This window comes from Herminiimonas sp. Marseille-P9896 (assembly GCF_903993245.1).
Classification (GTDB): Bacteria; Pseudomonadota; Gammaproteobacteria; order Burkholderiales; family Burkholderiaceae_D; genus Oxalicibacterium; species Oxalicibacterium contaminans.
Window position 1 is genome coordinate 517,398 of sequence record NZ_CAJEVT010000002.1, and the last position, 115,343, is coordinate 632,740.

The 115,343-nt window shown below is 53.2% G+C and carries 103 protein-coding genes, 2 tRNA genes and 2 pseudogenes (2 of these 107 cut by a window edge); 85 read left to right on the forward strand and 22 right to left on the reverse strand.

The window, feature by feature from the left end:
• The 11 genes from H7U06_RS07930 to H7U06_RS07980 all read left to right on the forward strand — a co-directional run.
• On the forward strand, window positions 1-651 hold the end of the coding sequence (locus tag H7U06_RS07930) for a FimV/HubP family polar landmark protein (RefSeq protein ID WP_175625613.1). The gene continues 2,184 nt to the left of window position 1, outside the view; the window shows 651 of its 2,835 coding nt (coding positions 2,185-2,835); its start codon lies off the left edge, out of view; its stop codon occupies window positions 649-651.
• A gap of 87 nt (window positions 652-738) precedes the next feature.
• On the forward strand, window positions 739-1,554 hold the full coding sequence (truA, locus tag H7U06_RS07935; protein WP_175625614.1) for a tRNA pseudouridine(38-40) synthase TruA: 816 nt from the start codon (window positions 739-741) through the stop codon (window positions 1,552-1,554).
• A 21-nt stretch (window positions 1,555-1,575) separates the two neighbouring features.
• Window positions 1,576-2,253, forward strand: coding sequence for a phosphoribosylanthranilate isomerase (locus tag H7U06_RS07940; protein WP_175625615.1), 678 nt, complete (start codon window positions 1,576-1,578; stop codon window positions 2,251-2,253).
• Between the two features lie 14 nt (window positions 2,254-2,267).
• On the forward strand, window positions 2,268-3,539 hold the full coding sequence (gene trpB, locus H7U06_RS07945; RefSeq protein WP_175625616.1) for a tryptophan synthase subunit beta: 1,272 nt from the start codon (window positions 2,268-2,270) through the stop codon (window positions 3,537-3,539).
• A gap of 99 nt (window positions 3,540-3,638) precedes the next feature.
• Complete coding sequence (gene trpA, locus H7U06_RS07950; RefSeq protein ID WP_175625617.1) at window positions 3,639-4,436, forward strand: tryptophan synthase subunit alpha; 798 nt, start codon at window positions 3,639-3,641, stop codon at window positions 4,434-4,436.
• Between the two features lie 107 nt (window positions 4,437-4,543).
• Window positions 4,544-5,416, forward strand: coding sequence for an acetyl-CoA carboxylase, carboxyltransferase subunit beta (gene accD / locus H7U06_RS07955; RefSeq protein ID WP_175625618.1), 873 nt, complete (start codon window positions 4,544-4,546; stop codon window positions 5,414-5,416).
• A gap of 96 nt (window positions 5,417-5,512) precedes the next feature.
• Complete coding sequence (folC, locus tag H7U06_RS07960; protein ID WP_175625619.1) at window positions 5,513-6,811, forward strand: bifunctional tetrahydrofolate synthase/dihydrofolate synthase; 1,299 nt, start codon at window positions 5,513-5,515, stop codon at window positions 6,809-6,811.
• A 20-nt stretch (window positions 6,812-6,831) separates the two neighbouring features.
• Entirely contained in the window at window positions 6,832-7,713 is an 882-nt protein-coding gene (locus tag H7U06_RS07965) for an SPOR domain-containing protein (protein WP_175625620.1), read from the forward strand.
• Window positions 7,714-7,743: 30 nt separating this feature from the next.
• Entirely contained in the window at window positions 7,744-8,232 is a 489-nt protein-coding gene (locus H7U06_RS07970) for a CvpA family protein (RefSeq protein WP_175625621.1), read from the forward strand.
• Window positions 8,233-8,288: 56 nt separating this feature from the next.
• A complete protein-coding gene (gene purF / locus H7U06_RS07975) occupies window positions 8,289-9,806 on the forward strand; it encodes an amidophosphoribosyltransferase (protein WP_175625622.1) in 1,518 nt (505 codons plus the stop codon).
• Between the two features lie 77 nt (window positions 9,807-9,883).
• The gene (locus H7U06_RS07980; protein WP_175625623.1) at window positions 9,884-11,125 is read left to right on the forward strand and encodes a cystathionine gamma-synthase family protein; all 1,242 of its coding nucleotides are present in this window, start codon (window positions 9,884-9,886) and stop codon (window positions 11,123-11,125) included.
• A gap of 10 nt (window positions 11,126-11,135) precedes the next feature.
• Here the strand turns inward: H7U06_RS07980 and H7U06_RS07985 are convergent, their stop codons facing one another.
• From H7U06_RS07985 to H7U06_RS08010, 6 genes are all read right to left on the reverse strand, one after another.
• Window positions 11,136-11,732: a TIGR00730 family Rossman fold protein gene (locus H7U06_RS07985; protein ID WP_175625624.1), complete on the reverse strand. Its 597-nt coding sequence runs from the start codon at window positions 11,730-11,732 to the stop codon at window positions 11,136-11,138.
• Window positions 11,733-11,834: 102 nt separating this feature from the next.
• Window positions 11,835-12,425: a phasin family protein gene (locus H7U06_RS07990; RefSeq protein ID WP_175625625.1), complete on the reverse strand. Its 591-nt coding sequence runs from the start codon at window positions 12,423-12,425 to the stop codon at window positions 11,835-11,837.
• Window positions 12,426-12,615: 190 nt separating this feature from the next.
• A complete protein-coding gene (locus H7U06_RS07995; RefSeq protein WP_175625626.1) occupies window positions 12,616-13,113 on the reverse strand; it encodes an RDD family protein in 498 nt (165 codons plus the stop codon).
• Between the two features lie 18 nt (window positions 13,114-13,131).
• Window positions 13,132-13,845 (reverse strand): DUF3106 domain-containing protein, encoded by a 714-nt coding sequence (locus H7U06_RS08000; RefSeq protein ID WP_175625627.1) that lies wholly within the window; start codon window positions 13,843-13,845, stop codon window positions 13,132-13,134.
• A 2-nt stretch (window positions 13,846-13,847) separates the two neighbouring features.
• Entirely contained in the window at window positions 13,848-14,258 is a 411-nt protein-coding gene (locus tag H7U06_RS08005) for a DUF3619 family protein (protein WP_175625628.1), read from the reverse strand.
• Entirely contained in the window at window positions 14,255-14,824 is a 570-nt protein-coding gene (locus H7U06_RS08010; RefSeq protein WP_175625629.1) for an RNA polymerase sigma factor, read from the reverse strand. Before H7U06_RS08010 ends, H7U06_RS08005 begins: the two co-directional genes overlap by 4 nt.
• A 516-nt stretch (window positions 14,825-15,340) precedes the next feature.
• Here H7U06_RS08010 and H7U06_RS08015 point away from each other — a divergent pair.
• The 12 genes and pseudogenes from H7U06_RS08015 to H7U06_RS08070 all read left to right on the forward strand — a co-directional run bounded on the left by H7U06_RS08015 (window position 15,341) and on the right by H7U06_RS08070 (window position 29,467).
• The gene (locus H7U06_RS08015) at window positions 15,341-17,092 is read left to right on the forward strand and encodes an acetolactate synthase 3 catalytic subunit (protein ID WP_175625630.1); all 1,752 of its coding nucleotides are present in this window, start codon (window positions 15,341-15,343) and stop codon (window positions 17,090-17,092) included.
• Window positions 17,092-17,583: an acetolactate synthase small subunit gene (gene ilvN, locus H7U06_RS08020; protein ID WP_012080002.1), complete on the forward strand. Its 492-nt coding sequence runs from the start codon at window positions 17,092-17,094 to the stop codon at window positions 17,581-17,583. The genes H7U06_RS08015 and ilvN overlap by 1 nt, the downstream gene beginning before the upstream one ends.
• Before the next feature lie 38 nt (window positions 17,584-17,621).
• A complete protein-coding gene (ilvC, locus tag H7U06_RS08025) occupies window positions 17,622-18,638 on the forward strand; it encodes a ketol-acid reductoisomerase (RefSeq protein ID WP_124573824.1) in 1,017 nt (338 codons plus the stop codon).
• A gap of 158 nt (window positions 18,639-18,796) precedes the next feature.
• On the forward strand, window positions 18,797-19,348 hold the full coding sequence (locus H7U06_RS08030) for a hypothetical protein (protein ID WP_175625631.1): 552 nt from the start codon (window positions 18,797-18,799) through the stop codon (window positions 19,346-19,348).
• Window positions 19,349-19,475: 127 nt separating this feature from the next.
• Window positions 19,476-19,844, forward strand: a pseudogene (locus H7U06_RS08035) (helix-turn-helix domain-containing protein); the annotation flags it as partial.
• Window positions 19,845-20,149: 305 nt separating this feature from the next.
• Window positions 20,150-23,149 carry a DEAD/DEAH box helicase gene (locus H7U06_RS08040; protein WP_175625632.1) on the forward strand — a complete coding sequence of 1,000 codons (3,000 nt, stop codon included), beginning with the start codon at window positions 20,150-20,152 and terminating at the stop codon, window positions 23,147-23,149.
• 85 nt (window positions 23,150-23,234) lie between these two features.
• Entirely contained in the window at window positions 23,235-24,140 is a 906-nt protein-coding gene (locus H7U06_RS08045; RefSeq protein ID WP_175625633.1) for an AbiJ-NTD4 domain-containing protein, read from the forward strand.
• Between the two features lie 96 nt (window positions 24,141-24,236).
• Window positions 24,237-24,950 carry a TIGR02391 family protein gene (locus H7U06_RS08050; RefSeq protein WP_175625634.1) on the forward strand — a complete coding sequence of 238 codons (714 nt, stop codon included), beginning with the start codon at window positions 24,237-24,239 and terminating at the stop codon, window positions 24,948-24,950.
• 634 nt (window positions 24,951-25,584) lie between these two features.
• A complete protein-coding gene (locus tag H7U06_RS08055; protein ID WP_175625635.1) occupies window positions 25,585-26,331 on the forward strand; it encodes an SIMPL domain-containing protein in 747 nt (248 codons plus the stop codon).
• 348 nt (window positions 26,332-26,679) lie between these two features.
• Entirely contained in the window at window positions 26,680-27,447 is a 768-nt protein-coding gene (gene pssA / locus H7U06_RS08060; RefSeq protein ID WP_370458611.1) for a CDP-diacylglycerol--serine O-phosphatidyltransferase, read from the forward strand.
• 59 nt (window positions 27,448-27,506) lie between these two features.
• Window positions 27,507-29,048 carry a 2-isopropylmalate synthase gene (locus H7U06_RS08065; RefSeq protein ID WP_175625637.1) on the forward strand — a complete coding sequence of 514 codons (1,542 nt, stop codon included), beginning with the start codon at window positions 27,507-27,509 and terminating at the stop codon, window positions 29,046-29,048.
• A 182-nt stretch (window positions 29,049-29,230) separates the two neighbouring features.
• Window positions 29,231-29,467, forward strand: a complete 237-nt coding sequence (locus H7U06_RS08070; protein ID WP_175625638.1) for a hypothetical protein — start codon at window positions 29,231-29,233, stop codon at window positions 29,465-29,467.
• Between the two features lies 1 nt (window position 29,468).
• Here H7U06_RS08070 and H7U06_RS08075 read toward each other — a convergent pair whose 3' ends face one another.
• Window positions 29,469-31,598, reverse strand: coding sequence for a bifunctional diguanylate cyclase/phosphodiesterase (locus tag H7U06_RS08075; RefSeq protein ID WP_175625639.1), 2,130 nt, complete (start codon window positions 31,596-31,598; stop codon window positions 29,469-29,471).
• A 594-nt stretch (window positions 31,599-32,192) separates the two neighbouring features.
• Between H7U06_RS08075 and H7U06_RS08080 the strand changes: the two genes are divergently transcribed.
• The gene (locus H7U06_RS08080) at window positions 32,193-32,648 is read left to right on the forward strand and encodes a PA2169 family four-helix-bundle protein (protein WP_230089366.1); all 456 of its coding nucleotides are present in this window, start codon (window positions 32,193-32,195) and stop codon (window positions 32,646-32,648) included.
• A gap of 83 nt (window positions 32,649-32,731) precedes the next feature.
• Window positions 32,732-33,034 carry a YqjD family protein gene (locus tag H7U06_RS08085; RefSeq protein ID WP_230089365.1) on the forward strand — a complete coding sequence of 101 codons (303 nt, stop codon included), beginning with the start codon at window positions 32,732-32,734 and terminating at the stop codon, window positions 33,032-33,034.
• A 113-nt stretch (window positions 33,035-33,147) separates the two neighbouring features.
• On the opposite strand, the gene H7U06_RS08090 is transcribed toward H7U06_RS08085, so the two are convergent.
• Window positions 33,148-35,949, reverse strand: coding sequence for an EAL domain-containing protein (locus tag H7U06_RS08090; RefSeq protein ID WP_175625640.1), 2,802 nt, complete (start codon window positions 35,947-35,949; stop codon window positions 33,148-33,150).
• A 250-nt stretch (window positions 35,950-36,199) separates the two neighbouring features.
• Window positions 36,200-37,006: a PP2C family serine/threonine-protein phosphatase gene (locus tag H7U06_RS08095; protein ID WP_175625641.1), complete on the reverse strand. Its 807-nt coding sequence runs from the start codon at window positions 37,004-37,006 to the stop codon at window positions 36,200-36,202.
• Between the two features lie 189 nt (window positions 37,007-37,195).
• On the opposite strand from H7U06_RS08095, the gene H7U06_RS08100 reads away from it, so the two are divergent.
• The 7 genes from H7U06_RS08100 to rlmD all read left to right on the forward strand — a co-directional run bounded on the left by H7U06_RS08100 (window position 37,196) and on the right by rlmD (window position 44,725).
• Window positions 37,196-37,399, forward strand: a complete 204-nt coding sequence (locus H7U06_RS08100; RefSeq protein WP_175626084.1) for a YdcH family protein — start codon at window positions 37,196-37,198, stop codon at window positions 37,397-37,399.
• A gap of 78 nt (window positions 37,400-37,477) precedes the next feature.
• Complete coding sequence (locus tag H7U06_RS08105) at window positions 37,478-39,511, forward strand: ATP-dependent DNA helicase (protein WP_175625642.1); 2,034 nt, start codon at window positions 37,478-37,480, stop codon at window positions 39,509-39,511.
• A 73-nt stretch (window positions 39,512-39,584) separates the two neighbouring features.
• Entirely contained in the window at window positions 39,585-40,322 is a 738-nt protein-coding gene (surE, locus tag H7U06_RS08110) for a 5'/3'-nucleotidase SurE (protein WP_175625643.1), read from the forward strand.
• On the forward strand, window positions 40,319-41,185 hold the full coding sequence (locus tag H7U06_RS08115; protein ID WP_175625644.1) for a protein-L-isoaspartate(D-aspartate) O-methyltransferase: 867 nt from the start codon (window positions 40,319-40,321) through the stop codon (window positions 41,183-41,185). Before surE ends, H7U06_RS08115 begins: the two co-directional genes overlap by 4 nt.
• Window positions 41,186-41,224: 39 nt before the next feature.
• Window positions 41,225-42,160, forward strand: a complete 936-nt coding sequence (locus H7U06_RS08120; protein ID WP_175625645.1) for a peptidoglycan DD-metalloendopeptidase family protein — start codon at window positions 41,225-41,227, stop codon at window positions 42,158-42,160.
• A 6-nt stretch (window positions 42,161-42,166) separates the two neighbouring features.
• The gene (gene rpoS / locus H7U06_RS08125; RefSeq protein ID WP_230089364.1) at window positions 42,167-43,204 is read left to right on the forward strand and encodes an RNA polymerase sigma factor RpoS; all 1,038 of its coding nucleotides are present in this window, start codon (window positions 42,167-42,169) and stop codon (window positions 43,202-43,204) included.
• Between the two features lie 147 nt (window positions 43,205-43,351).
• Window positions 43,352-44,725: a 23S rRNA (uracil(1939)-C(5))-methyltransferase RlmD gene (gene rlmD / locus H7U06_RS08130; RefSeq protein WP_175625646.1), complete on the forward strand. Its 1,374-nt coding sequence runs from the start codon at window positions 43,352-43,354 to the stop codon at window positions 44,723-44,725.
• Between the two features lie 76 nt (window positions 44,726-44,801).
• On the opposite strand, the gene H7U06_RS08135 is transcribed toward rlmD, so the two are convergent.
• Window positions 44,802-45,491, reverse strand: a complete 690-nt coding sequence (locus tag H7U06_RS08135) for a Bax inhibitor-1/YccA family protein (protein ID WP_175625647.1) — start codon at window positions 45,489-45,491, stop codon at window positions 44,802-44,804.
• A gap of 209 nt (window positions 45,492-45,700) precedes the next feature.
• Here H7U06_RS08135 and ndk point away from each other — a divergent pair, with 209 nt between their 5' ends.
• The 16 genes from ndk to H7U06_RS08215 all read left to right on the forward strand — a co-directional run bounded on the left by ndk (window position 45,701) and on the right by H7U06_RS08215 (window position 62,085).
• The gene (gene ndk / locus H7U06_RS08140) at window positions 45,701-46,126 is read left to right on the forward strand and encodes a nucleoside-diphosphate kinase (protein WP_175625648.1); all 426 of its coding nucleotides are present in this window, start codon (window positions 45,701-45,703) and stop codon (window positions 46,124-46,126) included.
• 69 nt (window positions 46,127-46,195) lie between these two features.
• Window positions 46,196-47,359, forward strand: a complete 1,164-nt coding sequence (gene rlmN / locus H7U06_RS08145; protein WP_124573840.1) for a 23S rRNA (adenine(2503)-C(2))-methyltransferase RlmN — start codon at window positions 46,196-46,198, stop codon at window positions 47,357-47,359.
• Window positions 47,360-47,388: 29 nt separating this feature from the next.
• Entirely contained in the window at window positions 47,389-48,156 is a 768-nt protein-coding gene (gene pilW, locus H7U06_RS08150) for a type IV pilus biogenesis/stability protein PilW (RefSeq protein WP_254873173.1), read from the forward strand.
• A complete protein-coding gene (locus tag H7U06_RS08155; protein ID WP_175625649.1) occupies window positions 48,149-49,213 on the forward strand; it encodes a RodZ domain-containing protein in 1,065 nt (354 codons plus the stop codon). The genes pilW and H7U06_RS08155 overlap by 8 nt, the downstream gene beginning before the upstream one ends.
• Before the next feature lie 7 nt (window positions 49,214-49,220).
• Window positions 49,221-50,492: a flavodoxin-dependent (E)-4-hydroxy-3-methylbut-2-enyl-diphosphate synthase gene (gene ispG, locus H7U06_RS08160; RefSeq protein WP_124573843.1), complete on the forward strand. Its 1,272-nt coding sequence runs from the start codon at window positions 49,221-49,223 to the stop codon at window positions 50,490-50,492.
• A gap of 51 nt (window positions 50,493-50,543) precedes the next feature.
• A complete protein-coding gene (gene hisS / locus H7U06_RS08165) occupies window positions 50,544-51,893 on the forward strand; it encodes a histidine--tRNA ligase (protein WP_175625650.1) in 1,350 nt (449 codons plus the stop codon).
• Between the two features lie 12 nt (window positions 51,894-51,905).
• Window positions 51,906-52,556 (forward strand): tetratricopeptide repeat protein, encoded by a 651-nt coding sequence (locus H7U06_RS08170; protein WP_175625651.1) that lies wholly within the window; start codon window positions 51,906-51,908, stop codon window positions 52,554-52,556.
• An 18-nt stretch (window positions 52,557-52,574) separates the two neighbouring features.
• Window positions 52,575-53,741, forward strand: a complete 1,167-nt coding sequence (gene bamB, locus H7U06_RS08175; protein ID WP_175625652.1) for an outer membrane protein assembly factor BamB — start codon at window positions 52,575-52,577, stop codon at window positions 53,739-53,741.
• A gap of 8 nt (window positions 53,742-53,749) precedes the next feature.
• Window positions 53,750-55,093 carry a ribosome biogenesis GTPase Der gene (der, locus tag H7U06_RS08180; RefSeq protein ID WP_175625653.1) on the forward strand — a complete coding sequence of 448 codons (1,344 nt, stop codon included), beginning with the start codon at window positions 53,750-53,752 and terminating at the stop codon, window positions 55,091-55,093.
• A 107-nt stretch (window positions 55,094-55,200) separates the two neighbouring features.
• Window positions 55,201-55,437 carry an RNA chaperone Hfq gene (hfq, locus tag H7U06_RS08185; RefSeq protein WP_012079975.1) on the forward strand — a complete coding sequence of 79 codons (237 nt, stop codon included), beginning with the start codon at window positions 55,201-55,203 and terminating at the stop codon, window positions 55,435-55,437.
• Window positions 55,438-55,472: 35 nt separating this feature from the next.
• Window positions 55,473-56,591, forward strand: a complete 1,119-nt coding sequence (hflX, locus tag H7U06_RS08190; protein ID WP_175625654.1) for a GTPase HflX — start codon at window positions 55,473-55,475, stop codon at window positions 56,589-56,591.
• Window positions 56,592-56,642: 51 nt separating this feature from the next.
• Window positions 56,643-57,947 (forward strand): FtsH protease activity modulator HflK, encoded by a 1,305-nt coding sequence (gene hflK / locus H7U06_RS08195; RefSeq protein ID WP_175625655.1) that lies wholly within the window; start codon window positions 56,643-56,645, stop codon window positions 57,945-57,947.
• Complete coding sequence (hflC, locus tag H7U06_RS08200; protein ID WP_175625656.1) at window positions 57,947-58,837, forward strand: protease modulator HflC; 891 nt, start codon at window positions 57,947-57,949, stop codon at window positions 58,835-58,837. Before hflK ends, hflC begins: the two co-directional genes overlap by 1 nt.
• 215 nt (window positions 58,838-59,052) lie before the next feature.
• Entirely contained in the window at window positions 59,053-60,204 is a 1,152-nt protein-coding gene (locus H7U06_RS08205) for an ATP phosphoribosyltransferase regulatory subunit (protein ID WP_175625657.1), read from the forward strand.
• Between the two features lie 3 nt (window positions 60,205-60,207).
• Window positions 60,208-61,521: an adenylosuccinate synthase gene (locus H7U06_RS08210; RefSeq protein ID WP_175625658.1), complete on the forward strand. Its 1,314-nt coding sequence runs from the start codon at window positions 60,208-60,210 to the stop codon at window positions 61,519-61,521.
• Window positions 61,522-61,548: 27 nt separating this feature from the next.
• Window positions 61,549-62,085, forward strand: coding sequence for a phosphoribosyltransferase (locus H7U06_RS08215; RefSeq protein WP_124573852.1), 537 nt, complete (start codon window positions 61,549-61,551; stop codon window positions 62,083-62,085).
• Window positions 62,086-62,307: 222 nt separating this feature from the next.
• Here H7U06_RS08215 and H7U06_RS08220 read toward each other — a convergent pair.
• Window positions 62,308-62,392, reverse strand: a tRNA-Leu gene (locus H7U06_RS08220).
• Window positions 62,393-62,541: 149 nt separating this feature from the next.
• Here H7U06_RS08220 and rnr point away from each other — a divergent pair.
• The 4 genes from rnr (at window position 62,542) to H7U06_RS08240 (ending at window position 67,307) form a co-directional block, all read left to right on the forward strand.
• On the forward strand, window positions 62,542-64,998 hold the full coding sequence (gene rnr, locus H7U06_RS08225) for a ribonuclease R (protein ID WP_175625659.1): 2,457 nt from the start codon (window positions 62,542-62,544) through the stop codon (window positions 64,996-64,998).
• 2 nt (window positions 64,999-65,000) lie between these two features.
• Window positions 65,001-65,744 (forward strand): 23S rRNA (guanosine(2251)-2'-O)-methyltransferase RlmB, encoded by a 744-nt coding sequence (gene rlmB / locus H7U06_RS08230; protein WP_012079967.1) that lies wholly within the window; start codon window positions 65,001-65,003, stop codon window positions 65,742-65,744.
• Between the two features lie 112 nt (window positions 65,745-65,856).
• A complete protein-coding gene (cysE, locus tag H7U06_RS08235; RefSeq protein ID WP_175625660.1) occupies window positions 65,857-66,600 on the forward strand; it encodes a serine O-acetyltransferase in 744 nt (247 codons plus the stop codon).
• Window positions 66,601-66,608: 8 nt separating this feature from the next.
• On the forward strand, window positions 66,609-67,307 hold the full coding sequence (locus H7U06_RS08240; RefSeq protein ID WP_175625661.1) for a YceH family protein: 699 nt from the start codon (window positions 66,609-66,611) through the stop codon (window positions 67,305-67,307).
• Window positions 67,308-67,321: 14 nt separating this feature from the next.
• Here H7U06_RS08240 and H7U06_RS08245 read toward each other — a convergent pair whose 3' ends face one another.
• The 3 genes from H7U06_RS08245 to H7U06_RS08255 all read right to left on the reverse strand — a co-directional run bounded on the left by H7U06_RS08245 (window position 67,322) and on the right by H7U06_RS08255 (window position 69,301).
• Window positions 67,322-68,083, reverse strand: coding sequence for a UDP-2,3-diacylglucosamine diphosphatase (locus H7U06_RS08245; protein ID WP_254873174.1), 762 nt, complete (start codon window positions 68,081-68,083; stop codon window positions 67,322-67,324).
• 88 nt (window positions 68,084-68,171) lie between these two features.
• Entirely contained in the window at window positions 68,172-68,660 is a 489-nt protein-coding gene (locus H7U06_RS08250) for a peptidylprolyl isomerase (RefSeq protein WP_175625663.1), read from the reverse strand.
• Window positions 68,661-68,722: 62 nt separating this feature from the next.
• A complete protein-coding gene (locus H7U06_RS08255; protein ID WP_175625664.1) occupies window positions 68,723-69,301 on the reverse strand; it encodes a peptidylprolyl isomerase in 579 nt (192 codons plus the stop codon).
• A gap of 415 nt (window positions 69,302-69,716) precedes the next feature.
• Between H7U06_RS08255 and cysS the strand changes: the two genes are divergently transcribed.
• The 7 genes from cysS to H7U06_RS08290 all read left to right on the forward strand — a co-directional run bounded on the left by cysS (window position 69,717) and on the right by H7U06_RS08290 (window position 76,418).
• A complete protein-coding gene (cysS, locus tag H7U06_RS08260) occupies window positions 69,717-71,111 on the forward strand; it encodes a cysteine--tRNA ligase (RefSeq protein ID WP_175625665.1) in 1,395 nt (464 codons plus the stop codon).
• A 4-nt stretch (window positions 71,112-71,115) separates the two neighbouring features.
• Complete coding sequence (locus tag H7U06_RS08265; protein ID WP_175625666.1) at window positions 71,116-71,763, forward strand: DNA-3-methyladenine glycosylase; 648 nt, start codon at window positions 71,116-71,118, stop codon at window positions 71,761-71,763.
• A gap of 43 nt (window positions 71,764-71,806) precedes the next feature.
• Window positions 71,807-72,781: an acetyl-CoA carboxylase carboxyltransferase subunit alpha gene (locus tag H7U06_RS08270; protein ID WP_012079959.1), complete on the forward strand. Its 975-nt coding sequence runs from the start codon at window positions 71,807-71,809 to the stop codon at window positions 72,779-72,781.
• Between the two features lie 27 nt (window positions 72,782-72,808).
• A complete protein-coding gene (tilS, locus tag H7U06_RS08275; RefSeq protein WP_175626087.1) occupies window positions 72,809-74,176 on the forward strand; it encodes a tRNA lysidine(34) synthetase TilS in 1,368 nt (455 codons plus the stop codon).
• 178 nt (window positions 74,177-74,354) lie between these two features.
• A complete protein-coding gene (locus H7U06_RS08280; RefSeq protein ID WP_175625667.1) occupies window positions 74,355-75,608 on the forward strand; it encodes an aspartate kinase in 1,254 nt (417 codons plus the stop codon).
• A gap of 114 nt (window positions 75,609-75,722) precedes the next feature.
• A tRNA-Ser gene (locus H7U06_RS08285) sits at window positions 75,723-75,816 on the forward strand.
• Between the two features lie 83 nt (window positions 75,817-75,899).
• The gene (locus tag H7U06_RS08290; RefSeq protein WP_254873176.1) at window positions 75,900-76,418 is read left to right on the forward strand and encodes a hypothetical protein; all 519 of its coding nucleotides are present in this window, start codon (window positions 75,900-75,902) and stop codon (window positions 76,416-76,418) included.
• A gap of 146 nt (window positions 76,419-76,564) precedes the next feature.
• Here H7U06_RS08290 and H7U06_RS08295 read toward each other — a convergent pair whose 3' ends face one another.
• Window positions 76,565-76,771: a hypothetical protein gene (locus tag H7U06_RS08295; RefSeq protein WP_124573863.1), complete on the reverse strand. Its 207-nt coding sequence runs from the start codon at window positions 76,769-76,771 to the stop codon at window positions 76,565-76,567.
• A gap of 699 nt (window positions 76,772-77,470) precedes the next feature.
• On the opposite strand from H7U06_RS08295, the pseudogene flhD reads away from it, so the two are divergent.
• The 26 genes and pseudogenes from flhD (at window position 77,471) to H7U06_RS08425 (ending at window position 108,012) form a co-directional block, all read left to right on the forward strand.
• Window positions 77,471-77,792 (forward strand): annotated as a pseudogene (gene flhD / locus H7U06_RS08300) (flagellar transcriptional regulator FlhD).
• Between the two features lie 51 nt (window positions 77,793-77,843).
• On the forward strand, window positions 77,844-78,389 hold the full coding sequence (gene flhC, locus H7U06_RS08305; RefSeq protein ID WP_175625669.1) for a flagellar transcriptional regulator FlhC: 546 nt from the start codon (window positions 77,844-77,846) through the stop codon (window positions 78,387-78,389).
• A 32-nt stretch (window positions 78,390-78,421) separates the two neighbouring features.
• Window positions 78,422-79,222, forward strand: coding sequence for a trans-aconitate 2-methyltransferase (locus H7U06_RS08310; protein WP_175625670.1), 801 nt, complete (start codon window positions 78,422-78,424; stop codon window positions 79,220-79,222).
• A gap of 212 nt (window positions 79,223-79,434) precedes the next feature.
• A complete protein-coding gene (motA, locus tag H7U06_RS08315; protein ID WP_175625671.1) occupies window positions 79,435-80,295 on the forward strand; it encodes a flagellar motor stator protein MotA in 861 nt (286 codons plus the stop codon).
• Between the two features lie 54 nt (window positions 80,296-80,349).
• Window positions 80,350-81,336 carry a flagellar motor protein MotB gene (motB, locus tag H7U06_RS08320; RefSeq protein ID WP_175625672.1) on the forward strand — a complete coding sequence of 329 codons (987 nt, stop codon included), beginning with the start codon at window positions 80,350-80,352 and terminating at the stop codon, window positions 81,334-81,336.
• Window positions 81,337-81,375: 39 nt separating this feature from the next.
• Window positions 81,376-81,918: a chemotaxis protein gene (locus H7U06_RS08325; RefSeq protein WP_175625673.1), complete on the forward strand. Its 543-nt coding sequence runs from the start codon at window positions 81,376-81,378 to the stop codon at window positions 81,916-81,918.
• A gap of 61 nt (window positions 81,919-81,979) precedes the next feature.
• Window positions 81,980-82,345, forward strand: coding sequence for a response regulator (locus tag H7U06_RS08330; protein ID WP_124573868.1), 366 nt, complete (start codon window positions 81,980-81,982; stop codon window positions 82,343-82,345).
• 52 nt (window positions 82,346-82,397) lie between these two features.
• Complete coding sequence (gene cheA / locus H7U06_RS08335; protein WP_175625674.1) at window positions 82,398-84,530, forward strand: chemotaxis protein CheA; 2,133 nt, start codon at window positions 82,398-82,400, stop codon at window positions 84,528-84,530.
• Between the two features lie 14 nt (window positions 84,531-84,544).
• Window positions 84,545-85,036, forward strand: a complete 492-nt coding sequence (locus tag H7U06_RS08340; RefSeq protein WP_012079947.1) for a chemotaxis protein CheW — start codon at window positions 84,545-84,547, stop codon at window positions 85,034-85,036.
• 127 nt (window positions 85,037-85,163) lie between these two features.
• Entirely contained in the window at window positions 85,164-86,042 is an 879-nt protein-coding gene (locus H7U06_RS08345; RefSeq protein WP_175625675.1) for a CheR family methyltransferase, read from the forward strand.
• A 6-nt stretch (window positions 86,043-86,048) separates the two neighbouring features.
• A complete protein-coding gene (gene cheD / locus H7U06_RS08350) occupies window positions 86,049-86,660 on the forward strand; it encodes a chemoreceptor glutamine deamidase CheD (RefSeq protein WP_175625676.1) in 612 nt (203 codons plus the stop codon).
• Window positions 86,661-86,719: 59 nt separating this feature from the next.
• Window positions 86,720-87,796, forward strand: a complete 1,077-nt coding sequence (locus tag H7U06_RS08355) for a chemotaxis response regulator protein-glutamate methylesterase (protein WP_175625677.1) — start codon at window positions 86,720-86,722, stop codon at window positions 87,794-87,796.
• Window positions 87,797-87,946: 150 nt separating this feature from the next.
• Entirely contained in the window at window positions 87,947-88,345 is a 399-nt protein-coding gene (gene cheY / locus H7U06_RS08360) for a chemotaxis response regulator CheY (RefSeq protein ID WP_012079943.1), read from the forward strand.
• Window positions 88,346-88,370: 25 nt separating this feature from the next.
• A complete protein-coding gene (cheZ, locus tag H7U06_RS08365) occupies window positions 88,371-89,003 on the forward strand; it encodes a protein phosphatase CheZ (RefSeq protein ID WP_254873209.1) in 633 nt (210 codons plus the stop codon).
• A 61-nt stretch (window positions 89,004-89,064) separates the two neighbouring features.
• Window positions 89,065-90,273, forward strand: a complete 1,209-nt coding sequence (locus H7U06_RS08370) for an EAL and HDOD domain-containing protein (RefSeq protein WP_175625679.1) — start codon at window positions 89,065-89,067, stop codon at window positions 90,271-90,273.
• A 154-nt stretch (window positions 90,274-90,427) separates the two neighbouring features.
• On the forward strand, window positions 90,428-91,600 hold the full coding sequence (flhB, locus tag H7U06_RS08375; protein WP_175625680.1) for a flagellar biosynthesis protein FlhB: 1,173 nt from the start codon (window positions 90,428-90,430) through the stop codon (window positions 91,598-91,600).
• The gene (flhA, locus tag H7U06_RS08380) at window positions 91,597-93,681 is read left to right on the forward strand and encodes a flagellar biosynthesis protein FlhA (RefSeq protein WP_175625681.1); all 2,085 of its coding nucleotides are present in this window, start codon (window positions 91,597-91,599) and stop codon (window positions 93,679-93,681) included. Before flhB ends, flhA begins: the two co-directional genes overlap by 4 nt.
• Window positions 93,678-94,952: a flagellar biosynthesis protein FlhF gene (gene flhF / locus H7U06_RS08385; protein WP_175625682.1), complete on the forward strand. Its 1,275-nt coding sequence runs from the start codon at window positions 93,678-93,680 to the stop codon at window positions 94,950-94,952. The genes flhA and flhF overlap by 4 nt, the downstream gene beginning before the upstream one ends.
• Window positions 94,945-95,763 carry an antiactivator of flagellar biosynthesis FleN protein gene (locus tag H7U06_RS08390; protein WP_175625683.1) on the forward strand — a complete coding sequence of 273 codons (819 nt, stop codon included), beginning with the start codon at window positions 94,945-94,947 and terminating at the stop codon, window positions 95,761-95,763. The genes flhF and H7U06_RS08390 overlap by 8 nt, the downstream gene beginning before the upstream one ends.
• 7 nt (window positions 95,764-95,770) lie before the next feature.
• Window positions 95,771-96,502: an RNA polymerase sigma factor FliA gene (locus H7U06_RS08395; RefSeq protein ID WP_175625684.1), complete on the forward strand. Its 732-nt coding sequence runs from the start codon at window positions 95,771-95,773 to the stop codon at window positions 96,500-96,502.
• Window positions 96,484-97,224 carry a flagellar motor protein gene (locus H7U06_RS08400; RefSeq protein ID WP_175625685.1) on the forward strand — a complete coding sequence of 247 codons (741 nt, stop codon included), beginning with the start codon at window positions 96,484-96,486 and terminating at the stop codon, window positions 97,222-97,224. The genes H7U06_RS08395 and H7U06_RS08400 overlap by 19 nt, the downstream gene beginning before the upstream one ends.
• Window positions 97,225-97,260: 36 nt before the next feature.
• On the forward strand, window positions 97,261-98,043 hold the full coding sequence (gene motD, locus H7U06_RS08405) for a flagellar motor protein MotD (RefSeq protein WP_175625686.1): 783 nt from the start codon (window positions 97,261-97,263) through the stop codon (window positions 98,041-98,043).
• 361 nt (window positions 98,044-98,404) lie between these two features.
• Window positions 98,405-100,138, forward strand: a complete 1,734-nt coding sequence (locus H7U06_RS08410; RefSeq protein ID WP_175625687.1) for a ShlB/FhaC/HecB family hemolysin secretion/activation protein — start codon at window positions 98,405-98,407, stop codon at window positions 100,136-100,138.
• 63 nt (window positions 100,139-100,201) lie between these two features.
• On the forward strand, window positions 100,202-106,483 hold the full coding sequence (locus tag H7U06_RS08415; protein WP_175625688.1) for a hemagglutinin repeat-containing protein: 6,282 nt from the start codon (window positions 100,202-100,204) through the stop codon (window positions 106,481-106,483).
• 2 nt (window positions 106,484-106,485) lie between these two features.
• Window positions 106,486-107,208 (forward strand): hypothetical protein, encoded by a 723-nt coding sequence (locus H7U06_RS08420; protein ID WP_175625689.1) that lies wholly within the window; start codon window positions 106,486-106,488, stop codon window positions 107,206-107,208.
• Window positions 107,209-107,355: 147 nt separating this feature from the next.
• On the forward strand, window positions 107,356-108,012 hold the full coding sequence (locus H7U06_RS08425; RefSeq protein WP_175625690.1) for a DUF1345 domain-containing protein: 657 nt from the start codon (window positions 107,356-107,358) through the stop codon (window positions 108,010-108,012).
• Between the two features lie 23 nt (window positions 108,013-108,035).
• Here the strand turns inward: H7U06_RS08425 and H7U06_RS08430 are convergent, their stop codons facing one another.
• The 7 genes from H7U06_RS08430 to dapD all read right to left on the reverse strand — a co-directional run.
• The gene (locus H7U06_RS08430) at window positions 108,036-108,869 is read right to left on the reverse strand and encodes a Rossmann-like and DUF2520 domain-containing protein (protein ID WP_175625691.1); all 834 of its coding nucleotides are present in this window, start codon (window positions 108,867-108,869) and stop codon (window positions 108,036-108,038) included.
• A 10-nt stretch (window positions 108,870-108,879) separates the two neighbouring features.
• On the reverse strand, window positions 108,880-110,874 hold the full coding sequence (locus tag H7U06_RS08435) for an ATP-binding cassette domain-containing protein (RefSeq protein ID WP_370458612.1): 1,995 nt from the start codon (window positions 110,872-110,874) through the stop codon (window positions 108,880-108,882).
• A 210-nt stretch (window positions 110,875-111,084) separates the two neighbouring features.
• On the reverse strand, window positions 111,085-111,975 hold the full coding sequence (prmB, locus tag H7U06_RS08440; RefSeq protein ID WP_175625692.1) for a 50S ribosomal protein L3 N(5)-glutamine methyltransferase: 891 nt from the start codon (window positions 111,973-111,975) through the stop codon (window positions 111,085-111,087).
• Window positions 111,976-112,063: 88 nt separating this feature from the next.
• A complete protein-coding gene (gene dapE / locus H7U06_RS08445) occupies window positions 112,064-113,191 on the reverse strand; it encodes a succinyl-diaminopimelate desuccinylase (protein WP_175625693.1) in 1,128 nt (375 codons plus the stop codon).
• A gap of 3 nt (window positions 113,192-113,194) precedes the next feature.
• Window positions 113,195-113,548 carry an ArsC family reductase gene (locus H7U06_RS08450; protein WP_175625694.1) on the reverse strand — a complete coding sequence of 118 codons (354 nt, stop codon included), beginning with the start codon at window positions 113,546-113,548 and terminating at the stop codon, window positions 113,195-113,197.
• A 2-nt stretch (window positions 113,549-113,550) separates the two neighbouring features.
• Window positions 113,551-114,675, reverse strand: a complete 1,125-nt coding sequence (locus tag H7U06_RS08455; RefSeq protein WP_175625695.1) for a PilT/PilU family type 4a pilus ATPase — start codon at window positions 114,673-114,675, stop codon at window positions 113,551-113,553.
• 49 nt (window positions 114,676-114,724) lie between these two features.
• Window positions 114,725-115,343: the 3' portion of a 2,3,4,5-tetrahydropyridine-2,6-dicarboxylate N-succinyltransferase gene (gene dapD, locus H7U06_RS08460; RefSeq protein ID WP_124573893.1), read on the reverse strand. Its footprint extends 206 nt past the window's final position; the window shows 619 of its 825 coding nt (coding positions 207-825); its start codon lies beyond the right edge, outside the window; the stop codon is at window positions 114,725-114,727.

Here is a 115,343-nt window from a genome sequence, read left to right on the forward strand (position 1 = left end):
GCAGAGCAGGAAGAACCGACATTCGCCGCAGAAGCCAAACCAGTAGTAGAAGATCTGGATTTCGATCTGGAAGGCCTGGATATAGAAAAGACTGCAGAGAAGCCTGTAGTCGAGGAAGCCGCACCAGCCGAATTCCCGGCTGATGTCGCTGCCATCGATTTCGATTTCCTCGACGATAAATCGAAAACAGCTGCTGACAAATCCGGTAATACCTTGCAGTTCTTTGATTCCGAGGTGAGCGCACCTACGGTGCCTGCAGCAGAACCTCAGCCTGCGGCAACGCCGGACTACTTGCTGCCAGATGACATCGAACTGGATTTCCCTGAGCATGACACGGCTCGCTTTGGTGAAACCCAGCCCGCGACGAATCTGCCTGAGTTTGACTTGTCCGATATCGCATTGGAACTGGATCCGGTCGACAAACCAGCATCGACAACTGACGCAGATGCCGAGCTGCCTGAGCTGGACGGTTTGGGTGACGAATCGACTTATACCGCGAACGCAGAAATGGCGACCAAGCTGGATCTGGCGATTGCCTATCAGGAAATCGGTGACCGCGAAGGTGCGCGTGAGCTGCTGGAAGAGGTCGTCAAAGGCGGTAACGGCGAACAGTCGGAGAAAGCCAAAGCCTTGCTGGGCAAGCTTTCCTGATTCATTAGTTAGTTATATCGACGGGCGCAATGCTATGCTTGCGCCCGTTTTCATTTTTAGTTTCGATTTTTCCGGTAAATTCTCTCTATGAGTGGAGTATCCAAACGCATCGTGCTTGGCGTGCAATATGACGGTACGCCGTGGCAGGGCTGGCAGACACAGCTGAACGGGCTGACCGTACAGGACAGGCTGGAATTCGCCCTGCATAAATTCACGCTGCAGGATGTCTCTACCGTGTGCGCCGGTCGTACCGATGCCGGTGTGCATGGACTGGAGCAAGTTGTGCATTTTGACACTACACTGGAACGCGATATGTCGTCCTGGGTGCGTGGTGTGAATACCTTTTTGCCACCATCGATAGCGGTGCGGTGGGCGACGGAAGTCCCGCACCGTCCGGACGAGCAGGATAATTTCCATGCGCGTTTCAGTGCGCGTTCGCGCATGTACCAATACGTGCTGTACAACAATCCGGTGCGCTCGCCTTTGCTGGAAGGGAGGGCTGGCTGGGTATTCCGCAAGCTGGATGTGGCGCGTATGCAGCTTGCGGCACAGCACTTGTTGGGCGAACATGATTTCTCGACTTTCCGTTCGGTACAGTGCCAGGCCAAATCACCGGTCAAAAGCATGTACTCGATCAAGATAGAGCAGCGCGGTGACCTGATCATGTTTACGCTGCATGCGAATGCCTTCCTGCATCACATGGTGCGCAATATCGTCGGTTCGCTGATTTATGTCGGCAATGGCTCGCAGCCGCCTGAGTGGCTGAAGCAAATACTGGACGGACGTGACCGCAAGTTCGCCGCACCGACCTTCATGCCGGACGGCTTGTACCTGGCCAAAATCGATTACGATCCGAAGTGGCAGTTGCCGCAACTGGAAGTGCAGAATTTCTTTTGGTCTTAAGACTGATACCAAACATACACAATGACACACCGTACCCGAATCAAGATATGTGGCCTGACGCGGCCGCAGGATGTGCAAAGCGCGATTGCGGCAGGTGCTGATGCCGTCGGCTTCGTGTTTTATCCGAAGAGCCCGCGCTACATCGCTGCAGCAGCAGCCGGGCAACTGATCGCGCAGATTCCGCCTTTCGTTACGCCGGTTGGTTTATTTGTCAATGCGACGCTGGAAGAAGTGCAGGCCATCATTGCGCAAGCTCCTATTGCCTTGCTGCAATTCCATGGCGATGAGACGCCGGAACACTGCGCGGCGATAGCAAAAGCGGTAAATCGGCCCTTCATACGCGCAATTCGCGTAAAAGAGGGTATGCAGGCGGCCGATTTGCTAGAATACGAGTCTGATTATCGCGCTGCCAGCACATTGTTCACCGGCTTGTTGCTGGATGCCTTTGTAGATGGCTATGGCGGCGGCGGAAAGGTCTTCGATTGGTCTCTCATTCCAGAAAACATCGCGCCTCGGGTCGTTTTAAGTGGTGGCTTGAGCGTACAAAACGCGACTGACGCGGTACAACGCGTACGTCCCTATGCGGTCGACATCAGCAGTGGTGTCGAACTAGACAAAGGGATCAAGGACGCGGCAAAAATACGCGCCTTCATCGCCGCGGTGCGAGCAGCAGATGCCACCGCGGACCAGACAAAATAGCAAAGAGAAAAGCCATGAAAGAATTAGACGTGCTGGGCAGTTTTGCCGAGCGACAAGCGATTGCAGAAAGCGCTTTGCATCAGACTGCACCATACAATTTGCCTGATGCCCGCGGCCACTTCGGTCCATACGGCGGCAGCTTCGTTGCAGAAACCCTGAGCCATGCGCTGGCTGAGCTGAAAGAAGCATACGCGCATTACAGCAAAGATCCTTCCTTCCTCGCCGAATTCCATTACGACCTCAAGCATTTCGTCGGTCGTCCCAGCCCGATTTATCACGCCCAACGCTGGTCTGAAAAAATGGGTGGTGCGCAGATTTACTTCAAACGTGAAGACCTGAATCACACCGGCGCGCACAAAATCAACAACGTGATTGGTCAGGCTTTGCTCGCCAAACGCATGGGCAAGCCGCGCATCATCGCGGAAACCGGTGCTGGCCAGCATGGTGTAGCGACCGCGACCATATGCGCACGCTTTGGCCTCGAATGCGTGGTCTACATGGGTAGCGAAGACGTCAAACGCCAGGCGCAAAACGTTTATCGGATGAAGCTGCTGGGTGCGAAAGTGGTACCAGTCGAATCCGGTTCGAAGACGCTGAAAGACGCGTTGAACGAAGCGATGCGCGACTGGGTGACCAACATCGAAAACACTTTCTACATCATCGGCACGGTGGCAGGCCCGCACCCATACCCGATGATGGTGCGTGACTTCCAGTCCGTGATTGGTAACGAGTGCATACAACAAATGCCGGAAATGACCAGCCGTCAGCCTGATTATGTGGTGGCTTGTATCGGTGGTGGTTCGAATGCGATGGGTATTTTCTATCCCTACATCGAGCACAAGAACGTGCAACTGGTTGGCGTCGAAGCTGCGGGAGAGGGTCTGGACAGCGGCAAGCATTCGGCTTCGCTGACTGCCGGTTCGCCAGGTGTCTTGCACGGCAATCGTACCTATCTGTTGCAGGATGAAAACGGTCAGATCATCGAAACACATTCGGTTTCTGCCGGTCTCGATTATCCGGGCGTAGGCCCTGAACACTCGTGGTTGAAAGACTCTGGTCGTGCGCAATACGTCACCATCACCGACGACGAAGCGCTGCAGGCGTTCCACGATTGCTGCCATATCGAAGGCATCATTCCGGCGCTGGAATCCAGCCACGCCCTGGCTTACGCTGCCAAGCTGGCAGCAACCCTGCCGAAAGACAAGGTCGTGCTGGCGAATCTCTCGGGTCGTGGCGACAAGGATATGCATACAGTGGCGCAACGCATAGGCTTGCAATTCGATTAAATCTGCGCGCAGGACTCCGCTGCTGAGCAGTAGCGGAATTCTGATGCCTGTTGCTCAAATTACGGTTCATCCAGTCCGGAAAATTTATAAAGTATCTCCATGTCCAGAATTCAGTCCACCCTGGCCGCGTTGGCGGCAAAGAATAAAAAAGGTCTCATTCCTTTCATTACCGCTGGTGATCCGGCTCCCGAACTGACAGTGCCGCTGATGCATGCGCTGGTCGCAGGCGGTGCCGATATTTTGGAATTGGGCGTACCTTTTTCGGACCCGATGGCCGAAGGCCCGGTCATTCAGCGCGCCTGCGAACGTGCACTGGTATTCGGCGTCAGCATGCATGACGTGCTGGGCTTCGTCAGTGAGTTCCGCAAGACCAATAACACCACACCGGTGGTACTGATGGGTTATGCCAACCCGATCGAACGCATGGGGCAAACCAAGTTCGTACTGGCGGCCAAGGCGGCCGGTGTCGATGGCACCATCGTGGTGGATTACCCGCCGGAAGAGTGTGAAGAATTTGCCGAGACTTTGAAGGCGAACGATATGGATCCTATCTTCCTGTTGTCGCCTACCTCGACCGAAGAACGTATCCAGCAAGTAGCTAAATTCGGTAGCGGCTTTAGCTACTACGTGTCGCTCAAGGGCGTGACCGGCGCGGCCAATATTGATACCAAGGAAGTGGCAGAACGCATCGCTGCAATCCGTAAATATGTGAAATTGCCTATCGGTGTCGGTTTCGGTATTCGCGACGCGGCAACGGCCAAAGCAGTTGCGGCAGTGTCCGACGCTGTTGTGATCGGCAGCCGGATCATCCAGGAGCTGGAAAACAGCCCGCGCGAGCAAGCTGTTGAAAGAGTGCAAACGTTTATAGCCGGTATCCGCAAGGCTTTGGACGAATAAGATGAAAATGTCGTGTTAGACAAGTAAAATACTGTCCGACACGTAATTGTGGCGAATTGCCGTGCAAACGGTACAATTCGGCCAGTACAAAATTGAAAGAGGTCACGATGAGTTGGCTAGAAAAGTTACTTCCCCCACGTATCCAACGTTCCGATGCTGCGCAACGCAAGTCCATCCCGGAAGGTTTGTGGGTTAAATGCCCATCCTGCGAAGCAGTCCTGTATCGCACGGATCTGGAATCGAATATCCACGTTTGCCCTAAATGCGACCATCACATGCGCATCCGCGCGCGTGACCGTCTCGACGCCTTGCTCGACGCAGGCGGCCGTTACGACATCGGCCAGGAAGTCCTGCCGGTCGATACCCTCAAGTTCAAAGACAGCAAAAAATACCCTGATCGCCTGAAATCGGCGCTGGAAGCAACCGGCGAGACCGATGCGCTGGTTGTCCTCGGCGGCTCCATCATGAGCCTGCCAGTGGTCGTAGCCTGCTTTGAATTCGAATTTATGGGTGGTTCCATGGGCTCCGTCGTCGGCGAACGTTTCGCCCGTGCTGCCCAGACCGCACTGGAACAAAAAGTACCGCTAATCTGCATTACCGCTACCGGTGGTGCGCGTATGCAGGAAGGTTTGTTGTCATTAATGCAAATGGCCAAAACCACGGCCATGTTGACCAAGTTGTCAGAAAAGAAATTGCCGTTTATTTCGGTTCTGACCGATCCGACCATGGGTGGCGTTTCCGCTTCCTTTGCCTTCATGGGTGACGTCGTGATCGCCGAGCCTAAGGCTTTGATCGGTTTTGCCGGTCCGCGCGTGATTGAAAACACCGTACGTGAAAAGCTGCCGGAAGGCTTCCAGCGTGCCGAATTCCTGGTGCAAAAAGGTGCAGTCGACATGATTGTTGACCGCCGTAAAATGCGCGAAGAAATCGCTCGTATCCTGGCCTTGTTGCAAAATCAGGCGGCTGAAGTCCTGGCCTGATCCCCCGGCTTAGTCTAAAAAGCCCGAACCTTATGCGTTCGGGCTTTTTATTTGCGTTTTCGCCTTTACATAGTGTTCTCTACCTGACGAGTTTGCATGGAAAATCCCACGACCCTGGCTGACTGGCTAAGCCGCCTGGAAGCGATGCATCCGAAAGCCATAGATATGGGGCTGGATCGCGTGCGCCAGGTCAAACAGGCGATGCATGTGCAGTTCGAGTGTCCGGTGATTATCGTCGGCGGTACCAACGGCAAGGGCTCTACCTGTGCGATGCTGGAAGCGATACTCTTGCGTGCCGGTTATCGCGTCGGTTTGTACACCTCGCCACACTTGCTGCACTTCAACGAGCGCATGCGTCTGAATGGCGTCTCCTGCAGCGATCAGGAATTGATAACCGCGTTTGACAAGCTGGAAGCGGTGCGCGGCGATGTTTCCCTGTCCTATTTCGAATTCACCACACTGGCGGCCATCCAATTGTTTGCAGATGCAAAGCTGGATGCCGTGATCTTTGAAGTCGGCCTCGGTGGCCGACTGGATGCAGTCAATGTGCTGGATGCCGATGTTGCTATCGTGACCAGCGTGGATATCGATCACACCGAATACCTGGGTGATACCCGCGAAAAAATCGGCTTTGAGAAGGCCGGGATTTTCCGTGCCGGTAAAACCGCGATTTGCGGTGATCCGGTGCCGCCAGCTTCGCTGGTCGAGCATGCCGAAAAAATAGGCGCTGATCTGTGGCTGTTCAATCGTGATTTCAATTATTCCGGTGACAAGCAGCAGTGGAATTTCAGTGGTCGTGGCCGTCGTCGCAATTCCCTCGGTTACCCGGCCTTGCGCGGTGCCAATCAGCTATTAAACGCCTCATCCGTGTTGGCGGCGCTGGAAGCGCTGCGCTTGCGCTTGCCGGTCGGTGCGCAGGAAGTACGTACCGGCCTGGCTGTTGTCGATTTGCCGGGTCGTTTTCAGGTGTTGCCAGGACAGCCTACCGTCATCCTGGATGTGGCGCATAACCCGCACGCGGCTGCCACTTTGGCGCAAAATCTCGACAATATGAACTTCGCGCCATACACCTACGCGGTGTTCGGCGCGATGCAAGACAAGGATATAGACGGTGTCATCGCCCATCTGAAAGGCCGCGTTGACCACTGGTGTGTGACTGATTTGCCGTTGCCACGCGCAGCCAGTGCGACCGAGATCAAGGACCGACTGGTGCATGCTTATGGCGAAATACCACCCGCGAGTGATACCGAACGTAGCATCCTCACCTTTGCCTCACCTGCAGAAGCTTTTGCAAATGCACTCAGCCGAGCAGGGGAGAATGATAGAATTGCGGTTTTCGGATCGTTCCTGACAGTTGCTGGCGTCATGGAATTCCGTAATTCCGAACATCACTGACGAATTTCACATTACATCGTATGGGCTTGTTCTCGTTTCTTCGTAAAAATCAGCAGGATTCATCGACCGGCAAGAGCGATTTTTATTCGCAGGCTGATGAAGAAAAACCGGCTCGCGGCAAGCGCAAGCAGGGCAACAGACGCGAGGAGCCGGTAGATCCGGTCTTGCCAGAAAAGAAACGTGCGCGCCGCCGCCTGGTGGGTGCGATTGCACTGGTTCTGGCCGCCATTATCGGTTTGCCTATGATCCTGGACTCCGAGCCGAGACAGCTGCCTGACGATATCGATATCCAGATTCCATCCAAAGACACACCCGCTCCGGCGGCACAAGCCAAAGCCGGGCTGGTAGCCAAGGCAGACAGCGCTGCCGCTACCGCCCCGAGCAATTCCTTGAGCGCGGAAGAAGAGATCGTTGAGCCGGGTCCAGCGGCGCCGATAGCAGCGCCTGTTGCTGCGGCCAAGGACACGCCTAAAGAAACACCCAAAGAAACGGTAAAAGCCGAGTCTAAACCGGCCGAAGCAGAGAAAAAGCCGCAAGTAGCGAGCGCCAAGCCGGAAGCCGCAGAACCAAAAGCAACACCGCATGCTCCAAGTGTTAGCAAGGCGGACGAAGCGGCACGGGCACGCGCTATCCTGGAAGGCAAGCCGGTTCCGTCCGCTGCTCCTCACGCATCCGGCAAGGTGGTATTGCAAGTCGCAGCACTGGCATCGCAGGACAAGGTCAATGAATTGCAGAAGAAGCTGCAGGCAGCAGGTTTGAAGTCACATACGCAAAAAGTGGCGACGGCATCGGGTGAGCGTATCCGTGTCCGCATCGGCCCATTTGCGAATGAAGCGGAAGCCGATAAAGCACGTGCCAAACTGACCAAAATCGGTTTGACCGGCAAATCCTTCCCGGCCTGATATGTCGCAAGGCAGTGAAGCAGAGCGACTGTGACGATTTTTGATTATCTGGTTTTATTTGTACTGATTTGTTCGGTGGTGATCAGTACCTTGCGCGGACTGGTGAAAGAAATCCTGTCCCTGCTGAGCTGGATAGTGGCATTTTTTGTTGCCAATGCCTATGGTGAGACATTGGCGTTGTGGCTGCCGGAAATGGTGCCGGGCAAGACGGCACGCCTGATAGTGGCTTTTATCGTATTGTTCATCGGTGTACGCATCCTGATGGGCTTGCTGACGATGGCGCTGGACGCGGTGATCAAGGCTTCGGGCCTGACACTGGCAGACCGGGGGCTGGGTGGTTTGTTTGGTTTGGCGCGTGGTTTGCTGATCGTGCTGGCGGCGGTATTGTTGTGCGGCATGACGGCGATTCCACAGCAGCCGTTCTGGAAGAATGCACTGTTTAGTCCGCTGGCAGAAACTGCCGCACATACGGTCAAACCCTTCCTGCCGGGCGAGTTTGCGCAGCACATAGAATTCTGATTCACCATAATATAAATAATTCTTAGTTTTAATTTGCTTTAGTTGAGGAGTCCACCATGTGTGGCATTGTTGGCGTTGTTTCTCACACCCCTGTCAATCAATTGATTTATGACGCGTTGCTGCTTCTGCAGCACCGTGGTCAGGATGCTGCCGGTATCGCTACCGATAACGGCAATACATTCAGCATGCACAAGGCGAACGGGCTGGTACGGGATGTCTTCCGCACCCGCAATATGCGTTCGCTGTTCGGTAACTCGGGTGTCGGCCAGGTCCGCTACCCGACTGCCGGTTCTTCCAGTGCGGAAGAAGCGCAGCCGTTCTACGTCAACGCGCCGTTCGGCATCATCATGGCGCACAACGGTAACCTGACGAACTGGGAACAGCTCAAAATCGAGATGTTCAAAAATGACAGGCGTCACATCAACACGACCTCCGATTCGGAAGTCTTGTTGAATGTACTGGCTCATGAAATCCAGCAAGCAACCACCGGTTACTCGCTCGATCCTGCTGCAATCTTCAAAGCCGTTGCGATGGTGCACAAGCGTGTACGTGGTTCGTATGCAGTCACCGCGCAAATCGCAGGCTACGGCTTGCTGGCGTTCCGCGATCCGTTCGGTATCCGTCCACTGTGCATAGGCTTCAATGAAACCGATCACGGCACCGAGTACCTGGTTGCCAGCGAATCGGTCGCACTCGAAGGCCTCGGTTTCCGTTTCCTGCGCGATGTATTGCCAGGCGAAGCGATCTTCATCGACATCGAAGGCAAACTGTACAACCAGCAATGTGCGGAAAATCCGACGCTCAATCCATGCGCGTTTGAATACGTTTATTTCGCTCGTCCAGATTCCATCATTGATGGCGCTTCGGTATATGCAACCCGCCTGAAAATGGGTGAGTACCTGGCAGAAAAAATCAAACGCGAAATCCCGCTCGGCGATATCGATGTAGTAATGCCTATCCCTGATTCGTCGCGTCCTGCAGCGATGGAACTGGCGCAGAAGCTGAACATTGAATACCGCGAAGGCTTCATCAAAAACCGTTACATCGGTCGTACCTTCCTGATGCCAGGACAAGCTATTCGTAGCAAGTCGGTACGTCAGAAGCTGAATGCGATCGGCTCCGAGTTCAAAGGCAAGAATGTATTGTTGGTCGATGACTCCATCGTCCGTGGTACTACCAGCCGCGAAATCGTACAGATGGCACGTGAAGCTGGCGCGAAGAAAGTTATCTTCGCTTCCGCAGCGCCACCAGTGAAATTTCCGAACGTGTACGGTATCGATATGCCGACCCGTGCCGAATTGATCGCCTACGGTCGCAGCACCGAAGAAGTGTGCCGCGAAATTACTGCAGACGCATTGATTTATCAGGACATCGAAGCATTGAAACGTTCGATCTCTGATGTGAATCCTGCATTGAAGAGCCTGGAAGCATCGTGCTTTGACGGCATCTACGTGACTGGCGATATTTCACGCGACTATCTGGATCGTATCGAGTTCGCTCGCAATAATCCAAAACCGGAAGTGGACGATAGCGTTCGCTCGCAATTGAATTTGAATCTGGCACAGGTAGATTAATTCTATTTAAGCTACGTTACAGCTATGCCTGATTTGCACGCGCAAGTGTGCATTCAGGCATTTTTTTCTTGGCCATCATGACAGACTCCAAAAAATACGGCTTTACCACTACGACCCTGCATAGCGATCGTCAAAAAGACATCGAGCATGGTTCGCTGCATAAACCTATCCATACCTCGGTGACTTTCGGTTATAACGATGCACGTGAGCTGGCTACGGTATTCCAGGGCAAGAAGCCTGGTTACCGCTATGGCCGCCAGGGCAATCCGACAGTAGCCGCGCTGGAAGATAAAGTGAACAAGATGGAAGAAGGTCTTTCCACGATTTGCTTTGCCACTGGCATGGCGGCGATAGGTGCAGTGGTACAGGCTTTGTTGCGTGAGGGTGACCATGTGGTGTCGTCGGCCTTCCTGTTCGGGAATACCAATAGCCTGTGGCAAACCGTAGGCGGGCAGGGCGTCAAGATCGCTATGGTGGATGCGACCGACGTCAAAAACGTGGAAGCAGCGATTCAGCCCAACACGCGTATCGTCTTCGTTGAAACCATCGCCAATCCGCGCACCCAGGTCGCCGATCTGGCGCGCATAGGCAAGCTGTGCGCAGAGCGCGGCATCCTGTATGTCGTCGATAACACCATGACTTCGCCGTATCTGTTCCGTCCGAAAACGGTGGGTGCCAGCATCGTCATCAACGCGCTGACCAAATCGATAGGCGGCCACGGTAACGCATTGGGTGGTAGCCTGACCGATACCGGTTTGTATGACTGGGCTCGTTTCCCGAATATCCTCGAAACCTATAAACGTTACCCGACGGCGCAGTGGGGTATGGCACAGATACGTGCTAAAGCCTTGCGCGATTTTGGTGGTTCGCTCGGACCAGAGGCTGCACATCATCTGGCAGTTGGCGCGGAAACTATGGCGTTGCGCCTGGATCGTGAATGTGCGAATGCGCTGGCTGTCGCGCAGATGCTGGAAGCAGATGAGCGCGTCGCCGCAGTGTATTACCCGGGTTTGAAATCACATCCGCAGCACGCGATCTCGACTGAACTATTCCGTGCGTATGGCAGCTTGTTCAGTTTCGAACTGAAGGATGGCATCGATTGCTTCGATTACCTGAATCGCCTGCAACTGGGCGTGTCGGCCAGTAATCTCGGCGATACCCGCACACTGGTGATACCGGTCGCGCATACCATTTTCTATGAAATGGGTGCCGAGCGTCGTGCCAGCATGGGAATCGCAGAATCACTGATCCGTGTGTCGATAGGGATAGAAGACACCGCAGACCTGGTGGAAGATTTCCGCCAGGCGCTGGATGCATGAATGAGTAAAATTAAGGCAGCAGTGTTTTAGCTGCCAGCGCATCCAGCACCTTGGTGCTGGGTTGCGGTACGAAAGTCTGCAAACGTATCAGCAGCGCGAGGGCGGTATTTTCGTGCATCATCAATGCGGCCTGGTTTGCTTTCACAAAACCTTGTGCGACCTGGTTTTGCAGGAAGGCGACCAGCCCGTCATAAAAGCCATCGACATTCAATACGCCTATCGGTTTCTGATGGAAACCAAGTTGCGACCAGGTCAGGATTTCAAACAGCTCTTCCAGCGTGCCTATGCCGCCCGGCATCGCAACAAAACCATCCGATAGTTCAGCCATCAATGCTTTGCGTTCGTGCATGTCCTTCACCACGTGCAAATGCGTGAGTTCTTTGTGTCCGACTTCCTTATCCATTAAGGCTTGAGGAATCACGCCAGTGGCTTTGCCGCCCAGGCGCAGGATTTCGTTGGCAATGACGCCCATTAAGCCGACATTGCCGCCGCCATAGACCAGCTCGATCTGGCGATCGACCATTTCTTTGGCCAGTGAGCGTGCAGCTTCGGCATAAATCGGTTTGGCTCCATAAGACGAGCCGCAATAAACACAAAGAGATTTCATTTTCAGAGCAGGGAGGTGATGGTTGGATATGCGATGTTACGAAAGCGGGTTTGCGCCAGGCGCAAACCCTGCGGTACGAGATATTAACTTACTGGAATTGGCTTAAGCAGTTTTTACAGCGGCTTTACGTGCTGCCGGTTTTTTCGCCGCTGCTTTCCTGGCCGGGGCTTTCTTGACTGGCGATTTTTTTGCAGCTGGTTTGGCTGCTGCTTTTTTCGCTACCGCTTTCTTCGCCACTGTTTTCTTGGCGGCGGCCTTTTTGCCTGCAGTTTTCTTAGCTGCTGGTTTTTTTGTAACTCCAGTGGCTGATTTGGTCAGGCTGTCGATGCGCTTGTGCAGCGCTTCCAGTTCTTTTTTGGTTGAAACGCCAAAGTGATTGAGCGAATTGGCGACCGTGTTTTCGATCAATTGCTCCAGCTTGTCCCAGGAGCTGGATGCCTGTTTGCCGACGTTGTCGCTGAGTTTGAGCAAACCATCAGAGACATTGGCCACTTTGCTTTCAGCGATCTTGCGTGTGCGCTTGTGCAGGTTGCTGCCTTTTTTGGCAAGCTTGGCGAGGACTTTTTCACCTTCTTGCTGCGTCTTGGCAAAGGCTTCCAGGCCTGCTTGCCAGATTTGCTGGGCTGAAGCGTGTACGCCATCGGACAGTTGTTTGCTTCCTGATTTCGTTGTTTTTTTCAGTTTCTTTACCATGTGACTTCTCCGCTTTTTGGTTAAACAAAAATGCCTATATAGGCATGGCACGTCGATCAAGATGAATACTGAAGGTACGACTCATTCTACCTATGCATAGACCATAAGGAATCAACAAGATTCACTTTTGATGGCAAATAGCGTAGCAGGGCGGGGCGGGAAGCCATGCCTGCGCGTGGCAGGCGGTGGATTATTTGATTTTGCTGAGCTGGATCAGCTTGGTACCGGCGATGCGGTCATGCAGGAATTGGCGGCTCGGATGCACATAGGCAGCGAGTGCCCAAGCAGCGATGTTGGCGCAGACGATGGCCACCGAAGTCCATGCTTTGGCATCCAGCGCCCATGCAATCGCCAGTCCGGGCAGGAACCACAACCAGGCAAGGAAGTAGCGTGCGACCGCATGTTTGAAGCTCAGCGTATGGTTATCAACTGTCACCAGACGGATGCGCCAGGTTTTCATCGGCAGCGTTTGACCGCTGTGTATCCAGAACCAGACGAAATAGGCGCCGACGACAAAGAACAGCCAGTACTGCAAGGCATGGCGCAGATAGAGGGCATTACGTTGCTGGAAAATGGTGGAGAACAGCAGGCCGGCTATGGCAATCACACCGAATAGCAGGACGCCTTCATAAATCATTGTAGTCAGGCGGCGTTTGATCGTAGGCGTATCAGAGCTATTCAATGACATAAGGCGCGAGCGGTAGTTTTATTGTGATTGTACCGCAGGCGCTGTAGCCGGCACTGCCGCCGGTGGAGGTAATGAAGGTTGTATCGCTTCCTGACGCGGCACCGGTTGTTTGGCCGGGACTGGTTTGGCCGGCTTTACTGGCACCGGATTTTGTCCATTGCTGAGGCCTTGCGCGTTACTCAGGCGCGGCGGATTGACGATGCGCTTGGGTGGTGGCGATGTTTCAGCCAATTGCTTTTTCTTTTCGTCAGGCAGCTGTTGATATTCTTCCCACTGCCGGGCTTTTTGTTCGGCATTCAGTTTTTTTGCGCGATTGTAGTTTTCGCGCGCCAGACGTCTTTGCTCAGGAGTCAGTTTGACCCAGTCACGCATGCGTTCCTGCATGCGTTCCTGTTCAGGCGGTGTCATGCTGGCAAAGCGATTTGCCAGCTCCAGCCATTTCTCTTTGCGGAAGGCGTCCAGCTTGTGCCAGTCACCAGCCAATGGTTCCAGCGCCTGCTTTTGGGCGGGGCTGAGTTTGTTCCACTCTGATTTGGTGCTGGTCTTGGCAGGTGCAGGCGTTGCTTTGACTACGGGTTTGGTGACAACCGGAGCAGCGGGCGCAGGTGCAGGCGTCGGCGCGCTAGCCGGCGTTGCTTGCGTTGCACTGGTATATGCAAGGGACAAGGCGAAGAGGGTATTAGTGATTTTCCCTGGAGCTGATGTATTCAGGGAAAAAATCCATGCCTTCATGCCTATTTGTCCCCTTTTGCTAAAAATGCATCAAAACCATGATCCAGATAAGCAGATATAGGCAGATCGTCAGTTAATACTTCCGCATCAATCGATGCGGAATCCATGATTTGCTGTTGTTGTTCAAACTGATAGATGGCAAACAGGCCGAAAACCAAAGCAGCCAGCGGCAAAGCCAGGCCCATACGACCCAGCCAGGCCCAGCGGCTATGCGACGGAGTAGGCGCGCTGCCGTAGGATGCAAGTGCAGGCTGCGCCACGAATGCAGGCACTGCGACCCCTTGCTTTTTGCGGGATAACGCGATTTTGCGTGCAGATGCCAGGCGTTCGGCGGTGTTTGCCGAAACTGTGTTGGCGCTTTCATCCAGCGCATGGCTCAACTTGTATGCGAGATCCAGTTCTTTGGTTTTCATAGGTAAATTCCTTTGGCTTTGAGCGCCTGAGCCAAGGCATGCGTTGCACGGGAACAGTGCGTTTTTACACTTCCTTCAGAGCATCCCATTACGGCGGCAGTTTCTGCCACGTTCAGATCCTGCCAATAACGCATCAGGAAGGCTTCTCGTTGACGCGATGGGAGATTTTGTACTTCATGCTCTATGAATTCGAGGATTTGCTTGCGTTCCAGCTTGACCAGGCCGGTTTCGGAGCCAAAACTGCCTTCCTCTGCCTCTATCATATCCATCGCATCGAAATTTTCCTGGTCTTCTTGCTTATTTCCGAAGCTGGAAAACAGACTAATCCACGAAGTGCGGACTTTTTCGCGGCGAAAATAGTCGCGGATAGTATTTTGCAGGATGCGCTGGAACAGCATGGGGAGTTCGGGGGCGGGCTTGTCGCCGTATTTCTCTGCGAGCTTGATCATGGCATCCTGGACGATGTCCAGTGCCGATTCTTCCTTGCGAACCGCGTACACCGCCTGTTTGAAGGCGCGGCGTTCGACATCTTCGAGAAAATCCGAAAGTTCTTTATCAGTTGCCATTGGATGCAGCGCATTCGATTGAACGCTGCCGAGGGTGTTTCGGGATGAGATGTCTTAACAATTCGACGATCACGTTTTTAAACTGCACGCATGCTAGCAAAAAAGCCTCGTTTGTGGGTGCTTTTTGCGCAAAATCGTTGATTTCACACCGCTTTCCAGCGATTTAGCTTGACCTATATTGTGCAACGCAGTAACGTATCGTTCCCCTTACCATCTCAAAGGGTACCCATGGTCTTTCCGCATATTGCGCATGATGCAATTTTGTTGAGGGACGCGCTTCAAACAATTTGAAAGCTGTTTGCTCTAACCCGCGCCACAAGCGCGAGAAATCCGTCATTACCCCAGAACCTCTGGCTGAACGAGTCGCGTTAAGCGTCTTTTTGAAACACATACACACATGTGTGACGAATCGGCGTGACCGCACAAAAAAGGGATGCCTAAGCACTGGAGTATTAAGCGGTTTCATCAGGAGAGAGCATCCGATCAATTTCCAATGGACCTTGAAAGGACGTTAGCATGACCAATGAAACAAGTACTACCAGCAATAATAAAATCGGCGAAGAACTGACTGGCGCCGAAATCGTTGTCCGTTGCCTGGCTGAAGAAGGTGTTGAACATGTGTTCGGCTACCCTGGCGGCGCAGTGCTCTACATCTACGACGCGATTTTCAATCACAGCAAATTCCAGCATATCCTGGTGCGCCACGAACAGGCCGCCGTACATGCTGCTGACGCATATTCCCGCAGCTCCAATAAAGTCGGCGTTTGCCTGGTGACCTCTGGTCCTGGCGTAACCAATGCCGTAACCGGTTTGGCGACTGCGTATATGGATTCGATTCCGATGATCGTCATTTCCGGTCAGGTGCCTTCGCACGCGATCGGCCTGGATGCATTCCAGGAATGCGATACCGTCGGTATTACCCGTCCATGCGTTAAACACAATTTCCTCGTCAAGGATGTCAAAGATCTGGCAGCGACCATGAAGAAAGCTTTCTTCATCGCTACCACTGGCCGTCCAGGTCCGGTGCTGATCGACATCCCTAAAGACATCACGATGCACAAGTGCGTGTTCGAGTATCCGCAAGAAGTCGAAATGCGCTCGTACAAGCCGGTAGACAAAGGTCACTCCGGTCAAATCCGCAAAGCTGTGCAGCTCTTGTTGCAAGCAGAGCGTCCGATGATCTACACCGGCGGAGGTGTGATCCTGGCCAATGCTTCGGAAGAACTGAATCGTCTGGTTGATCGTCTCGGCTATCCATGCACTAACACCCTGATGGGTCTGGGCGCATACAAAGCCTCGAGCGACAAATTCGTTGGTATGCCAGGTATGCACGGCACCTATGAAGCCAACATGGCGATGCAGCATTCGGACGTGATGATCGCGATCGGCGCACGTTTTGATGACCGCGTGATCGGCAACCCTAAACATTTCTCTGCAACTCCGCGCAAAATTATTCATATCGACATTGATCCATCGTCGATCTCGAAGCGCGTCAAGGTTGATATTCCTATCGTTGGCAACGTCAAGGAAGTGCTGGTTGAATTGCTGGCGCAACTGGATGCGGCCGATGCCAAACCGAACAGCGTTGCGCTGTCGGCGTGGTGGAAGCAAATCAACGAATGGCGCAAGCGTGATTGCCTGAAGTTCGCAGAGTCGACAGAAGTCATCAAGCCGCAATCGGTGATCCAGAAAGTCTGGGAAGTCACCAAGGGTGATGCATTCATCACTTCGGACGTAGGCCAGCATCAAATGTGGGCGGCGCAATACTATCCGTTCAACAAGCCACGTCGCTGGATCAACTCGGGTGGTCTCGGCACCATGGGCGTCGGCTTGCCGTACGCGATGGGTGTGCAGAAGGCGAATCCGGATGCAACCGTTGCCTGTATCACTGGTGAAGCATCGATCCAGATGTGTATCCAGGAACTGGCGACCTGTAAGCAGTACCACCTGACACCGAAAATCATTCTGTTGAACAACCGCTTCCTCGGTATGGTTCGTCAGTGGCAACAGCTGGAATACGGTTCACGTTATTCCGAGTCCTACATGGATTCCCTGCCTGACTTTAACAAGCTGGTTGAGTCTTACGGTCACGTCGGTATGAAGATCGAAAATCCGGCTGATGTCGATGGCGCACTGAAAGAAGCGTTCGACATGAAAGACCGACTGGTATTCATGAATTTCATTACGGATCAAACCGAAAACGTCTGGCCTATGGTCAAGACAGGCAAGGGTTTGACTGAAATGCTGTTGGGTTCGGAGGATCTGTGATGCGCCATATCGTTTCTGTTTTACTGGAAAATGAAGCGGGTGCCTTGTCGCGCGTAGTAGGCTTGTTCTCTGCGCGTGGTTACAACATTGAAACGTTGACCGTGGCCCCAACCGAAGATGCAACCTTGTCGCGGATGACAATTGTCACCAGCGGCTCGGACGATGTGATTGAGCAAATCACCAAGCATTTGAACCGTTTGATCGAAGTGGTGAAAGTGGTCGACCTGACCGAAGGTGCGTTTATCGAACGTGAGCTCATGCTCATCAAGATACGTGCGGTCGGTAAGGAGCGTGAAGAAATGAAACGTACTGCAGATATCTTCCGCGGTCGTATCATTGACGTCACGGACAAGACTTACACCATCGAGTTGACCGGTAACAAAACCAAGCTCGACGCGTTTATCGATTCGATCGATCGCACGGCGATTCTGGAAACTGTCCGTACGGGCGGCTCCGGCATCGGTCGCGGCGAACGCATACTCAAAGTTTAAGTAGTTCATTCACACCAACAACACCATTTAGGAACATCATGAAAGTTTTCTACGATAAAGATTGTGATCTGTCGCTGATCAAAGGTAAAAACGTTGCCATCATCGGTTACGGTTCGCAAGGTCACGCGCACGCGCAAAACTTGAACGATTCCGGCGTCAAAGTGACTGTCGGTCTGCGTAAAGGCGGCGCATCCTGGGATAAAGTGAAGAACGCAGGTCTGAACGTTGCTGAAGTCAATGACGCAGTTAAAGCTGCTGACGTCATCATGATTTTGCTGCCAGATGAAAACATCGCTCAGGTCTACAACGAAAACGTTGCTCCTTACGCTAAACAAGGCGCAGTACTGGCATTCGCACACGGCTTCAACGTTCACTACGGTCAAGTTGTGCCACGCGCTGATCTGGACGTCATCATGATCGCGCCAAAAGCACCAGGCCACACCGTACGTGGTACCTACTCGCAAGGTGGCGGCGTGCCTCACCTGATCGCTGTGTACCAGGACAAATCCGGCGTCGCACGCGACATCGCTTTGTCGTACGCAATGGCTAACGGCGGCGGCCGTGCTGGCATCATCGAAACCAACTTCCGCGAAGAAACAGAAACAGATTTGTTCGGCGAACAAGCTGTTCTGTGCGGTGGCGCGGTTGAACTGATCAAAGCTGGTTTCGAAACCCTGACCGAAGCTGGTTACGCTCCGGAAATGGCTTACTTCGAATGCTTGCACGAACTGAAACTGATCGTTGATCTGATCTATGAAGGCGGTATCGCTAACATGAACTACTCGATCTCGAACAATGCAGAATACGGTGAATACGTGACCGGCCCACGCGTCGTCACTGAAGACACCAAAAATGCAATGCGTCAATGCCTGAAAGACATTCAAACCGGCGAATACGCGAAGAGCTTCATCCTGGAAAACAAGGCAGGCGCACCTACCCTGATTTCCCGTCGTCGTTTGACAGCTGAACACCAAATCGAAGAAGTTGGTGCAAAACTGCGCGCGATGATGCCATGGATTGCTAAAAACAAACTGGTAGACCAAACTAAAAACTAATTTAGTTTCACTGCCACAGGGCATCAAACGGCATGTGCTTGCAAGCACATGCCGCGCTCAGCCGAAAAGCCACGCACTAGCGTGGCTTTTTTTTCGTTCTCACGCCATGATGTCGCTGTTGCAATTTATTGATACAGCCGGGAGTGGTAACTTAATGTATGCACAAGTTACCCTCTTCAATCAAATGGCTTTTGGTAAAACGAGGTCGAATTGATGGTTCTATTCGAAAGATTGAGGAATACCTAGATCTTCATAGATGCAGGTTTGAAAAGTATCAGCAATTGATTGCCGAACTAGCCCTTTTAAGAGAAACCCTTGCGTCCGTAGACCAGACAATACAGCTACATAGCCTACGAATTGACCCCAGCAACATTCCTGTCATTAATGGTCGAAATCCCATTACCGACATGAAACGCGGTGAGCTAACAAGACTAATCTGTGAACAGATCAAAAAAGGGCAAGGGGAAGTCGTTTCTTCCGATCAGATTGTAAATTTAATTTTGGATACAAGGAAGGAAGCTGGATTTCCTTTGCCGATACGCTCACATTTGACATTGCAGGTGCGAAATAGATTGAAAGCTCTCTGCTCGAAAGGGATCGTCACCCGCCATCATCCTGTCAAAGGTACATCTTACGGACTATGGACTTTATCCGAACAGGTTATCCAAGATATTCATACCGAAGGTGACGACCTTGGCAATACCCCCTAAAAGCTACGGATATGTCTGAATGTTGATTTGCGTCGAAAACTGACCCACTTAGCCGCATAATTTGCATCCAAAACTGACCCACGTTTAGAACACAATCCTACTTACCAAAGTGAGTAGGAGATATGGAGTGATCGACGTGGCTTTACTTGGAATTATTCGACGCTGGCACCTTCGTGACCAGGTCTCATTGAGGGAAATATCCAAACGACTGGGTATCTCCCGAAATACCGTCAGACGTTATCTACGCTCGGAAATTGTCGAGCCGGCCTATGCTGATCGACGTTCCCCAACATCTCTCGACAAATATGCGTTCAAGCTTTCAGCCTGGTTAAAGACCGAGGCAGCGAAGTCTCGGAAGCAACGACGGACTTTGAAACAGATGCACATCGACCTATGTGCTTTGGGATTTGAAGGTTCGTATGATCGGGTTGCAGCCTTCGCTAGACAATGGAAGGTGGATCAATTGGAGAGGGTCAATTCTGCGAGCAAATCAACATGCTGGCTTAACTGAGTAAGAAAGTCCGCCTTTATTGTTTGAATTTATCTGTATGGATCTATTGGTATCGATTGTCGTAGTGCGCGATGGCTGATGTGGTTTGCTCGGACTTTGTGTCGGACTAGGTGTGTTAGACTTTTTAGTTGTCATGTTTTCTCCCGTTTGAGTTTATGTGATCGAAGTTAAATATAGTGGTCTACCATTATCAACGAAATCTCGAACATCGCTTCTCCCATAAATATGGGGTGCGAAAGTTTGCTTAGAGTTTTCGATCAAGTCTGAGCACAAATTGGACAGGGGGAAGCGTGGCGATCAAAGCAATTTTCGTGGGCATCAACAAACACCTCGACGCGACGATCCCCGAGCTGGGCGGGGCCCGCCGCGATGCTACGGCGTTGTGGGCGCTGTTCACCGACACTGTCGAAGGCTTGGCGGGTCGATTGCTTGTCGATGAGGCCGCCACGCATGCTGAGGTGTCGCAGGCCATTCTCGGAACGCTGTCGGCCGCGAGCCAGGACGACGTGGTCGTCATCACTTTCGCTGGGCATGGCTCTCCCGATGGAAATCTGGTCCTGTTCGATACCAACGCAGCCGATCTCTCCAGCACAGGCCTGTCGATGGCGGGCTTGGCCGATGCCTTCAAGGCGACGAAGGCGCGTGCGGTGCTGTGCGTGCTTGACTGTTGCTTCAGCGGGCAGGCGCCTGCACGTGTACTGGAGGCTGCAGCGCGCCCGCGAAGTGCATTTGCGTTGACTGGGATTTACGGCGAAGGGCGCATTCTGCTTGCCGCCTGTGCAACCAACGAATCCGCTTGGGAGCAGCCTGGCACAGGACACGGACTGCTTACGCATGCCGTGATAGAGGCGTTGACGGGTGCCGTCGGAGACTCGGTCAGCTTTCCGGAAATCGCCGGCGAGATTATCCGGCTGGCGCGTGTTGAGGCGGAACGCATCAACGTGACACAGACGCCTGTATTCCTGGGCAACGTTCAAGGCGGCCTGGTGTTTCCAGCCCTTAAGCGTGGTGACAACTACGCGGCTGCGTTCCCGGCCAGAGCGGTCCAGCAAATGTCGGGATCATTTGCGGAATTTTCCGCGCACGGCTTTCCGTCGGAAATCGTCGATCAGTGGACGATGGACTTCCCGCGAGGCCTCAACGCGCTGCAACTCCAGGCCGTCAACGAACACGGCGTACTGGCCGGAAGATCGCTGCTGGTAGTCGCGCCGACCAGTTCGGGTAAGACCCTGATCGGCGAATTGGCTGCGATTCAGGCAGTCATAGCCGGCAAGAAAGCGGCGTTTCTTCTGCCGTATCGGGCGCTTGTCAACGAGAAGTTCGAGGAGTTCAGCGAGCGATACGGACCTGCGGGCCTGCGCGTCGTTCGGTGCAGCGGTGATGCAACGGATGGCATTGGCCCTGTGTTGGGCGGTCGCTATGACCTGGGTTTCTTCACCTACGAAACCTTTCTCAATCTGGCGCTCGGTTCGCCGCGCCTGCTCAACCAGCTCGGCCTTGTCGTGCTTGACGAGGGCCAATTCATCACGGACCCGAATCGAGGCATTACGGTCGAGTTGATTTTCGCGCTTCTGCTGCGGGCGCGTCAGCGCGGCATCGAGCCGCAACTGGTGATCTTGTCGGCGGTCATTGGCAACCTCAACAGCTTCGATCGCTGGCTCGACCTGCCCTTATTGATGTCCCGCGAGCGGCCTGTGCCCCTGGTCGAGGGCGTGCTTGATCGGCGCGGGACGTTCCAGTTCGTCGATGTGGATGGCACCACCAAGACCGAAGCCCTGCTGCCTGCGCATTGCATCGTGCAGCGTCGCGACAAGCCCAGCTCGCAAGACGTGATCGTGCCGTTGGTTCAGCAACTGGTAGCACAGGACGAGAAGTTGCTAGTCTTCCGCAACATGCGTGGTCCGGCACAGGGGTGCGCGAAATACTTGTCCAAGGAATTGGGTCTGGGTCCTGCGAAGACCGTCCTGGACGTGTTGCCGACTCAGGATCTGACCGGCGCCTCGCAGGATCTGCGGGAATGCCTTGCGGGGGGCACCGCGTTCCACAACACCAATCTCTTGCGCGCGGAGCGCGAAGCCGTCGAGAAAGGTTATCGCAACGCTGGCGGCGGTATCCATGCGCTGGTGGCCACCACAACGCTGGCTGCCGGTATCAACACGCCGGCATCGACGGTGATCCTGGCTGAGAACGAGTTCGTCGGTGAGGATGGCCGCCCATTCACTGTCGCCGAGTACAAGAACATGGCAGGACGGGCAGGACGGCTCGGATACAACGAGACCGGCAAGGCCATCATCCTTGCCGACACGCCGATGGAACGCGCGCAACTGTTCCAGAAGTACGTGCTCGGCGTGCCTGAAGACGTGAAGTCATCCTTCCAGCAGCGCGACCTGCCAACCTGGACATTGCGCTTGCTTAGCCAGGTTCGGGGCGTGCGAGCCACCGAAATTCCTGGCCTCCTGGTTAACACGTTCGGCGGCTACTCTGCATCACGCGCAAACCCGCAATGGATCGCGATCGTGGAGCATGAAGTCACCGCGTTGGTCGAGCGCCTGCTGCAGGCCGGACTGGCCGAGCGCGAGGGCGAGTTGATCCATCTGACCTTGCTCGGACGCGCCTGCGGCGCTTCGTCCTTGTCGTTTGAGTCGAGCCTGCGGCTGGTCGAGTTGATGAAACAACTGAACGCTGCACAGACGTCGCCCACCCAAGTGCTGGCGATGGTGCAGGTCCTCGACGAAATGGATGCAATCTACACACCGGTCATGAAACGGGGGCGATCAGAGAGCGTGCGCGCCAATGACGTGGCGCAGCGTTATGGGCATGCGATGCCGCAGGCACTGCAGCGATATTGCCGGGACGAGATTGAGTTCTGGTGCCGCTGCAAGCGCGCGGCGCTCTTGTACGACTGGATCGAGGGCACCCCCGTCGACGTGTTGGAGAAGCGGTTCTCGACGACTCCCTTCGGAGGTGCTGTCGGATACGGGAACATCATCGGAATCGCCGACGCAACCCGCTTTCACCTGCGCTCAACACACCAAATTCTGTCAGTACTATTTCCGGATCAGCCCACGTTCTTGGCGGGGCTTGACGAGATATTACAACGGCTCGAATTCGGCCTTCCTGCAGGCGCGCTTCCGCTCACAAACTTGCCGCTCGCTCTGACCAGGGGGCAATATCTCGGGCTCTTCAATGCTGGATGTTTGACGCCGGAAGCCGTGAACGACTTGAATAGCGAACGGCTAGAAGCATGCATTGGTCCAACTAGCGCGTCGCTGCTGAGGCCGAAAGCATGAACACCATGGTCCTGCGCAGGGGAATGAAATTATTGAATAGACACGTCGCCACCATGGCGTCGTGGATGCGAACGGAATCAACGTAATGAGCGACTATTTCAGCGATCGGCAGAACGGCCCACGCGCACGCACCGAGCAGGTGATTTCGCCCACGGTCTGGGCGGGCCTCGTGGCAACGGTACAGGCGTTGATCAATAGCGGCGCATTCGGCCTGCGCTTTCCCGAACGCTGCCCGGATGGACAAGCCACTTGCGGCGGCGATTCGGACGCCTTGGCGGCTTCCGTAGGCGCAGAAATGCCGGGTCTGGCTTGGCCGTTGGAGACCGTCTCTGTTGAGGGAGAGGGCTACTTTTCTGAGCGCCAACCGTTCGCGCCGGACACGTTGCTCGTCTTGGACTTCATCGAGTTCGTGCATGCATCAGTGGCAAAGCCGATCTCAGGGAAGTATCACGATTTCTTCAATCATCACCACCTTACTTTCGATCAGGAGGCTGGGCAGGAAGACTTCCGCGCGACCGTCAATCGCATATTCGCGCGTAACGGGGTTGCGTTCGAGATGCTTCCCAATGGTCGAATTGAACGAGTGCTCCCGCCGGTGCTTGGCGAAGAACTAAAACGAACACTCTTCAATACCGGGGATCGGACGCTCGACAACATGCTCGACGAGTGCCGAGCCAAGTTTTCGGACCGCAATCCGTTGGTGCGTCGTGAAGCGCTGGAGCGGTTGTGGGACGCATGGGAGCGACTCAAGTCACTAGCTGACCCGAGCGACAAGAAGCGCTCGGTCAAGATCATCCTCGATGCTGTTACCTCTGTGCCATCGCTGCGAGAGAGATTAGAGACAGAAGCGACAGAACTGAACTCCATTGGAAACAGCCACCTCATTCGGCATTCGGAGATCAGTCAGGTGCCGGTGATCGACGTGGACCAGGTTGACTATCTGTTCCACCGCTTGTTTGCGATTATTCAGCTGATGTTGAGGAAAAAGTAAAAGTGCGAAAGCCCATATGTTGTGCCATAGCGGCGATCGCTCATGCGGGTTCGGGATGCCTTGTGAAACGGAAGAGATCAACCGGGGAGAGACGCAATGCTTGAATGGTACTTGGAGGTAAATGCCCTGTTTCGGGCAATGCGTCAGAAAGCGATCGATGCACAAGGCCTCCTTGCGAGCGACGATAAAGCAGGAGCCAAGTTGATCAATGGCTATTTGAAGGCCGACTATCAACTACTGCGCAAGCTGTGGACCGGTGCAGGCTTCCCTGAGCAAGACATGGGAAATCTTGGCAGACATGTCGGATTTGGCGACGCCAATGACTACAACGATATCCTTGCGCGCGATCTTCCTCAGGTAGAAGCGAGGGCGGAAGCGCATGTGCGCGAAGCGACAGGTACCAAGCCGAGCATGGGCTTCGAGGAACTGCTGCACCCCGTTATCTTCGCGCATGCCTTCCAGCACTATGTGGACGGACACTACCGCGATGCAGTGTTGAATTCCGTCGTTGCGATCTTTGATTTGATGCGAGAACGCACTGGCCTGGATCTCGATGGTGCGGCTCTGGCGACACAAGTGTTGAGCTTGGAAAAGCCGCACTTGATTCTTAGCGAACTAGACACGGAGTCGGGCAGAAATGACCAGAAGGGGTTCATGCAAATTTTGGTCGGTGCGTACCTTGGCATTCGCAATCCCAAGGCTCATTCGCTAAATCATGATCTCGACTCGGAAAAAGCTGCGCAGTATTTGATCTTTGCGAGTCTCCTAGCTCGTCGTATTTACGAAGCCAAAGATATGCCGAAAATCTAGTTCTTTCTCATGCCCAACGAGAAATTAGGACGGTCTAATGCTATTTCTAGCAACTGATCGGGGACATCCTTACTGATAAAGAACGTAGTTGTTTTCAAATTCGGCTGCTATTGATTCAGATTATTTCAGTGCGAAGCACCTTCAATGGTGATGCAAACATTGTGCTCGCTGCTTTAATGTGACAAGCGGCACACTATTCGATTCTCAAAAAATGTCTTTTCACAAAATGATGCTAGGTATTGCATTGTAATTGTTAGGGCGAAAGGTAATTTCAATTTTCCATAGCGCTTTTTCGGCGTTTTGAATCTGGCAGGCGATACGCGCGCGCTTGGTAACAAGCCACTTTAATGATGGGGAATCGGAGTAGTCATAGCCGCTAGTTTGCGGCTATGACTAAGAAACTTAAAGGATAGTTGCTACATAAGAGTGTTCTCTACTTACATGCAATCTGTTGAAAAAGTTTGTTAAGTTATTGATAAATATAGAATTTTTGCAGTAGCGACATCATGGCGCGTTCTCACGTACCCAATCTTGTAAAAAAGTGTGACGATTGCTGGTCAGAAAGAACTTAAGCCATAAGCTGGCTGTCGAATCGCAGCTTGCCTTTCTTTTACGTTTTTTTGGGAGATATCACATGTCACAATTCAAAACCCTGCTGGCCCTTGGTTGCGTAGCCGCGAGTGCGACTGCATTTGCACAGTCACCAGCACCGGTACAAACGACGGGCACCCTGGTCATCGTTCCTGCTTATGGCGAAGTCAAACACGCGAATGACGAAGCGCGACTGACGCTGATGGTCGAAGAGCAGGACAAGGACAAAGCAGCTGCAGCGTCACGCGTAAATCAAAAAATGAAACAGGGTACCGAGATCGTGCGCAAAGCCGATCCGCAAGCCGTGCTGAGCACACGTGGTTATTACACCTATGCGGTTTATCCGGAAGACCAGCCGCGTCAGTCGAATAAAGCGCGTCAGCCTACCGCATGGCGTGTCGGTCAGTATCTGGAAGTAAAAACCACCAACCTGAACGCATTGCCTAAGACAGTTTCGGCAGCGCAGGGCGTGCTGGCCCTGAACGGCCTGCAATTCGGTCTGACCGATGCGACCGCGAAGAAGCTGGATGCAGAGCGTATCGATGCAACCTATAAAAACCTGACTGAACGTACCGCGGCGATTGCACGTGCGATGGGTCGTAACCCGGCCGATGCAGTGATGGATACCGTGGACTTCGAAGGTTCCGGTAACTACGCGGAAATGGCGGCTGCACCGAAGATGATGCGGGCCTCGATGGCAGCCGATGCAGCGCCGGTAGAAGAGCCTAGCTTTGAACCAGGCGAAACAACCTTGAACATGCGTGTAGTAGGCAAGGTGCGCTTCCGTTAAGACCGGATGTGATAGCGCGGCATACGCCCGATATCGCATTGCAGCATGAAATCCAGGAATGGCCGCTACCGAAGTAGCGGCCATTGTCGTTTTTAACGCATTTCCAGCCCTGTTGCAGGGCAAGAATTATGTGATGTTTATGGCCACCATCAGCCGGTTACATTGCCCGTCTGATACACTACGCCTCCTGATCTTCCAACCACAGCGCTAGCTGAAAACAGGACACGCATGTCAAGTTTCAATCGTCGAAAAGCGAAAAATAGCAAAGTTCCTTATACCAAGCCCCGGCCACTCGGCAGGCTTGCACGTGGCAACCAGAGTTTGCCACCTGAGACGGAGGAAGTCCTTATGCCGCGTCCAACCCTGCGCCGCCGTGGTATTTACCTGTTGCCGAATGCATTCACCACGGCCGGACTGTTTTGCGGCTTTTACGCCATCGTGATGGCAATGGGGCAGAAGTTCGACTACGCTGCAATTGCGATTTTCGCAGCGATGGTGCTGGACGCGATTGATGGTCGTGTGGCCCGCCTGACGAATACCCAAAGCGAGTTTGGCGCGCAGTACGACAGCCTGGCTGATATGGTTTCCTTTGGTGCGGCACCGGCGCTGGTGGTGTATGTCTGGGCGCTGCAGGATATGGGCAAGCTCGGCTGGCTCGCCGCCTTCGTGTACTGCGCTGGTGGTGCTTTGCGCCTGGCACGTTTCAATACGAATATTGCCGTGGTCGACAAGCGTTACTTCCAGGGCTTGCCTAGCCCGGCTGCAGCAGCACTGGTCGCTGGCTTTATCTGGCTGATGCAAGACCTGGGCTTTGCCGGTCCTGATCTCAGCTGGATTGCATGGGGGATTACTTTGTACGCCGGTCTGACCATGGTGACTAACGTACCGTTTTATAGCTTCAAGGACATCAACTTCCGCAAGTCGGTGCCGTTTATCGGGATCTTCCTGATCGTGCTGGCGTTCGTAGTGGTGTCCAGTGATCCGCCTAAAGTGTTGTTTGGTTTATTTGTCTTGTATGGCTTGTCCGGGTACTGCGTTTATTTCTGGCGTCTGGCCAAAGGCAAACCGGTCAGCAGCATTGTCCAGACCGAGTTGGAACCACACGACGATCACTGATCTGATTTTTACAAGTACTGAATAGCTTTTCCCAAGGCGCATTTCCCAAGGATATAAACATGTCTTCCAACAAACTCATCATATTTGACACCACCCTGCGTGATGGTGAGCAATCTCCCGGCGCTTCGATGACCAAGGATGAAAAAATCCGCATCGCACGACAACTGGAGCGTTTGAAGGTCGACATTATCGAAGCCGGTTTTGCTGCGGCGTCGCAAGGTGATTTCGAGTCCATCCATGCGATTTCCAGCATCATCAAGGATGCCACCGTCTGCTCGCTGTCGCGTGCGAATGACAAAGATATTGCACGTGCTGCCGAAGCCCTGGCACCAGCCGAAAGAAAGCGTATCCATACCTTCCTCGCGACGTCTCCTTTGCATATGGAGAAGAAGCTGCGCATGACGCCGGATCAGGTGTTTGAACAAGCGAAGATGGCCGTGCGTTATGCGCGCAACTTCACCGACGACATCGAGTTCAGCCCGGAAGATGGCAGCCGTTCCGATATCGATTTCCTGTGCCGCGTGATTGAAGCAGTCATCAACGAAGGTGCGACCACCATTAACTTTGCCGACACCGTCGGTTACGGTGTGCCTGGGCTGTACGGTAATATGCTGAAGACCTTGCGCGAGCGCATCCCGAACTCGGACAAGGCGGTCTGGTCCGTGCATTGCCATAACGATCTGGGCATGGCGGTAGCGAACTCGCTGGCTGGTGTGATGATAGGTGGCGCGCGTCAGGTTGAATGTACGATCAACGGCTTGGGCGAGCGTGCCGGTAATACTGCGCTGGAAGAAATCGTGATGGCGGTGCGTACCCGTAAAGATCACTTCAATCTGGAAGTCGGCATCGATACCACGCAGATTGTCCCTACCTCCAAACTGGTATCGCAGATCACCGGCTTTGCAGTACAGCCGAATAAATCCGTGGTCGGTGCGAACGCGTTTGCTCATGCTTCCGGCATTCATCAGGATGGCGTATTGAAGGCGCGTGATACCTACGAAATCATGCGTGCAGAAGATGTGGGCTGGAGCACCAACAAGATTGTGTTGGGTAAATTGTCCGGTCGCAATGCATTCAAGCAGCGCCTGGAAGAACTCGGCATTACGCTGGATTCAGCTGCAGAGATGGATGCAGCCTTTGTGCGCTTCAAGGAATTGGCTGATCGTAAATCCGATATCTTCGACGAAGACATCATGGCGCTGGTATCGGACGAGCAGCAATCGCATGAACAGGAATACTACAGCTTTGTTTCCTTGTCACAGCAATCGTCGACCGGTTCCAAACCGGCAGCGAATGTCGTCTTCGCGATAGATGGTAAGGAAGAAAGCTGCAAAGGCGAGGGCAATGGTCCGGTGGATGCCATCGTCAATGCGATTGAGTCCAAGGTTGAGAGTGGGGCTGAATTGTTGCTGTTCTCCGTGAACGCCATCACTACCGGTACCGAGTCGCAAGGTGAAGTCACCATGCGTTTGTCCAAAGCTGGACGTATCGTTAATGGCGTTGGCGCTGATCTGGATATCGTGGTTGCGTCGGCCAAGGCCTATATTTCTGCCTTGAATAAATTGCATTCGAAGATAGAGAAACTGAATCCGCAACTGTGATCATGTGTCGCTGACTATGCGAAGGCCTTGCCACCAAGCAAGGCCTTTTTTGTTTGCGGCTGTGTAAGTTCGGCGATCGCAGGCTTAAGTGCGACAGCGTACAGAATGCCCGTGTTGCCCGGATTTAGAATCGCAGCTCCTATACATCGCTTGGTAGCACTGCCTGTGCAAGGGGAGGCTGTATGGAGCATGCAAATAATTCGCATATCTTCCGACTGTTCCTGGCCGCTTTGAGCCTGGTCGTTTTCACGACTGCTGCGGCAGTGATGATAGTGGCCTGGATCTCTGCCGTACCGGAAGCCTACGCTGTCGATTTGGGGCAATCGCAGGTGTTGACGCCGTATATGGTGTGGCATCAGTCCTGGCACTACAGCGCATCGCTATACGATCCGCTGGCACTGGCTTATTGCACCAAGTAGATTAGTGCTGTATGTGCAGCCCGGTGTTGCCCATGCTACCTGGTGTGTGCAGGTTCAGCTGTATGGCCTTCAGTGCATCGATCGCGGCCATGAATTGCTCGGATGCCATCGGATGGCCCATGAAATAGCCTTGTAAGGTATCGCAGCCGAGGGTGGTCAGGAATTCCTGCTGCTTCTCGGTTTCCACACCTTCTGCCACGATGCGCAAATTGAGCGAGCGCCCCAGCGCCACGATGGCAGAAACGATGGATGCGTCATCCGTTCCTTGCGCCAGATCGCGTATGAAACCGCGGTCTATCTTCAGCTCGGTTGCAGGCAGGCGTTTCAGGTAGAGCAGGCTGGAATAACCGGTGCCGAAATCGTCGATTGAAATTTCCACTCCGAGATTCACCAGTTGTTCGAGGATGGTCAGGCTGGCTTCGACATTGTGCATGGCAGTGGATTCTGTAACTTCCAGCATCAGCGAGGTGGCTGGCAAATTATTGCGCTCCAGCGTTTCCTTCACCATCTCCACCAGATTGTCATTGCTGAACTGGACGGAGGACAGATTTACAGCCATCTTCCATTGCGGGTAACCCTCGTCATACCACTTGCGCATTTGTCGGCAAGCTTCATCCAGCACCCATTCACCGATAGGGACAATCAGGCCGGTTTTTTCTGCCAGGCTGATGAAGTCAGCCGGTGCAATGATGCCGCGCACAGGGTGCTGCCAACGCAGCAGTGCTTCGGCACCGACTACTACGCCATCGGTCGTATTGAACTTGGGCTGATAGTGCAGACGGAATTCCTTGCGTTCCAGTGCCGTGCGCAAATCCTGTATCACCTGCAACTGATTGTGCGCATTGATATTCATCGATGCTTCGAAGAAGTGATAGCCGTTACGTCCGGTACTCTTGGTGTGGTACATCGCCGCATCGGCATGCACCAGCAAATCGTGCCGTGTCTTGCCGTCTTCCGGATACACGGCGATACCGATACTGGCCGATATGCCGAGGTTGTATTGCGCTATATCGAAAGGCTGGTTCAGTGTGGTGCACAGCTTGTCCGCTACCGAAGCGGCATCTTCCGGCTCCTTGACTTCAATCAGCATGACGAATTCATCACCGCCGAGGCGGGCTGCCGTATCCTGCGCGCGAATGTTGTCGCGTATGCGTTGCGCGACATCAATCAGCAACAGGTCGCCGATATGATGGCCGAGCGAATCATTGATCGCCTTGAAACCATCAAGGTCGATGAACATCAATGCAAAGCGGCCTTGCTCACGCACTGCCTTGTGCACCATTTGATCGAGGCGGTCTTCCAGCAGGGTACGGTTAGGTAGTTTGGTCAGGTTGTCCTGCAATGCCTGCTTGGTCAATTCCTGATTGGCCAAGGCCAGCGAGCGTACCAGTTTGCCGGTTTGTGAATCGAGGCGTGCATCCAGTACCGATGTCAGCAATGCGATCGCCAATACGGCGAGGGTGGTGACGATGACAACGATCGCCAGCCAGCCCGGGCTGACGCCTTCGACTGCCGCACGGCAAATGCTGTCGAGCGGAAAGCTGGCAGCAGCCATGCCGGTGTAGTGCATGCCGATGATGGCGATACCCATCACCACGGCAGCCATTGCACGCCAGCGGCCTACATTTGGTGTATTGCGTCGCAGGCGGAACGCGATCCACAAGGCGGCGCCAGCGGCACTGATCGCAATCAGGATAGACAGCGCAAACAACAGCGGGTCATAGTCGATGCTTGGTGTCATGCGCATTGCGGCCATACCGGTGTAATGCATGGCCGCAATGGCCACGCCCATCAGGACGGCACTGCCCAGCAATTTTATAAACGGTAATTCAGGTTGGCTGATGCGCCATAAGGCAAAGCCGGATGCGACGATTGCGATCAATAGCGAGAGCGCCGTAATGCCCAAATCGTAGCCGAGTGCGATCGGCAGGTTGAAGGACAGCATGCCTATGAAGTGCATGGACCAGATGCCTATACCCATCGCGATTGCACCGCCGACCAGCCATAGGGTGGCGCCCTTATCGCTGGTGGAATTGATCCGGCCTGCCATGTCCAGCGCCGTGTAAGAGGCGAGTATGGCAACCAGTAATGAGATCAATACCAGTAGCGAGTCGTAATGTGCGGTCAGCATAGAAAGGCTTTATTCATTTAAAAAGACAAACTGGTTTGATACGAAATTCGCAAGCTTTCCTGGTATTTCTTTCAGCACGATACTGGGCAGAAAACGTATAGGTTTTCTGTCTTTTAAGCTCGTTCGGCTAAATGAAGATTGACTTGATATTTCAGCAACTTCTGCGGTGTCGAGGCAGCAAGAATGAAGTGGAACGACGCGGAAACTACGATTCCAATTGATGGCCCAGTATGCCCAAACGCATCGAACATTGTACCTTGCCTGTCAGAAATATGAATTTAGCAGCAATAAGCGTCTATTTTGCCTCGAATTGCGCATACGAATATATAACTAATGTGAAATCAAGACTTCATAGTTATATGTGCGTTGCCGAACAGAGTTCTGTACGGCTTTGCCTCATATTGATTTTTACTGCCATCCCATACCGATAGTGATCCATCGGTATCTTCCACCAAAGAAAACGCGCGCTAAAAATTTCCACGCTTGCTCGGATCGGTAGTGGCGATTCGTGGTCGAAGTAACACGTGACAGAATTCGCTACGGCACTCGGGGGAAAAACATGAGAGCCGGATTTGATGTTTTCTGAAAGGAATCATGATGAGAGACGATGTGCTGACGACCCTCAATGAATTGCTGGAGGCGTGCAGGGATGGCGAAGCAGGTTTCAAGACCTGCGCAGAAGATATACGTGATGCTCAATTGAAGCAGCCTTTTCTGAGCCTCGCGCATGGTTGTAATGACGCGGCCCAGGAGTTGAGTGCTTTGCTGGTTTCACGCGGTGGCAATCCCGAGCAAGGTCATAGCCGGGGCACAAGCTTGCACCGTCGCTGGATAGACATCAAGTCATCGCTGATGGGGAAAAACGATGATGCAGTTATGAAGGAATGTGAGCGTGGCGAAGATCTGGCGCTGAAAAGTTATCGCCGTGCGCTGGAGCAGGATTTGCCGCTCGATGTGAGAGCTGTGGTGGAACGTCAGTATCAGAGCGTGATCCAACACCACGAGCTCATGAAGAATTTGCGTGATCGTGCCCATTTGTCCATGAGTTGATAGCCTGGCCCTGATGCTATGAACAGGGCGTTTTTTCGTGCCGCTGACAGGCGGAACATTGATATACCTTTTAGGAGAAAACGATGATGGAATCCAAAGTAGATGATATTTCGAAAGATCTGAAAGCCTTGTCCAAGGATACGAAGGAACTGGCGCGTGAAGCCAAATCGCAAGCGGTAGAAAAAACCGGTGAGCTGAGCAAGAAGTATGTGGAATTCATGGATTCCGCTATCGCCGCAGCCAAGGAAATCCCTACCGTAGCCGTGAAAAAAACCAAGGAAGTCGCGTCGACCACGGATGACTATGTCACACATAACCCATGGCGCGCGGTTACTATTTCCGCTGGCCTCGGCCTAGTACTGGGCTTTCTGTTTTCGCGCAAGTAAGGCAGGTCTGTGACTTAGTCCGCAGGTTTGCTCCGAGAGTCCTCGGATAAATTCATCAGCCAGTCAGGTTTATACCTGTCTGGCTTTTTTATTGGACTAAATTACTGGCGAATTTATTTTCCATCCAGTGGTGGATAGAAGGGTTTCTTGGCATGCAGTGCACTGCCTTGCACATAGCTGATGCCTATGCTGCGCAATTTTTTCAAGATGGCGTCGCTATCGACATTCGGCGCGATGGTTTTGATACCCATCACATTGCTGATGTGTTGTATCGCTTCTATCTTGGCGAAGTCGACCGGATCATTCTCCATGCCCTGGATATAGCCGCCATCGATTTTCAGGAAATCAACATCCAGATGTTTCAGGTAAGTGAAGGACGACATACCGCTGCCAAAGTCATCGAGCGCAAAGCGGCAACCTAGCGGCTTCAAGGTGTCGATGAAACTCAAGGCGCGCGTGAGATTGGTGATCGCTGTGGTTTCTGCAATCGCAAAGCAAATCGAATCGTAAGGCAGGGCAAAGTGTATGAATTGTTCGCGTACGAAATCAATGAAAGTTTCATCATCGAGTGAGCTGCCGGATATCTTGATCAGCAATACATGGAGATCGCCATCTGACTTCAATAGCGATGCTGCCTGCTGCGCGAATACTGTGCGTATTACCCAGCGATCTATGGTGGGCATGTAGTGATAACGCTCGGCCGCAGGAATGAAGGCCGTGGTCGGAATCAGGCGGCCGGCATCATCCGTCATGTAGAGGCGCAGCTCATCAAAGAAGAAGCTGCCGTTGTCGCGACGGATGTTGACGATCTCTTGTGAGTACAGACAGAAGCCATCGTTTTCAAACGCTTTTTGTATGCGCTCATTCCATTTGATCTCGCCCTGGTTCTGCGCCAGCTGATGATCTTCTGCACGATAAATATGGACGCGATTGCGACCGGTATCCTTGGCGATATAGCAGGCTGCATCTGCGGCGCTGAGCAAGTCTGGCAGCGAGAGTGCATCACTGTTGAAATTCACCAGGCCTATGCTGACGCCGATAGGGAAGATCTTGTCTTGCCACACGAAATGGAAGTCACAGATAGTCTGACGTAATTTCTCGGCGATGCGTACTGCCGAGTCAGGTGTACAGTTCTCGAGGAAAGCACCAAACTCGTCACCACCCAGACGTGCCAGCGTATCGCTATCACGCACCAGAGGTTGTAGCAAGGCAGTGATCTGGCGCAGCAACTCATCGCCAGCACTATGGCCGCAGGTGTCATTGACGATTTTGAATTGATCCAGATCCATATACAGCAGGGCATGCTGTTTGGATTGAAGTGCCAGCGTATCAATAGCTACTTCGAGTCGGCGTTCGAATTCACGACGATTGAACAAGCCAGTCAACGGATCATGTGCGGCCTGGTGCGACAACTGTATCGCGAGTTTGCGTGAGTCACTCACATCGTGGAACACCAGTACCACGCCTATAATTTTGCCATCGCGATCACGTATAGGTGCAGCTGAATCTTCAACTGCGTATTCGTTGCCGTTGCGGCTGAGCAGGACGGTATCTTTGATCAGCTCGACATTGGTCTGCTGTTCGAATACCAGCTCGACCGGATTCGGAACCGGTTCACGCGTGTGACCATTGATGATTTTGAAGACGCGGGTTGATGGTAAACCTTCTGCTTCTGTTTTGCTCCAGCCGGTGAGATTTTCTGCAACCGGATTCATGTATTCGATATTGCCCGATTTGTCGGTGGTAATTACCGCATCGGCAATCGATTCCAGCGTGACTTGTGCACGTTCTTTTTCTGCGAACAGGATGGCTTTCGACTGTTCACGTTCTGCTTCGTGTTCCTGCAATGAGCTGGCCATGCTGTCGAAGGCACGTGCCAGTTGGCTGATTTCTTCCTTGCCGTACTTGATGCCGGTACGTGCATTCAGATTGCCACCTGCAAGCTGATCGGCGGTACGCACCAGCGCTTTGACCCGGCGCAGGATGATGACATCGCCGACGAACCAGGCAGCGATCAAAGCCAGCAAGGCAATCACTGCCAGCGTCGTGAGTTCCATCATCTGCAGGTGATTGGCCGGTGCCACAATGTCATCCATCGGGATGCCGATGCTGACCTTGAAGTTGGAGATATTGTTGGTGCCTACCGGTGCGAACGCATGCAGGCGCGTCACACCATCTGCATCCGTCAATGCGGAGGTACCGAAGCCAACCTTGATCATCACATCGAACAGCGATGGTGGTGTGCGCGTACCTATCCATTTTTCCGGATTCGGTCGTCGGGCGATGATGGTGCCGTTGCTATCAGCGGTTACCAGCACCGCACCTGCTGGTAGTTCGATATCACTGACAAAGCGATCCAGCACGCTCAGGTCGAGCGCGGCGAAAATCACCGCCTGTACGTCGCCGCCATTGCCTACGATGGGATACATCAGATTGATCGTATGTTTGCGTACAGTGCGACCCATGATGTAGTCGCCGGTGGAAAAAGTTTTGTCCTGTACCGTACGTTTGAAATGCGGACGATCACCCAGGTTGGTTTTTTCCGCCAGCGGTAGTGCGCTGCAGCTGACGTCGCCATTCAACTGCGCCACGCCGAAGTTCACATAGCCTTCATTTTTCTTCAGGATGGTGCCGAGGAACTGGCCGCAAGTTTTGGCATCGCCGCGTAGTTCAGGAATAACGGACAGCACTGTTAACAGTTGTCGTGCACCTTCGATGGAACGCGCCTCACTGGTGGCTGCCAATTGCGTTAATTGCTGCAAATTGTCTTCTGCCATGCGTATGGCTTGCTGCCGTTCCTTCCAGGCGCCATAGACTGTCAGAATGACGGGCGGCACGATCGCGAGCAATACCAGTACCAGCAAGCGCACGCGCAAGCTATCGAAGTTGGAACGAGAGGGCAGAGTTTTTTTCAATGCATGATCTTTTCAAATGGCGACGGATTGCACGACGCCCGGATTGTGGCCGGACTGTACAAACTATCCAGGCGCTGAAAGATATGTCTGGGTGTAGGTTTTCAGCGACTGCTGGCTACCTTGCGGTAGAGGTATGCTCAAGAATCTTCCCGCTTTGTTAGAAGCTAACGGGTAGTGGCAGCTTTCGTCAAGCAGGGCGGTCAAATTAGTCCGCCGCTTGTAAAAATTTCAAATCGTTTTCGAATCGTTTTTAAATCGCGCTGCGCATTTTTTTAATCGTATAGTCTTTGACTTCCTTGGCTGGTTTGACCAGTTTGACTATGGCTAAAGTGCAATTGTCAGCTTTGCTACCGACAGCTCGCTTACGCGCGTTGGCAATCAGCATTTCAGAAGCCTTGCGCGGCGTATTCATCGCGATGGCCGCACCCAGTTCGGCATCGCTGAAATAAGACCATAAGCCATCGGTACACAGCAGGAAGGAATCGCCTACCTTCAGGCCGTCGCGGCGATTCAGGCTGATATTGAATTCATTGTTGCTATTGCCAAGTACATTTACCAGCAGGTTGGCCAGCAAGGGGTCCTTGGCTTTGGCTTCATCCAGCTTGTTTTCGGCTTTTAACTGTTCCAGATAAGTGTGGTCTATCGTACGCTTGATGCAATTCGGACCATCGAAGTAATACAGACGGGAATCACCTACATGCGCCCAGATTGCACTGTTTTGTGGCGTGATGATCAACAAGACTACGGTACTGTGCGGTTTCTTGTCGGAAGACATGGCCGATAACTTGATCACGGTGTCGGCTTCGTCTGCAATAGTGTGCAGGATAGCTTCCGGATTGTCGGTCAGCGGTGAAAAACGTTCGAAAATCTGTTGCGCACTACGTACGACTTGCTCCGCCGCCAGGGCGCCGCCGGATAAACCTCCCATACCGTCAGCAATGACGGCTAACATATAGCCAGGCGCCTTGGGCGCGGCAAACAGGGCAACCCGGTCTTGCTGTTCGCTGCGGTCGCCTATGTGTTGGCCGGTTCCTGCTTCTATCTCGTATTGGCGCATGCGTGTTAGTGGATTAAACTTATGGCTAGGAATTGTTGCGTTTGATTATTGCATGCAGAGTCCTGCGGAAGTAAAAGCAGGGCTTTTAAAATTGTAAGAATTTTTTACAATTGAAGGACGGTGGTTGACTGGCGACTGCCTTGGAAATTTGAATTGTTTCATCGACAAGAAGACAGACAAGATATGACTATGAACACTGCGCACGCTCTTCTTCATCAACGTATAGTCGAACTGGAAGTGGAACATCGGGACCTGGATGCCGTGATTGAGATGATGGTTCGTGACGGCCGCCATGAAGAGTTACAATTGCGCCGTCTGAAGAAACGGAAGTTGCAGCTGAAAGACAATATCACCTTGCTTAAAATGCAATTGATTCCGGATATCCCTGCCTAATTCCTGCCAGCAGTCGCACGGATGTGTTGATGTGCGCTTGTTTTCCCATTCCCCAACGTTTATAGCTAGACAGTTATTTTGATCGACGAACCTTCTGCATTGCCTGTAGCCGCCACACACGATGCCGAGATCGATCAGCTGTTTGGTGTTAATAGCCCGCTGGGCCATGCGGTCGGCTCTTTTCGGCCGCGCCAGTCACAGACTGAGATGGCCAAGGCGATTGCGCATGCCATCTCCCATCAAACGACGCTGATCGCGGAAGCCGGTACCGGTACCGGCAAGACCTTTGCCTATCTGGTGCCTGCGCTGCTGTGGGGCGGCAAGGTGATTGTCTCCACCGGTACCAAAAACTTGCAGGATCAGCTCTACTTGCGCGATATCCCCAGCGTACGCAAAGCCTTGAACGCACCGGTCTCGGTAGCCTTGCTGAAAGGACGGGCCAATTACGTCTGTCACTTCCATCTGGAACGCACCCTGCAAAATGGTCGCCTGACTTCGCGCGACGACGTCGGTCATCTGCGTGAGATTTCGCGCTTCATGAAAACTACCAGTTCCGGCGATAAGGCGGAATTGTCGAAAGTGCCGGAAACCGCTTCCATCTGGAATTTGGTGACTTCGACCCGTGATACCTGTATGGGAGCCGAGTGTCAGTACTACCAGGACTGCTTTGTAATGAAGGCGCGCAAGGAAGCGCAGCAGGCCGATGTGGTGGTGGTTAACCATCATTTGTTCTTCGCTGATGTGGCGTTGAAGGACACCGGCGTGGCGGAACTGCTGCCGTCGGCCAATACAATTATTTTCGATGAGGCGCATCAGTTGCCGGACACCGCGACACTCTTCTTCGGCGACACGATTTCAACCTCGCAAGTACTGGAACTGTGCCGCGATGTGCTGGCTGAAGGCTTGTCGCATGCACGTGATGGCGCTGACTGGGCCGCTACGGTGACACCTGTTGAGCGTGCAGCCCGTGATCTGCGCCTGACCTTCCCGCAAGACATTGTGCGCCTGGCAGTCAACCAGATCGCACCGTCGAGCGCTTTTTTTCCAGCGCTGGAAACACTAAAAGAGCAGCTCGATAACATGATCGCCGTCCTGCAAAAGCAGGCTGAGCGCGCAGATACGATAGAACAATGTCGGGTGCGGGCGCTGGAACTGGCGATGCGGCTGGACGCATGGAATAAGCCGCAGACCGAAGAAGTCATCATTGGCCAGGAAAGCGTATTGTGGGTGGAGGCGTATTCGACTTCGCTGCAATTACACCGGACACCTTTATCCATCGCACCGATTTTCAATAAGCAGCGCGAGGGTGTGCCGCGCAGCTGGATCTTCACGTCCGCTACGTTGGCAGTAAAGAACGATTTCAATCACTACAGCGCGCAAATGGGTTTGTGGGATGAACCTGCACAGTCGTGGCCCAGCCCGTTTGAATATGGCGAACAGGGTTTGCTCTATGTGCCGAACACCTTGCCGCAGCCGAATTCACCTGAGTACACCGATGCCGTGATTGATGCGGCTTTGCCGGTGATCGAAGCGGCTGGTGGCGGTGCCTTCCTGCTCTGCACCACGATACGTGCAGTCAATCGTGCGGCCGAGCGCCTGCGTGAAGAGTTTGAGCGACGCAAGCTGCCATTCCCATTAATGGTGCAAGGCGAGGCTGGGCGTACCGAATTGCTGGATCGTTTCCGCGCTGCCGGGAATGCAGTCCTGATAGGCAGTCAGAGTTTCTGGGAAGGTGTGGACGTACGCGGCGATGCCTTGTCTGTCGTAATTATCGACAAGCTGCCATTTTCACCGCCGGATGATCCGGTGCTGGCAGCGCGTATTGAAGCACTGGAGCGCAAGGGCTTGAACGGCTTTATGCACCATCAGTTGCCCGCTGCAATCATCAACCTGAAGCAGGGGGCGGGTCGCCTGATCCGCGACGAGCTGGATAAGGGCGTGCTGATGATTTGTGATCCGCGCCTGATTTCCAAGCCCTATGGCAAGCGCATCTGGCAAAGCCTGCCGCCATTCAAGCGGACTCGCGAACTGGCGGTGGTGCAGGAGTTCTTTAGCGCGATCGATGCGGCGACCGGGATTCCAGAACAATCCGTGCAAACGGACGAAGCCTGAAGCGCACAGAATTTATCTGAATTGAGCGGCAAGCTTATGCGGCAGCGGCGCTTGCTTCAGGTAAAATTCAGGGATGAAAATCCTTATCAGTAACGATGACGGTTACCTGGCTCCGGGGCTGATTGCCCTGGCCGATGCGATGGCAGCAATTGCCGATATCGTAGTGGTAGCTCCAGACAGCAATCGCTCCGGCAGTTCCAATTCCCTGACCCTTGATCGTCCTTTGTCCGTCTACCAGGCGGCGAATGGATTTTATTTCATCAATGGCACACCATCGGATTGCGTCCATATTGCGCTGACAGGGATTATGTCGGAGCCGCCGGATCTGATCGTTTCGGGCATTAATCAGGGGCAAAATATGGGGGACGACACCCTGTATTCAGGCACCGTGGCGGCGGCAACTGAAGGTTACCTGTTCGGTATTCCGGCCATAGCGTTTTCACAAGTCAACAAGGGCTGGGATCAGATTGATGCAGCTGCGCGGGTCGCGCGCGATATCGTCGAACGTCGCTTCGATACGTACGGCAAGCCGTTCCTGCTGAACGTCAATATTCCCAACCTGCCATACGAACAAATAAAACCGCCAGTGGCAACCCGCCTCGGCAAACGGCATCAGTCGGAAGCGGTAATCAAGGCGCAGGACCCACATGGTCGTGACATTTTCTGGATAGGTCCCTGTGGTGGGCAAAAAGACGCCGGCGAGGGCACGGATTTCCACGCCACAGCGTTGGGCCATGTATCGATTACACCGTTGCAAATTGATTTGACGCATACGGCGCAACTGGAAGCCTTGAAGAAGGTTTTGGTATGACCGACAAAAGCAAGCGCTTTCCTTTATCCCTATCCTCGCTAGCCGAGAAAACGCCGCGTAATGGCGTCAGGGCAGAACCACAGCGCAAGGTGGTGACGCCACAAACCGCGACCCTGAATGCCTCCCAACACAGTAAACGTGTTGTGACTCCGACCCGCCCCGTCGAAGTACCGCGCAAGACAGCTGCTGCGCCGGTAGCAGCGGAACGTGCTACCCCGCTGGTGTCGGAATCCGTACGCAAGGCGATGACGGCGCGCGTAGCCAAGCAAGGGGTAAAAGACAGCAAGGTGCTGGCGGCGATGGACGCGGTGCCACGTCATTTATTCATGGAACCGGCACTTGCCAGCCAGGCTTATATCGATGCTTCGTTGCCAATTGGTTATCATCAAACCATTTCGCAGCCCTACATCGTGGCAAGAATGATTGAAGTTATGCGGAACAATCGGCAGGGTGGTGTACTCAATCGTGTGCTGGAAATCGGAACCGGCTGCGGTTATCAGGCTGCGGTTCTGTCCCTGGTGGCCAAGGAAGTCTATTCCATTGAACGAATCAAGGGTTTGCATGAATTGGCAAAAGCCAATTTGCGGCCTATGCGGGTTGCAAATATCCGCTTGCATTACGGAGATGGTATGCTTGGTCTACCCCAGGCGGCCCCATTTGATGGCATCATTTTGGCTGCGGCCGGACTGGAAGTGCCGCAGGCTCTGCTGGAACAAATGACTATAGGCGGGCGTCTGGTCGCCCCGGTTGGCGAGCGTCATCAGGTGTTACAGCTGATAGAACGCGTCAGCAAATTTGAATGGAAAAGTTCGACGCTGGAGGATTGCCATTTTGTGCCGCTCCGTCCAGGTACCGTAACTTAGCCCACACTGCACAACATCGCTAAAGAATAATTGAACGTAATGAGAATAAACACAACTCGACAGATATTCCTGATATCGCTGGTCGGCTTACTCAGCGCCTGTAGTTCTACCCAGAACTCGGCGCCGGTCAGTGAGCGTCGGATCGGTGGTACCACCCCGCCGAAAGCGGCGGTCGAAGACCGTACAACATATACCGTAAGAAAGGGCGATACGCTGTATCGCATCGCGCTGGATTTTGGTCAAAGCTATAGTGAAATCGTAGCCTGGAATAACCTGGCCAATCCGAACGATATTAAGGTCGGACAGGTATTGCGCGTGGCACCGCCGGATTCCGCATCTGGACGTAGCGGTGGTGCGCAAATCGGTTCCATAGCCAGTTCGTCGGGCGTCGAAAGCCGTCCGCTGGGGCCGCCTTCGACCACAACAGCTAGCACGACAGCGACAAATAAAACCAGCCCACGTGGCGAGAAGCGTCCATATTCGGATGCGACTTTAGCCGAAATGCAAAAACCAGATAGCGCGCAAGCGGCTGCTCCTGCCGCTACTGCCACTGCCAAACCGGCAGCGCCTACCGAACCTGCAGCACCGGTAGCTCTGGCGACGGACGATGACAGCGTGTCCTGGATGTGGCCTGCAGAAGGCAAGGTAGTCGGTACTTTCGATGATGGTCGCAAGGGCCTGGATATTGCCGGTAAATCCGGACAGGCCGTGATGGCGGCCGGAGCAGGTAAGGTTATGTACGCGGGTAGTGGCATACGCGGCTATGGCAACCTGGTTATCGTCAAGCACACCAGCAATTTATTGTCCGCTTATGCGCATAACAAGGCTATCCTTGTAAAAGAAGGACAAAATGTCAATAAAGGACAGAAAATTGCGGAAATGGGTGATTCCGATTCAGACTCCGTGAAATTACATTTTGAAATTCGACAGCAGGGTAAACCGGTCGATCCATCGAAGTTCTTACCGAGCCGATAATCGCTAATGACACGCAAGCACGACGTTCACGCAGAAGATGATGAAAACTCGGATGCACTGTCGTCCGAGCTCTCGCTGCAATCCGACGATGATGCGGAGAAATCCGACATCAGCGATGAAGAGGGTGATGCTGTCGAATTGGTGGAGCGTGTTGCACCGGTAGAAGTGGCCGGTATCGATGAGCTCAAGAAGGTCCTCGCAACCGAGCTGTCAACGGATGCAACCCAGCATTACCTGAATCAGATCGGTACCCGTCCTTTGCTGACGGTACCGGAGGAAGTACATTACGCAACGCTGGCCAAGCAAGGTGACTTCGCTGCGCGCCAGAAAATGATAGAACACAACCTGCGTCTGGTTGTTTCCATTGCCAAACACTACATCAATCGCGGCGTCATCCTGCTGGACCTGATCGAAGAAGGCAATCTGGGCCTGATGCGGGCGATCGACAAATTCGAACCGGAACGTGGTTTTCGTTTTTCTACCTATGCCACTTGGTGGATACGCCAAAGCATAGAGCGCGCGATCATGAACCAGGCGCGTACCGTGCGTTTACCGGTACATGTGGTGCGCGAACTGAATCAAACCTTGCGCGCCAAATTCCACCTTGAAGCCCAGCATCATGATGGCAAGGATGCGACCGCTGAAGACATTGCCCATCTGGTCGACCGCAGTGTGGAAGACGTGCAGGATATCCTGGCGCTGTCCGAACACGCGACTTCGCTGGATGCGCCGCTGGACGGTGATCCGCAATCCAGCCTGATGGATTTGCTGCAGGGCGATCATGCGAATGATCCGGATGCACTGGCCGAGCACAATGAAATGACGGTGCTGGTACATGATTGGCTGGAAAAATTACCTGATAAGCAGCGACTGGTCATCACCCGTCGCTTTGGCCTGGACAATGACGATCCAGCGACGCTGGAAGCCCTGGCAGCCGAAATGCATGTCACTCGTGAACGCGTGCGCCAGATCCAGCAAGAGGCATTGGTCAAGCTGAAACGCTCACTTACGCGCACCGGGGTCGGCAAGGACTCCTTGCTCTAATATTGCCCAAATACGCGACAAAATGAGTGGAATACGGCGCTAAGGTGCCGCAGTTTGATATCATCCGCCTTCGCTTTCTTTATCCCATTTAACGCAAGTTGCTTATGCTCTTGATCCGCTTACGCGCTTGATTCTGAATTAGTCCCTATGCAGCAAACCATTATTGATATCGAATCCCTCGACATGGAAGCACGCGGTGTCGGCCATTTGCAGAATGAGGATGGCACGCCGGGTAAAGTCGTTTTCGTCGAAGGTGCATTGCCGAAAGAGCGCGTCGTCTATTCTTCCTATCGTAAAAAACCGAATTGGGAAGCGGCAAAAATGATGTCGCTGATCAAGGAATCGTCGCTGCGTACCAAACCTAAATGCGCGTATTTCGGTGTTTGCGGTGGTTGCTCCATGCAGCATCTGGAGCCGAGCGCGCAGGTCGCATTGAAGCAGCGGATACTGGAAGACAACCTCAAGCACATAGGCAAGGTCAAGGCAGAAACCATGCTGCGTCCTATCCACGGACCGACCTGGGGCTATCGTTATCGCGCCCGTATTTCAGTGCGAAATGTGGTGAAAAAGGGTGGCGTGCTGGTCGGTTTCCATGAGCGCAAATCGTCGTTCATTACCGACATGAAGACTTGCGAAATCCTGCCGCCGCATGTGTCGGCTATGCTGATGCCGCTGCGTGAATTGATCGCATCGCTCTCTATCATTGATGATTTGCCGCAAATCGAATTGGCGATAGGCCAGGGGGCGCAAGAAAAAGTCACGGCCATGGTTTTGCGCATCATGACAGCGCTGACAGCTGATGACGAAGTGAAGTTAAAGGCTTTTTCCGACCTGCACCAGGTGCAATGGTGGTTGCAACCGGCTGGCCCGGATAGCGCTTATCAGTACTATCCGACGGAAAATAATCTGCACTACGCGCTGCCGGAATTCAACGTGAAGATGCCGTTCAAGCCAACGGATTTCACACAGGTCAATCATCAAATCAATCGCGTTTTGGTCGCGCGTGCCTTGCGTTTGCTGGATGCGCAGCCGACGGATCGTATTGCTGATTTGTTCTGCGGATTGGGTAACTTCACTTTGCCGATTGCGACACAAGCGCGTGAAGTCGTCGGTATAGAAGGCAGCACGACACTGACTGAGCGTTCACTGGAAAACGCCACGGCGAATGGCCTGGCAGATAAAACCTCGTTTTATTGTCGCAACCTGTTTGAGGCGAAAGCAGAGGATTTTGTCGAGCTGGGTAAATTCGATCGCATGCTCATCGATCCGCCACGTGATGGCGCGCTGGCTGTATGTGAGGCCTTGTCTGAAATGGGTAAGAGCCGTCCGGATCTGCTGCCGAGTCGTATCGTCTACGTCTCGTGTAATCCATCGACGCTGGCACGCGACGCTGCTGTATTGGTCAACGAAGGGCAGTACGATTTGAAGAATGCGGGCGTAATCAATATGTTCCCGCATACCTCGCACGTGGAATCGATGGCGGTATTCGAACTCCGTCCAACATCGGCAGCGACGGCGTAAACATCCGTGAGCAAGCTGCAGGAATAAAAAAGCCGACTGAAAAGTCGGCTTTTTTGTTTAATGAACTGAAAGTTTATCAGTCGCGTTCGCCGCCAAAGATGCCGAGCAGTGCCAGCAAATTGGAGAAGATGTTGTAGACGCTCAGGTAAATGCCCAGGGTCGCGGTGACATAGTTGGTTTCACCGCCGTTGATGATGCGTTGCACGTCATACAAGATGAAGGCAGAGAAAATACCGATCGCCACGACCGAGATGGTCAGTTGCAAAGCTGGCAATTGCAGCCAGATATTTGCGATTGCGGCAACGATGATTACCAGCACGCCCATGAACAGCCATTTGCCGAGGCCGCTGAAATCACGTTTGGAAACGGTCGCTACCGATGCCATCGTTGCAAGAATCGCAGCTGTACCACCAAAAGCGGTCATGATCAGTGCAGTGCCGTTGGCAAAGCCGAGAATGTGACCGATCAGGCGCGACAGCATCAAGCCCATGAAGAAGGTGAAGCCCAGCAGCAGGGCGACGCCCAGGCCGGAATTTTTGGTTTTTTCAATTGCATAAAAGAAACCGAATGCAATTGCCAAAAAGATAATCATCCCCATGAATGGGCTGCCCGAGAAGAAGGCAAATTTGAACTGTACGCCTATCCAGGCGCCCAGCACGGTAGGGATCATGGAAAGGGCGAGCAGCCAGTATGTATTGCGCAAGACGCGATGGCGTACCGCCGTGGTGTCATAGGTAGACGCTAAGGTCTGCTGTAAATTGCTCATGGTTTCTCCAGGTAAATATCAAGCTCGAGTTGTTGCCAAGCAGGTTCTTGACATGCTCATAGTATAAACGGTTCTGTTCTTAACGCTATCTTCACATTTAAAAGCTCTTGTTTCTGCTTCAAGTAGGTGGGGCTTTCATGGTAGAATTAAAGGTTAGTTGAAATATCAGAATTTTGTCTTAACCCTTTCATTTTATTGGAGTTTTTCAGATGGCAATCGAACGCACACTGTCGATTATTAAACCGGATGCAGTAGCAAAAAACGTAATCGGTCAGATTTATAGCCGTTTCGAAGGCGCAGGCCTGAAAATCGTCGCTGCTCGCATGACGCAATTGTCGCGTGCTGAAGCAGAAGGTTTCTATGCTGTGCACAGCGCACGTCCTTTCTTCAAAGACCTGGTCGACTTCATGATCTCCGGTCCTGTGATCATCCAAGTGCTCGAAGGCGAAAACGCTATCATCAAGCACCGCGACCTGATGGGCGCAACCGATCCGAAGAAAGCAGAAAAAGGCACCATCCGTGCTGATTTCGCTGATTCGATCGACGCAAATGCCGTACACGGTTCCGACGCAGAAGAAACAGCGAAAGTTGAAATCGCTTACTTCTTCCCAGCGCTGAACGTTTATTCGCGTTAATTTGAAATTCTGTCCGTCGCCAGCCACTGTGGTTCAGGCGACAGGCAGACAGAAGCAAAAAGTGTTTTTATGACGACTCTCACCAATCTGCTGGATCTGGATCCTGCGCAACTCATCGCTTACTGCGGCGAGTTGGGTGAGAAGCCGTTCCGCGCCAAGCAATTGCAACGCTGGATACACCAATTCGGCGCCAGCGATTTTGACGCGATGACCGATTTGGCTAAATCGCTGCGTGACAAACTCGCTACGCGCGCGATCATCGCTGCACCCGCTGTGATTTCCGATCACACCTCCGCCGACGGCACCCGCAAGTGGCTGGTCGATGTGGGGCAGGGCAATGCAGTCGAAACTGTATTTATCCCTGAAGAAAACCGTGGCACGCTGTGTATTTCGACACAAGCTGGATGCGCGGTGAATTGCCGTTTCTGTTCGACCGGCAAGCAGGGCTTTAACCGGAATCTTTCGGTTGGCGAAATCATAGGCCAACTGTGGATGGCCGAGTTTGAATTACGTCGTACCAAAGGCATAGAGCCTGGCCCTAAAGGTGAGCGCCAGATCACCAACGTGGTGATGATGGGCATGGGCGAACCTTTGCTGAACTATGAACCTACCGTCACCGCATTGAAGCTGATGCTGGACGATAACGCGTATGGTTTGTCACGTCGCCGTGTGACGCTGTCGACCAGCGGCGTGGTGCCGATGATAGACAAGCTGTCGCAGGATTGCGCAGTCGCGTTGGCAGTATCGCTGCACGCATCGAACGATGCCTTGCGCGACGGCCTGGTGCCGCTGAACAAAAAATATCCGCTGGTGGAATTGATGGCTGCCTGCAAGCGCTATCTGGAATTCGCGCCGCGTGATTTTGTTACCTTCGAATATTGCATGCTGGACGGCGTCAACGATAGCGACCAACACGCACGTGAGCTGATCGCCCTCGTGCGTCAGGCAGATGTGCCGTGCAAATTCAATCTGATTCCGTTCAATCCATTTCCTGAGTCGGGTTTGACGCGCTCGCAGAATCCACGCATCAAAGCCTTCGCACAGGTGTTGATGGATGCAGGCATCGTGACTACTGTGCGCAAGACGCGTGGCGATGACATTGATGCCGCATGCGGCCAACTGGCAGGTGAAGTGCAAGACCGTACACGGGTACAGGACCGCATGAAGAAAATGGCGGAGTACCAGGAAAAATTTGGCAAGAATTTCGGTCGTATTGTGGAGATTTCATCTTGATGACAGCACGTCGGTCGGCTTGGTTGGGTATGTCCCTGTTATCTGCAATCCTGTTGTTGGGTTGCGCCGCTAAACCTGCTGTAGCACCTGATAGTGAACTGGCTACCAGTTTCGATAAAACAGATAATCAAAAGCGTGCCCGTATACGCTTGCAACTGGCGATAGGCTACTACCAGCAAGGCCAGTTGAATGTGGCGCTGGACGAAGTGAAGTTGGCTTTGCAAACCGATCCTAATCTGGCTGATGCGTATAGCATGGCCGCCTTGATTTACATGGATCAGGGTGAGGCTCGTCAGGCTGAAGAGAATTTCACGCGTGCGCTGCGCCTGGCACCGAATGATCCGGACTTGAGCAATAACTATGGTTGGTTCCTGTGTCAGAACGGACGCGCGAACCAGTCCATTCCCTATTTCGAAGCAGCCTTGCGCAGCAAGACGTATCAGTCTCCTGCCAAAGCGCTGAATAACGCTGGCACCTGCAGCCTGATCCTGAAGGACAAGGTTGCCGCAGATCGTTATTTTAATGAAGCATTTCGCCTTGATCCCGGCAACCTGACGACCAGTACCAATCTGGCGCGTCTGAATTATGAGCGTGGTGATCTGGAGCGTGCCCGGTTTTATATTAATCGCGTGACTAAAGCAGATGTGCTGAGCGCGGAAGTGTTGTGGTTAGCAATCAAAATTGAACGCAAGGTGGGCGATCGCGCCGCAGAAAACAGCCTCGTGACGCAATTGCGCCGCCGTTATCCGGACTCGGCTGAGTTTGCTGCCTATCAGCGTGGAGCCTTTAATGAGTAATGACGTGCCTGTGAATGAAACTATGAACGATGCGGTCCCGGAACCAGCGCAAGAAGCAGTGCAACCTGAGCCGGTGATTTCCGCCGGTACGCAGCTGGTTGCCTTGCGCGAAGAGCGTGGCTGGACGGTAGAGCAGGTCGCGAATCAGTTGAACCTGGCCAGCCGTCAGATCCAGGCACTGGAAGAAGATAACTATGCAGCCTTGCCTGGCATGGTCATCGTACGTGGTTTCATCCGTTCGTATGCCAAGGTATTACGTGTAGATCCTGCGCCTATCCTGGCCGCGATCAAGGAAGATAAGGCAGAGCCTGCGATTTTGCCGCCTGAGCGCAGCCCGCTGTCTGCTTCGTTTTCTGAAACCAAATTGTTGTCGTCGAATTCGCGTGGCCTGAATTCGAAGGTCGTGCTCGGCGGTGGCATCCTGGTAGTGCTGGGTTTGCTGGCGTATGCCGGTCAGCACATGGGTTGGGTATCGCACAGCACTTTGGGCTCGCCGGCCAAAGTAGAAGAAAAACTGGCACCGATAGAATTGTCGGATACACCTGCGGGAGCCGTAGTAGAAGTGCCGCCACCGATAGAAATTACAGAAACCAGCGTGGCTGAAAGCAAGCCAGCTGAAGTAAAACCCGTGGAGGCTGCCAAGCCTGCGGCTGAACCGGTTGCCGTGGCTGCGAAGCCAGCTGCACCAGCCGCGACTGCACCAGTCAGTGCCGCGCCTGCGGCCGTAGCAGCAACGACGCCTGCAGCACCGGCAGCGACACCGGTAGTAAAACCAGCACCGGTTGCCGCGGTAGCCAAACCAGTTGTTCCGGTCGACAGCAAGAATGCCCTGGCGATCAATGTACGCGAGGATTCCTGGGTAGAAATTAAAGGCGCTGACAATAATGTGCTGCTGTCGCGCTTATTGAAAGCAGGTAGCTCTGAAGCAGTTGCCGTTACCGGTCCGGTTTCGGTCGTTATTGGTAACGCCGCAGGTGTCGATGTCACCTTGCGTGGCGCGCCGGTCGATGTGGTGACTGGAAACAGCAGCAACGTTGCCCGATTGAATTTGAAATAAAGCACTTATGTCGTCATCCAATCCGATAGCTACCGGCCCAGTTACGCGTCGCCAAAGCCGTATAGCGGTAGTCAGTTATGGCGGTCGTGAAGTTCGCATAGGCGGAGACGCGCCGGTAGTGGTGCAATCGATGACCAATACCGATACTGCGGACGTCATCGGTACTGCGATCCAGATCAAGGAATTGGCGCGCGCCGGTTCGGAAATGGTGCGCATCACCGTGAATACGCCGGAAGCTGCTGCAGCAGTGCCGGAAATTTGCGAGCAACTCGACAAGATGGATATCGTGGTGCCGCTGGTTGGCGACTTCCACTACAACGGTCACAAATTATTGAATGACTATCCGGAATGCGCGAAAGCGCTGGCGAAATATCGCATCAATCCGGGTAATGTCGGCAAGGGTAATAAACGCGATACGCAGTTCGCGCAAATGATAGAAACCGCGTGCCGCTTTGATAAGCCAGTACGCATAGGCGTGAACTGGGGCAGCCTGGATCAGGAATTGCTGGCACGCATCATGGATGAAAACGCGGCACGCGCGACGCCATGGAGTGCGCAAGCGGTCATGTATGAAGCATTGGTGACATCGGCGATAGAGAACGCGAAGCGCGCGGAAGAAGTTGGCCTGGCTGGTGATCGCATCATCCTCTCGTGCAAGGTGTCTGGCGTGCAGGATTTGATCGCGGTCTATCGTGAACTGGCGCGTCGCTGTGATTATCCGTTGCACCTCGGCCTGACTGAAGCCGGGATGGGCAGCAAGGGTATCGTTGCTTCGACTGCTGCACTGTCGGTTCTGCTGCAGGAAGGCATAGGCGACACCATACGTATATCGCTGACGCCGGAACCAGGCGGTGATCGCACCAAGGAAGTTGTGGTGGGACAGGAAATTTTGCAAACCATGGGCTTGCGTAAATTTACGCCTATGGTGATTGCATGCCCGGGTTGTGGTCGTACGACTTCAACTGTGTTCCAGGAATTGGCAGACGGCATACAAACCTATCTGCGCGATCAGATGCCGGTATGGAAGAAGGAATACCCGGGCGTGGAAGCGATGAACGTCGCAGTCATGGGTTGCATCGTGAATGGTCCGGGTGAATCCAAGCATGCCAACATCGGCATCAGTTTGCCTGGTACCGGTGAATCGCCAGCGGCGCCGGTATTCGTTGATGGTGAAAAAACCGTGACTCTGCGCGGTGACAATATTGCCGAAGAATTCCACGCAATCGTGCTCGATTATGTGAAGAGCCATTACGGTAAAGAAAAAACCAGCGCTGCTTAATTTGCAGACGCCGCACTCAACAAGTTGTAGAAAATAAGTCTTTAAAAATAAATGTCAGATACTAAGAAAACAGAAAAAATCGTCGGCGTAAAGGGAATGAATGACATTCTCCCGGCCGATGCGCCTTTGTGGGAATTGTTTGAAAACACTGTGCACACTGTGCTCAAGAGCTATGGTTTTCAACAGATCCGTACACCTATCGTCGAGCCGACCGCATTGTTTGCACGTGGCTTGGGCGAGGTGACCGACATCGTCGAGAAGGAAATGTATTCCTTCACCGATTCCATGAATGGCGACCAGCTGACTTTGCGTCCTGAATGCACTGCTGGCGTCGTACGTGCTGCGCTCGAACATAACCTGACTTATGACGGTCCGAAACGCCTGTGGTACGCGGGTCCGATGTTCCGTCATGAAAGACCGCAACGTGGCCGCTATCGCCAGTTCCATCAAATCGGTGCAGAAGCAATCGGCTTTGCTGGTCCGGATATCGATGCAGAACTGATCATGATGTGCCAGCGTCTGTGGGACGATCTCGGTTTGCAGGATGTGCGCCTTGAGTTGAACTCTATTGGTAATGCCGAGGAGCGCAACAAGCACCGCGCCGACCTGATCGCGTATTTTGAAAAGAATGAAGCGTTGCTGGATGCAGAAGCGAAGAAGCGCTTGCACAGCAATCCTTTGCGCATTCTGGATACCAAAAATCCAACCATGCAGGATATGGTCAACGCGGCACCTAAGCTGCTCGACTACCTGGGCGAAGAGTCGCGTGCGCATTTTGAGGGAGTACAAAAGATACTGCGTCACAATGCGGTTCCGTTCACCATCAATCCGCGTCTGGTACGCGGTATGGATTACTACAATCGCACCGTGTTTGAATGGGTCACCGATCAACTCGGTTCGCAAGGTACCGTTTGCGGCGGCGGCCGTTATGATCCGCTGGTTGAAATGTTTGGCGGCAAGCCGACTCCGGCCTGCGGTTTCGCGATGGGCGTGGAGCGCTTGCTGGAATTGATGAAAGCAAGTGGCGAGCAGTTTGCGCCGAATCAATGCGACGTTTATATCGTGCATCAGGGCGAGGAAGCGCAACTGCAGGCTTCCGTTGTGGCGGAACGTTTGCGTGACGCCGGACTCGATGTGGTATTGCATTGCGCGGCAGCGACCGGTATCGGTAGCTTCAAATCGCAAATGAAACGCGCGGATGGCAGCGGTGCTGCTTATGCCGTGATTATCGGTGAAGACGAAATTGCGCAGGGCACGGCAGTCGTCAAGGAAATGCGCAGCGCCGAAGCTGCTGGCAATCAAGCCAGTGTGCCATTCGAAGGCATCGCGGATTACCTGGTTGATCAGATCGTTGGTGCGCATGACCATGCGCACGACGAACACGTACATTATCATCATTAAACTTGGACCATCATGGCATACGATCACGCAGAGCAAGAACAATTAGCTACTCTTAAATCCTGGTGGAATCAGTACGGCAACATCGTTACCTGGGTACTCATCATCGTCCTTGGTGCTTATGCAGCGTGGGCAGGTTGGGGTGCTTACCAGCGTAGCCAGGCGACGCAGGCAGCGCAATTGTATGAAGAGCTGCAAAAAGCGGTAGCCGCGCAAGACAAGGAAAAAGTGCAGCGCGCAGCGACTGACATGGAAGCCAAGTTCGCTGGTACTGCTTACGCGCAAATGAGTGCACTGGCAGCGGCCAAGTCGGCATTTGATTCGAATGATTTCAAAACCGCGAAAGCGCAATTGCAATGGGTGATAGACAAAGGTAACAGCGACGAATACAAGGCTGTTGCGAAAGTCCGCCTGGCTGGCATCCTGCTGGATGAAAAAGCATACGACGAAGGCCTGAAAGTATTGGCGGGTGAATTCCCTGCGCAGTTTGCGAATGTGGTCAGCGATCGCAAAGGCGACATCCTAGTAGCGCAAAACAAGCTGGATGAAGCACGTGCCGCATATCAGGCCGCGCTGGACAAAACAGATGCCAAGAATCCTGCACGCCAGCTGATCCAGATCAAGCTGGATGCCATCGGTGGTGCACCGGTTAAAAAAGCAGCATAAAAGCTTAAAGGAAAAGAAATGCAGAAGTATCGAATCGCATTAAAAGTACTGTCAGCCAGCCTGTTGTTGGCTACTGCCGGATGCTCGTTCCTGTCATCGATGAATCCGTTTGCCAGCAAGCCATCGACGCGCAATACGCCTGCGCCGCTGGTTGAGTTCAAGCAAACCATGACTGCTCGCACTGCGTGGACTGCATCGGTCGGCAAAGCAGGAAACTATGCATTCTCGCCAGTACTGGTGCGTAACGATCTCTATACTGCAGCAGCGGACGGCACCATTACCCGCCTGGATGCAACCAATGGTCAGTCCTTGTGGCGCATCAATGCAGGCATGCCTTTGACTTCTGGTGTCGGCAGCGATGGCCAGACTATCGTGGTTGCAGGTGAGAAGGGCGTCGTACTGGCGTTTGATAACCAGGGCAAACTGCGCTGGAAAGCACAAGCCAGCAGCGAAATCCTGTCGACACCAGCAGTTGGCCTGGATACTGTCGTCATCCGCAGCCTGGACAATCGCGTCGTTGCTTATGATGCAGAAACCGGTACCCGTAAATGGTTTGCCCAACGTACTGCACCGCCGCTGACGCTGCGTACCTCGCCTGGCATCTCCATTGCAAATGGCAATGCTTACATTGGCCTGGCCGGTGGTCGCTTGCTGGCAGTGGCACTGAGCACTGGCGCACCACGCTGGGAAGTTGCAGTGGGTGATCCACGCGGTACGACTGAACTGGAACGTATTGCTGATATTTCCGGTTCGCCGTATGTCGCTGGCCGTGATGTGTGCGCAGTATCGTACCAAGGCCGTATCGCCTGCTTCGATACCGTCAGCGGCACACCGCGCTGGGGTAAAGCTTTCTCCAGTGATGTCGGTGTCGATGTCGATGGCAGTGCAGTGTATGCTGCGAATGAACGCGGCACCGTGCAGGCATTTGCCCGCGATACCGGCACCAGCATCTGGCAGAACGAGCAGTTGAAAAACCGCCGCCTGTCGACCCCGATTTCATCCAGCCGTGCAGTAGCGGTTGGCGATTACCAGGGTTATATCCATTTCTTTTCGAAAGACAATGGCTTGTTATTGGCACGTGTGAACACTGATGGTAGCCCGATAGTCGGCGTACCAGTTCGCACCGATGCGAATCTTATTTTTCAAACTCAATCAGGAACAGTGGTTGCGATCGCAGCCGAGTAAAACATTTGATGAAGCCGGTTATTGCACTTATAGGTCGACCTAACGTCGGCAAATCCACGCTATTCAACCGACTAACCCGGTCGCGTGATGCGTTGGTCGCTGACCTTCCGGGTTTGACGCGTGACCGGCACTACGGCGAAGGCCGTGTGGGCGAACGTCCGTTCCTGGTAATTGATACGGGGGGTTTCGAGCCTGTTGCCAAAGAAGGCATCATGCACGAAATGGCCAAGCAGACGAAACAGGCGGTAGCTGAAGCTGACGTCGTGATTTTCATCGTTGACGGTCGTCAAGGCCTGACGCCGCACGATAAAACCATCACTGACTTCCTGCGTAAATCAGGTCGTTCCGTGATGCTGGTCGTGAACAAGGCCGAAGGCATGAAGTACACCACGGTCACTGCCGACTTCTATGAGTTGGGCATGGGTGATCCGTATGTAATCTCGGCCGCGCATGGTGACGGTGTTGCCGACCTGGTCGAAGAAGCACTGGACATCGCGTTCGCGCAACGCCCACCGGAAGAAGAAACACCTGCCTCGAACGACAGAAGCATCAAGCTGGCTATCGTGGGCCGTCCTAACGTCGGTAAGTCAACACTGGTCAACACCTTGCTGGGCGAAGAACGCGTCATCGCATTCGATTTGCCCGGTACGACCCGTGATTCGATCGAGATTCCGTTCGAGCGCGACGGCAAACATTACACGCTGATCGATACTGCCGGTATCCGTCGTCGCGGCAAGGTATTTGAAGCGATCGAGAAATTCTCGGTGGTCAAAACCCTGCAGTCGATTTCCGAAGCGAATGTCGTGTTGCTCTTGCTGGATGCCCAGCAGGATATCTCCGAGCAGGATGCGCACATCGCCGGCTTTATCCTGGAGTCCGGCCGTGCGCTGGTCATCGGTGTGAATAAATGGGATGGCCTGACGACTGACCGCCGTGATGCGATCAAGATGGATCTGGAGCGCAAGCTGAATTTCCTTTCGTTTGCAAAAACACATTTTGTGTCGGCCCTGAAATCGAGCGGCATCGGTCCGATGATGAAATCTGTCGATAGTGCTTATGCAGCCGCCATGACCAACCTGTCTACGCCTAAGTTGACGCGTGCTCTGATCGAAGCGGTCGAGCATCAGCAGCCGCGGCGCAAGGGCTCCATCCGTCCTAAATTGCGCTATGCGCATCAGGGCGGCATGAATCCGCCGATTGTTGTCATTCACGGTAATGCGCTGGAAGCGATCGATGCAAACTACAAACGCTTCCTGGAAAAGCATTTCCGAGAAACTTTTTCGCTTGTCGGGACTCCACTACGTATCGAGTTACGTTCTGGTAAGAATCCTTTCTCGCGTTCGGAAAAATAAGCGATTTGGCGAAAATGCCAGAAATCGATTACATTCCAATGGTTGGAACACTTGAAAAATAGCAAGATGCCTCAACCTCTTAAACACAACAACACACTGGAGCTGTCATGACCAACAAAGGGCAACTGTTACAAGACCCATTCCTCAATGCTTTGCGCAAAGAGCATGTTCCCGTTTCGATCTACCTCGTTAACGGCATCAAACTCCAGGGTCATATCGAATCTTTTGATCAATACGTCGTCCTCTTGCGTAATACCGTCACCCAAATGGTGTACAAACACGCAATTTCCACCGTTGTTCCTGCACGTGCCGTGAACCTGAGCCTTGAATCAGAAGCTGAATAATTTATACGCCGCCCAGTTGTGGGCGCAGTTTTAATATGCGCGCAGTACTGGTAGGCCTTGATTTTGGCAAAGGCGATTTCGCTGCAAGCCTCGAAGAACTTTCCCTTCTTTCCAGATCGGCAGGTGCCGATCCGATCATGACGATCACTGGCAAGCGTTCTAGTCCGGACGCTGCCTTGTTTGTCGGTTCGGGTAAAGCAAATGAAATCGCTGATGCGGTCGTCGACCACGAGCTTGATATTGTCATCTTCAATCATGCTCTGTCGCCGGCGCAGCAGCGCAACCTTGAACGTCATCTCAAGGTGCGCGTGGTGGATCGCACCAGCCTGATTCTGGATATCTTTGCGCAAAGGGCGCAAAGCCATGAAGGTAAGGTGCAGGTCGAATTGGCACAATTGCAACACTTGTCGACACGACTGATACGCGGTTGGACTCACTTGGAACGGCAAAAGGGCGGTATCGGTCTGCGCGGACCAGGTGAAACCCAGCTCGAAACAGATAGGCGTTTGTTGGGGGTACGGGTCAAGGCCTTGCGCGCCAAGCTGGATAAGCTGCACAAGCAGCATGCTACCCAGCGTCGTGCGCGTGGTCGTAATAATGCATTTTCAGTATCGCTGGTCGGTTATACCAATGCCGGGAAATCGACCTTGTTTAACGCCGTGGCTAAAACCAGGGTATTGGCAGCTGATCAGTTGTTCGCTACCTTGGATACGACTTCGCGTCGGATTTATTTGGGCGAAGCCGGGAATGTGGTTATTTCCGATACGGTCGGGTTTATCCGCGAATTGCCGCATCAATTGGTTGCTGCTTTTCGCGCTACGCTGGAAGAAACCATCCATGCGGATTTGCTGTTGCACGTAGTCGATGGTGCCAGCCCGGTCCGGATGGAACAGATAGAGCAGGTGAATATGGTTTTGCGTGAAATCGGCGCTGATCATATCCCGCAGATTCTGGTTTGGAACAAGATTGACGCTGCCGGTCTGGAACCTGCTTTGGAGCGTGATGAATATGATAAAATTCGTCGTGTTTTTATTAGTGCCCAGACTGGAAGCGGATTGGATCTATTGCGAGAAGCAATAGCCGAATGTGCGCAGGAGCGCGCCGCTGGATTAGAAGATGTATCACTAGTTGCATCTGACGACGTCAACGTATAAGTATTTACTTGGCCTTCCAACCCATTATTTTTCAGCCCGGACCGCAAAAGAATGCTCGTTTCCCTACTTAAAAAATTTGGTTTGAAGTTTTCGCTCAATGACCCGCGTTGGGGTCGTGGGTCCGATGACAATAATAAAAATCAGGATAACAAGCGCCCGAATGACGGTCCGCCTGATCTCGATCAATTGTGGCGTGATTTTAATCAGCGCCTGAGCGGTATCTTCGGCAACCGGAAAAATGGCGGCGGCGGTAATGGCGGCGATTCTTCCGGTGGCGGCATGGGGGGCTTCAAGCCGGACATGCGCGGTGCCGGCATAGGCGCAGCTATCATTGCCGGTATCGTCGCATTCCTGTGGCTGGTCAGCGGTTTCTTCATCGTGCAGGAAGGTCAGACCGGCGTGGTCATGACTTTCGGCAAATACAGCCACATGACGCCAGCCGGTTTCAACTGGCGCTGGCCGACACCGATCCAAAGCCATGAAATCGTCAACGTATCGCAAGTACGTACAGTTGAAGTCGGCTATCGCGGCAACGTCAAGAACAAGCAACAGCAGGAATCGCTGATGCTGACTGAAGATGAAAACATCATCGACATCCAGTTCGCCGTGCAATACACATTGAAAAACGCTTCCGATTGGGTCTTCAACAATCGTGAACAGGAAGAAATGGTCAAGCAGGTTGCTGAGACCGCGATTCGTGAAGTGGTCGGCCGCAGCAAGATGGATTTCGTCCTGTACGAAGGCCGTGAAAAAATCGCTTTCGACAGCAGCCAGTTGATGCAGCAAATCGTTGATCGTTACAAGTCTGGCGTACAGATTACCAACGTCACGATGCAGGGCGTACAACCACCTGAACAAGTGCAGGCTGCGTTTGATGATGCGGTTAAGGCAGGACAGGATCGCGAACGTCAAAAGAATGAAGGCCAGGCTTACGCGAATGACGTGATTCCACGTGCACGCGGTGCGGCTTCGCGTCTGTTGCAGGAATCAGAAGCATATCGTTCCAGTGTGACCGCGAATGCGCAGGGTGAAGCGTCGCGCTTCAAACAGGTTTTGGTTGAGTATCAAAAAGCGCCTGCCGTGACCCGGGATCGTATGTACCTCGAAACGATGCAGAAAATTTTCTCTAGCACTACTAAGGTTATGGTCGATTCAAAAGGTAATAACAGCCTGATTTATTTGCCGCTCGATAAGTTGATTTCCCAGTCTGCAGCACCTGCCGGTGCCGCAGCGGATGTCGGTGCGATCAGACCGCCTGCTACCTCGTCTACAAGTGCACCGGATACGGCTGCACTGGAAGCACAGGAGTCGAGGAGCCGAGATAGCCGTAGTTCGCGTGATCGGGAGGTACGATAATGAATCGCCTGATCTCTTATGTCATCGTTGCGGTTATCGGCTTCATCGCTTTGTCGTCGACCCTGTTTGTGGTTGATCAACGCCAGTATGCGATTGTGTTTGCACTGGGTGAAGTCAAGACCGTTATCAGTGAACCTGGCTTGCATTTCAAATTGCCGCCACCGTTCCAGAACGTCGTATTCCTGGACAAACGCATTCTGACTCTGGATACGCCGGATGCAGATCGCTTCATCACTGCGGAAAAGAAAAACATCCTGGTTGATGCCTTCGTTAAATGGCGTATCGTGGATCCACGCTTGTACTTCGTCAGCTTTAGCGGTGACGAACGCAGCGCGCAAAACCGTATGGCGCAAATCGTCAAGGCTTCGCTGAACGAAGAAATTACCAAACGTACTGTGCGTGAAGTGATTTCGGGTGAGCGCGGAAAGGTAATGGACGGCATCCAAAAGAAAGTCACCGAAGAAGCGAAACAGATCGGCGTTGAAATCGTTGATGTCCGCCTCAAGCGTGTTGATTATGTCGACCAGATCAATAACTCGGTGTTTGACCGTATGAAGTCTGAGCGTGCACGTGTCGCCAACGAATTGCGTTCGACTGGTGCTGCGGAATCTGAAAAGATTCGTGCTGATGCTGACAGACAGCGTACCGTTATCCTGGCTGAAGCGTACCGTGATGCTGAACAGATCCGCGGTGAAGGCGATGCCAAAGCGTCGCAAATCTACGCACAGGCATTTGGTCAAAGCCCGGAGTTCTATAAGTTTTACCGTAGCCTCGAAGCGTATCGGGCCAGCTTTAAAACACGTAACGACATGCTCGTGATCGATCCTAACTCCGAGTTTTTCAAGTATTTCAAAAACCCGGCATCGAGCGGAGCGGGCGCGAAGAAATAAACCGCGTCGTGCAAGCGAAGTAAGCATAGTTGCATGAAGTGATCAACCATCACTTCATGCAGTTCTTTTTTTGTGGCGGCTATTTATATGCATAAACGCAACTAAAACAAATTCCTGGCAGAAACGGCCCGCGTGCGGGCGGCCTCTGCCTAGCTGATATAAGCCTGCCGTACGCTGTATCCCAATTCCTTTTTCTGACTTTTTCGTTTCCCGTCATGCCCAACTGGCTGCTGCCTGAAAATATTGCTGATGTTTTGCCGTCTGAAGCGCGCAAAATTGAAGAACTACGTCGTGTCATTCTCGACAACTTCCACCTGTACGGGTACGAACTTGTCATGCCACCTATGTTGGAGTATCTGGACTCATTGCTGGCTGGTGCCGGACATGACATGGATTTGCGCACCTTCAAACTGGTCGACCAGCTGTCCGGCCGTACGCTGGGCCTGCGCGCAGACATGACTACCCAGGTGGCGCGCATAGATGCCCACTTGCTCAACCGTGCTTCGGTTACCCGCCTGTGCTATTCCGGTAGCGTCCTGCATACCCGTCCTAACGGTTTGCACGCTACTCGTGAGCCTTTGCAGATCGGCGCTGAGATATACGGCCATGCCGGGCTGGAGGCGGATGCGGAAATCCAGGAATTGGCGCTGGCATCGCTGGCTTTGGCTGGTTTTACCCAGGTAAGGCTGGATTTGTGCCACGTCGGCGTGTTGCGGGCGATCATTGAAAATGACGCAAATGCGCAAAAAGACGAGTCGGCACTGTATACTTTGCTCCGCGCCAAAGATGTTCCGGCGCTGCAGGAGATAACAGCTGCTTACGGTGAAGAGTCACGCCGTGCTTTGCTCGCCTTGCCTAGCCTGTATGGCGACGTCACGGTGCTGGCGCGCGCGCGCAAGGAATTGCCGGCTTTGACGGGTATTACCAAGGCGCTGGATGAGCTGGCGGCATTGGCCAGCCTCGCGGGCGAAGCGAACGTGACGATAGATTTGGCCGACCTCGGTGGCTATCAGTACGAGAGCGGTGCGATGTTTGCGATTTATGTGCCGGGCTTGCCGAATGCTGTCGCGCGTGGCGGTCGTTACGACCACGTCGGCGAAGCGTTTGGACGTGCCCGTCCGGCGACTGGTTTCTCTATGGATTTACGCGAACTGGCGCGCTTATTGCCAGTAGCGGAACGCAAGCGCGCAATTCGTGCGCCCTGGGGCCGCGAAGCAGCATTGCGCACCAAGATAGTTGCATTGCGCAAGGCAGGGGAAGTTGTCATACAAAGCTTGCCCGGCTATGAAAACGATCAGGACGAGTTTGAGTGCGACCGCGTACTCGTACTTGAAGATGGAAACTGGATTATCAAAAATTTAGGTTAAGTGATGTCAACAAAAAGCATGGCAAAAAACGTTGTAGTTGTCGGTACCCAATGGGGCGATGAAGGTAAGGGCAAGATCGTCGATTGGCTGACAGATCACGCGCAAGGTGTAGTGCGCTTCCAGGGCGGCCACAACGCCGGCCACACACTGGTGATCGGCGGTCATAAGACCGCATTGCAACTGATCCCTTCCGGCATCATGCGCGAAGGCGTCGCATGCTACATCGGTAACGGCGTGGTCTTGTCGGTACCTGACGTATTGCGTGAAATCGACAAGCTGGCAGCGATCGGTGTGGAAGTTCCGTCGCGCCTGAAGATTTCGGAAGCCTGTCCTATCATCTTGCCGTACCACACCGCACTCGACGTGGCACGTGAAGTCGCACGCGGCGATGCAAAAATCGGTACCACCGGTAAAGGTATCGGCCCGGCATATGAAGACAAAGTTGCACGTCGCGCCATTCGCGCTGCTGACTTGCTGAACGAAAAACGTTTCGCAGAAAAACTGCTGGAAAACCTCGATTACCACAACTTCGTGTTGTCGCATTATCTCAAGGTTCCAGCCATCGATTATCAAAAAACCCTGGATGATGCGCTGGCCGATGTGCCACGCCTGAAGCCTATGGTCGGCGATGTATCGAGCGCACTGTACGCAGCGTATAACGCTGGTGCCAACCTCTTGTTCGAAGGCGCGCAAGGTAGCTTGCTCGACGTCGATCACGGTACTTATCCATACGTCACCTCGAGTAACTGTGTGGCAGGTAATGCCTCCACCGGTTCCGGTGTTGGTCCTAACATGCTGCACTATGTGTTGGGTATCACCAAGGCTTACACCACACGTGTCGGTTCGGGCCCATTCCCATCGGAATTGCCTACTGATGCAGGCGTTGGCAAACACCTGGCAACAGTCGGCCACGAATTCGGTACCGTTACCGGCCGTGCCCGTCGTTGTGGCTGGTTCGATGCAGCTTTGCTGAAACGTTCGGTGCAGATCAACGGCGTGACCGGTATGTGCTTCACCAAACTCGACGTGCTGGATGGCTTGGAATCGCTGCGTATCTGCACCGGTTACAAACTGAATGGCAAAACAGTCGATATCTTCCCGGTCGGCGCAGAAGATGCAGCCGCTTGCGAACCTATCTACGAAGAAATGCCAGGCTGGAAAGAAACCACAGTTGGTGCGAAAACACTGGAAGCCTTGCCTGCGAATGCACGTGCTTACATCGATCGCATCGAAAAACTGGTTGGTGTGCCTATCGATATGATTTCGACCGGTCCAGACCGCGAAGAAACCATCGTATTGCGTCATCCTTTCAAATAAAAACTACTTAGTCCGACGAGTTGCAAGATGCCAGAATCAGGCGATAAAGATCTATGGGTGACATGGGAAGCCTATCACCAAGCAATCGAACGCCTGGCTCTGCTCGTGCACGAGTCGGGTTGGGAATTTGACCAGGTACTATGCCTGGCGCGTGGCGGTCTCCGCCCCGGCGATGTGTTCTCACGTATCTTCAATGTGCCGCTGGCGATTTTGTCGACCAGCTCATATCGCGAAGATGCGGGTAAAGAGCAGGGCTCGCTGGATATCGCGAAACACATCACGATTACAAACGGAACTCTGGGTGGCAAGGTATTGCTGGTCGACGATCTGGTCGATTCCGGAGTAACGCTGGAACAAGTACAGCGTCATCTTTCCGAAAAATTCCCCGCAGTGACAGAAGTGAAATCTGCCGTCATCTGGTACAAAGCTTGCTCATCTGTAGAGCCGGATTTCTATCTCGACTATTTGCCGCACAATCCGTGGATACATCAGCCATTTGAAGAGTACGATGGCTTGCGTCCGCATCAATTGGCAGCATGGTTGCGCAAAGGTGAAACAGAATAGGGCACATCGTCACTGATGTGTCATTTTCTGCAGGCAATATCTATGCGTTGCAAAAGTAAGTGACGTAGAAAAAACGTAGGAATTAAAAACAAGTTTTCGCAAAGAGTTTTGCGATATCTGAAGTGTGTTGCGTGCGTTTGAAGTGAGCTCGTATGAGCCAGGAAATAAATGCGACCGGAAAAAGAAAAACCCCGTTGACGAATCAACGGGGTTTTAATAACTTGGTGCCCACGGAGGGACTCGAACCCCCACACCTTGCGGCACATGGACCTGAACCATGCGCGTCTACCAATTCCGCCACGTGGGCCTACATGAAAGATGAGCAGTATAGCGGATATACATTGGAAGTCAATCATTGATTGCGATTAATTTGCATGTTTCTCGACTTATTATGCAAATACTCTCGTCGTCCGTTACACTGACTCCCGTTCTAATAACAATTAACCAAAACAGCTTTTGAGCCAATACTCTTATACCATTCCCAGCCGCGAGGAAATTCTCGGCATCTTACGTACGGCCACCGGTTCGCACGACGCTTCTACACTTGCTACTGCTCTCGGCGTAAAGCCTGATGAGATGGACGGTTTGATGCGTCGCCTGAATGCGATGGAGCGCGATGGACAAATCAAACCAGATCGCGCCGGCAATTATCAACTTGCCCATTCTTCCAATTTTATTGAAGGCCGTGTCAGCAGTCATCGCGACGGCTTCGGTTTCCTGATTCCCGACGATGCCAGTGCCGATATCTTTTTGCCTGAGAAAGAAATGCAAAAAGTACTGCACGGTGATCGGGTACAAGCACGCATCATAGGCACGGATCGTCGAGGTCGCCCTGAAGGCACCATCGTCGAAGTCGTTGCACGTGCAAACACACATGTCATCGGCCGCTTGCTGAACGAAAACGGCGTGTGGGTAGTTGCACCTGAAGACAAACGCATAGGCCAGGACATCATGCTGGCGGGTTCACCAGGCAAGGCAAAAACCGGGCAGGTCGTCAGTGTAGAACTGACCGAACAGCCTTCGCGTTTCAGCCAGCCTGTCGGCAAGATAGTTGAAGTCCTCGGCGACATCGATGACCCCGGCATGGAAATCGAAATCGCAGTGCGCAAATATGGCGTGCCGCATGAATTTTCTGAAGCGGCGAAAAAAGCAGCAGCGAAATTACCGAACGAAGTGCGTGCGGTTGATTTGCATGATCGCGTTGATTTGCGCGATGTGCCTCTGGTCACCATCGATGGAGAAGATGCGCGTGACTTCGATGACGCCGTGTATTGCGAACCATGCAAAATCGGTCGTGCTGACGGCTTTCGCCTGATTGTTGCGATTGCAGACGTTAGCAACTACGTCAAACCGAATGAAGCCATTGATGTCGATGCACTGGAACGCAGTACCTCGGTGTATTTCCCGCGTCGCGTGATTCCTATGCTGCCGGAAAAATTGTCGAACGGTTTGTGTTCGCTGAATCCGGGCGTAGACCGACTGACGCTGGTGTGCGATGCGGTGATCACTGCCAAAGGTGAAATCAAGGCTTACCAGTTCTATCCGGCAGTCATCCATTCCGCTGCACGCCTGACTTATACCGAAGTGGCTGCCATCCTGGGCAATACCAAGGGTATAGAAGCGACCAAGCGTCCGGCGCTGGTGCCGCACCTGCTGAATCTGTACGGCGTCTACCAGGCCTTGCTGCAAGCACGTCATGCACGTGGTGCGATCGACTTTGAAACAACCGAAACCTATATCGTTTGCAATGAAGTCGGCAAAATCCAGCAGATCCTGCCACGTACACGTAATGAAGCGCACAAACTGATTGAAGAGTGCATGCTGGCCGCCAACGTGTGCGCAGCTGATCTCTTGCAGCGTCACAAGCATCACAGCCTGTATCGTGTGCATGCGTTGCCGACCAAGGAAAAATTGAATCAGGTACGTACCTTCCTCAAGCAGGTCGGTTTGAATCTGGGCGGCGGCGACAAGCCGACTGCTTCGGATTACGCGGAACTGATGCCGAAGATTAAAAATCGTCCGGATGCCTTGTTGTTGCAGACCATGCTATTGCGCTCCATGCAGCAAGCGGTCTACAGCCCGGAAAATATCGGCCACTTTGGTTTGTCGTATGAAGCCTATGCGCACTTCACCAGTCCGATCCGTCGCTATCCGGATTTGCTGACCCATCGCGCCATCAAGGCCATCCTGCAAGGCAAGAAGTACGAGCCGCGCGGCATGGATACCAGCACGTTGAATACCATGCTGTCGCCTGCCGCGCGCAAGAAGCACGCGCAGGATAAGGCAGAGGGCAAGCAAAAGGCAGAGGGCGACCTGGCGATCTGGGAAGCACTCGGCATCCATTGCTCGGCAAACGAACGTCGTGCCGATGAAGCATCGCGTGACGTTGAGGCCTGGCTCAAGTGTTACTTCATCCGCGACAAGCTGGGTGAAGAATTCACCGGCACCATTTCTGGTGTCGCGACTTTCGGTATTTTTGTGCAACTCGATTCATTGTTCATCGAAGGCATGGTACATGTCACCGAGCTCGGCGCCGATCATTTCAAATTTGATGAGGCGCGCCATGAGTTGCGCGGTGAACGTACCGGTATCCGTTATCAGTTGACCGACCGTGTGACGGTGCAGGTCAGCCGTGTCGATCTGGATGCACGCAAGATTGATTTGCGTCTGGTGAACGAGCCTGGCATCCGTACCGTGTTGAAAAACGAAGCACGTCGTGCCGACAACGAACATCAGCAACGCAGCCAGAAAGCGGAAAAGAAAGCAGCGAAATCTGCAGGTAAGACAACTGCGAAGACTGCTGCGACGCCGACCGCCGCTGCTAAAAAAACCAAAGCCAAGCGTACCCCGGCAACACCGCATAAACAACGTGCACCAGCAGTGCACTCTAAATCAGGTAAGAAGAAGCGATAAAAATGAAGAGCAAGATGATTTTCGGCTTTCACGCCGTCACGGCGCGTTTGCGCCATGAAGCCTCTTCGGTAGAAGAAATTTACATAGACGCCGGTCGTCATGACCAGCGCATGAAGGATTTGATACGCGCAGCCGAAGGCGCCAAGGTACGTATTATTCCGGCTGACGATGCACGCCTGAGCAGCATTGTCGGCACGCGCCGCCATCAAGGCGTGGTAGCCAAGGCCGGTGAGTTGTCACTGGCACGCAATCTGGACGAGTTGCTGGATGCGATCGAAGGCCCGCCTTTGTTGCTGGTGCTGGATGGCATTACCGATCCACATAATCTGGGTGCCTGCCTGCGCGTTGCAGACGGTGCTGGCGCACATGCCGTGATCGCGCCGAAAGATCGCGCGGTAGGTCTGAATGCGACTGCTGCCAAGGTCGCCAGTGGTGCTGCCGATACCGTGCCTTACATTACGGTAACGAATCTGGCACGTACCCTGCGCGAACTGAAAGAGCGCGACATCATGCTGATCGGTACCACCGACGACTCCGAAAAAGGCTTGTATGAAGCCGATTTCTCCGGCCCGGCTGCTTTGGTCATGGGGTCGGAAGGTGAGGGTATGCGTCGCCTGACCCGTGAAACCTGTGATGTCCTGGTTGGCATCCCGATGTTTGGCTCGGTAGAGAGCCTGAATGTCTCCGTAGCCTCCGGCGTCTGTCTCTACGAAGCCCGCAGACAGCGCATCGCCACCGGTTCCTGAGCATCGCCTGACAGCATGGCGGCACCGGCCAGAAATAGCCGGTGCCGCCATGATTTTCGTTAACAGGCTAATATTGCTACCTGAGCATTTTCCGCATATCCATATTTACTTTATGTTTAGCCGTATTCGAGAAGACATCGCCAATATCATCGCCCGCGACCCTGCTGCGCGCAGCGAATGGGAGGTTATTACCTGCTATCCGGGCTTGCACGCCATCGTCATGCAGCGTTGGGCACATTGGTTCTGGACCCATGATTTGAAGTGGCTGGGGCGCTTTACGTCGCATATTGCGCGCTGGCTGACCGCAATCGAAATCCATCCCGGTGCAAAAATCGGGCGGCGTGTTTTTATCGATCACGGTTTTGGCGTGGTGATCGGTGAAACCGCCGAAGTCGGCGACGATTGCACGATTTATCAGGGGGTGACGCTAGGAGGTACCTCGCTCAGTAAAGGTGCAAAGCGCCATCCGACCCTGGGTGCTGGTGTGATTATTGGTGCCGGTGCGCAAGTCCTGGGTGGCTTTACCGTCGGTGAGGGCGCCAAAATAGGCTCCAATGCCGTGGTGGTGCGCGAAGTACCGCCAGGTGCCACCGCAGTCGGTAACCCGGCGCGCATTATCCAGAAAGACAATGCCCGCGATGAAGCTGCCGCACGCATGTTTGCAGCGTATGGCGTGACGCCGAACGGCGATGATCCTTTATCCAAGGCTTTGCATGGTTTGATCGATAATGCAGCGACACAGGAACACCAGATCGAGCGTATCCTGGCGGCACTGAAGTGTGCCGGTATCGATTGCGAAACCCTGAACGCCACCGAGAAATTTGATCCTGAACAGTTGAACAAACTGGTTGAGTAAGTAAAGCCATGACAGATGAAGTAAGCAATGCTCCTGCTGCCGATGCGCAGGGTGACGGACAGGTGGTATTTGATGCAGGTGCACTGCGTGTGCTGGCAGTATTGGCCGAGAAGGAAGCGCTGACGCCGGATGCTTATCCGATGTCCATCAATGCACTCACCAATGGCTGTAATCAGCTCACCAGCCGTGATCCTGTAATGTCACTGACTGAAAGCGATGTGCAGCGTATCTTGCAGGATTTGATCGCGGATAAATTTGTCGCCGAAGTAAATCAGGCCGGCGCACGTGTCAGCAAGTACGAGCACAGGCTGCGCATGAAGTGGACGCTGGAGCAGGACAAGCTGGCGGTGCTGACGGTGCTGATGTTGCGTGGTATCCAGACCGCCGGTGAAATACGTACCCGCTCGGGGCGCTTGCATGAGTTCGCCACCATCGTTGATGTCGAAGCAGCATTGCAATTCCTGATCGATAAATATCCGCCACTGGTGGCGCGCTTGCCGCGTGCGCCAGGCACCAAGGAAACCCGTTATGCGCCCTTGTTATCGGGAGAAGTGTTTCCTGAGTCGGGTGAGTTGCCTGCAGCGGCAAGCGGTGGTGTGAGCCGCCATGACCGCATCGGCCAACTGGAAGCAGAAGTGGCTGGCCTGCGCGACGAAGTCGAAGCTTTGAAAGCGCAGTTCCAGCAATTCAAACAGCAGTTTGAATAAGTTGAAGTCGGTACTTAGTTGCCGACTTCGCTCCCATTCAAGGCGTAACGGTGGATATTGCCCGCCGTATCCAGCGCCAGCCAGTCACCGCGCTCCGCTGCCGCGTGATCCAGATCCCAGTCTGACAATACATAGCGTACGCGTGCCGCATCATCGATTTGATAATCGTGTTTGGCCGGGCGATGGGTATGACCGTGGATCATGGTGGCACTGCCACTGAGGCGGAATAAGCCTGCAATCGCGTCCTGATTCACATCCATGATGTCGTAAGATTTGTCACGCTGGGCCGCACGGCTACCGGCGCGCAGGTTTTCTATGATGGCTTTGCGCTGTTCCAGGGGCAGGGCGAGGAAATTCTGTTGCCACTCCGGCTGGCGTACTTGCGCGCGGAATTGCATATATGCGTCGTCGTCGGTGCAATAGGCGTCGCCATGTGTCAACACCAGCAAACGTCCGGCTATCGTGGTGACATAGGGATCGGGCAGCAAACGCATGCCGGTCGCTTCGGCAAAGTCGGCTCCGACCAGGAAGTCGCGATTGCCAGCCATCCAGAATACTTCTACTCCGGCGGCACTGACTTGTTTCAGTGCATGGGCCACTTGCTGGTAATAGGGATCGTCCAAATCGTCATCACCGGCCCAGGCTTCGAAGATATCGCCGAGCAGGTAGAGTTGTCGGGTGTGTACGGCGTGTTGTTGCAGGAAATTAAAGAAAGCCTGCGTGGTGCGAGGCATCGCTGCCTGCAAATGCAAATCGGAAACAAAAAGCGCAGCCATTGCTGGCTGCGCTTGATTCGTCGAAGCAGAGGATAGGGAAGAGCTCATATCGTGCATCGAGATAGCTGGTTAAATAAACGTCAGACGCTTAGATTACTTCAGCTTTTTCGATGACTACGTCGTCTACCGGTACGTCTGCGAACATGCCGCTGCGTGTGGTTTTGACTGCGCGGATTTTTTCAACGACGTCGGTACCGTCGATGACTTTGCCGAACACGCAGTAGCCCCAGCCGTCTTGACCTGGGTAGTCGAGGAAGCTGTTGTTGTTGACGTTGATGAAGAACTGGGCGGAAGCCGAGTGTGGTGCCGAAGTACGTGCCATCGCCAGTGTGTACATATCGTTCTTCAAGCCGTTTTTGGCTTCGTTTTCGACTGGTTCATTGGTAGGCTTTTGTTTCATGCCTGGCTCAAAGCCACCGCCTTGAATCATGAAGCCGTCGATGACGCGATGGAAAATGGTGCCAGCGTAGTGGCCCGAGTTCACATATGCGAGGAAGTTTTCTACCGTTTTTGGCGCTTTTTCTGCGTCGAGTTCGATAGTGATGTTGCCGTGGTTGGTGGTGAGCAGGACTGCCATATTTATTCCTTGATAAATGTAGGGGTGATGAATAAAAACTGGTGACTAAAAATCAGTAATGATTAGTTGATGACGGTAGCCGATTCTATGACGATCGGAGTGGTCGGTACATTTTGATGGCCGCCGCGATTGCCGGTGCTGACGCCTTTGATCTTGTCGACGACTTCGGTACCTTTGATGACTTTTCCGAAGACTGCATAGCCCCAACCATCACGACTAGGGTAGTTCAGCATACTGTTATTTGTGGTGTTGATAAAGAACTGTGCAGTAGCGGAGTGCGGCGAGCTGGTGCGTGCCATCGCGATGGTGTAGATGTCGTTCTTCAAGCCGTTTGCTGCTTCGTTCTGGATAGGAGCACGTGTCGCTTTCTCTTTCATGTCTTTATCGAAGCCGCCACCCTGGATCATGAAGCCATCGATCACACGGTGGAAAATCGTACCGTTGTACTGGCCGCTTTTTACATACTGCACAAAGTTCTCTACGGATTTCGGTGCTTTGTCCTGGTTAAGTTCCAGCACGATATCGCCCATACTCGTTTTCAGTAATACCTGCGGTGCATCAGCAGCTTGTGCGAATTGCAGCATGCCGGACAGTGAAACGGCGGCGACCATGGCCAGGACGTGACGACGAGAAAATTTCATGCGGGCTTCTTTCATTTAAATGAAGGTGAGTGATGCTCAGATGTACGGCTAATTTCGGGTACAGATGATGCTGATGTACAAATATTCAATAGCCTTCAGCTTGCAGGATCATACGCGCTGTCATATTATGCCGTCCCGTTTGAGCGGGCAGGAAGGGCAAAGATTAAATGCCATCTTGCGCAAGAAGCAGTGCAGATAAGCAACTTGAACGGCGGTTGCGGTTTTTATCAATGCTATACTGCTAAAAATTCGTGCTGCCCAAACGCGCCACGAAAAAGCGCATTTTATCAAAAAAGAAGCATAACTAAGTGTTTTGGCAGCGTCGCCGCAGCTGCGCCCCGAAGTTGCTGATGCGCGTAAATGGCGATGCGCAGCTAGCCTTGTGACAAATCTTAGCCGAAACAGACAACCATTCATGAGTGCCCTGAAGATCTACAATACGCTGGCGCGTGAGAAGCAGCCGTTTACTCCTATTGAGCCTGGTAAAGTCCGAATGTACGTATGTGGCATGACCGTATACGACTACTGCCATATCGGACACGCGCGCGTCATGGTGGTATTCGACCTGGTGCAGCGCTGGCTGCGTGCTTTGGGCTATGAAGTCACTTACGTACGCAATATTACCGATATCGATGACAAGATCATCAAGCGCGCTGCCGAAAACGGTGAGTCCATTTCTGCCCTGACGCAACGCTTCATCGATGCGATGGATGAAGATGCCGCCGCGCTGGGCGTACAAAAGCCGGATCACGAACCGCGTGCGACTAACTACGTACCGCAAATGCTAGGCTTGATCGAAGCGCTGGAACGCAATGGTCTGGCCTATAAATCATCCGATGGTGATGTGAACTATTCAGTGCGTGATTTCCCGGGTTACGGCAAGTTGTCCGGCAAGTCGCTGGACGATCTGCGCGCCGGTGAGCGCGTCGACGTGAACACCGGCAAACGTGATCCGCTGGATTTCGTCTTGTGGAAATCGTCGAAAGAAGCCGAGCCGGAAGAAGTGAAGTGGTCATCGAAATGGGGTAGTGGTCGTCCGGGCTGGCATATCGAATGCTCGGCCATGGCCTGCGAACTGCTGGGTGAACAATTCGATATACACGGCGGCGGTGCAGATTTGCAGTTCCCGCATCACGAAAATGAAATTGCCCAGTCAGAAGGGGCGAGCCAGCATACCTTCGTCAACTACTGGATGCACAACGGTTTTGTACGCGTCGACAATGAAAAAATGTCGAAATCGCTGGGTAATTTCTTCACTATCCGTGAAGTGCTGGCGAAATACGATTCCGAAGTCGTGCGCTTCTTTATCCTGCGCGCGCACTACCGCAGCCAGCTGAATTATTCGGATGCGCATCTGGATGATGCACGCAACGCCCTGACGCGGATGTACACGGCGCTCAAGGATGTGGCACCGGATGGCGCACCGCTGGATATGACAGAAGCGCATGCCGTACGCTTTGCCGAGGCAATGAATGACGATTTCAATACGCCGCTGGCCGTAGCCGTATTGTTTGAGCTGGCAAACGAGATCAATAAAACAAAATCCCCTGTTTTGGCGCGCCAACTGGTCGGACTCGCTGGTATAGTCGGTCTCTTGCAGCGCCCGGCCCAGCAATTCCTGCATGCCGGACTGGCCAACGGGGAAGATGGCGAGATGGAAACATTTGTCGTCGAGCAAATCAATGCGCGTGTCAACGCCAAGAAGGCGAAGAACTTTGCCGAAGCTGACCGTATTCGTGCCGAGCTGCTGGAAAAAGGCATCATCCTGGAAGATAAACCGGGTGGTCTGACCGAATGGCGTAGGGCTTGAGCTGATGGGGAAAACGATCGCCACTGACGAAACCCGTATCCTGCCAGCCTACTGGGAGGAGGCCAAGGCCGAGCTGATGAAGCGCGACCGTATCCTGCGCAAACTCATCCCACAGTTTGGTGATTTGCACCTGGTTGGCCGCGGCGAGGCATTTTCCACATTGGCCCGTTCCATCATCGGACAACAAGTTTCCAGCAAAGCTGCTGATTCCGTCTGGCAGCGCTTCCTCGAAGTTTGCCCAAAATGCACGCCAGCCCAAGTGATCAAGGCTGGTGACAAGCTGGCAACTTGTGGCTTATCCAAGCGTAAAGCAGAGTATATTTTCGATCTGGCAGACCATTTCAAGGCAAAACGTGTCAATTGTGACAAGTGGGCCGAAATGGAAGATGAAGAAGTTATCGCTGAGTTAATTCAAATTCGCGGCATCGGACGCTGGACAGCGGAGATGTTTTTGATATTTAATCTGCTCCGACCAAATATTTTGCCGCTGGACGACCTCGGTTTGCTGGCGGGCATTAGCCGTAATTATTTTTCTGGCGAGCCGGTTTCGCGCAGCGATGCGCGGGAAGTAGCCGCCAATTGGGAACCTTACCGTACTGTTGCGACCTGGTATCTGTGGCGTAGCCTGGATCCGGTAGAGGCAGCAAACTAGGTAGATACGAAATCCACCACGTGTTGAATCATAAAGGTGCACGATGAGTAAAACGACTTTCCTCGGCTTTGAACAGCCGATTGCAGAACTCGATTCCAAGATCGAAGAGCTGCGCTTTGTACAAGATGACTCTGCAGTCGATATCTCGGAAGAGATCGATCGCCTGTCCAAGAAGAGCCAGCAACTGACCAAAGATATCTACGCCAAGCTCACGCCGTGGCAAGTGTCGCAAATTGCACGTCATCCGCAACGTCCGTACACCATGGACTATGTGAATGAAATCTTCACCGACTTCCACGAATTGCACGGTGACCGCAGCTATGCGGACGATCTGTCCATCGTCGGCGGCCTGGCACGTTTCAATGGCATGCCTTGCATGGTCATCGGTCATCAAAAAGGTCGCGATACCAAAGAACGTAGCATGCGTAACTTCGGTATGCCGAAACCGGAAGGCTATCGCAAGGCGATGCGCCTGATGAAGCTGGCTGAGAAATTCGGCTTGCCGGTGTTTACATTTGTCGATACCCCGGGTGCATTCCCTGGTATCGATGCCGAAGAGCGTGGGCAATCGGAAGCGATTGGTCACAACCTCTACGTCATGGCTGAATTGAAAGTGCCATTGATCGCGACCATCATCGGCGAAGGCGGGTCCGGCGGCGCGCTGGCGATTGCGGTTGGTGATGCAGTTCTGATGTTGCAGTACTCGACTTACTCGGTGATCTCACCGGAAGGTTGTGCTTCGATTCTGTGGAAATCTGCAGAGCGCGCATCCGATGCGGCAGAAGCACTCGGCCTGACCGCACATCGCCTGAAAGCCATGGGCCTGATCGACAAGATCATTAATGAACCATTGGGTGGCGCGCACCGCGATCCTAAGCAAATGGCAGCATTGGTCAAACGTGCGTTGGCCGATACCGTGCGTCAGTTCCAGGGTATGAAAACCAAGGACTTGCTGGCAGCACGTCATGAAAAATTAATGAGCTACGGTAAATTCAAAGAGCTCAACACACCGGAATGATGCGTGACGAATAAAGAAACTGCGTCTATGCAAGCTGGGTTTGAACGCGCGTTAGGGGAGATCCGGACGCGCGTTTCTCTTTCTGGCCCCGGTGTCGCCAAAATCGCGCTGGCTTACAGCGGCGGACTCGATTCAGCGGCCTTGCTGCATTTGCTGCATGCATATGGACAGGTGCAGCACATGGAAGTCTATGCCTTTCATGTGCATCATGGTTTGAGTTCGAATGCCGATGACTGGCTTGCGCATTGCCGCGCGCAGTGTGCGGCATTGGGGGTGACCTTCGATGCGCGCCAGGTACAAATCACCCGCAAAGATAAAAACGGCATAGAGGAAGCGGCACGGCAAAGTCGGTATGCGGCACTCGGCGACATGTGTCGTGCGCATGGTGTGCCGCTGCTGCTGACGGCGCATCACCTGGATGACCAAGCAGAGACCGTGTTGCTGCAGCTCTTGCGCGGTTCCGGTGTGGCAGGTCTGTCCGGTATGGATAGCGCGAATCATGCGGCGGATTTGCTGGGTGATGCCAGCTTGTTGATGGGACGTCCATTGTTGCAGGTGACGCGTGAAGATTTGCAGGCCTACGTCACAACGCACGCGATCCAGTATGTCGAAGATGAATCGAATCTGGACCCGCGCTATGCACGCAACGCTTTGCGTCATCAGGTCATGCCGAAACTGGAAGAACACTTTCCAGGTTTCCAGCAGCGCTTTGCGCGTACCGCGCAGCATGCACAATCGGCACAACGTTTGTTGATAGAACTGGCGGCCGAAGATTTGCAGCAATGCCTGGATGGTGAATGCGTGGATGTGAGCAAGCTGAAGCTTTTCAGCGCAGACCGCATCGACAATATGTTGCGCTATTGGTTTGGTTTGCGCGGTGTGCGTATGCCATCGACCGCCTGGCTCAATGAAATGCGCACGCAATTGCTGGAAGCAAAACACGATGCGCAGTTATGCGTCACGCATGCAGACTGTCATATCCGGCGCCACCGTGACCGGGTCTACATTACACCTAAATTCGATCCGGACTTGCTGCTGCAGCCGCCACGCTCGTTCAACTGGCAGGGTGAAGCCAGCCTGCATTTCCCCAGTTTCGGCGGCACTTTGCACTTTGATCAGGCGGAGCAGGGCATTGCTGCCGATTGGTTACGTGCGCAAACACTGTCTATCCAGTTGCGCAGCGGTGGCGAACGTTTGAAACCGGCATGGAATCGCCCGACCAAAAGTTTGAAGTACCAGTACCAGGCTTGCGATGTTCCAGCTTGGGAGCGTGAACGCCTGCCGTTGGTTTTTGCAGGTAAGCAATTGTTGTTTGCTGCAGGTATAGGCATGGATTGCCATCCGCTTAATCCCGAGGCGGGAGCCAATATTCAGCTGCGTTGGCAGTTCGATTAGAGTTAAATTGCGCCGTATCAAGAACGGAAAACGCACATACCCGGGATTTTTGGTGATTTTGATAAGGCTAGGCGCTGGCACGGCCTTGTCGGACTTGTCATTCTGCGCTGCAGGCTGTAAAGTCGAGGGTTGATTTTTCACGCTTTTCTCTTCTTTTAAGAGCTCGTTCACTATCCCTATGGCTTTAATCGTTCACAAATACGGCGGCACTTCGATGGGCTCCACCGAGCGCATCAAAAATGTCGCCAGACGCGTCGCCAAATGGCATGACGCTGGTTATCAAATCGTAGTGGTGCCATCGGCGATGTCCGGTGAAACCAACCGTTTGATCGGATTGGCCAAAGATATCATGCCGCAACCAGATCCACGCGAACTGGACATGCTGGCTTCTACCGGCGAGCAGGTATCTGTTGCCTTGCTGGCGATGGCTTTGCAGTCTATCGGCAAGGAAGCGGTATCGTATGCAGGCTGGCAGGTCGCGATCAAGACGGACTCCGCTTTCACCAAAGCGCGCATCCAGTCTATCGACGACGTTAAAGTGCAGAAGGATCTGGATGCGGGTCGCATCGTCATCATCACTGGTTTCCAGGGTGTGGACGACGACGGCAATATCGCAACGCTGGGTCGTGGCGGCTCCGATACCTCGGCAGTGGCTGTTGCAGTCGCGCTGAAGGCACAGGAATGCCTGATTTACACAGATGTTGACGGTGTTTATACGACTGACCCACGCGTCGTGTCGGAAGCGCGTCGCCTGAATACAGTTACCTTTGAAGAGATGCTTGAAATGGCATCGCTAGGTTCGAAAGTGCTGCAGATTCGTTCGGTTGAATTTGCTGGTAACTACCGGATGCCGACACGCGTGCTGTCGTCGCTGACCGATCCTATGATACCGCTGGAAGAAGAAGCAAAATCCGGCACCCTGATTTCGTTTGAGGAAGATACACACATGGAACAAGCTGCCATCACCGGTATAGCATTCAATCGCGATGAAGCGAAAATTACCGTACTGGGCGTACCTGATCGCCCAGGCATCGCGTATCAGATCCTGGGACCGATTGCTGCGGCAAATATCGAAGTCGACATGATCATTCAAAACCAGTCGGTCGACGGCAAAACAGACTTTACCTTCACCGTCCCACGTGGCGATTACGCCAAGGCAGTGGATGTATTGAATGAAAGCGTCAAAGCACACATTGGTGCAGCCAGCATCCAGGGCGACACCAAAGTGTCCAAAGTCTCGGTGGTTGGTGTCGGTATGCGTAGCCATGTTGGTATCGCGTCGCAAATGTTCCGTACCTTGTCGGAAGAGGGCATCAACATCCAGATGATTTCGACTTCGGAAATCAAGATTTCGGTCCTGATCGACGAGAAGTATATGGAATTGGCAGTTCGTGCCTTGCACAAGACCTTCGATCTGGAAAAAAGTAATTAAAAAAGAAAACAAGTCATACATGGAAATGCATAGTTTTGGGTTGACCAGACATGCGTGAAAAGTTATGATGCTGGACCTTCTGGTGACGGGCTGTCGACGTTGCTGAAGTAATGTGGAGACGTGGCCGAGTGGCCGAAGGCACTTCCCTGCTAAGGAAGCATATGGGCTTAAACCTGTATCGTGAGTTCGAATCTCACCGTCTCCGCCAAAGAATTGAAAGCCCTTGATGAAAATCAAGGGCTTTTTTTCTTTCTCGAATTGGATAGAGTCACTTTTACTGGAATACGTATTTTGAACACGAAGAGAAGCAAGCGCTGGGATGGAAAGATAGATACGCTGACCGCGGATTACCTGAAGGATGTCGTAACGCAGATGAAGTCTTACGGCGATCGCGTACAGTTTGCATTGAACGGGCCGGGACAAAAGCCGCACTACCAGGTCATCAATAGTTTTGAAAAGAAAATGGCATTCGACAGCAATAACCATTTGCTGCATCCGGCCGAAGATGAATTTGTCGGTGCCAATGCAACTCCTGTGCTGACACTGGCGCAAATAGAGAGTGCGATAGCCAACGTCGGTGTCAAGCGTGTGACCACCACCACGCGTGCAGTTCGCAGCGTACGGGGCAGCAGCACACCTGCAGCACGTCCGGGTGACCTGATCGATATCCAGAAGTACGAATACTTCAAGAACAACGTACAGAAGCTACCGGAAGGCATCCGCGCTTATTCGCAGGACATTACCAATCTGATGAAGAAGGGTATGACCGCTGAAGCTGCTTTTGGCGAGATCGTCGAACAATACTTCTGAGTGGTAGGCGGGTGCGACTCGCCAGGCCTGGATGTAAAAAAGCCCGCATCGTCTGGATGCGGGCTTTTTTATTTGCCGAACCGGTCAGTGTGTGGCCATTCGGCGCTTCGTGTGGTTGAGACTACGTCTGTTCATCAGCGACGTGCTCAGACCCTGTAAATTTTTTCCCCGGTCTGCACAATTTTGAATTTTGCGTCGGATAGCGGGTCGAGTGCGCGGCCATCTGCCAATTGATAGGTTTTGGAACCTGGCAGTTCGTCCGGATCGGGCGTACTGATAGGCGTTTGATAAACCTCAACGTGGTAAGCGGCACCGGTCTTTCCTTTGGCATCGAATTTTTCTACCAAATCCATAAGAGTCTCCTTTGGGTTGAGGGTGAGATAACAATACCAGATTTTGTTAGTCGCGCCAGTGGCATTCTGATCGCCGTCAATTCATTGCCTAAAAGATAATGATGTATCGATCAGATCAGGGGAAGAGGCTTAGTTTGAGTGATTGAGATATTAATTTAATAAGTAAAGTGTAATAAATCGAAAAAAAATCAAAATATTTTCACTTAAACCCTAAAGTTCTGATTTCCGCGGCCGTTATCAAATTCAGACGGCAGGATTCTTTCCTGATTTTAGGTTCTGAATATTTTTAAAAATATTTTAAAAATATTTTGTTTTGACCCTAAAGTTTGGAAAAAACGTGCCGTTAAAGAGACAAGAGCGCGAAAAGAAGTTCATTTTTTTGTCTCTGGAGTCGATTTTTGGAAAATTCTGTATCCCCCAGAATCACTAAAAATTGCCTCAAAACATGCTTTTTTATAAGCAACATCTGAATGCGGAATAAATGCTCAGATGCAATATGCAAGCCACTCTCCGCCTCATTTCATGTGAGTGCGTATTGAATGCTGGTCGACGTTTGTAAGACAAACGCCTACCGGCTTATTGTCGTCTGCTCTGTATAAAAATACAGAAACCTGCCTATTCCAGCCCCCAGTTTCCCCCTGCAGAATGCAATCACTGGCTACAAATTACCGCCAGGAAATTCACAGATCAGGGGATAACATGACAAACAACGACATCATTGCTGAAATTCGTGACGCCAACCTGGGTTACTTGATGCTTGCACAACAAATGATTCGTTCCGACAAGGCAACTGCAATCTTCCGCCTCGGAATCAGCAATGAGATCGCTGACCTGATCGAAGGCATGAACAATGCCCAGATCCTCAAACTCGCTGGTGCCAATATGATGCTGGCCCGCTTCCGTTTCGACGACGGCGCCATACTCGGCATGCTGACCAATTACAACAAAGATCGCTCGCTCGCTTGCGCATTCGCATGCAGCCATCCTGATGGCGGGACAAGCTGTTGAGCAAATCGCTTAATTAAGCTGTTGCCGACCGTATTGTTGTAATTCTTCAGAAGCGAGCGAAAAAATGGCCAAGAAAAGTGTAGTGACAGAAGCACAAGAAATTCAGCTTGCAATCGAACTCATTAATTTGGGTGCACGTCTGCAATTGCTGGAATCGGAAACCACGCTGTCGCGCGAACGCTTGCTGAAGCTGTATAAAGAATTGCGTGGCGTATCGCCGCCGAAAGGGATGTTGCCATTTTCGACCGACTGGTTTATTACCTGGCAGCCGAATATACATTCCTCATTGTTTATGGGCATCCATAAATACCTGATCGAACATGCACAGATCTCTGGCATCCAGGCTGTGATGAAAGCGTACAAGCTTTACCTGGAGCAGGTTGAGCTGGGTGCGGATGGTGAGCCAGTTTTGTCATTGACGCGCGCCTGGACTCTGGTACGATTCTTCGACAGCAAAATGCTGGCAACTGCATGTTGCAGCGAATGCGGCGGCAATTTCGTCGTGCATCGCCTCGATTTGAATGCAAATTACACCTGTGGCCTGTGCCATATGCCATCCCGGGCAGGTAAAACCAAACGTGCCAAGGCAGACAGTCTGCTGGCCGCCTGAACGGATAGTCTTATTATTGAAAGAGTGTCTGTGTGAAGAAAGTGGGGCGCTCCGGCGCAAAGTCGGCGCCTCCAAGGACGGTATTCCAGATACCGGCAGTGCAAGCCCTTCTGTTTCAAATCTCCTCCTTTTTTATCGTACTGCTGCTGGCGTATAGCCTGGCGGCAGTTTTCGGCTGGTCCATGAATGTGTTGGTTGCGGCTTGTCTGCAAGGCGTGGTCGCTGCTGGTTTGTCGTGGTGGCGCGGGCTCGCACCGTGGTGGTTGTTAATCCAACTGCTGTTTTTGCCGGTACTGTTGCTGACTCTAAGCCTGCAATGGTCGCCGTTTATCTTTCTGGCTGCTTTCCTGGTCCTGCTATTCCTCTACTGGAGCACCTTCCGTACCCAGGTCCCGTATTACCCGTCACGCCTGTCCACATGGCAGGCGGTCGAAGGTGTGCTGCCGCCTGAACAAAAAATCAGCTTTATAGATATAGGCAGTGGTCTCGGCGGCCTGGTGATGAGTCTGGCGCGACGTCGACCGGAAAGTCGTTTCGTCGGTATTGAGATCGCGCCCTTGCCGTGGCTGATCAGCAGTCTGCGTGCGCGCTTCGGTGCCAGTGGTGCGCGCTTTGAGCGCGGCGACTACGGTCGCCTGAATTTTGCGGACTACGATGTGGTGTTTGCTTATCTGTCACCGGCAGCCATGCCGAATCTGTGGCGCAAGGCCAAGGCAGAAATGCGCAGCGGTACTTTGCTGCTTAGTTATGAGTTCATCATCCCCGGGACCACGCCCGATATCGTGCTGTCCCCCGACGCAAGTGGCGTCCAGCTTTACGGCTGGCGTATCTGAGCAAATCTGAGCGCATCTCTCAGCTTTATTTCAGTGATTCCTCCCCGATAATCGCTCAAGTTCCAACAATTCACGCCGTTGAAAGCATATGAGCGCTTGAGCGGTCAATACCACCCCTATATACAACAGGTGGGCTGTCATCTTGGTTGCGCGTATGCAACTGTTAAGGCAATAATGGCAGCCTAAACCTAAGAAAAACGGAGCGAGCGCACTTGTTAGTCATCATTGGATATCTGGTTGTCGTCCTATCGGTCTTTGGCGGCTTCGCTCTGGCTGGTGGTCATTTGGCCGCTTTGTTTCAACCCCTTGAGTTGCTCATGATCGGCGGCGCTGCGGTTGGTGCCTTCTTCGTTGGTAACAACGGCAAGGCAATCAAGGCGACACTGAAGGCTTTGCCTAGCGTTTTTAAAGGTTCCAAATATACAAAGAGTTTGTATATGGAGCTGATGACGCTTTTATTCGAAATCCTGACCAAGGTCCGCAAAGAAGGTTTGATGTCGATCGAAGGTGATATCGAGTCGCCGGAAGAAAGCGCAATCTTCGCCAAGTATCCGACTGTACTGGCTGATCACCACACCATCGAATTCATGACCGATTACCTGCGCCTCATGGTGTCGGGCAATATGGATGCATTCCAGATCGAAAACCTGATGGATAACGAGATTGAAACCCATCACGCCGAAGGTGAAGTGCCGGTGCATTGCGTGGCTAAAGTCGGTGACGGCTTGCCTGCGTTCGGTATCGTGGCCGCGGTGATGGGGGTGGTGCATACGATGGAGTCGGTGGGCTTGCCACCGGCCGAACTGGGTATGCTGATCGCACACGCGCTGGTTGGTACCTTCCTCGGTATTTTGCTGTCTTACGGTTTCGTGACTCCTTTGTCGAGCTTGCTGGAACAGAAGCTGCATGAATCTTCGAAGATTTTCCAATGTGTGAAAGTGACTTTGCTGGCCAGCCTGAATGGTTACGCACCTGCACTGGCAGTTGAATTCGGCCGTAAGGTCCTGTTCTCGACTGAGCGTCCTTCCTTCAGCGAGATGGAAGAGCACATCAGACAGTCGAAAACAAAATAAACCCATTTATTAACTTTGCGTCGCAAGTAAAAAAGTAATCTAACGGAGACTGGCATGGCTGACGAAGGACTCCGTCCCATCATCATCAAACGTATCAAAAAATCCGGGGGCGGCCATCACGGCGGCGCCTGGAAAATCGCCTACGCCGATTTCGTCACGGCGATGATGGCTTTCTTCTTATTGATGTGGTTGCTGGGCTCGACCACCAAAGGCGATCTGCAAGGGATCGCTGACTTCTTCAGCACCCCTTTGAAAGTGGCGATGGCTGGCGGTTCCGGTAGTGGCGACAGCTCGAGCGTGATCAAGGGTGGTGGCAAGGACATGACCCGCATCGATGGTCAGCAGAAAAAAGGTGAAGACCTGACGCCAGCCAAAAATTTCAATTTGAAAGCGGCAGAAGCAGAACTGGAACGCCAGGAAGTCAACCGCCTCAAGGCTTTGAAAGAACGTATCGAAAAAGCGATCGATACCATTCCCGGCTTGCAGCAATTCAAAAATCAGTTGTTGATCGATATCACGACCGAAGGTTTGCGCATCCAGATCGTGGATGAAAAAAACCGTCCGATGTTTGCATTGGCACGTGCCGAGTTGCAGCCGTATACCAAAGTCATCCTGCACGAAATCGCCAAGATCCTGAACGATATTCCGAACCGTATCAGCCTGTCCGGCCATACCGACGCGACCCCGTATTCGAGTGGTGAAAAAAGCTATAGCAACTGGGAGCTGTCTTCCGATCGTGCCAATGCTTCGCGCCGTGAGCTGGTTGCTGGTGGTATGGCGGAAAACAAAATGTTGCGGGTCGTCGGTTTGTCTTCTGCCGTGTTGTTCGATACCGCTGATCCGCTTAATCCGGTCAATCGTCGTATCAGCATCATCGTGCTGAACAAAAAAGCGGAAGATTCGATCACCCAGGAAAACAGAAAAGTTGATGTAAGTGACAAGGAGAGTGCGCAGGAAGTCGTCGAGAATGCGGTGAATGCGCAGCAAGTGAAGCCAGCCCCAGTTGCACCAGCAGCTCCGGTAGCCCCAATTGCAAGATAAGCAAAGTGCTGTAAGTAAACGAAATGAGCGGGTGCTCCCATGACAATAAAAAATTCGTTGGCGCTGGAAATAAAGAAACTATTAACGGGCTTGTCTGAACACGGAAGTCAGCATCTGTCGGAAATCGAAACAGATCTGGTGCAAACCAATATCTTGTTGAGTGAAGCGATAGAAAAACTGAGTGCCAGTTTCATGGCTATCCACGAAGCGGTGAGTGCGCAGCAGCAGATGGTTGATGCGCTGCTGGCGCAGGCGCCCGCCGCGGCGGTGGGCGAGCTCAAGACCAAGGCAGCACAGATCGATCAGCACGTGAATTCCGCGGTCACGGGTTTGCAGTTCCAGGATATGACGAATCAACTGATAGGTCGTGCGATGCAGAGACTGGTCGGGGTGCGCGATGTACTGGAAGTGCTGGGTACACATAGTGCGGCGATACCGGGCGAGGCGGATCAGAACCAGTTGCAGAATTTGCTGGAACAGGCGAATGCCAGCCTGAAAACACAAAGCATCAATCTCGAGAATGAATTGTGGAAAGCAGTGCGTCAGACGCATATGGAAAGCGGCGACGTCGAACTGTTTTAAACGGATTTAAATTTAGATAACCGGGCGTACAGGCCTGAAACAAAAATGGGCAGGGGTAAAGATGGCAAAGACAATATTGGCAGTCGATGATTCGGGTTCACTGCGACAAATGGTGGTCTTCAGTTTGAGGGCGGCCGGCTATCAGGTGACGGAAGCAGTTGATGGACAAGATGGTCTGGATAAAGCGAAGACGCAGGTGTTTGATCTGGTACTGACCGATCAAAACATGCCGCGCATGGATGGCTTTTCGCTGATCCGTGCATTGCGGGCGCTGTCGACTTATCAAAAAACACCAATCCTGGTCCTGACGACTGAGTCCAGTGATGAAATGAAAGCCAAAGGTCGTGCGGCTGGTGCCAACGGCTGGCTGGTCAAACCTTTCGATCCGCAACGACTGACTGAAGTCGTGAAAAAAGTGATTGGTTAATACATATCATGAGTTGCAACATCATCAAGCGCACAGATAACGGAGCAGAACGATGACCATCGATATGAGTCAGTTCTTCCAGGTATTTTTCGATGAAACGGAAGAACTCCTGGCCGAGATGGAAAAACTGCTGCTGGCGGTGGACGTATCGGCTCCTGATGAAGAAGACTTGAATGCGATTTTTCGCGCGGCGCACTCGATCAAGGGCGGCGCTGCCACATTTGGCATTACGGATCTGACCGAAGTCACGCACGTGCTGGAAACCTTGCTGGATAGAATTCGCAAAGGTGAGATGGCGCTGATGGCCGAGCACGTCGATGCCTTCCTGTCGGCGAAAGACGTGCTCAAGATGCAACTGGATGGCCACCGCCTGCATACACCAGTGGACCTGGATGCGGTTGCGGATGTGCGCATCCTGCTTGAGTCCTTGTCGCAGGACGAAGCTCAGCCACCGCAAGCTGCGCCAGCCGTTGCTGCGACACCCGGCGATGTTTCCGGCGATAGGCGCTTCCGCATCGAATTACCGCAAACTTCAGCGCGCGACGTGGATGCGCTGGCCGCCGAACTGGGCTTGCTGGGTGAGATACAGCGCGACGTGCTGCCGGATCAACGCGCAGTGTTTACGCTGAGTACGCAAGAAGGCGTGGACGACATAATCGCAATCTGTTCCTTCATCCTCGATCCGCAAGATTTAAAAATCACTGAAGAAGCCGTCATCAAAGGTGTGCATCAATCGATAGATGATCGCAGCCGCAATGAAGAAGAGCAGGGCTACGGTTTCTTCGAGCCGCTGCACTCGACTATCGCCGAAAACGCGCAAGGCTATGGTTTCTTTGCGCCGTTTGTTCCATTGCCGTTGCCTGATGCGAACAGCAAGGACGCATCTGAGCAGGATGAAGAAAAAGCGCATGCACTGGCGATAGAGGAAGTACACGCCGCTGCGACAGACAAGAAACCGGCAGCCAAGCGTGATGTTGACAAGACGAATGTCAGCGCAGAATCTTCATCGATACGCGTCGGTATAGAAAAAGTTGATCAACTGATTAACCTGGTCGGCGAACTGGTTATCACGCAAGCGATGATAGAACAGCGCACCGGCGCGCTCGATCCTATGCAACACGAACGCCTGCTCAATAGCGTCTCGCAATTGACTCGTAATACACGTGACCTGCAGGAAGCGGTGATGTCTATCCGCATGATGCCTATGGATTATGTGTTCTCACGCTTTCCGCGCATGGTGCGCGACCTGGCCTCCAAGCTGGGCAAGAAAGTGGAGTTCGTCACCCATGGTGCGGCGACCGAACTGGATAAAGGTCTAATCGAACGCATAGTCGACCCGTTGACCCACCTGGTACGTAACAGCATAGACCACGGTATCGAAATGCCGGAGGCACGACTGGCAGCAGGCAAATCTGCGTCGGGTCAATTGTCTTTGTCGGCTGGACATCAGGGCGGTAACATCATTATTGAAGTCAGCGACGATGGCGGTGGTTTGAACCGCGACCGTATCCTGGCCAAAGCCAAGCAACAAGGTTTGCCTGTATCCGATGATTTGCCGGATGAAGAAGTCTGGCAATTGATTTTTGCACCAGGCTTCTCGACTGCGGAAGCAGTGACTGATGTGTCCGGCCGTGGCGTAGGCATGGATGTGGTGAAACGAAATATCACCGCGATGGGTGGTTCGGTAGATATACGTTCCAGCAAAGGTTATGGCACCACCATCCTGATTTCCTTGCCGTTAACACTGGCTATCCTGGATGGTATGTCGATCAAAGTCGGCGATGAGATTTACATCCTGCCGCTCGGCTATGTGGTGGAGTCGCTGCAGCCGGAGTTGGCAGATATTAAAGAGATCAGCGGACAGGGGCAGGTCATCAAGGTGCGTGGTGACTATTTGCCATTGATCCCGCTATATAAGATTTTCAGCATAGAGCCACGCTTTGTCGATCCGTCGGAAGGCATCGTTGTTATCCTGGAGTCGGAAGGCAAAAAAGCCGCATTGTTTGTCGACGATTTGGTCGGCCAACAACAAGTTGTAGTCAAAAATCTTGAATCGAATTATCGTAAGGTGGCTGGAATATCGGGAGCCACAATTCTCGGTGACGGCGGAGTCGCGCTGATTATCGATGTAGCAGCCTTACTGCGTTCAAGCCGTCAGTTAAACGACGAATCCATTTATTCCTGAAGAGGAGAATCAGCATGATTCACAATATCCAAAACAATACGACCGGTGCAGAAAACGGCAATGAATTCCTCGCCTTCACCCTGGGCAAGGAAGAGTACGGCATCGATATCCTGAAAGTACAGGAGATTCGTGGTTACGAAGCCGTTACCCGCATCGCCAACGCGCCTGAGTTCGTCAAAGGCGTGGTCAACCTGCGCGGCATCATCGTGCCTATCGTTGACATGCGTATCAAGTTCAACCTGGGTGAACCGACCTACGATCAATTTACGGTTGTGATCATCCTGAACATCGGCGGCCGTGTCGTCGGTATGGTGGTCGACAGCGTATCTGACGTGATCACTTTGTCACCTGAGCAAATCAAACCGGCACCGGAAATGGGTACGGCTTTCAATACCGATTACCTGATTGGCTTGGGTACCCTGGATGAGCGCATGCTGATCCTGGTGGATATCGATAAATTGATGTCCAGCAGCGAAATGGGTTTGATCGAAAAAATCGCAGCTTAAAGCTGGCGTATAAAAGATTGCCGAGTGGGCGAGCAGCATCAGGCTACGCAAACAGTCGCGTGTAAGTTTTTGGCTATACGCATATCCGACAGAGGGATATGCAGCAGGCGAAAGGGGAATCTGCAGTATGAAAACGACTACTCAAGGTAGGGCAGAAGGATCTAAAGAGTTCGAATTCACCGCACGTGATTTCGAACGTGTCCGTGCCTTGATACATAAGAAGGCTGGCATTGCACTGGCCGAGAGTAAACAGGAGATGGTTTACAGCCGACTCGCGCGCCGTTTGCGTGCGACCGGCATAGGTTCTTTTGTCAGTTATCTGGATCAGCTGGAGCAGGGCGGCAGCGATGAAGAGTGGGAAGCATTTACCAATGCGTTGACCACTAATCTGACCTCGTTCTTCCGTGAAGCGCATCACTTCCCGATATTGGCCGACCATATCAAGAAAATCAAGGAGCCTATCGAGATCTGGTGTTCGGCCGCATCTACCGGAGAAGAGCCATATTCGATAGCGATGACTGCGTGCGAAGCGTTCAATACGCTGACGCCACCGGTGCGCATAATTGCGACCGATATCGATACCAATGTATTGAACACAGGTGCCAACGGTGTCTACTCGATAGATCGTCTGGACAAGATGGCACCTGAGCGCGCCAAGCGCTTTTTCCTGCGCGGCAAAGGTGCACGTGAAGGCATGGTGCGCGTGCGTCCTGAATTGCGTCAGCTGATTACCTTTAAACAGGTCAATCTGCTGGAGAGCAACTGGGGTATTTCCGGTCAGTTTGATGCAATCTTTTGCCGCAATGTGATGATCTATTTCGATAAACCGACACAAGGCAAGATACTGGATCGCTTCGCGCCGCTGATGAAGCCGGACGGTTTGCTGTTTGCCGGCCATTCGGAAAACTTCCTGTATGTCACCGATGCATTCAAGTTGCGCGGAAAAACGGTTTACGAGTTGGAACCCAACAAAAAGGCGGGCTTGTCGCAACCACGTCGGGCATAAGAATCCATGAATGAACTGACCAAAGAGCATTTCGCCACGAACGTCTATTACGACCGGACCTTCGACCGCGACGCAGCCAAGATCTTGCCGGGTGAGTATTACTACACCGGCAAGGACATGCTGATTGTCACCGTGCTTGGGTCTTGTGTCTCGGCTTGTATACGCGATCGCGTGACCGGTGTAGGCGGCATGAACCACTTCATGTTGCCGGATGGCGGCGGTGATGCGGATAGCCCGATTTCGGCATCGGCGCGCTATGGCACGTATGCGATGGAAATCCTGATCAATGATTTGCTGAAAGCAGGCGCGCGCCGGGAAAACCTGGAAGCCAAAGTGTTTGGCGGCGGTAATGTCCTGAGCGGTTTTACTTCGATTAATGTCGGTGAACGCAATGCCCAGTTCGTGCGTAATTTCCTGAAAGTGGAGAACATACGCATCGTGGCGGAAGACCTGAATGACGTCCATCCGCGCAAGGTTTATTTTTTTCCGCGCAACGGCAAAGTGTTGGTCAAGAAACTCAGACAACTGAACAACAACACATTGGCTAATCGCGAGCAGGATTACGCCAACCGTCTGCAATCAGGCGCAGTCAGCGGAGATGTAGAGCTCTTTTCCTGACGCAAATAAAAATATCCATCAATAGAATAAAAACGAAAACGTTTTGCCAGGGTAGCCTCATGAAAATTAAAGTATTGATCGTCGATGATTCAGCGCTGATACGCAGCGTCATGAAAGAGATCATCAACAGCCAGCCGGACATGGAAGTCGTCGGCGTTGCACCGGATCCCATCGTCGCCCGTGATTTGATCAAACAAACCAATCCGGATGTATTAACACTGGACGTCGAGATGCCGCGCATGGATGGCCTCGACTTCCTGGAAAAACTCATGCGTCTGCGTCCTATGCCGGTGGTGATGGTGTCATCGCTGACGGAACGCGGTTCGGATATTACTTTGCGTGCGCTGGAGCTGGGCGCGGTGGACTTTGTCACCAAACCGAAGATGTCTATCCAAAGCGGCATGCTCGAATATACCGAATTGATATCAGACAAAATCCGTACTGCTTCGAAGGCACGCATCAAGTCGCGCCAGATCACGCCGCATGATGCGAACAAGGCCGCAGGCGAGGCGTTGCCGATGATACGCAACCCGCTGACCAGTAGTGAGAAGCTGATCATCATCGGCGCATCGACTGGTGGTACCGAGGCGATCAAGGATTTCCTGATGCAAATGCCATCCGATTGCCCGGGCATTTTGATCACGCAACACATGCCGCCAGGCTTTACCAAATCGTTCGCACAGCGGCTCGACAGCTTGTGCAAGATCAGTGTGAAAGAGTCCGAAGGTGGCGAACGTGTATTGCCGGGACACGCTTATCTCGCACCTGGTCATTCACATTTGCAACTGGTGCGTAGTGGTGCCAATTACATGACACAACTCGATCAGGGACCACCGGTCAATCGTCATCGTCCATCGGTTGATGTGCTGTTCCATTCTGCAGCGGTGCACGCGGGCAAGAATGCTGTCGGTGTAATTCTTACAGGTATGGGTAAAGACGGTGCACTCGGTATGCTCGAGATGAAAAACGTAGGTGCATATAACTTTGCGCAGGACGAAGCTTCTTGCGTAGTATTCGGCATGCCGCGCGAAGCAATTGCCGTTGGTGCAACCCACGAAGTCGGTCCCTTGCAAGCCTTGCCAGGCATGGTCCTGGGCTACCTTGCCGCACACAGCAGTCGTGCCTTGCGCGTCTAAGTGTTGATTTACGACAAGTGCTATCGGATTTCTCGCAAAATTTATGTATCCTCAGTGCATAATAGTACGAGCGCAAAAAAGCGGATGTAGTACACCATGTTCGATTCTTTGCCGGATCGATGAACGTATAGAGATTTAATGGAGTAATTCATGGCAGGCCCAAACACCAAATTTTTAGTTGTTGATGATTTTTCAACGATGCGTCGCATTGTTCGTAATCTCTTGAAAGAACTGGGCTACACGAATGTCGATGAGGCTGAAGATGGTGCGATGGCACTTGCCAAGTTGCGTAGTGAGCAATTCGACTTCGTCGTGTCCGACTGGAATATGCCTAATATGGACGGCTTGACCATGCTGCAGCACATCCGTGCTGATCCGGCATTGTCGAAGTTGCCAGTGTTGATGGTGACCGCTGAAGCGAAGAAAGAAAACATCATTGCAGCCGCACAAGCAGGTGCCAACGGTTACGTCGTCAAGCCGTTCACTGCCGCGACGCTGGATGAAAAACTGGCAAAGATTTTCGAAAAACTGGCCGCTGCAGGAGCCTGAATTGACTGCCAACGCATCTGTACAGATGGTGGATGCAGTAAGCGAAGCGGGCATACCGCACGATGAAGTGCTGTCGCGCGTCGGTCACATGACGCGTGCCTTGCACGAAAGCCTGCGCGGCCTGGGGTTCGATCAATTGGTAGAACGCGCATCGCATGACATTCCGGATGCGCGTGATCGCCTCGATTATGTAGCACGCATGACCGAGCAGGCAGCGCAACGCGTACTGAACGCAACCGAAGCTGCCGGCCCTTTGCAGGAGCAGGTGCAGTCTGACGCGGCGGCGATGTCGACGCAATGGCAGCAAGCCTTGCAGGGCGGCTACTCGGAAGAAAAATTCAAGGTGCTGGCCGAACAAACGATCGCACATCTGAATGCGACGCAGGTAGCGACCACGGAAACACGCCAGCATTTGATGAACATCATGATGGCGCAGGACTTCCAGGACCTGACCGGCCAGGTCATCAAAAAGGTCACCGAGCTGGCACACGGCCTGGAGCAGCAACTGCTGCAATTGCTGGTCGATTACGCGCCAGCCGAGAAAAAGAAAGAAGTTGATAGTGGCTTGTTGAATGGCCCGCAAATCAATCCTACTGGTCATGACGTAGTGGCAGGACAAGAGCAGGTTGATGACTTGCTCGAAAGCCTGGGTTTTTGATTTTCACCCAGGCCATCCATGCCGACTTCGGTCACTGTGCAGTCCCTATCCCTGAGTTCCCATGTCTGAATTGAAATTCATCGTACGTGAGCCTATGCTCAACGCCACGCAACAAGTGCTGGGCTATGAATTGTCCTGGTTTGGTGGCGAGCGGGGCAGTGGTATGGCCAGCGACGACGACTTGCTGGAGCTGGTGGATGTGGTTGCCGCGCAATTGCAGGGCGCAGAGGCTGCCAGTCAGCTGAATGGCAGCTTGCTGTTCCTGGAAGCGACGCCAGCCCTGATCGCGACGAATGTGGTGCGCAAGCTACCGGCCAGGAACACGGTATTCCGCTTGACCGGTGCTGACCTGGCCGATCCTGAAACACTGAAGGCCGCCACCGCATTGCGACAGCTGGGCTACGGCATTTCCCTGCGTGGTGCAGATGCGCTCAAGCCAGGCAATCCCTTGCTGCAAGTCGTCAGCCATGTCGAAGGGCGGCTTAGTCATGAACAAGGCGCGGCGATACCAATAGCCGCCTTGCAGTCCGGGACCGTCAAGGCGGTCGTGCGCAAGCTGGCATCGTGGCAGGAATACGATGTCTGTGCCTTGCAGGGGTTGCATGCGTTTATAGGTAATTTGTACCTGACACCGCGTGCGCATGCCGAGAAAAAAGGTTTGAATTCAGCGCAGATCATCATCATTCAATTGATGGAGATGTTGCGCCAAAACGCTGACATTCGCGAACTGGAAGAAGTCCTGAAACGCGATGCTGCGCTGTCCTACAAGCTCTTCCGTTACATCAATAGCGTCGGTTTCGGCCTCGGTGCCGAAATCCAGTCGCTGCGCCATGCAGTGACCATGCTGGGTTACTCGCCGCTGTATCGCTGGTTGTCGCTGCTGCTGGCAACGGCCAGTACCGATAGCCATGCGGCGGTGCTGATGCAGACCGCCATCGTGCGCGGCCGCTTTGCGGAATTGGCCGGGCAGGGCATCCTGCCGAAAAACGAAGCCGAGAACCTGTTCGTGGTCGGCATGTTTTCCTTGCTGGACCGTTTGCTGGGTATGCCTATGGAAGAGGTCCTGGCTAAAATCCAGCTGGCTGAACCAGTCGCCCAAGCTTTGTTGACGCGTGATGGCATGTACGGCCCGTTTTTGGCTCTGGCTGAGGCTTGTGAGCTGAATAATGGCAATATTGCAGCACTGGCTGAATCGCTGTTCATCAGTGCGCGTCAGGTCAATGAAGCCCATTTGGCCGCATTGTTGTGGGCCCAGGCGCTCAAGATTTAGTTTTTCCCGCCATTTCCCCGCTTTGCATGACTGAAAAGCGGCACCTTTCCCACCCTATTCCCCCGATTAGTCCGGGGCGTTCTGGCCAATAATCTACTCATAGGTCCGTATAGCGTCGTGTTGAACGCTATCGGAAGCACCTCAGGAGTCGGCTTTGGCTGAAGAAAGTGATCTCGAAAAGACGGAACCCGCGTCACCGCGCAAGCTGGAACAGGCGCGGGAGCAGGGCGACGTGCCGCGTTCGCGCGAGCTGGCGACTTGTACGCTGTTGCTCGGCGCGGGCGCTGCTTTCTGGATCCTGGGTGGTCGCATGGTCGGTGAGCTGAACAAGATGCTCGCGTCCGGACTGTCTTTCGACCGTGAAATGGCTTTCGACATGGAACTGCTGCTGGCACATGCTGCTGCCAGCATCATCGATTTGCTGATTGCTTTTGCCCCGGCTGCGCTGATCCTGATCGTGGTGGCACTGGTGTCGCCTGCGCTGATCGGCGGCTGGCTGTTCAGTGGTAAAGCCCTGCAACCGAATTTCGGCCGTATGAACCCGATCAAGGGTCTCGGCAATATGGTCTCCAGCCGCGCAGCTGTTGAGTTGGGCAAGGCCATCGCCAAAACCATCCTGATCGGCTGGATCGCATGGATGGTGATGCGCCATGAATTCGACGCTGTTATGGCGCTGAGCGTAGAGCCACTGAAAAGCGGTACCGAACATTTGGGACACCTGCTGGTGTTCAGCTTCATTTTTATTGCAGCCGGTCTGGTGATCGTGGCTGCGATCGATGCGCCTTACCAAATGTGGCAACACGCGAAGAAACTGATGATGTCGCGCCAGGATGTACGCCAGGAATCCAAGGAGTCTGAAGGTAATCCGGAAATCAAAGCGAAGATCCGTCAGCAACAGCGTGAAATGGCCCGCCGCCGCATGATGTCCGAAGTACCGACCGCAGACGTGGTCGTGACTAACCCGACGCACTATGCGGTCGCACTTAAATATTCCGAAAACGGCATGCGCGCACCACGCGTGGTTGCCAAGGGTGCGGATGAAGTCGCGGCCAAGATCCGTGAGCTCGCGATGGAAAACAACGTCGTGCTGCTGGAAGCGCCGCCACTGGCACGTGCGCTGTTCCGCCACGCTGAGCTCGGTGACGAAATTCCTGAAGCTTTGTATATCGCAGTGGCTGAAGTACTGGCCTATGTATTCCAGTTGCGTGCGTATAGCAAACACGGCGGTGCGCGTCCGGTCAAACCGGGCGATCTCGATGTACCGCCAGAGATGGACCCACTTAATCCCTCTGCAGCTGATGCAGATTCGAATGGCCTGCCACAATGAATAGCCTGAAATTACCCGCCTGGATGACCGGCCAAGGATCGCGTGCTGTCGCAGCACCGCTGATCATCATCATGATGTTGTCGATGATGGTGCTGCCGCTGCCGGCGATCGTGCTGGACATCTTCTTCAGCTTCAATATTGCGCTGTCCATCATCGTGCTGCTGACTGCCTTGTACACGGTCAAGCCACTGGACTTCATGGTGTTCCCGACCGTGCTGCTGGTGAGCACCATGCTGCGCCTGTCGCTGAACGTCGCGTCGACCCGTGTCGTGCTGACGGAAGGACATAACGGTCCGGATGCAGCAGGTAAAGTGATTGAGGCTTTCGGCCACTTCCTGATCGGTGGTAACTACACAGTCGGTATCGTGGTCTTCGTGATCCTGACCATCATTAACTTTACGGTCGTTACCAAAGGTGCAGGCCGTATCGCTGAGGTGGGTGCCCGTTTTGCCCTGGATGCGATGCCGGGTAAACAAATGGCGATTGACGCCGACCTGAACGCCGGTCTGATCGGTGAGCAGGATGCACGCCTGCGTCGTACCCAGGTGGCCCAGGAAGCCGAATTCTACGGCGCGATGGACGGTGCAAGTAAATACGTGCGTGGTGATGCGATCGCCGGCATTATCGTTACCGTCATCAACGTGGTTGGTGGTCTGGTGGTCGGTATGGTGCAGCACGATATGGGCTTCTCCTCTGCGCTGGAAAACTACACCCTGCTGGCTATCGGTGACGGCCTGGTCGCACAGATTCCTTCGCTGATTATTTCTACCGCTGCCGGTATCGTGGTATCTCGCGTCGCCAGTGAGCAAGACATTGGCGGTCAGCTGATCGGCCAATTGTTTGCACGTCCACAAGTGCTGTACATCACCGCTGCCATCATCGGCGGCATGGGCTTGATCCCTGGCATGCCGCACGTATCCTTCCTGTTCCTGGCCAGCCTGATGGCAGGTGCGGCTTATCTGATCTCGCAACGCAACCTGAAAGCACCGGAAGTTGAACCGGAAGTTACCGCACCACCACCAGCACCGGAAGTGGAAGAGGCGACCTGGCAAGACATTGTGCAAGTCGATACGCTGGGCCTGGAAGTCGGCTATCGCCTGATTCCATTGGTCGATAAATCGCAAAGCGGTGAGCTGCTGCGCCGTATCAAGGGCATACGAAAAAAATTCGCGCAGGAAGTCGGCTTCCTGTCGCCACCAGTACATATCCGCGACAACCTGGAATTGAAACCATCTGCGTATCGCATCACGCTCAAAGGCGTGGAGGTGGGTAGTGGTGAAGCGCTTGCCGGTCAATTCCTCGCGATCAATCCGGGCATGGTCAGTGGCACCTTGCCAGGACCAACCACCAGCGATCCTGCCTTTGGTCTGCCAGCTACCTGGATTGATTCGAGCATGCGTGAGCAGGCACAAGGCATGGGCTACACCGTGGTGGATGCCGGTACCGTGGTAGCGACCCACCTGAATCATTTGATCACTACGCACGCAGCTGAATTGCTGGGGCGTCAGGAAGTACAGCAATTGCTGGATCACCTGACCAAGGAATCGCCTAAATTGGTGGAAGACCTGGTACCCAAGCTGATCCCGCTGTCGACCTTGCAAAAGGTCCTGCAAAACCTCCTGATCGAAGGTGTCCATATCCGCGATATGCACACCATCATCGAAACCATGACCGAACACGCAGCCTACATCCAGGACGTCAACGAACTGACTGCTCTGGTACGTGTAGCGCTGGGACGCGCCATCGTGCAGCAGCTGTTCCCGTCCACCAATGAATTGTCGGTGATGACACTGGATAACCGCCTCGAACGTCTGTTGACCCAAGCCTTGCAGGGTAGCGGTGCAGACGGTGCCGGTATCGAGCCAGGCCTGGCCGACACGATAGCTGCGCAGGCTGAAGCCGCGACGCGCCAACAGGAATCTTTAGGATTAACACCGGTACTGCTGGTGCCAGCGCAATTGCGCGCATTGCTGGCGCGCTTCCTGCGCCGTGCCTTGCCGCAGCTCAAAGTGCTGTCGCATGCAGAAGTCCCGGATTCAAAAACAATCAGAGTAACTAGCTTAGTTGGAGGTCAGGTATGAACGTCAGGAAATTTACGGCAAGCACGTCACGCGGCGCATGGAGTCTGGTGCGCGAAGCACTCGGACCTGATGCGGTCATTCTCTCGAATCGCGCCATCGATGGCGGCGTCGAGATCCTGGCGCTGGCCGGTGAGGATATGGCCTCGCTGGCAGAACCTATGGTTGAGCGCGCTGCCATTTCCGAAACCACACTGGCTTCGCTGGTACCGCATCACAAACCTGCGCAAGCAGCTCCGCTGGCTTTGACCTCGAATGCAGCAGATACAGGCGCGGCATCCGACCGTGTTGAAATCAGCTCGGCTGAACTGAATAATATGATGAGCGAAATCCGCTCCATGCGCGGCATGCTGGAAATCCAGCTGTCCGAACTCGCATGGAACGATCCGCAAAAACGTGAACCGGTCAAATCGACGGTATTGCGAGAAATGCTGGCGGCCGGTTTCAGTGCCAGCCTGGCGCGTTACCTGATCGCTCGCCTGCCTGCCGGTGCCAGCAATCAAAGCGGCATGGACTGGATCAAATCCATCCTGACCCGCAACCTGACCACCATAGGTGATGAAAACGAAATCCTGGAAAAAGGCGGCGTCTATGCGCTGGTAGGTCCTACCGGTGTCGGTAAAACAACAACCACAGCAAAACTGGCTGCGCGTTGCGTCATGCGTCATGGCCCAAGCAAGCTGGCTCTGATTACGACTGACGGTTACCGTATCGGCGGCTACGAACAACTGCGCATCTACGGCAAAATCCTCGGCGTCATGGTGCACTCGGTCAAGGATGAAGCTGACCTGCGCATCGCGCTGGATGAGCTCAAAGGCAAACATACCGTGCTGATCGACACTGTGGGTGTTAGCCAGCGCGACCAGATGGTGGCGGACCAGATCGCCATGCTGGCCGGTGCCGGTGACCAGGTCAAGCGCCTGCTGTGCCTGAACGCGACTTCGACCGGTGAAACACTGAATGAAGTAGTGCGTTCCTACATGGGTGATGGCCTCGCGGGTTGCATATTGACCAAACTGGACGAAGCTGCAACCATTGGCAGTGCACTAGATGTAGTCATTAGACAGAAATTGAACTTATACTACGTCGCGAACGGACAACGCGTGCCGGAAGACCTGCACGTCGCGAACCAACAGTATCTGGTAGACCGGGCATTTAAACTCAAGCGCGAAACAGCGCCATTCCAATTGGGTGATGCGGAGATACCAGCTGTCATGGCAAATACCGTCCGTGCAATGAACGATAAGAGTTTGCGTGAGGTGATTCTTGGCTAGTTTCGAATGTGATCAGGCAGAAGGTTTGCGGCGTATGCTCGCAGGACCGAAGCCGCGCATTTTTACATTTTTATCTGCAGCTTCGGCCGCCGATAAAAGCGCGATGCTGGTCAATCTGAGCGCCTCGCTGGCTTTAAGCGGTAGTGATGTCGTGCTGCTCGACGCTTGCAGTTCCAACGACGGCATCAGCCATCGCATGGGCGCAGAGTTGCAGGCCACGCTGCTGGATGTGGCGCGCCAGGAGCGTGCGCTGAACCAGGTTGTACATGCGATGCCGCAGGGCTTTGGCCTGGCTTCGCTGACACGTGGTTCCTTGCGTGCAGCGAATGGCAGCGATCAACATCAGCAACGCCGTTTGTCGAACGCCTTTGGTGTCCTGGCGGCGCAATCCGATGTACTGATGGTCGATGCTGAACTGGATATGAACGACAACTTTGCTATTCCGGCGATGGGCAATGGTGAAATCATCGTGCAGGTGACGCCGGGTGCGGCCTCCATCAAGAAAGCATACGCACTGATAAAACGATTAAACGCGCAATTGGGGCGCCGTCCATTCGGCATCCTGGTAACCGGTGCCGATGCACAGGAAGCTGCCGTCGTTTATCAAAACATGGCGCAAGCAGCCAGTCGTTACCTGGCCTTGCAATTACATTCCGTTGGTTTTGTACCGCAGGACGATCATATGACACGTGCTGCACGCCTGGGACGCGCCGTCATCGATGCTTTCCCGCTGGCAGGCGCATCAGTTGCGTTCCGTGGCCTGGCTGAACGTTTTACCTTGTCCGCTCATAGCGCCAAGTTTGGAGCCTGATTCACACATGTATACCGCGGCCGGAAAATCGGACAAAAATCATCTGGTAACTGAGCATGCGCCGCTCGTTAAAAAGCTGGCGCACCAGATGAAAGCCAAGCTGCCGCCTAGCGTAGAAGTCGATGATTTGATACAGGCCGGCATGATAGGCCTGCTTGATGCAGTCAGCCGTTATGAAGAAACGCACGGCGCACAGTTTGAAACCTATGCAGTGCAGCGCATACGTGGTGCCATGCTGGACGAATTGCGTAGCAGTGACTGGATGCCACGCAGCATGCGCCAGAACATGCGCAAGATCGAGGTGGCAATGAACACCTTGCAGCAACGCCTCGGACGTGCACCGAATGAAAGTGAAGTAGCGAAACAGCTCAAGTTGTCACTGGCAGACTATCAGGACTTGCTTAGTGATGGCGGTGGCCACCAACTGGTCTACTACGAAGATTTCCACGATACCGAGGATAACGAACACTTCCTCGATCGTTATTGCACCGATGAGTCGCCGGATCCACTGCAGAATCTGATGAACACCGGCTTCCGTGCTGCCGTGATCGAAGCGATCCAGGCGCTGCCGGAACGTGAAAAAATCCTCATGGGTTTGTACTACGAGCAGGAAATGAACTTGAAGGAAATTGGCGCCGTCATGGGAGTCACCGAATCACGCGTATCGCAATTGCATAGTCAGGCTATCGCCAGGATGCGTGCGAACTTAAGGGAGAAAGCGTGGACTGGGGTAGCTTAGTTGGTATTGCACTGGCGCTGGGCGGCATCCTTCTCGGGCAATTGCTCGAAGGCGGTGCTTTAGGCTCGCTGGTACAACCTGCAGCCTTCATCATCGTCATCGTTGGCACAGTCGGCGCGGTCCTGTTGCAAAGTGGTTGGCGCAACTTTGTGCAGGGCGTAAAAATGGCCGGTCAGGTCTTCATGCCGAAGGACGACAATTATCCGGGTCTGATCAAGGACATCACCGCATGGAGCGTCATCGCCCGCCGTGAAGGTTTACTCAGCCTGGAACGCGTCATCAAGGACGTCAAAGATCCATTCATCGCACACGGCTTGCGCCTTATCGTCGACGGTGTAGATCCGACCAAATTGCGCGACGTGCTGGACCTGGAAATAGGTGCATACGAAACGCGTCAACGCCTGGCCATCAAAATCTGGGAAGCGGCGGGCGGCTATGCGCCGACCATCGGTATCCTGGGTGCAGTCCTCGGTTTGATCCATGTGATGGAAAACCTGTCTGATCCTAGTCGTCTCGGTAGCGGCATCGCCGTGGCTTTTGTAGCGACTATCTATGGCGTGGGTTTCGCCAACCTGGTCTTCCTGCCTATCTCGAGCAAACTCAAGGCATTGGTCAGCAGGGACATCTTCAAACGTGAAATGCTGGCAGATGCGTTTGCCGGTATTGCAGCAGGTGACAATCCGCGCTTGATCGAAGAGCGGATGAACGTCTATACGATGTAAGTTGGCCCGCCCACAGCGTAGGCAGATAGATCCACCATGGCACGTAGAAGAAAATACGAAGAAGAGCATGAAAACCATGAACGTTGGCTGGTGTCCTACGCCGACTTCATCACGCTCCTGTTCGCCTTCTTCGTCGTCATGTACGCGATTTCATCCGTCAACGAAGGCAAGTACCGCATTCTCTCCAGTTCACTCGGCATCGCCTTCGGTGGTGTCGCTGCGAAGACCGAAACCATCAAGGACCCGGTCAGCCAAAACACTCCGATCCTGCCACTGCCGATACCATCGCCTGCGCAACGCGCGAATGAAGCAGTCGTCAAACGCGAAAAAGCGCGCATGACCAGCATCGCTCGCGACATCCTCAAGGCGATGGCTCCATTGGTCAGCCAGGGTAAGGTACGTGTCACGCAAACCAATCGCGGCGTCAGTGTTGAGATTAATGCGAGCGTGCTGTTTGCGCCGGGCGAAGCAAAGCTGAATGCGCAATCGGAAGCTGCATTGCGCGCGGTGGCTCAGGTCTTGAAAGATGTCGACAACGACATTCAGGTCGAAGGCCACACCGACAACACGCCTATCAACAACACGATGTTCCCGTCCAACTGGGAACTCTCTGCGGTACGCGCCAGCAGCGTGGTGCGCTTGTTCCTCGCAAGCGGCGTTGCCGAAAAACGCCTGGTCGCCATGGGCCACGGTGCCAACCTTCCTGTCGATAGCAATGACACGACAGAAGGGCGCTTGCGCAATCGCCGCGTGCAACTGATGATCCTCTCGGGCATGCCTGATGTGGTGACTGAAGTGCCGGTGACGGCAGAAGATTAAGGACTGCCGATCCTGCTTGTTGGCTAATCAGCCACAAATCCCGTTTTTCGGAAAAGTCTTGCAAACTTAATTGCACCTTCTTTTTGTCCCAATAAGTCCTGTGAGTTGCATGTACATGTTTGTACATACTTCCTTGCGATCCAGCGTGGTATCTCATGATGCGTGTTTTTCACAATGCGTACTGCATACCACCTCATTTATTTGTTTTTAATTCATCTTATTTTTCAATAAGAGTCTCCCTAATTTCCATATTTTTATTGAGCTAAGCGCTACTTAATTATGTGAGTTACTCGCGTTAAATTCTTTATTTCGCCCAAAATTTTTACGGCATATATTGAACCGGCCTTTGGTTGTCAACGCGATGCATAACACTACGGTTAGCAGTTCCCTCGTTGCTACATCAATTCACACTGCGATTTGCTTACTGATCAGCGGGTACATCTTCCTTTCCCCACTGCATGCGCAAAGTCTTGCCGCTGATGAACTGCTACGGCAGCAGGAGCGTGAGCGGCAATTGCGACTGCAGCAAGAACAGGTGCCGGACGTTCGCCTGCAAGTTCCGGCAACGCACGCGATAACGCTGTTGCCGCAGGACGAGACACCATGTTTTCGTATCGATCATATTTCTCTGCTTGGTGATGCCGCCGAGCGCTTTCAATTCGGCTTGAAAAGTGTGATGGAAGATGTGGACTCGCCGCTAGGTAGATGCCTGGGTGTAAACGGTATCAAGCTGGTCGTGAACCGCGTACAGAACGTGATCGTCGCTAAGGGGTATGTAACGACGCGTGTGCTGGTGTCACCGCAAGACTTGTATGCGGGCAGGCTGATACTCACAGTGATCCCGGGCCGGGTGCGAAATGTGCGATTTTCTGCCGATTCCGATCCGCGCGGCAGCAAATGGAATGCAATCCCGATTCATGCCGGCGATATCTTGAATTTGCGCGACATTGAGCAGGGACTGGAAAATCTCAAACGTGTTCCCACTGCGGCTGTCGATATCAAGATAGAAGCGGCCGAAGGAGAGGGCGTGCAGCCAGGACAAAGTGATTTAGTTATTTCTTATCAGCAGGCTTTTCCTTTTCGTATCTCCGCTTCTGTTGATGACTCAGGTTCCAGGTCGATCGGTAAATACCAGGGCAGTGTGACGCTGTCCTATGACAACTGGTGGACGCTGAATGACTTGTTCTATGTCAGCATCAATCACGATCTGGGCGGCGGTGACAAAGGTGCAAGAGGAACGCGCGGCGGCGTGGTGCATTACTCGGTGCCGTATGCTTACTGGTTGCTGAGTACCACCGCTACGCGTAATCGTTATTTTCAGACGATAGCTGGTTTAAACCAGAATTATGTTTACTCAGGTACCAGTGCCAGCAATGACCTCAAGCTGGCGCGAGTACTTTATCGGGATGCGCAACGCAAAACAACTTTGGCCATACGTGGCTATCTCAAAGAGTCTGCCAACTTCATTGAAGACACGGAAATAGCAACCCAACGCAGGCGTACTGCAGGCTGGGAGCTCAGTATCGCGCATCGTGAATTCATGGGGCCGCATACGCTTGACGTCAACCTCGCCTATCGCCACGGCACCGGTGCCTTCCAGGCATTGCAGGCGCCAGAAGATTTATTCGGTGAAGGAGCTTCACGTCCCAAAGTCTGGAATGCTGACCTTTCCTTATCCGTCCCATTTCAATGGGCGCAACAGAATTTGCGCTATTTGGGCGCGTTGCGCGCGCAATGGAATGACACGCCCCTGGTACCGCAAGACCGTTTCGCAATTGGCGGTCGTTATTCGGTACGCGGCTTTGACGGAAACATGATGCTTGCCGGCGATCGAGGCTGGACCTTACGCAATGACATAGGAGTGATTCTGGGTGCGAGTGGGCAGGAACTATATCTGGGACTCGATTACGGTGAAATCGGTGGTCAGTCCAGTCGCTACCTGATAGGCACTCTCCTCGCTGGTACAGCATTGGGTTTGCGCGGCAGTTTGCTGGGTGGCGCGTATGACATCTTCGTTGGTCAAGCTATAAAAAAGCCAGACGGATTCCGGGCCGCCGGTACGACTGCGGGCTTCAATCTGAACTGGAGTTATTAGTGCGTTCCTTGTGATTTTTATCTACAAGGTTTTCATATTTAACGGATCTGGCAAGAGGTGGTTATGAATAAACATCTACATCGCATAGTCTTCAATAAAACACGCGGCATCATGATGGTGGTAGCAGAGAATGTTTCTGTTCAAGGCCAGGGGGACACCGCTGTACCGTGCATCATTAAATTGGCGATAAAACAAATCTCCTTGCAGATGAAGCCGATCTCCTTTGCAGCCAAACTCACTGCCGGTGTCATCACATGCATCATGCCCTTGGCCTATGCGCAAATCGTAACCGATCCGAATGCCCCGAGTAATCAACGTCCGACTATAGTGCAAACGGCTAACGGCCTACCGCAAGTCAACATCCAGGCACCATCGGCAGCAGGCGTATCACGTAATACCTACAATCAGTTTGACGTACAGAGTAATGGTGCCATCCTCAACAACAGTCGGGACAATGTACAAACACAAACCGGCGGTTGGGTACAAGGTAATCCCTGGTTAGCCGGTGGTGCGGCACGAGTGATCCTCAACGAGGTAAATTCCAGCAATCCCAGTCACTTGCGTGGTTACGTCGAGGTCGCCGGGCAAAGGGCAGAAGTCATCATTGCCAACCCTGCGGGCATACAAATCAATGGCGGTGGCTTCATCAATGCTGATCGTGTCACGCTCACCACGGGAACGACCGTCAATAATCCAGGCAACAAGGGAGCACTGGAACGTTACCGCATCACGCAAGGGCTTATCAGCGTTGAAGGTTTGGGTTTGGATACGCGGGGCGCGAGTTACACCGACATCCTGGCCCGGTCGGTCCAAGTCAATGCCGGTATCTGGGCGAATAAACTCAAAGTCGTCACAGGTGCAAACGAAATCAGTATCAACAGTGCAAATGAAGCGGGCAAGGTTGCCCAAGGTATTACGCCGATTGCCAGTACCGGGACTGTTCCGCCATTCAGTCTTGATGTCGCAGCACTAGGCGGCATGTACGCCGGCCACATCTACCTGATCGGAACAGAAAACGGCATGGGTGTGCGTAACCAGGGTAGCATCCATGCCAACGGAGGCAACCTCGTCCTCTTATCGAACGGTTTCCTCACCAACGAAGGTGCGATTCGGGCCGCAGGGGAAAATGGTAACGGCGGTAAGTTGTATATCGAGACAGCCGGTAACATCAGCAATAGCGGTTCCCAAGCCCTCATCCATGCACAAGATCAAGCAGATCTTATTGCTGGCTCATTGAACAATGCCGGCCAACTGGCGGCAGGCAATACTCTCGCGATACAAACAAACTATATCGACAATGTAGCGACTGGTGAGATCGTGGCCAATATCACAGCACTCACAGCCGCCAATAATATAAGCAACCGGGGCTTGATAGATGGCAGTAAAACCGTACTGCGCGCGATGCAAATCGATAACATTGGCACGGGGCGCATCTACGGTGACCAAATCGCCATTGCGGCAGATACGCTCAACAACGACAGCGAAACGCGCGATGAGCGGCGTGCTGATGCCGTCATTGCAGCACGCCAGCGCCTGGATCTGGGTGTAGGTACGCTCAACAATCGGGATGGATCCTTACTCTTCAGTGCCGGCACCGATGCGACCGCATTCAACATAGGCGGCAGCCTGGATGCGCAAGCACAGGCGACAGGGAAAGCAAACAAGATCAGCAACCAAGCCGCCACCATAGAATCCATGGGGGGCTTGACGATCAGTGCAGCGCAGCTCTACAACCTCAATCCCGATTTCAAAACACGTACCGATACCAGGAATGAATCTGTCTCGGAACACTACATCCGTTTAGGTGGAACGAAATACCTGGCAAGCGAACTCGGCCGTTGCTTCAAATGTGCCTCCAACCGCTTTGACAATGGCGCCCCCAATCTCAATCGCCTTGAATACGTCAAGCCAAGCAGCACCTACCCATTTGAAGCCGGTTATTCACGCGTTCCCTACCAGCTCATCGGGCCTAAAACCATACAAGACCCAAGCGGGAACACCATCACCATCGAAGCGCCATATGAATATCCGAGTGACAGTCCGGTATGGAAACTCTTTAATGTCACGGTCGATGACCATACCACGCTCATCAAGCGCCTGGAAAGTTACAACCGCGACTTAATTGCACGCGGCTATCGTGACTTCGATCAAATCTGGGTCACCAACAAACAGATCATAGAAACCGTTGTAGAGGACCCGGGTACACGGGGCAGAATCGTTGCCGGCACTCATATGAAACTGACCGGTGGCGACATCCTCAATGACAACAGTCACATCCTGGCCGGTGGTGATCTAGACACGACCGGTGGCAACCTGACTAACAAAGAGACCGAGGGGAGTCGCCAAGTCACCGAGTATGGTAAGGAAAGGGGCGATAACATTGAATACAGCCCGTATCGCTTGCGCGAGGGCTATTTTTATAAAAGACGGGATTATGTAGAAGTTATTGAAAGCACCATAACCAAACTCGACACCAGCATTACGCAAGGCAATATCAATGTTTCTGGATCAGGCACGCAAGTCGTCGGCCCCCGCAAACCACCGAGCAACAGTCTGCTCATCCTCAATCCTGACCCGAACGATAGCCACATCTACCAGGGCGATCCACGATTCAACAACCAGCAGCAATGGCTCTCCAGTGACTACATGCTGCAGCAGCTCAACACCGACCCCAGGGCCATACAAAAACGCCTAGGTGACGGTTTCTACGAACAAATGCTCATACGCGAGCAAGTTGCCGAGCTGACAGGGCGCAGATTTCTTGATGGTTATGCCAGTGACGAAGCCCAATATCAGGCATTGATGCAGGCAGGTGCGGCTTATGCGAAGCAATGGGAATTGGTGCCAGGCGTGAGTCTGAGCCCGGAACAAATGGCTAAGCTCACCAGCGATATCGTTTGGCTGGTAGCACAAGAAGTGGTGCTGCCAGACGGCACGATCACTACTGCACTGGTACCGCAAGTCTACGTCATGCCAAGGCCGGGCGACCTGTCCACTGGTGGTTCCTTGCTGGCCGGGCAAAACGTCAACATCCAGCTCACTGGTGATCTTAAAAATTCCGGCACCATCGCCGGGCGCAATGTCATGCAGATCAACGCAGATAACGTGCAAAACCTTGGCGAGATTGCAGGTAAGACGGTAAGTGTCGCTGCGCAGCAGGACTTGATTAATCTCGGCGGACGCATAGTCGCGGAGGACAGCCTGACTGCAAGCGCAGGGCGGGATCTTGTTGTAGAAAGTACTACCAGTAGCGCTACCTCTTCTGCAGGGCGGTCCAGCAGTAGCCTGACGCAGATTGATCGTGTGGCAGGTTTGTATGTGACCGGAGATAAAGGTATTTTGGTTGCCAGTGCAGGAAACGACTTCAGTGTATTGGCTGGGGTGCTTTCCAGCAAAGGCGATATACAAGTTACTGCAGGCAATGATGTAAATCTGGGTACGGTAGAGACTGCATACAAAAGTGATCTTACCGCGAATGATCGTAATTACATGCGAGCATCGGGAACTGAAGAGGTGGGTAGCCAGATCGCCTCAGGCGGCAAAACTACGTTCACTGCTGGAAACAACTTCACTGCGGCCGCTGCCACTGTGAATGCGAAGGAAGATTTGCGCGTCAGTGCTACGGGTGATATCCAAATTTCTGAAGGGCGCGCGACCAGCCAGAACGATGATGCACGTTATGCGAAGAGTAAGGGTTTCCTTTCTTCTTCCAGCACTGAAAGCCGTGAGCAAAGCTTGAGTGACACAGCGTTAGGCAGTAATTTTGGTGGCAAGACGGTCACGCTTACCTCTGGAGGCGACACGATCATACGTGGTTCCAGTGTCATCGGTGATGACGATACAACCTTGGTCGCAGGGAAAAATCTCACGATAGAGGCCGCTACTAATACAAGTCAATCCAGCAGCTTCTTTGAATCGAAAACCAGTGGCTTGTTTAGCGGTGGTGGCCTGAGTATTACGCTAGGAAAGCAGCAACTGAATATCGATAAGGATAGGCAATCCACTACTGCTTCAGCTAGTACGGTCGGTAGTGTCAAGGGTGATGTGAAGCTTGTGGCTGGTGACAATTACAGCCAGGTTGGTAGTGATGTATTGGCTCCAGGCGGGGACATAACAATAGCTGCCAAGAAGGTTGATATCGTTGCTGCTACAAATACAGATGCGAATAGTACTGAACAGAGATTCAAGCAAAGCGGACTTACATTGGCGATTAGCAGCCCTGTGATCAGTGCTATTCAGACCGTACAGCAAATGGCTGATGCTGCAAGTAAAACGCAAGATGGTCGTATGCAGGCATTAGCAGGCGCTACATCGGCGCTGTCAGCGAAGAATGCTTATGACGCCATTCAAGCTGGTCAAGGAAGTACGATCAACGGTAAAGATAACCAGATAGCAACTGGGAAATTTAATCAGGACGGTTCTCCCATAACTCGAGACGCAACTGCCGCTGACCAGGTAGGCGGACTTAATTTGAGCATTAGTATTGGTGCTTCCAGCAGCCAAAGCAAAACTACGCAGAGTAGTACGCAAGCAGCAGGATCAAATATAAACGCGGGCGGAAATGTCAGTGTCGTCGCGAGCGGTGCTGGCAAGGATTCAGATATCACGGTTGAAGGCTCTAACATTCGAGGCGGCAATAATGTCATGCTTGCCGCGGAAGACGAGATTAACCTGATAGCAGCCAAAAATACCGATGAGCAGCACAGTACCAACAAAAGCAGTAGTGGCAGTATTGGTATCAGCATTGGTACGGGTGGTTTCGGCGTAACCGCTTCCGCTAGCTCGGGTAGAGGAAATGCAGATGGCAGTGATGTCAGCTGGAGCAATACCCATGTTAACGCTGGTAATCAGTTATCTATAGTGTCTGGCGGTGACGCTAATCTGATCGGAGCGGTAGCCAGTGGTAAGCAAGTAGTTGCAAATATTGGTGGCGATCTAAATATCGAAAGTCTGCAAGACACGAGTAAGTACGATAGTAAGCAAAAAAATATTGGTGGCAGTGTCACGATAGGTGCTGGTGGTGGAGGGAGCTTTAGTTACAGCAAAAGCAGCATAACTAGTGATTACGCCAGTGTGACGGAGCAGAGTGGTATTAAGACTGGGGACGGTGGTTTTCAAGTTGTCGTTGGCGGCAACACAGACTTGAAGGGTGCGGTGATTGCTAGTACCGAAAAGGCAGTGCAGGACGGACGGAATTCCCTGGTCACAGCTAGCTTAACTACCAGTGATATTACAAATACTGCGTCATATGAAGGTAAGAGTTTGGGCTTGAACGTAGGCTCCGCGGTAAGTACGAATGGGAAGTTGGCGCCAAGTGGCACCAGCGCGGGTTTTGGTAAGGATAGTGATAGCAGCAGCAGTGTCACGCAAAGCGGTATTTCTGGTATGGCCGGTAATAAGAATGTTCGTAGCACTGACAAAGAAACTACATTGGCAAAGATATTCGATGCGGAACGAGTGCAGAATGAAATTGATGCACAAACTAAAATCACCCAAAAATTTAATGAACTTGCCCCCAACGCGGCCGCAAGTTACGTAAATAGGCAGCTTGACGATTTAAAGCGTCAAGCTGATTTGGAGCCAGACGAGAATAAAAAAAATGAATTACTCGCAGAAAGCAAAAAATGGTCACCAAACGGTGAGTACACAATTGCGATGAATATTATTATCGGCGCTGCGGGAGGTAATCTGCAGTCGTCGATAACAAAAGAAACATTGTCGTGGGCTGCGGATCAAATGAGACAAGCCGTCATTTTTGACTCTAGCAAATTTCCTGGACTGGTAGATTCTCAAGGAAATGTTCTAAGTAATATGTCCGGAACTAGTGTTGGTGTCAATGGTGACCAGATCAAAACTGCAGGGAGTCGGCTGGTACTTTCAGAAATATGTGCTGATGACAGATGTAGTCGTGATGAGTCGACAAAGAGTGGTTGGAAAGAAGATAAACAAGGAAGAGTGATTTTTAATCCTGTTTTTGACGCGTCAGGTAAAGAAATTTCGGTGAATACTTTTGTAGACTCTAATCCAGCGTTTCGTAGTCCCTTGGGAGGTGTTCAAGGGGGAGAGGGGCAATTTAAAATTTGGGGTATTCAGTTTGACTATGAACCAGGCTCAGTTTGGGATCGTCTAGCAGAAGCATACGGTGGCCCTCATGATATGTTTAATAGTCCGATATGGTACGACAAACTCGGAAATGGTAAAGACCTTACAGGTACAGTGATTGGAAACGTAGGGGAGGTCACCAATGGCACTAACGTATTATTGGCAACGCCATTTGCCATGGCTACTTTATTACCTCCCGAGATATGGGCAACGGTACTTATGGGCATGAAAGCAGGGAAATAATTGTGTTGAAGCCATCTTTTCAATTTTTTACATTGATTTTACTTATTTTGGGGGGGTGTCATGCCTCTCTAAACTCAGGTTTGTCTTTAGATTGTGAATCTAGTTCTTGTATATCGAATAGCGATCATTCGAAAAACTTCGAAAGCGAATCGTTGGTTAAGGGAGCAGCAATATGTACCGACATAGGTGGAGAATATACAAATCTGGGGGAAGTGTCGCTGTGGGGAATTTTTGAAAGCATCCCACAAAAAAATAATGATATTCAGTGGCATCGCGAACAAATAAGGGAGATACCTTTTACATGGGAAAAAAAGGAAATCCGTTATCGTGTTGGGCCACAGATTGTTACGGATATTTCAGAACAAAAAAATGAAAGTGCATTTCACCAAAATTCTAGAGTATTGATTAAGCAGGAAGGCAATGCATTGCTTGTGTCATTAATGGGGAGTGATGGCTTAGTCTACAAAACTAATACGATTGTCTTTTTGAACTCATCGTTTGAGTGTAAGCCGGATGTGTTATCTCTAAAATTCAAATCAATATTTGGAGGTGCAGAAGGCGCACCTGGTCTTATGACGTCAACAGAGTTACGTTTGCGAAAATCGAATAGCGGGGCTTTAGAGCTAAACACCGAAAAGCAAATATGGACATACTCTCGTATATTTGGGGCGGTTGGAGAGCCAAAAATTGAGAGGACGTCATCTAATTTTTCCAATGTGCCGTAAGCTTCCCCCACATTGATAATGACGGGGGACATGATGATCAAAGACCTTGATGTTGCTTGGGCTTAGCATTTGCCAAATATCATGCGCAGGCGTCAAATAAGCGGTAACCTGACACTGTTTTAGTCAGAATTATCGAATATCGACTCTATGCCTGCCGCAGCTCGCATTACTCGCTCTCACCTGCGCCTGACGTCTATCATCCTGATCGCCGTCATAGTCGCCCTGATCACGCCTGATTCATGGAATCTCGTCACACGCGCCCTGGCCGGATGGAATGTCGCAGTCTGGGCAAATCTGTTACAGATGGGATGGCTGATGACGACGTCCAGCCATGGGCACGTGAAAGCGATTGCGGAGCGTGAGGATGCCGGGGCAGGGACGGTGGTGGGGATTTTGTCTATTGCCGCACCTTTGAGTTTGCTGGCGATTATTCTGGAGCTGACTTCGGCTAAAGGCTTGGCTGGTACTGACCAGCTTGTACACTACGCGTTCACTGGTGTGACGGTACTGGGTTCCTGGTTGCTGCTGGGTGGTGTGTATACGCTGCATTACGCCCGTTTGTATTACCAGTCACCGGCGAAGAGCAGGGCTTTGAAGTTTCCGGATGCGGAGCTGAGTCCCGATTATTGGGACTTCCTTTATTTCTCTTTTACGATCGCCGTTGCGGCGCAGACTTCTGATGTGACGGTGATGTCTTCCGGCATGCGCAAGGCAGTGCTGGCGCAGTCGGTATTGAGCTTTATTTTCAATGCCGCGATTATCGGTTTGTCGATCAATATTGCCGCAGGTTTGATCGGCACCTGATCACGCTTGTTTAGTGACTCTTTTTATTTCTTTTTACGTCGCGCCAGCTCGGCAGTCAGCTTGCCCATGTGCTTGTAGAGCCTGCCGTAACGTTTATCCCAGCCGTTGACCGCACGATATTGTTTGACGACGGTAGCGATGTCACCGCGCGCGATAGGACCGGTCAACGCTTGTTCTGGCCCTATCTGCAATACGTTTTCGCTTGTTTCCCTCACCAGTGACGCCATCATCTTTAACGCGATGTCTTGCGGTATGCCTGCCTGGCCGTAGGTTAGGACTGCGGTATCCAGCAGCGTGACGAGATAGTTGGAGGCGAAGACTGCACCTGCGTGGTACAGCACTTTGCTTTCTCGCTTGATAGCAACAGTCTGCGCGTCTATGGCGGCAAATATGGGGGCGAGTACGTCGACTGCAGCCTGATCGCCTTCCATGCCGCAGTATGTCCCCGCAAAATTTGCTGCTACTTTCTCCGGCACTGCAAAGCTGCGTATCGGATGGATGCTGGCAACGGCTGCACCGCATGCGCTGGCGCTGGCGAGTATGCTGGAGGAGAGTGCGCCGCTGCAGTGGAAGACTATGCTACCTGCCGATAAGCGCCCGCTGCTAGCCAATGCGTCGCAGCAAGCGGCAATTTGGTCATCGGGTGCTGCTATGAGGTAGATGTCGGCTGCCTGCAGGTCGGCGTAGCTGCTCGCCACGCGACCGGCACCGGCAAAAGCAGCGGCGCGTGCGCCGCTTGTGATCGAGGTGTTGAGGATGTCCAGTAGCTGGACAGTCTGATGCTGCACCCACAAGCGCGCCAGTGTCTGGCCGACTTTGCCGCAACCGATGATGGAGAGTGTTTGCGGTTTGCTCATGGGTTAAGACCTAGCTGTTGACCTGTTCCAGCGCTTCCTGCTGTTCCAGCCATTCTGCTTCCAGTTGCGCCACTTCCTTGGTGTAGAAGGTTTGGTCGGCCAACAGTTGCTTCAGTTCTTTTTTGTTCGCAGCATCGTAGATGAGAGGATCGGCCAGTTTTTCATCGACGCTGGCTTTTTGCGCATTGCGTTTGGCAATTTGCTCTTCCAGTTTTTTGATTTTCTGTTCTATCGGCTTTTTGCGTGCTGCCAGTTTTTGGCGTTCTTCAGCTTCCTGCTTTTTCTGTTCACGTTTGTCTACTGCGCTGACAGTGGTGGCAGGGGCGACCGGGCTGGCTGATTTTTCCTTGACCGCGGGCAGGCTGGCATTAGCCGCTGCATTTTTTGCATCCAGCTTGGTTTTGAAGAGCCAGTCTTTGTAGTCGTCGAGGTCGCCATCGAAAGGTTGCAGCTTGCCGTCGGCAACGATGATGAATTGATCGGTGGTCGCGCGCAGCAGATGTCTGTCATGGGAAACCACCACCAGTGTGCCTTCGAACTGCGCCAGCGCCATGGTGAGCGCTTCGCGGGTTTCCAGATCCAAATGGTTGGTCGGTTCATCGAGCAGCAAGAGGTTAGGGCGTTGCCAGACGATGAGCGCCAGCGCCAGGCGCGCTTTTTCGCCACCGGAGAACGGTGCGATTTTGCTGGTGACCATGGTGCCGTTGAAGTTGAAGCTGCCGAGGAAGTTGCGCAGTTCTTGTTCACGTACGGTCGGCGCGATGTGCATCAAATGCCACAGCGGCGATTCATCGTGGCGCAGCATTTCTACCTGGTGCTGGGCGAAGTAGCCGATGGCCAGGCCTTTGCCGAATTGCGATGTGCCGTTCAGAGGTTGCAGCTCGCCTGCGATGGTTTTGATCAGCGTGGATTTACCTGCACCGTTGACACCGAGCAAACCGATGCGTTGGCCGATTTGCAGCGAGAAGTTGATGCCGGAAACAATTTTCTTCTCAGTGATTGAGTAGTCTTTTTCATCTTCGATGCGGTAACCAGCATCGACGTCTTCCATCACCAGCAATGGATTCGGTGCATTCGCCGGTTCGCGGAATTCAAACGAGAATTCTGCCGCTGCACGTAATGGTGCGAGCTCTTCCATCTTCGACAGGGCCTTGATCCGGCTTTGTGCCTGACGAGCCTTGCTGGCTTGTGCCTTGAAGCGGTTGATGAAGGATTCCAGATGCGCGCGTTGGCGTGCCTGCTTTTCCATCGCGCTTTGAGCGAGGATCATTTGTGCGGCGCGTTGACGCTCGAAATCCGAATAGTTGCCGGAGTAACGCTTCAGTTTGCGCTCATCAATATGCACGATGACGTTGACGACGCCGTCGAGGAAGTCCCTGTCATGCGAGATGACGATCAGGGTGCCAGCGTAACGCTTGAGCCAGTCTTCCAGCCAGATGATGGCGTCCAGATCCAAATGGTTGGTCGGTTCATCGAGCAGCAAGAGGTCGGATGGACACATCAGCGCTTGCGCCAGGTTGAGGCGCATACGCCAGCCACCGGAGAAGCTGGCGACCGGTTGATCCATTTGCGCCATGGTGAAGCCCAGGCCGAGCAGCAGCTGTTCCGCGCGCGAACGTACGGTGTAGGCATCGGCATCCGCCAGCGAGCTGTATAGCTCGCCGATCAGGGTGCCGTTATCTATGGTGTCCGGTTCGCTTTCGAGGAAGGCGAGTTCTTCTTCCAGGCGGCGCAGGGTGACGTCGCCGTCGATCGCATAGTCGATGGCCGAGCGTTCCAGTGGCGGCGTTTCCTGCGCTACATAGGCGACGCGCCATTTGGCCGGGAAGTCGATGGTGCCGAGGTCGGCGTGTAGTTCACCGCGCAGCAAGCCAAACAGGCTGGACTTACCCGCGCCGTTGGCACCGATCAGGCCGATTTTGTCGCCCGGGTTGAGCGTGACATCGACGTTGTCGAGTAACGGCTTGATGCCGCGCATGAGGGAAACTTGCTGAAAACGAATCATGTAATTTGTAAGCTGCTGGCGCGATGCGGCTGTGTGCCAGCAGCTTTGCTTCTTTAGAGAATGATTAAAAATGGCTGGCCTGTCATGGCCAACCGAAATCGCGGCTCACAGCATTCATCGGAATAGCTGCCAGCGGCGGGACAGGCCTCAGGCCTGCCGGATTACTGTCAAGCACGCTCACGCATCAGCACGATGCGGGCTGGTACGAGTTTATTGCAATTGATCTGCAGTGATCAGGAATACCATGTCGTCACCGGCACTGGTGGTGAGCCAGGTCAGGTTCAGTTCCGGGAATGCCGCTTCTGCAAATTCACGTTCATTACCGATTTCAACCATCAGCAAACCGTTAGGCGTCAGGCGTTGACCGGCACCGGCAACGATTTTGCGTACCAAATCCATGCCGTCGGTACCTCCCGCCAGTGCGATTTGCGGTTCGCGCAGGTATTCCGGTGGCAGTTTGCCCATGGAGCCGGAGTTGACGTACGGCGGGTTGGTGATGATGAGGTCGAACTTGTATTCAGGCACATTCGCATACAGGTCTGATTCGATCAGGTTGATGCGGTGTTCCAGTTCGTATTCGGCGACATTGCGTTTCGCCACTTCCAGTGCGTCGGTAGAGATATCCACGGCATCCACATGTGCATTCGGGAAAGCGTCGGCCAGCATGATAGGCAGGCAGCCGGAACCGGTACAGAGTTCGAGGATGTTGTTTACTTTGTCCGGATTGCTGACCCACGGCGAGAATTGTTCAGGGATCAGTTCGGCGATGAAGGAGCGCGGCACGATGACGCGTTCATCGACATAAAAGCGATAGCCGCCAAGCCAGCCTTCATTCGTGATGTAAGCAGCAGGCAGGCGCTCATCGGCGCGTTGCTCGATGACGCGCAAGACGGCGTCGACTTCTTCCTGCAGCAGACGTGCATCGAAGAAAGGATCGAGTTTGTCCAGCGGCAGCTTGAGCGTGTGCAGGATCAGGTAAGCGGCTTCATCCAGTGCATTGGTGCTGCCATGGCCGAAGAATAGTTTCGCGGTATTGAAGCGGGTAACAGCGTAGCGCAACAGGTCGCGAATGGTAGTGAGTTCGTTAGGCTTGGTAGGCATGGTTCTGTGCAACTAAGTAAAAGGATGATGCCTGATGCAGGGATTCTGCATCAGGAGGTTTTTTATCGATGCTTGCTGTGCGCTAGCCTCAGAGCAGCAGGTTTTCCATCGTACGGCGATAGATGTTTTTCAGCGGATCGATGAAACGTACTTCGATGTGTTCATCGATCTTGTGGATGCTGCCGTTCGGCGGGCCAAACTCGACGACTTGCGGGCAGATCTGCGCAATGAAGCGACCATCCGAGGTGCCGCCAGTAGTCGACAGTTCGGTGGTGACACCAGTTTCCGATTTGATCGCATCGCTCATCGCATCGCTCAGTGTGTCTTTAGGCGTGAGGAAAGGATGACCGCTGATCGACCATTTCAGATCGTATTCGAGGCCGTGTTTGTCGAGGATCGCGTGTACGCGTTTTTGCAAACCTTCTACCGTGCTGGCGGTGCAGAAGCGGAAGTTGAAGTCGATGACGACGTTACCCGGAATGACGTTCGATGCGCCTGCGCCGCCGTGGATGTTCGATACTTGCCACGAGGTAGGCAGATAGTATTCGTTGCCGTCATCCCATTTTTCGGCAACCAGTTCCGCCAGTGCAGGTGCGCATTGATGGATAGGATTGCGTGCCAGTTGCGGATACGCGATGTGGCCTTGTATGCCTTTGACGGTGAGCTTGCCGGACATGCTGCCGCGGCGACCGTTTTTGATGGTGTCGCCCAGTACATCGGATGAGGTCGGTTCACCGACTACGCAGTAATCGAGTTGCTCGCCGCGTGCTTTCAGCGCGTCACAGACGATGACGGTGCCGTCGGTCGCCGGGCCTTCTTCATCGCTGGTGATGAGGAAGCCGATCGAGCCTTTGTGGTCGGGATGCGCGTGCACGAATTCTTCTGCTGCCACGACCATCGCTGCGATCGAGGTTTTCATGTCAGCGGCACCGCGGCCGTAGAGTTTGCCGTCGCGTTGGGTAGGGACGAACGGTGGCGAAGTCCATTGTTCGAGCGGGCCGGTAGGCACGACGTCGGTATGGCCGGCAAATACCAGCAGCGGCTGTGCAGTACCTTTGCGTGCCCACAGATTGGTCACGCCATCAGATTCTATGGTTTCACATACAAAGCCCAGCGGCTCCAGCAATTCGATCAGGCGCGATTGGCAGCCTTTGTCTTCCGGTGTGACGGAGGAGAGGGCGATTAGTTCTTCGGTCAGTGCGAGCGTCTTGCTCATAAATTAGTCTTGAAAAATTTGTTGATAGAGTTCGTCGGAAAAACCAACGCTGGATTTTTTGTCCTTGACCAGTACCGGGCGTTTGATGACCGATGGCGATTCCAGCATCAGTGCAGTGGCACTGGCGGCATCGGTGATTTCGGCTTTGCGTTCATCCGGCAGCTTGCGCCAGGTCGTGCCTTTGCGATTGACCAGCACATCCCATGGCACGTCGCGCAACCAGGTTTTGATCAGGTCCGCGTTGATGCCATCTTTTTTGAAATCGTGGAAGACGAAATCGGTGCCGTTGTTGCTCAGCCAGGTGCGCGCTTTTTTGACGGTGTCGCAGTTAGGTATGCCGTAGAGGGTAATCGTCATGTCTACATCTTCAGGGTAAATTCGGTAAAGCTTGCTTCTTCCTGCTCCGGTGCTTCTTCCTGCACCGTTTGCGCGGAGTTGTTCAGCAGCCAGAACAGATTGCTGGCCGAGTCGGCGTGCGCCAGTGCTTCTTCCTGCGTCACAATGCCATCCTTGATCAATTGCATCAGCGCTTGTTCAAAGGTTTGCGAGCCAGGCGACAAACTCTTTTCTATCGCTTCCTTAATCAGCGCAATTTCACCTTGCTCTATCAGCTCGGCGATGTGGCGCGTGTTCAGCATGACTTCGACTGCTGGACGGCGCTTGCCGTCGATGGCGCTGATCAGGCGTTGCGACACAATCGCGCGCAAGGTCGACGATAGATCGGCGAGCAGTGATTGCCGGTTTTCTATCGGGTAAAAATTGATGATGCGGGTCAAAGCCTGATAGCTATTGTTCGCATGCAGGGTCGCGACGACTAGATGGCCGGACTGCGCGTAGGCAAGTGCGGCTGACATGGTTTCCTTGTCGCGTATCTCACCGATCAGAATGCAATCGGGAGCCTGGCGCAGGGCGTTTTTCAAGGCTAGCGGCAAGTCGCTGGCATCGCTGCCTATCTCACGCTGGTTGACGATGGATTTCTTGTTACGGAACAGGAATTCTATCGGGTCTTCCAGCGTCAGGATATGACCGGTAGCGATGGTGTTGCGATGATCGAGCATGGCGGCGATCGTGGTCGACTTGCCGGAGCCGGTCGAGCCGACTACCAGCAGCAGACCACGTTTCTCCATGATCATATCGGCCAGGATAGGTGGCAGTGCCAGGCTATTCAGCGCCGGGATTTCTCCCGGTACATAGCGCAGCACGGCGGAAATACTGCCGCGCTGGCGGAACGCTGATAAGCGGAAGCTGCCGACACCTGTCACCGGTATGCCGATATTGAGTTCGTTTTCACGATCCAGTTCTTCCAGCTTGGCTGGCGGGACAACTTCGGCCAGCAAGGTCATGACGGCATTCTGGTCCAGCTTTTGCTGGTTGATGGGTACCAGATTGCCGTTGATCTTGATGTGGATAGGCGAGTTGACTGCAATAAACAGGTCAGATGCTGCTTTTTCCTTCATCAGAAGGAATAATCTATCCATAGCCATAGCTGTCCCGGTTCAGAAAAGTGTAAACGCGTGTTGCAGTGATAGCGACTTAGTCACGCAGCAATTCGTTGATCGCTGTTTTCGAACGTGTTTGTGCATCGACGCGTTTGACGATCACTGCGCAGTACAGGCTGTACTTGCCATCAGCGGATGGCAGGTTGCCGGACACCACGACGGAACCGGCAGGGATACGGCCGTAGGTCACTTCGCCGGTTGCGCGGTCATAGATCTTGGTCGATTGGCCGATGTAGACACCCATCGAGATAACCGAGTTTTCTTCGACGATAACGCCTTCAACGATTTCCGAACGTGCACCGATGAAGCAGTTGTCTTCAATGATGGTCGGGTTCGCTTGCATAGGTTCCAGTACGCCACCGATGCCGACGCCGCCGGACAAGTGCACGTTTTTACCAATTTGTGCGCAGGAGCCGACGGTAGCCCATGCATCAACCATGGTGCCTTCATCGACGTAAGCGCCGATGTTGACGAAGGAAGGCATCATGACCACGTTTTTGCCGATGAAGCTGCCGTGACGTGCGACTGCAGGTGGTACCACGCGGAAGCCGCCTTTGGCGAAATCAGCTGCGGTGTAGTTCGCGAATTTGGTTGGTACTTTGTCGTAGAACTGCATGTGGTCGCCGGATGGCATGGTGATGTTGTCTTCCAGA

What these genes read in the sequence shown, in the direction of transcription:
- truA (WP_175625614.1), top strand. Translation starts at nt 739, where the DNA reads ATGAGTGGAGTATCCAAACGCATCGTGCTTGGCGTGCAATATGACGGT.
- H7U06_RS07940 (WP_175625615.1), top strand. Translation starts at nt 1,576, where the DNA reads ATGACACACCGTACCCGAATCAAGATATGTGGCCTGACGCGGCCGCAG.
- trpB (WP_175625616.1), top strand. Translation starts at nt 2,268, where the DNA reads ATGAAAGAATTAGACGTGCTGGGCAGTTTTGCCGAGCGACAAGCGATT.
- trpA (WP_175625617.1), top strand. Translation starts at nt 3,639, where the DNA reads ATGTCCAGAATTCAGTCCACCCTGGCCGCGTTGGCGGCAAAGAATAAA.
- accD (WP_175625618.1), top strand. Translation starts at nt 4,544, where the DNA reads ATGAGTTGGCTAGAAAAGTTACTTCCCCCACGTATCCAACGTTCCGAT.
- folC (WP_175625619.1), top strand. Translation starts at nt 5,513, where the DNA reads ATGGAAAATCCCACGACCCTGGCTGACTGGCTAAGCCGCCTGGAAGCG.
- H7U06_RS07965 (WP_175625620.1), top strand. Translation starts at nt 6,832, where the DNA reads ATGGGCTTGTTCTCGTTTCTTCGTAAAAATCAGCAGGATTCATCGACC.
- purF (WP_175625622.1), top strand. Translation starts at nt 8,289, where the DNA reads ATGTGTGGCATTGTTGGCGTTGTTTCTCACACCCCTGTCAATCAATTG.
- H7U06_RS07980 (WP_175625623.1), top strand. Translation starts at nt 9,884, where the DNA reads ATGACAGACTCCAAAAAATACGGCTTTACCACTACGACCCTGCATAGC.
- H7U06_RS07985 (WP_175625624.1), bottom strand. Translation starts at nt 11,732, where the DNA reads ATGAAATCTCTTTGTGTTTATTGCGGCTCGTCTTATGGAGCCAAACCG.
- H7U06_RS07990 (WP_175625625.1), bottom strand. Translation starts at nt 12,425, where the DNA reads ATGGTAAAGAAACTGAAAAAAACAACGAAATCAGGAAGCAAACAACTG.
- H7U06_RS07995 (WP_175625626.1), bottom strand. Translation starts at nt 13,113, where the DNA reads ATGTCATTGAATAGCTCTGATACGCCTACGATCAAACGCCGCCTGACT.
- H7U06_RS08000 (WP_175625627.1), bottom strand. Translation starts at nt 13,845, where the DNA reads ATGAAGGCATGGATTTTTTCCCTGAATACATCAGCTCCAGGGAAAATC.
- H7U06_RS08005 (WP_175625628.1), bottom strand. Translation starts at nt 14,258, where the DNA reads ATGAAAACCAAAGAACTGGATCTCGCATACAAGTTGAGCCATGCGCTG.
- H7U06_RS08010 (WP_175625629.1), bottom strand. Translation starts at nt 14,824, where the DNA reads ATGGCAACTGATAAAGAACTTTCGGATTTTCTCGAAGATGTCGAACGC.
- H7U06_RS08015 (WP_175625630.1), top strand. Translation starts at nt 15,341, where the DNA reads ATGACCAATGAAACAAGTACTACCAGCAATAATAAAATCGGCGAAGAA.
- ilvN (WP_012080002.1), top strand. Translation starts at nt 17,092, where the DNA reads ATGCGCCATATCGTTTCTGTTTTACTGGAAAATGAAGCGGGTGCCTTG.
- ilvC (WP_124573824.1), top strand. Translation starts at nt 17,622, where the DNA reads ATGAAAGTTTTCTACGATAAAGATTGTGATCTGTCGCTGATCAAAGGT.
- H7U06_RS08030 (WP_175625631.1), top strand. Translation starts at nt 18,797, where the DNA reads ATGCACAAGTTACCCTCTTCAATCAAATGGCTTTTGGTAAAACGAGGT.
- H7U06_RS08045 (WP_175625633.1), top strand. Translation starts at nt 23,235, where the DNA reads ATGAGCGACTATTTCAGCGATCGGCAGAACGGCCCACGCGCACGCACC.
- H7U06_RS08050 (WP_175625634.1), top strand. Translation starts at nt 24,237, where the DNA reads ATGCTTGAATGGTACTTGGAGGTAAATGCCCTGTTTCGGGCAATGCGT.
- H7U06_RS08055 (WP_175625635.1), top strand. Translation starts at nt 25,585, where the DNA reads ATGTCACAATTCAAAACCCTGCTGGCCCTTGGTTGCGTAGCCGCGAGT.
- pssA (WP_370458611.1), top strand. Translation starts at nt 26,680, where the DNA reads ATGCCGCGTCCAACCCTGCGCCGCCGTGGTATTTACCTGTTGCCGAAT.
- H7U06_RS08065 (WP_175625637.1), top strand. Translation starts at nt 27,507, where the DNA reads ATGTCTTCCAACAAACTCATCATATTTGACACCACCCTGCGTGATGGT.
- H7U06_RS08070 (WP_175625638.1), top strand. Translation starts at nt 29,231, where the DNA reads ATGGAGCATGCAAATAATTCGCATATCTTCCGACTGTTCCTGGCCGCT.
- H7U06_RS08075 (WP_175625639.1), bottom strand. Translation starts at nt 31,598, where the DNA reads ATGCTGACCGCACATTACGACTCGCTACTGGTATTGATCTCATTACTG.
- H7U06_RS08080 (WP_230089366.1), top strand. Translation starts at nt 32,193, where the DNA reads ATGATGAGAGACGATGTGCTGACGACCCTCAATGAATTGCTGGAGGCG.
- H7U06_RS08085 (WP_230089365.1), top strand. Translation starts at nt 32,732, where the DNA reads ATGATGGAATCCAAAGTAGATGATATTTCGAAAGATCTGAAAGCCTTG.
- H7U06_RS08095 (WP_175625641.1), bottom strand. Translation starts at nt 37,006, where the DNA reads ATGCGCCAATACGAGATAGAAGCAGGAACCGGCCAACACATAGGCGAC.
- H7U06_RS08100 (WP_175626084.1), top strand. Translation starts at nt 37,196, where the DNA reads ATGAACACTGCGCACGCTCTTCTTCATCAACGTATAGTCGAACTGGAA.
- surE (WP_175625643.1), top strand. Translation starts at nt 39,585, where the DNA reads ATGAAAATCCTTATCAGTAACGATGACGGTTACCTGGCTCCGGGGCTG.
- H7U06_RS08115 (WP_175625644.1), top strand. Translation starts at nt 40,319, where the DNA reads ATGACCGACAAAAGCAAGCGCTTTCCTTTATCCCTATCCTCGCTAGCC.
- H7U06_RS08120 (WP_175625645.1), top strand. Translation starts at nt 41,225, where the DNA reads ATGAGAATAAACACAACTCGACAGATATTCCTGATATCGCTGGTCGGC.
- rpoS (WP_230089364.1), top strand. Translation starts at nt 42,167, where the DNA reads ATGACACGCAAGCACGACGTTCACGCAGAAGATGATGAAAACTCGGAT.
- rlmD (WP_175625646.1), top strand. Translation starts at nt 43,352, where the DNA reads ATGCAGCAAACCATTATTGATATCGAATCCCTCGACATGGAAGCACGC.
- H7U06_RS08135 (WP_175625647.1), bottom strand. Translation starts at nt 45,491, where the DNA reads ATGAGCAATTTACAGCAGACCTTAGCGTCTACCTATGACACCACGGCG.
- ndk (WP_175625648.1), top strand. Translation starts at nt 45,701, where the DNA reads ATGGCAATCGAACGCACACTGTCGATTATTAAACCGGATGCAGTAGCA.
- rlmN (WP_124573840.1), top strand. Translation starts at nt 46,196, where the DNA reads ATGACGACTCTCACCAATCTGCTGGATCTGGATCCTGCGCAACTCATC.
- pilW (WP_254873173.1), top strand. Translation starts at nt 47,389, where the DNA reads ATGTCCCTGTTATCTGCAATCCTGTTGTTGGGTTGCGCCGCTAAACCT.
- H7U06_RS08155 (WP_175625649.1), top strand. Translation starts at nt 48,149, where the DNA reads ATGAGTAATGACGTGCCTGTGAATGAAACTATGAACGATGCGGTCCCG.
- ispG (WP_124573843.1), top strand. Translation starts at nt 49,221, where the DNA reads ATGTCGTCATCCAATCCGATAGCTACCGGCCCAGTTACGCGTCGCCAA.
- hisS (WP_175625650.1), top strand. Translation starts at nt 50,544, where the DNA reads ATGTCAGATACTAAGAAAACAGAAAAAATCGTCGGCGTAAAGGGAATG.
- H7U06_RS08170 (WP_175625651.1), top strand. Translation starts at nt 51,906, where the DNA reads ATGGCATACGATCACGCAGAGCAAGAACAATTAGCTACTCTTAAATCC.
- bamB (WP_175625652.1), top strand. Translation starts at nt 52,575, where the DNA reads ATGCAGAAGTATCGAATCGCATTAAAAGTACTGTCAGCCAGCCTGTTG.
- der (WP_175625653.1), top strand. Translation starts at nt 53,750, where the DNA reads ATGAAGCCGGTTATTGCACTTATAGGTCGACCTAACGTCGGCAAATCC.
- hfq (WP_012079975.1), top strand. Translation starts at nt 55,201, where the DNA reads ATGACCAACAAAGGGCAACTGTTACAAGACCCATTCCTCAATGCTTTG.
- hflX (WP_175625654.1), top strand. Translation starts at nt 55,473, where the DNA reads ATGCGCGCAGTACTGGTAGGCCTTGATTTTGGCAAAGGCGATTTCGCT.
- hflK (WP_175625655.1), top strand. Translation starts at nt 56,643, where the DNA reads ATGCTCGTTTCCCTACTTAAAAAATTTGGTTTGAAGTTTTCGCTCAAT.
- hflC (WP_175625656.1), top strand. Translation starts at nt 57,947, where the DNA reads ATGAATCGCCTGATCTCTTATGTCATCGTTGCGGTTATCGGCTTCATC.
- H7U06_RS08205 (WP_175625657.1), top strand. Translation starts at nt 59,053, where the DNA reads ATGCCCAACTGGCTGCTGCCTGAAAATATTGCTGATGTTTTGCCGTCT.
- H7U06_RS08210 (WP_175625658.1), top strand. Translation starts at nt 60,208, where the DNA reads ATGTCAACAAAAAGCATGGCAAAAAACGTTGTAGTTGTCGGTACCCAA.
- H7U06_RS08215 (WP_124573852.1), top strand. Translation starts at nt 61,549, where the DNA reads ATGCCAGAATCAGGCGATAAAGATCTATGGGTGACATGGGAAGCCTAT.
- rlmB (WP_012079967.1), top strand. Translation starts at nt 65,001, where the DNA reads ATGAAGAGCAAGATGATTTTCGGCTTTCACGCCGTCACGGCGCGTTTG.
- cysE (WP_175625660.1), top strand. Translation starts at nt 65,857, where the DNA reads ATGTTTAGCCGTATTCGAGAAGACATCGCCAATATCATCGCCCGCGAC.
- H7U06_RS08240 (WP_175625661.1), top strand. Translation starts at nt 66,609, where the DNA reads ATGACAGATGAAGTAAGCAATGCTCCTGCTGCCGATGCGCAGGGTGAC.
- H7U06_RS08245 (WP_254873174.1), bottom strand. Translation starts at nt 68,083, where the DNA reads ATGGCTGCGCTTTTTGTTTCCGATTTGCATTTGCAGGCAGCGATGCCT.
- H7U06_RS08250 (WP_175625663.1), bottom strand. Translation starts at nt 68,660, where the DNA reads ATGGCAGTCCTGCTCACCACCAACCACGGCAACATCACTATCGAACTC.
- H7U06_RS08255 (WP_175625664.1), bottom strand. Translation starts at nt 69,301, where the DNA reads ATGAAATTTTCTCGTCGTCACGTCCTGGCCATGGTCGCCGCCGTTTCA.
- cysS (WP_175625665.1), top strand. Translation starts at nt 69,717, where the DNA reads ATGAGTGCCCTGAAGATCTACAATACGCTGGCGCGTGAGAAGCAGCCG.
- H7U06_RS08265 (WP_175625666.1), top strand. Translation starts at nt 71,116, where the DNA reads ATGGGGAAAACGATCGCCACTGACGAAACCCGTATCCTGCCAGCCTAC.
- H7U06_RS08270 (WP_012079959.1), top strand. Translation starts at nt 71,807, where the DNA reads ATGAGTAAAACGACTTTCCTCGGCTTTGAACAGCCGATTGCAGAACTC.
- tilS (WP_175626087.1), top strand. Translation starts at nt 72,809, where the DNA reads ATGCAAGCTGGGTTTGAACGCGCGTTAGGGGAGATCCGGACGCGCGTT.
- H7U06_RS08280 (WP_175625667.1), top strand. Translation starts at nt 74,355, where the DNA reads ATGGCTTTAATCGTTCACAAATACGGCGGCACTTCGATGGGCTCCACC.
- H7U06_RS08295 (WP_124573863.1), bottom strand. Translation starts at nt 76,771, where the DNA reads ATGGATTTGGTAGAAAAATTCGATGCCAAAGGAAAGACCGGTGCCGCT.
- flhC (WP_175625669.1), top strand. Translation starts at nt 77,844, where the DNA reads ATGGCCAAGAAAAGTGTAGTGACAGAAGCACAAGAAATTCAGCTTGCA.
- motB (WP_175625672.1), top strand. Translation starts at nt 80,350, where the DNA reads ATGGCTGACGAAGGACTCCGTCCCATCATCATCAAACGTATCAAAAAA.
- H7U06_RS08325 (WP_175625673.1), top strand. Translation starts at nt 81,376, where the DNA reads ATGACAATAAAAAATTCGTTGGCGCTGGAAATAAAGAAACTATTAACG.
- H7U06_RS08330 (WP_124573868.1), top strand. Translation starts at nt 81,980, where the DNA reads ATGGCAAAGACAATATTGGCAGTCGATGATTCGGGTTCACTGCGACAA.
- cheA (WP_175625674.1), top strand. Translation starts at nt 82,398, where the DNA reads ATGACCATCGATATGAGTCAGTTCTTCCAGGTATTTTTCGATGAAACG.
- H7U06_RS08340 (WP_012079947.1), top strand. Translation starts at nt 84,545, where the DNA reads ATGATTCACAATATCCAAAACAATACGACCGGTGCAGAAAACGGCAAT.
- H7U06_RS08345 (WP_175625675.1), top strand. Translation starts at nt 85,164, where the DNA reads ATGAAAACGACTACTCAAGGTAGGGCAGAAGGATCTAAAGAGTTCGAA.
- cheD (WP_175625676.1), top strand. Translation starts at nt 86,049, where the DNA reads ATGAATGAACTGACCAAAGAGCATTTCGCCACGAACGTCTATTACGAC.
- H7U06_RS08355 (WP_175625677.1), top strand. Translation starts at nt 86,720, where the DNA reads ATGAAAATTAAAGTATTGATCGTCGATGATTCAGCGCTGATACGCAGC.
- cheY (WP_012079943.1), top strand. Translation starts at nt 87,947, where the DNA reads ATGGCAGGCCCAAACACCAAATTTTTAGTTGTTGATGATTTTTCAACG.
- cheZ (WP_254873209.1), top strand. Translation starts at nt 88,371, where the DNA reads ATGGTGGATGCAGTAAGCGAAGCGGGCATACCGCACGATGAAGTGCTG.
- H7U06_RS08370 (WP_175625679.1), top strand. Translation starts at nt 89,065, where the DNA reads ATGTCTGAATTGAAATTCATCGTACGTGAGCCTATGCTCAACGCCACG.
- flhA (WP_175625681.1), top strand. Translation starts at nt 91,597, where the DNA reads ATGAATAGCCTGAAATTACCCGCCTGGATGACCGGCCAAGGATCGCGT.
- flhF (WP_175625682.1), top strand. Translation starts at nt 93,678, where the DNA reads ATGAACGTCAGGAAATTTACGGCAAGCACGTCACGCGGCGCATGGAGT.
- H7U06_RS08395 (WP_175625684.1), top strand. Translation starts at nt 95,771, where the DNA reads ATGTATACCGCGGCCGGAAAATCGGACAAAAATCATCTGGTAACTGAG.
- motD (WP_175625686.1), top strand. Translation starts at nt 97,261, where the DNA reads ATGGCACGTAGAAGAAAATACGAAGAAGAGCATGAAAACCATGAACGT.
- H7U06_RS08410 (WP_175625687.1), top strand. Translation starts at nt 98,405, where the DNA reads ATGCATAACACTACGGTTAGCAGTTCCCTCGTTGCTACATCAATTCAC.
- H7U06_RS08415 (WP_175625688.1), top strand. Translation starts at nt 100,202, where the DNA reads ATGAATAAACATCTACATCGCATAGTCTTCAATAAAACACGCGGCATC.
- H7U06_RS08425 (WP_175625690.1), top strand. Translation starts at nt 107,356, where the DNA reads ATGCCTGCCGCAGCTCGCATTACTCGCTCTCACCTGCGCCTGACGTCT.
- H7U06_RS08430 (WP_175625691.1), bottom strand. Translation starts at nt 108,869, where the DNA reads ATGAGCAAACCGCAAACACTCTCCATCATCGGTTGCGGCAAAGTCGGC.
- H7U06_RS08435 (WP_370458612.1), bottom strand. Translation starts at nt 110,874, where the DNA reads ATGATTCGTTTTCAGCAAGTTTCCCTCATGCGCGGCATCAAGCCGTTA.
- prmB (WP_175625692.1), bottom strand. Translation starts at nt 111,975, where the DNA reads ATGCCTACCAAGCCTAACGAACTCACTACCATTCGCGACCTGTTGCGC.
- dapE (WP_175625693.1), bottom strand. Translation starts at nt 113,191, where the DNA reads ATGAGCAAGACGCTCGCACTGACCGAAGAACTAATCGCCCTCTCCTCC.
- H7U06_RS08450 (WP_175625694.1), bottom strand. Translation starts at nt 113,548, where the DNA reads ATGACGATTACCCTCTACGGCATACCTAACTGCGACACCGTCAAAAAA.
- H7U06_RS08455 (WP_175625695.1), bottom strand. Translation starts at nt 114,675, where the DNA reads ATGGCTATGGATAGATTATTCCTTCTGATGAAGGAAAAAGCAGCATCT.